The sequence below is a fragment of the Psychroserpens sp. BH13MA-6 genome, assembly GCF_052983595.1.
The window spans coordinates 230,685-346,027 of the sequence record NZ_JBRJGE010000002.1 but is presented as its reverse complement, the minus strand read 5'-3'; the positions used below and the strand labels follow the sequence as shown (position 1 = coordinate 346,027).

Annotated in this window: 102 protein-coding genes (2 of these 102 cut by a window edge); 62 read left to right on the top strand and 40 right to left on the bottom strand. The window is 35.7% G+C overall.

Features of this window, described 5'->3' with window-relative positions; all coding sequences use genetic code 11:
• From ACU8DI_RS06095 to ACU8DI_RS06040, 12 genes are all read left to right on the top strand, one after another.
• A protein-coding gene (locus ACU8DI_RS06095) for a hypothetical protein (protein ID WP_447111869.1) crosses the window boundary here: on the top strand, positions 1–738 show its 3' portion. 291 nt of this gene lie to the left of the window's left edge; the window shows 738 of its 1,029 coding nt (coding positions 292–1,029); its start codon lies beyond the left edge, outside the window; its stop codon occupies positions 736–738.
• Positions 739–902: 164 nt separating this feature from the next.
• On the top strand, positions 903–2,243 hold the full coding sequence (gene murJ, locus ACU8DI_RS06090) for a murein biosynthesis integral membrane protein MurJ (protein WP_447111868.1): 1,341 nt from the start codon (positions 903–905) through the stop codon (positions 2,241–2,243).
• Positions 2,236–3,126 carry a glycosyltransferase family 2 protein gene (locus ACU8DI_RS06085; RefSeq protein ID WP_447111867.1) on the top strand — a complete coding sequence of 297 codons (891 nt, stop codon included), beginning with the start codon at positions 2,236–2,238 and terminating at the stop codon, positions 3,124–3,126. The genes murJ and ACU8DI_RS06085 overlap by 8 nt, the downstream gene beginning before the upstream one ends.
• Positions 3,123–4,265, top strand: a complete 1,143-nt coding sequence (locus ACU8DI_RS06080) for an O-antigen ligase family protein (RefSeq protein ID WP_447111866.1) — start codon at positions 3,123–3,125, stop codon at positions 4,263–4,265. Before ACU8DI_RS06085 ends, ACU8DI_RS06080 begins: the two co-directional genes overlap by 4 nt.
• Positions 4,262–5,341 (top strand): glycosyltransferase, encoded by a 1,080-nt coding sequence (locus tag ACU8DI_RS06075; protein ID WP_447111865.1) that lies wholly within the window; start codon positions 4,262–4,264, stop codon positions 5,339–5,341. The genes ACU8DI_RS06080 and ACU8DI_RS06075 overlap by 4 nt, the downstream gene beginning before the upstream one ends.
• An 11-nt stretch (positions 5,342–5,352) precedes the next feature.
• The gene (gene asnB / locus ACU8DI_RS06070) at positions 5,353–7,203 is read left to right on the top strand and encodes an asparagine synthase (glutamine-hydrolyzing) (RefSeq protein ID WP_447111864.1); all 1,851 of its coding nucleotides are present in this window, start codon (positions 5,353–5,355) and stop codon (positions 7,201–7,203) included.
• 13 nt (positions 7,204–7,216) lie between these two features.
• Complete coding sequence (asnB, locus tag ACU8DI_RS06065) at positions 7,217–9,118, top strand: asparagine synthase (glutamine-hydrolyzing) (protein WP_447111863.1); 1,902 nt, start codon at positions 7,217–7,219, stop codon at positions 9,116–9,118.
• Positions 9,119–9,233: 115 nt separating this feature from the next.
• Entirely contained in the window at positions 9,234–10,319 is a 1,086-nt protein-coding gene (locus ACU8DI_RS06060) for a glycosyltransferase (protein WP_447111862.1), read from the top strand.
• 6 nt (positions 10,320–10,325) lie between these two features.
• Positions 10,326–11,396 (top strand): glycosyltransferase family 4 protein, encoded by a 1,071-nt coding sequence (locus ACU8DI_RS06055; RefSeq protein ID WP_447111861.1) that lies wholly within the window; start codon positions 10,326–10,328, stop codon positions 11,394–11,396.
• Positions 11,397–11,409: 13 nt separating this feature from the next.
• Positions 11,410–12,555, top strand: a complete 1,146-nt coding sequence (locus ACU8DI_RS06050; protein ID WP_447111860.1) for a glycosyltransferase family 4 protein — start codon at positions 11,410–11,412, stop codon at positions 12,553–12,555.
• The gene (locus tag ACU8DI_RS06045; protein WP_447111859.1) at positions 12,555–13,181 is read left to right on the top strand and encodes a sugar transferase; all 627 of its coding nucleotides are present in this window, start codon (positions 12,555–12,557) and stop codon (positions 13,179–13,181) included. The genes ACU8DI_RS06050 and ACU8DI_RS06045 overlap by 1 nt, the downstream gene beginning before the upstream one ends.
• Entirely contained in the window at positions 13,181–14,209 is a 1,029-nt protein-coding gene (locus ACU8DI_RS06040) for an ATP-grasp domain-containing protein (RefSeq protein ID WP_447111858.1), read from the top strand. The genes ACU8DI_RS06045 and ACU8DI_RS06040 overlap by 1 nt, the downstream gene beginning before the upstream one ends.
• On the opposite strand, the gene ACU8DI_RS06035 is transcribed toward ACU8DI_RS06040, so the two are convergent.
• Positions 14,199–15,446, bottom strand: a complete 1,248-nt coding sequence (locus ACU8DI_RS06035) for a GNAT family N-acetyltransferase (RefSeq protein ID WP_447111857.1) — start codon at positions 15,444–15,446, stop codon at positions 14,199–14,201. The two genes, ACU8DI_RS06040 and ACU8DI_RS06035, sit on opposite strands and share 11 nt — an antisense overlap.
• 376 nt (positions 15,447–15,822) lie before the next feature.
• Between ACU8DI_RS06035 and ACU8DI_RS06030 the strand changes: the two genes are divergently transcribed.
• The 4 genes from ACU8DI_RS06030 to ACU8DI_RS06015 are packed head-to-tail and all read left to right on the top strand — an operon-like array spanning position 15,823 to position 22,027.
• Positions 15,823–16,947 carry a DegT/DnrJ/EryC1/StrS family aminotransferase gene (locus ACU8DI_RS06030; protein ID WP_447111856.1) on the top strand — a complete coding sequence of 375 codons (1,125 nt, stop codon included), beginning with the start codon at positions 15,823–15,825 and terminating at the stop codon, positions 16,945–16,947.
• The gene (locus ACU8DI_RS06025) at positions 16,944–18,836 is read left to right on the top strand and encodes a polysaccharide biosynthesis protein (RefSeq protein ID WP_447111855.1); all 1,893 of its coding nucleotides are present in this window, start codon (positions 16,944–16,946) and stop codon (positions 18,834–18,836) included. Before ACU8DI_RS06030 ends, ACU8DI_RS06025 begins: the two co-directional genes overlap by 4 nt.
• A gap of 21 nt (positions 18,837–18,857) precedes the next feature.
• Positions 18,858–19,655: a polysaccharide biosynthesis/export family protein gene (locus ACU8DI_RS06020; RefSeq protein WP_447111854.1), complete on the top strand. Its 798-nt coding sequence runs from the start codon at positions 18,858–18,860 to the stop codon at positions 19,653–19,655.
• Between the two features lie 17 nt (positions 19,656–19,672).
• On the top strand, positions 19,673–22,027 hold the full coding sequence (locus ACU8DI_RS06015; protein WP_447111853.1) for a GumC family protein: 2,355 nt from the start codon (positions 19,673–19,675) through the stop codon (positions 22,025–22,027).
• A 38-nt stretch (positions 22,028–22,065) separates the two neighbouring features.
• Here ACU8DI_RS06015 and ACU8DI_RS06010 read toward each other — a convergent pair whose 3' ends face one another.
• Positions 22,066–23,238 carry a proline dehydrogenase family protein gene (locus ACU8DI_RS06010; RefSeq protein WP_447111852.1) on the bottom strand — a complete coding sequence of 391 codons (1,173 nt, stop codon included), beginning with the start codon at positions 23,236–23,238 and terminating at the stop codon, positions 22,066–22,068.
• Between the two features lie 83 nt (positions 23,239–23,321).
• On the opposite strand from ACU8DI_RS06010, the gene aroB reads away from it, so the two are divergent.
• The 3 genes from aroB (at position 23,322) to ACU8DI_RS05995 (ending at position 27,779) form a co-directional block, all read left to right on the top strand.
• Entirely contained in the window at positions 23,322–24,398 is a 1,077-nt protein-coding gene (gene aroB, locus ACU8DI_RS06005; protein ID WP_447111851.1) for a 3-dehydroquinate synthase, read from the top strand.
• A 490-nt stretch (positions 24,399–24,888) separates the two neighbouring features.
• On the top strand, positions 24,889–27,201 hold the full coding sequence (locus tag ACU8DI_RS06000; RefSeq protein WP_447111850.1) for a DNA topoisomerase 3: 2,313 nt from the start codon (positions 24,889–24,891) through the stop codon (positions 27,199–27,201).
• A gap of 2 nt (positions 27,202–27,203) precedes the next feature.
• The gene (locus ACU8DI_RS05995; RefSeq protein WP_447111849.1) at positions 27,204–27,779 is read left to right on the top strand and encodes a pseudouridine synthase; all 576 of its coding nucleotides are present in this window, start codon (positions 27,204–27,206) and stop codon (positions 27,777–27,779) included.
• 6 nt (positions 27,780–27,785) lie between these two features.
• Here the strand turns inward: ACU8DI_RS05995 and ACU8DI_RS05990 are convergent, their stop codons facing one another.
• The gene (locus tag ACU8DI_RS05990) at positions 27,786–28,244 is read right to left on the bottom strand and encodes a cold-shock protein (protein WP_447111848.1); all 459 of its coding nucleotides are present in this window, start codon (positions 28,242–28,244) and stop codon (positions 27,786–27,788) included.
• A gap of 166 nt (positions 28,245–28,410) precedes the next feature.
• On the opposite strand from ACU8DI_RS05990, the gene ACU8DI_RS05985 reads away from it, so the two are divergent.
• From ACU8DI_RS05985 to ACU8DI_RS05970, 4 genes are read left to right on the top strand one after another with little or no spacing between them, the layout of a single operon-like run.
• Positions 28,411–29,091 carry a TetR/AcrR family transcriptional regulator gene (locus ACU8DI_RS05985; RefSeq protein ID WP_447111847.1) on the top strand — a complete coding sequence of 227 codons (681 nt, stop codon included), beginning with the start codon at positions 28,411–28,413 and terminating at the stop codon, positions 29,089–29,091.
• Positions 29,088–30,746 carry a peptidase domain-containing ABC transporter gene (locus tag ACU8DI_RS05980; protein WP_447111846.1) on the top strand — a complete coding sequence of 553 codons (1,659 nt, stop codon included), beginning with the start codon at positions 29,088–29,090 and terminating at the stop codon, positions 30,744–30,746. Before ACU8DI_RS05985 ends, ACU8DI_RS05980 begins: the two co-directional genes overlap by 4 nt.
• Before the next feature lie 11 nt (positions 30,747–30,757).
• Positions 30,758–32,110 carry an HlyD family secretion protein gene (locus tag ACU8DI_RS05975; protein WP_447111845.1) on the top strand — a complete coding sequence of 451 codons (1,353 nt, stop codon included), beginning with the start codon at positions 30,758–30,760 and terminating at the stop codon, positions 32,108–32,110.
• Positions 32,111–32,115: 5 nt separating this feature from the next.
• Positions 32,116–33,513, top strand: a complete 1,398-nt coding sequence (locus ACU8DI_RS05970; RefSeq protein ID WP_447111844.1) for a TolC family protein — start codon at positions 32,116–32,118, stop codon at positions 33,511–33,513.
• On the opposite strand, the gene ACU8DI_RS05965 is transcribed toward ACU8DI_RS05970, so the two are convergent.
• The 3 genes from ACU8DI_RS05965 to ACU8DI_RS05955 all read right to left on the bottom strand — a co-directional run bounded on the left by ACU8DI_RS05965 (position 33,514) and on the right by ACU8DI_RS05955 (position 36,441).
• The gene (locus tag ACU8DI_RS05965) at positions 33,514–34,239 is read right to left on the bottom strand and encodes a hypothetical protein (protein ID WP_447111843.1); all 726 of its coding nucleotides are present in this window, start codon (positions 34,237–34,239) and stop codon (positions 33,514–33,516) included.
• An 85-nt stretch (positions 34,240–34,324) separates the two neighbouring features.
• A complete protein-coding gene (locus tag ACU8DI_RS05960; RefSeq protein ID WP_447111842.1) occupies positions 34,325–35,827 on the bottom strand; it encodes a DEAD/DEAH box helicase in 1,503 nt (500 codons plus the stop codon).
• 134 nt (positions 35,828–35,961) lie between these two features.
• Complete coding sequence (locus ACU8DI_RS05955) at positions 35,962–36,441, bottom strand: Hsp20/alpha crystallin family protein (protein ID WP_447111841.1); 480 nt, start codon at positions 36,439–36,441, stop codon at positions 35,962–35,964.
• Positions 36,442–37,054: 613 nt separating this feature from the next.
• Here ACU8DI_RS05955 and ACU8DI_RS05950 point away from each other — a divergent pair.
• A complete protein-coding gene (locus ACU8DI_RS05950) occupies positions 37,055–37,621 on the top strand; it encodes an ExbD/TolR family protein (RefSeq protein WP_447111840.1) in 567 nt (188 codons plus the stop codon).
• Here ACU8DI_RS05950 and ACU8DI_RS05945 read toward each other — a convergent pair.
• Genes ACU8DI_RS05945 through ACU8DI_RS05935 form a run of 3 tightly spaced genes read right to left on the bottom strand, consistent with a single transcriptional unit; the run spans position 37,618 to position 40,432 of the window.
• The gene (locus tag ACU8DI_RS05945) at positions 37,618–38,064 is read right to left on the bottom strand and encodes a 3D domain-containing protein (protein WP_447111839.1); all 447 of its coding nucleotides are present in this window, start codon (positions 38,062–38,064) and stop codon (positions 37,618–37,620) included. The genes ACU8DI_RS05950 and ACU8DI_RS05945 overlap by 4 nt on opposite strands.
• A gap of 42 nt (positions 38,065–38,106) precedes the next feature.
• On the bottom strand, positions 38,107–38,424 hold the full coding sequence (locus ACU8DI_RS05940) for a hypothetical protein (RefSeq protein ID WP_447111838.1): 318 nt from the start codon (positions 38,422–38,424) through the stop codon (positions 38,107–38,109).
• A gap of 7 nt (positions 38,425–38,431) precedes the next feature.
• A complete protein-coding gene (locus tag ACU8DI_RS05935; protein ID WP_447111837.1) occupies positions 38,432–40,432 on the bottom strand; it encodes an alpha-ketoacid dehydrogenase subunit alpha/beta in 2,001 nt (666 codons plus the stop codon).
• Positions 40,433–40,585: 153 nt separating this feature from the next.
• On the opposite strand from ACU8DI_RS05935, the gene ACU8DI_RS05930 reads away from it, so the two are divergent.
• Genes ACU8DI_RS05930 through ACU8DI_RS05910 form a run of 5 tightly spaced genes read left to right on the top strand, consistent with a single transcriptional unit; the run spans position 40,586 to position 44,547 of the window.
• A complete protein-coding gene (locus ACU8DI_RS05930; RefSeq protein WP_447111836.1) occupies positions 40,586–41,533 on the top strand; it encodes an isopenicillin N synthase family dioxygenase in 948 nt (315 codons plus the stop codon).
• A gap of 12 nt (positions 41,534–41,545) precedes the next feature.
• The gene (locus tag ACU8DI_RS05925; protein ID WP_447111835.1) at positions 41,546–41,878 is read left to right on the top strand and encodes a translation initiation factor; all 333 of its coding nucleotides are present in this window, start codon (positions 41,546–41,548) and stop codon (positions 41,876–41,878) included.
• Positions 41,875–42,816, top strand: a complete 942-nt coding sequence (locus tag ACU8DI_RS05920; protein ID WP_447111834.1) for a DUF1835 domain-containing protein — start codon at positions 41,875–41,877, stop codon at positions 42,814–42,816. Before ACU8DI_RS05925 ends, ACU8DI_RS05920 begins: the two co-directional genes overlap by 4 nt.
• Positions 42,806–43,681 carry a nucleoside phosphorylase gene (locus ACU8DI_RS05915; protein WP_447111833.1) on the top strand — a complete coding sequence of 292 codons (876 nt, stop codon included), beginning with the start codon at positions 42,806–42,808 and terminating at the stop codon, positions 43,679–43,681. Before ACU8DI_RS05920 ends, ACU8DI_RS05915 begins: the two co-directional genes overlap by 11 nt.
• A gap of 11 nt (positions 43,682–43,692) precedes the next feature.
• Positions 43,693–44,547, top strand: a complete 855-nt coding sequence (locus tag ACU8DI_RS05910) for a substrate-binding domain-containing protein (RefSeq protein WP_447111832.1) — start codon at positions 43,693–43,695, stop codon at positions 44,545–44,547.
• A gap of 380 nt (positions 44,548–44,927) precedes the next feature.
• On the opposite strand, the gene ACU8DI_RS05905 is transcribed toward ACU8DI_RS05910, so the two are convergent.
• A complete protein-coding gene (locus tag ACU8DI_RS05905) occupies positions 44,928–45,593 on the bottom strand; it encodes a uracil-DNA glycosylase (protein WP_447111831.1) in 666 nt (221 codons plus the stop codon).
• 96 nt (positions 45,594–45,689) lie between these two features.
• Between ACU8DI_RS05905 and ACU8DI_RS05900 the strand changes: the two genes are divergently transcribed.
• From ACU8DI_RS05900 to ACU8DI_RS05890, 3 genes are all read left to right on the top strand, one after another.
• Positions 45,690–46,562: a cupin-like domain-containing protein gene (locus ACU8DI_RS05900; RefSeq protein ID WP_447111830.1), complete on the top strand. Its 873-nt coding sequence runs from the start codon at positions 45,690–45,692 to the stop codon at positions 46,560–46,562.
• An 83-nt stretch (positions 46,563–46,645) separates the two neighbouring features.
• On the top strand, positions 46,646–48,808 hold the full coding sequence (locus tag ACU8DI_RS05895; protein ID WP_447111829.1) for an endonuclease MutS2: 2,163 nt from the start codon (positions 46,646–46,648) through the stop codon (positions 48,806–48,808).
• A 3-nt stretch (positions 48,809–48,811) separates the two neighbouring features.
• Positions 48,812–49,228, top strand: coding sequence for a thiol-disulfide oxidoreductase DCC family protein (locus ACU8DI_RS05890; RefSeq protein WP_447111828.1), 417 nt, complete (start codon positions 48,812–48,814; stop codon positions 49,226–49,228).
• A 520-nt stretch (positions 49,229–49,748) separates the two neighbouring features.
• Here ACU8DI_RS05890 and ACU8DI_RS05885 read toward each other — a convergent pair.
• Genes ACU8DI_RS05885 through aroC form a run of 7 tightly spaced genes read right to left on the bottom strand, consistent with a single transcriptional unit; the run spans position 49,749 to position 56,523 of the window.
• Positions 49,749–50,909, bottom strand: a complete 1,161-nt coding sequence (locus ACU8DI_RS05885; protein ID WP_447111827.1) for a flavohemoglobin expression-modulating QEGLA motif protein — start codon at positions 50,907–50,909, stop codon at positions 49,749–49,751.
• Positions 50,909–51,739, bottom strand: a complete 831-nt coding sequence (locus ACU8DI_RS05880; protein WP_447111826.1) for an N-formylglutamate amidohydrolase — start codon at positions 51,737–51,739, stop codon at positions 50,909–50,911. The genes ACU8DI_RS05885 and ACU8DI_RS05880 overlap by 1 nt, the downstream gene beginning before the upstream one ends.
• Positions 51,740–52,081 carry a hypothetical protein gene (locus ACU8DI_RS05875; protein WP_447111825.1) on the bottom strand — a complete coding sequence of 114 codons (342 nt, stop codon included), beginning with the start codon at positions 52,079–52,081 and terminating at the stop codon, positions 51,740–51,742.
• A gap of 2 nt (positions 52,082–52,083) precedes the next feature.
• Positions 52,084–52,899, bottom strand: coding sequence for a sulfurtransferase (locus tag ACU8DI_RS05870; protein ID WP_447111824.1), 816 nt, complete (start codon positions 52,897–52,899; stop codon positions 52,084–52,086).
• Positions 52,892–53,929 carry a glutathione synthase gene (gene gshB, locus ACU8DI_RS05865; protein ID WP_447111823.1) on the bottom strand — a complete coding sequence of 346 codons (1,038 nt, stop codon included), beginning with the start codon at positions 53,927–53,929 and terminating at the stop codon, positions 52,892–52,894. The genes ACU8DI_RS05870 and gshB overlap by 8 nt, the downstream gene beginning before the upstream one ends.
• A 48-nt stretch (positions 53,930–53,977) precedes the next feature.
• Complete coding sequence (locus tag ACU8DI_RS05860; RefSeq protein ID WP_447111822.1) at positions 53,978–55,423, bottom strand: dicarboxylate/amino acid:cation symporter; 1,446 nt, start codon at positions 55,421–55,423, stop codon at positions 53,978–53,980.
• Between the two features lie 38 nt (positions 55,424–55,461).
• Positions 55,462–56,523 (bottom strand): chorismate synthase, encoded by a 1,062-nt coding sequence (gene aroC / locus ACU8DI_RS05855; protein WP_447111821.1) that lies wholly within the window; start codon positions 56,521–56,523, stop codon positions 55,462–55,464.
• A 189-nt stretch (positions 56,524–56,712) separates the two neighbouring features.
• Here aroC and ACU8DI_RS05850 point away from each other — a divergent pair, with 189 nt between their 5' ends.
• Complete coding sequence (locus ACU8DI_RS05850; RefSeq protein ID WP_447111820.1) at positions 56,713–57,573, top strand: UDP-2,3-diacylglucosamine diphosphatase; 861 nt, start codon at positions 56,713–56,715, stop codon at positions 57,571–57,573.
• Here ACU8DI_RS05850 and ACU8DI_RS05845 read toward each other — a convergent pair.
• Complete coding sequence (locus ACU8DI_RS05845; RefSeq protein WP_447111819.1) at positions 57,565–60,492, bottom strand: FAD-binding and (Fe-S)-binding domain-containing protein; 2,928 nt, start codon at positions 60,490–60,492, stop codon at positions 57,565–57,567. The genes ACU8DI_RS05850 and ACU8DI_RS05845 overlap by 9 nt on opposite strands.
• 145 nt (positions 60,493–60,637) lie before the next feature.
• Between ACU8DI_RS05845 and ACU8DI_RS05840 the strand changes: the two genes are divergently transcribed.
• Positions 60,638–61,123 (top strand): hypothetical protein, encoded by a 486-nt coding sequence (locus ACU8DI_RS05840; protein ID WP_447111818.1) that lies wholly within the window; start codon positions 60,638–60,640, stop codon positions 61,121–61,123.
• A 57-nt stretch (positions 61,124–61,180) separates the two neighbouring features.
• On the opposite strand, the gene ACU8DI_RS05835 is transcribed toward ACU8DI_RS05840, so the two are convergent.
• From ACU8DI_RS05835 to ACU8DI_RS05825, 3 genes are all read right to left on the bottom strand, one after another.
• Complete coding sequence (locus tag ACU8DI_RS05835) at positions 61,181–61,696, bottom strand: DinB family protein (RefSeq protein ID WP_447111817.1); 516 nt, start codon at positions 61,694–61,696, stop codon at positions 61,181–61,183.
• Positions 61,697–61,783: 87 nt separating this feature from the next.
• Complete coding sequence (locus ACU8DI_RS05830) at positions 61,784–62,263, bottom strand: Lrp/AsnC family transcriptional regulator (protein ID WP_447111816.1); 480 nt, start codon at positions 62,261–62,263, stop codon at positions 61,784–61,786.
• 74 nt (positions 62,264–62,337) lie between these two features.
• On the bottom strand, positions 62,338–63,468 hold the full coding sequence (locus ACU8DI_RS05825; protein ID WP_447111815.1) for a M14 family zinc carboxypeptidase: 1,131 nt from the start codon (positions 63,466–63,468) through the stop codon (positions 62,338–62,340).
• 303 nt (positions 63,469–63,771) lie between these two features.
• Between ACU8DI_RS05825 and ACU8DI_RS05820 the strand changes: the two genes are divergently transcribed.
• From ACU8DI_RS05820 to ACU8DI_RS05810, 3 genes are all read left to right on the top strand, one after another.
• Positions 63,772–64,149, top strand: a complete 378-nt coding sequence (locus ACU8DI_RS05820; RefSeq protein ID WP_447111814.1) for a helix-turn-helix domain-containing protein — start codon at positions 63,772–63,774, stop codon at positions 64,147–64,149.
• Between the two features lie 93 nt (positions 64,150–64,242).
• Positions 64,243–64,629, top strand: a complete 387-nt coding sequence (locus tag ACU8DI_RS05815) for a hypothetical protein (protein ID WP_447111813.1) — start codon at positions 64,243–64,245, stop codon at positions 64,627–64,629.
• Position 64,630: 1 nt separating this feature from the next.
• Positions 64,631–65,437: a TerC family protein gene (locus tag ACU8DI_RS05810; protein WP_447111812.1), complete on the top strand. Its 807-nt coding sequence runs from the start codon at positions 64,631–64,633 to the stop codon at positions 65,435–65,437.
• On the opposite strand, the gene ACU8DI_RS05805 is transcribed toward ACU8DI_RS05810, so the two are convergent.
• From ACU8DI_RS05805 to ychF, 5 genes are all read right to left on the bottom strand, one after another.
• The gene (locus tag ACU8DI_RS05805) at positions 65,434–68,097 is read right to left on the bottom strand and encodes a DNA gyrase/topoisomerase IV subunit A (protein ID WP_447111811.1); all 2,664 of its coding nucleotides are present in this window, start codon (positions 68,095–68,097) and stop codon (positions 65,434–65,436) included. The two genes, ACU8DI_RS05810 and ACU8DI_RS05805, sit on opposite strands and share 4 nt — an antisense overlap.
• The gene (locus ACU8DI_RS05800; protein ID WP_447111810.1) at positions 68,097–68,579 is read right to left on the bottom strand and encodes a hypothetical protein; all 483 of its coding nucleotides are present in this window, start codon (positions 68,577–68,579) and stop codon (positions 68,097–68,099) included. The genes ACU8DI_RS05805 and ACU8DI_RS05800 overlap by 1 nt, the downstream gene beginning before the upstream one ends.
• Positions 68,580–68,733: 154 nt before the next feature.
• Positions 68,734–70,596 carry a DNA topoisomerase IV subunit B gene (locus tag ACU8DI_RS05795; protein WP_447111809.1) on the bottom strand — a complete coding sequence of 621 codons (1,863 nt, stop codon included), beginning with the start codon at positions 70,594–70,596 and terminating at the stop codon, positions 68,734–68,736.
• A gap of 117 nt (positions 70,597–70,713) precedes the next feature.
• Positions 70,714–71,202 carry an SRPBCC family protein gene (locus ACU8DI_RS05790; protein WP_447111808.1) on the bottom strand — a complete coding sequence of 163 codons (489 nt, stop codon included), beginning with the start codon at positions 71,200–71,202 and terminating at the stop codon, positions 70,714–70,716.
• A 174-nt stretch (positions 71,203–71,376) separates the two neighbouring features.
• Positions 71,377–72,471 (bottom strand): redox-regulated ATPase YchF, encoded by a 1,095-nt coding sequence (gene ychF / locus ACU8DI_RS05785; protein ID WP_447111807.1) that lies wholly within the window; start codon positions 72,469–72,471, stop codon positions 71,377–71,379.
• A 303-nt stretch (positions 72,472–72,774) separates the two neighbouring features.
• Between ychF and ACU8DI_RS05780 the strand changes: the two genes are divergently transcribed.
• Positions 72,775–73,893: a carboxypeptidase-like regulatory domain-containing protein gene (locus ACU8DI_RS05780; RefSeq protein ID WP_447111806.1), complete on the top strand. Its 1,119-nt coding sequence runs from the start codon at positions 72,775–72,777 to the stop codon at positions 73,891–73,893.
• A gap of 64 nt (positions 73,894–73,957) precedes the next feature.
• On the opposite strand, the gene ACU8DI_RS05775 is transcribed toward ACU8DI_RS05780, so the two are convergent.
• Positions 73,958–74,311 (bottom strand): 4Fe-4S dicluster domain-containing protein, encoded by a 354-nt coding sequence (locus tag ACU8DI_RS05775; RefSeq protein WP_447111805.1) that lies wholly within the window; start codon positions 74,309–74,311, stop codon positions 73,958–73,960.
• 76 nt (positions 74,312–74,387) lie between these two features.
• On the opposite strand from ACU8DI_RS05775, the gene ACU8DI_RS05770 reads away from it, so the two are divergent.
• The 8 genes from ACU8DI_RS05770 to ACU8DI_RS05735 all read left to right on the top strand — a co-directional run bounded on the left by ACU8DI_RS05770 (position 74,388) and on the right by ACU8DI_RS05735 (position 82,089).
• Positions 74,388–75,449 carry an acyl-CoA reductase gene (locus ACU8DI_RS05770; protein WP_447111804.1) on the top strand — a complete coding sequence of 354 codons (1,062 nt, stop codon included), beginning with the start codon at positions 74,388–74,390 and terminating at the stop codon, positions 75,447–75,449.
• Between the two features lie 104 nt (positions 75,450–75,553).
• Entirely contained in the window at positions 75,554–76,615 is a 1,062-nt protein-coding gene (gene serC / locus ACU8DI_RS05765) for a 3-phosphoserine/phosphohydroxythreonine transaminase (RefSeq protein ID WP_447111803.1), read from the top strand.
• 10 nt (positions 76,616–76,625) lie between these two features.
• Complete coding sequence (locus tag ACU8DI_RS05760) at positions 76,626–77,576, top strand: D-2-hydroxyacid dehydrogenase (RefSeq protein WP_447111802.1); 951 nt, start codon at positions 76,626–76,628, stop codon at positions 77,574–77,576.
• A gap of 107 nt (positions 77,577–77,683) precedes the next feature.
• A complete protein-coding gene (locus ACU8DI_RS05755) occupies positions 77,684–78,319 on the top strand; it encodes a DUF937 domain-containing protein (protein ID WP_447111801.1) in 636 nt (211 codons plus the stop codon).
• Positions 78,320–78,515: 196 nt separating this feature from the next.
• Positions 78,516–78,950: a DUF6146 family protein gene (locus tag ACU8DI_RS05750; RefSeq protein WP_447111800.1), complete on the top strand. Its 435-nt coding sequence runs from the start codon at positions 78,516–78,518 to the stop codon at positions 78,948–78,950.
• A 30-nt stretch (positions 78,951–78,980) separates the two neighbouring features.
• Positions 78,981–79,475, top strand: coding sequence for a DUF6787 family protein (locus ACU8DI_RS05745; RefSeq protein WP_447112062.1), 495 nt, complete (start codon positions 78,981–78,983; stop codon positions 79,473–79,475).
• Positions 79,475–79,807 (top strand): hypothetical protein, encoded by a 333-nt coding sequence (locus ACU8DI_RS05740; RefSeq protein WP_447111799.1) that lies wholly within the window; start codon positions 79,475–79,477, stop codon positions 79,805–79,807. Before ACU8DI_RS05745 ends, ACU8DI_RS05740 begins: the two co-directional genes overlap by 1 nt.
• Before the next feature lie 35 nt (positions 79,808–79,842).
• Positions 79,843–82,089, top strand: a complete 2,247-nt coding sequence (locus ACU8DI_RS05735) for a TonB-dependent receptor (RefSeq protein ID WP_447111798.1) — start codon at positions 79,843–79,845, stop codon at positions 82,087–82,089.
• 62 nt (positions 82,090–82,151) lie between these two features.
• On the opposite strand, the gene ACU8DI_RS05730 is transcribed toward ACU8DI_RS05735, so the two are convergent.
• Both ACU8DI_RS05730 and folE read right to left on the bottom strand, forming a co-directional pair.
• Positions 82,152–82,448: a hypothetical protein gene (locus ACU8DI_RS05730; protein ID WP_447111797.1), complete on the bottom strand. Its 297-nt coding sequence runs from the start codon at positions 82,446–82,448 to the stop codon at positions 82,152–82,154.
• Positions 82,449–82,498: 50 nt separating this feature from the next.
• Positions 82,499–83,095: a GTP cyclohydrolase I FolE gene (folE, locus tag ACU8DI_RS05725; RefSeq protein WP_447111796.1), complete on the bottom strand. Its 597-nt coding sequence runs from the start codon at positions 83,093–83,095 to the stop codon at positions 82,499–82,501.
• A 212-nt stretch (positions 83,096–83,307) separates the two neighbouring features.
• On the opposite strand from folE, the gene ACU8DI_RS05720 reads away from it, so the two are divergent.
• The 4 genes from ACU8DI_RS05720 (at position 83,308) to ACU8DI_RS05705 (ending at position 88,745) form a co-directional block, all read left to right on the top strand.
• Positions 83,308–85,815, top strand: coding sequence for a DUF5916 domain-containing protein (locus ACU8DI_RS05720; RefSeq protein WP_447111795.1), 2,508 nt, complete (start codon positions 83,308–83,310; stop codon positions 85,813–85,815).
• A gap of 51 nt (positions 85,816–85,866) precedes the next feature.
• A complete protein-coding gene (locus tag ACU8DI_RS05715) occupies positions 85,867–86,529 on the top strand; it encodes an ABC transporter ATP-binding protein (RefSeq protein ID WP_447111794.1) in 663 nt (220 codons plus the stop codon).
• Between the two features lie 193 nt (positions 86,530–86,722).
• On the top strand, positions 86,723–87,487 hold the full coding sequence (locus ACU8DI_RS05710) for a TIGR02757 family protein (protein ID WP_447111793.1): 765 nt from the start codon (positions 86,723–86,725) through the stop codon (positions 87,485–87,487).
• A 55-nt stretch (positions 87,488–87,542) separates the two neighbouring features.
• A complete protein-coding gene (locus ACU8DI_RS05705) occupies positions 87,543–88,745 on the top strand; it encodes a sensor histidine kinase (protein ID WP_447111792.1) in 1,203 nt (400 codons plus the stop codon).
• A gap of 88 nt (positions 88,746–88,833) precedes the next feature.
• Here the strand turns inward: ACU8DI_RS05705 and ACU8DI_RS05700 are convergent, their stop codons facing one another.
• Positions 88,834–90,723 (bottom strand): M61 family metallopeptidase, encoded by a 1,890-nt coding sequence (locus tag ACU8DI_RS05700; RefSeq protein ID WP_447111791.1) that lies wholly within the window; start codon positions 90,721–90,723, stop codon positions 88,834–88,836.
• 98 nt (positions 90,724–90,821) lie between these two features.
• Here ACU8DI_RS05700 and ACU8DI_RS05695 point away from each other — a divergent pair, with 98 nt between their 5' ends.
• The 5 genes from ACU8DI_RS05695 to ACU8DI_RS05675 all read left to right on the top strand — a co-directional run bounded on the left by ACU8DI_RS05695 (position 90,822) and on the right by ACU8DI_RS05675 (position 96,130).
• The gene (locus tag ACU8DI_RS05695) at positions 90,822–91,829 is read left to right on the top strand and encodes a glycosyltransferase (RefSeq protein ID WP_447111790.1); all 1,008 of its coding nucleotides are present in this window, start codon (positions 90,822–90,824) and stop codon (positions 91,827–91,829) included.
• A 131-nt stretch (positions 91,830–91,960) separates the two neighbouring features.
• Positions 91,961–93,886: a BatA domain-containing protein gene (locus ACU8DI_RS05690; protein WP_447111789.1), complete on the top strand. Its 1,926-nt coding sequence runs from the start codon at positions 91,961–91,963 to the stop codon at positions 93,884–93,886.
• Positions 93,883–95,136, top strand: a complete 1,254-nt coding sequence (locus ACU8DI_RS05685) for a dihydroorotase (protein ID WP_447111788.1) — start codon at positions 93,883–93,885, stop codon at positions 95,134–95,136. Before ACU8DI_RS05690 ends, ACU8DI_RS05685 begins: the two co-directional genes overlap by 4 nt.
• An 11-nt stretch (positions 95,137–95,147) precedes the next feature.
• The gene (locus ACU8DI_RS05680; RefSeq protein WP_447111787.1) at positions 95,148–95,480 is read left to right on the top strand and encodes a hypothetical protein; all 333 of its coding nucleotides are present in this window, start codon (positions 95,148–95,150) and stop codon (positions 95,478–95,480) included.
• A gap of 2 nt (positions 95,481–95,482) precedes the next feature.
• Entirely contained in the window at positions 95,483–96,130 is a 648-nt protein-coding gene (locus ACU8DI_RS05675; protein WP_447111786.1) for an alpha/beta hydrolase, read from the top strand.
• A gap of 3 nt (positions 96,131–96,133) precedes the next feature.
• Here the strand turns inward: ACU8DI_RS05675 and ACU8DI_RS05670 are convergent, their stop codons facing one another.
• Together ACU8DI_RS05670 and ACU8DI_RS05665 are read right to left on the bottom strand one after the other, a co-directional pair.
• The gene (locus tag ACU8DI_RS05670) at positions 96,134–96,637 is read right to left on the bottom strand and encodes a hydrolase (protein ID WP_447111785.1); all 504 of its coding nucleotides are present in this window, start codon (positions 96,635–96,637) and stop codon (positions 96,134–96,136) included.
• Positions 96,638–96,656: 19 nt separating this feature from the next.
• Positions 96,657–97,418, bottom strand: coding sequence for an MBL fold metallo-hydrolase (locus ACU8DI_RS05665; protein ID WP_447111784.1), 762 nt, complete (start codon positions 97,416–97,418; stop codon positions 96,657–96,659).
• A gap of 94 nt (positions 97,419–97,512) precedes the next feature.
• Between ACU8DI_RS05665 and ACU8DI_RS05660 the strand changes: the two genes are divergently transcribed.
• Complete coding sequence (locus tag ACU8DI_RS05660) at positions 97,513–98,964, top strand: TonB-dependent receptor (RefSeq protein ID WP_447111783.1); 1,452 nt, start codon at positions 97,513–97,515, stop codon at positions 98,962–98,964.
• Positions 98,965–99,039: 75 nt separating this feature from the next.
• Here the strand turns inward: ACU8DI_RS05660 and bcp are convergent, their stop codons facing one another.
• A complete protein-coding gene (bcp, locus tag ACU8DI_RS05655; RefSeq protein ID WP_447111782.1) occupies positions 99,040–99,498 on the bottom strand; it encodes a thioredoxin-dependent thiol peroxidase in 459 nt (152 codons plus the stop codon).
• Between the two features lie 35 nt (positions 99,499–99,533).
• On the opposite strand from bcp, the gene ACU8DI_RS05650 reads away from it, so the two are divergent.
• Positions 99,534–100,202, top strand: coding sequence for an endonuclease III domain-containing protein (locus ACU8DI_RS05650; protein WP_447111781.1), 669 nt, complete (start codon positions 99,534–99,536; stop codon positions 100,200–100,202).
• Positions 100,203–100,431: 229 nt separating this feature from the next.
• On the opposite strand, the gene ACU8DI_RS05645 is transcribed toward ACU8DI_RS05650, so the two are convergent.
• Positions 100,432–101,016, bottom strand: a complete 585-nt coding sequence (locus ACU8DI_RS05645; protein ID WP_447111780.1) for an RNA polymerase sigma factor — start codon at positions 101,014–101,016, stop codon at positions 100,432–100,434.
• Between the two features lie 231 nt (positions 101,017–101,247).
• Between ACU8DI_RS05645 and uvrA the strand changes: the two genes are divergently transcribed.
• The gene (uvrA, locus tag ACU8DI_RS05640) at positions 101,248–104,031 is read left to right on the top strand and encodes an excinuclease ABC subunit UvrA (RefSeq protein ID WP_447111779.1); all 2,784 of its coding nucleotides are present in this window, start codon (positions 101,248–101,250) and stop codon (positions 104,029–104,031) included.
• A gap of 3 nt (positions 104,032–104,034) precedes the next feature.
• Here uvrA and ACU8DI_RS05635 read toward each other — a convergent pair whose 3' ends face one another.
• Entirely contained in the window at positions 104,035–105,108 is a 1,074-nt protein-coding gene (locus ACU8DI_RS05635) for a DUF3667 domain-containing protein (RefSeq protein WP_447111778.1), read from the bottom strand.
• Positions 105,109–105,320: 212 nt separating this feature from the next.
• On the opposite strand from ACU8DI_RS05635, the gene ACU8DI_RS05630 reads away from it, so the two are divergent.
• Positions 105,321–105,989 (top strand): hypothetical protein, encoded by a 669-nt coding sequence (locus ACU8DI_RS05630; protein ID WP_447111777.1) that lies wholly within the window; start codon positions 105,321–105,323, stop codon positions 105,987–105,989.
• Between the two features lie 87 nt (positions 105,990–106,076).
• Here ACU8DI_RS05630 and ACU8DI_RS05625 read toward each other — a convergent pair whose 3' ends face one another.
• Positions 106,077–106,670 (bottom strand): aspartyl/asparaginyl beta-hydroxylase domain-containing protein, encoded by a 594-nt coding sequence (locus ACU8DI_RS05625; protein ID WP_447111776.1) that lies wholly within the window; start codon positions 106,668–106,670, stop codon positions 106,077–106,079.
• A gap of 176 nt (positions 106,671–106,846) precedes the next feature.
• Here ACU8DI_RS05625 and ACU8DI_RS05620 point away from each other — a divergent pair, with 176 nt between their 5' ends.
• A complete protein-coding gene (locus ACU8DI_RS05620) occupies positions 106,847–108,013 on the top strand; it encodes a hypothetical protein (protein WP_447111775.1) in 1,167 nt (388 codons plus the stop codon).
• Between the two features lie 90 nt (positions 108,014–108,103).
• On the opposite strand, the gene ACU8DI_RS05615 is transcribed toward ACU8DI_RS05620, so the two are convergent.
• The 4 genes from ACU8DI_RS05615 to ACU8DI_RS05600 are packed head-to-tail and all read right to left on the bottom strand — an operon-like array spanning position 108,104 to position 113,630.
• The gene (locus tag ACU8DI_RS05615; RefSeq protein ID WP_447111774.1) at positions 108,104–109,564 is read right to left on the bottom strand and encodes a lipopolysaccharide biosynthesis protein; all 1,461 of its coding nucleotides are present in this window, start codon (positions 109,562–109,564) and stop codon (positions 108,104–108,106) included.
• The gene (locus ACU8DI_RS05610; protein WP_447111773.1) at positions 109,564–110,841 is read right to left on the bottom strand and encodes a glycosyltransferase; all 1,278 of its coding nucleotides are present in this window, start codon (positions 110,839–110,841) and stop codon (positions 109,564–109,566) included. Before ACU8DI_RS05610 ends, ACU8DI_RS05615 begins: the two co-directional genes overlap by 1 nt.
• 11 nt (positions 110,842–110,852) lie before the next feature.
• Positions 110,853–113,321: a YfhO family protein gene (locus ACU8DI_RS05605; protein ID WP_447111772.1), complete on the bottom strand. Its 2,469-nt coding sequence runs from the start codon at positions 113,319–113,321 to the stop codon at positions 110,853–110,855.
• A gap of 30 nt (positions 113,322–113,351) precedes the next feature.
• Positions 113,352–113,630 (bottom strand): DUF4834 family protein, encoded by a 279-nt coding sequence (locus ACU8DI_RS05600; RefSeq protein WP_447111771.1) that lies wholly within the window; start codon positions 113,628–113,630, stop codon positions 113,352–113,354.
• Between the two features lie 102 nt (positions 113,631–113,732).
• On the opposite strand from ACU8DI_RS05600, the gene ACU8DI_RS05595 reads away from it, so the two are divergent.
• Together ACU8DI_RS05595 and ACU8DI_RS05590 are read left to right on the top strand one after the other, a co-directional pair.
• The gene (locus ACU8DI_RS05595) at positions 113,733–114,719 is read left to right on the top strand and encodes a transporter (protein ID WP_447111770.1); all 987 of its coding nucleotides are present in this window, start codon (positions 113,733–113,735) and stop codon (positions 114,717–114,719) included.
• Between the two features lie 9 nt (positions 114,720–114,728).
• Positions 114,729–115,343: the 5' portion of a GTP cyclohydrolase gene (locus ACU8DI_RS05590; protein ID WP_447111769.1), read on the top strand. The gene runs 510 nt beyond the window's last position; the window shows 615 of its 1,125 coding nt (coding positions 1–615); the start codon lies at positions 114,729–114,731; the stop codon falls past the right edge of the window.

The following is a 115,343-nucleotide window of genomic DNA, read 5'->3' as shown; positions in this document are numbered from 1 at the left end:
AAGCTATTGAAAGCTTTTAGTAGTAATAAACACATATACCCATTGGGTCTCAATTACTCTTTTGATTATTCAGGAAATTATCCACTACCTCTAAAAGACCAATTAAAATCGTTTATTCGAAAGCATATTAAAAAGAATGTATTTAAACCCTCTGCTTTCGAATTTGGACCTCAAATCAACGCTACGAACAAGGTGTTATTCCTTTGTCGATTATGGAATCCAAATGATGTAGCATCAGAACAATTGAAATCCCAAAGAGCAAAGATCAACTTGGATAGAATAGCTTTCGTAAGAGCGTGTCAAAAAGAATTTGGTAAAAATTTCACTGGTGGGATACAAATAGACGATTACTCAAATGTTGTAGCCAAAGATGTCCTAGTGCCACATTCCATTACCAATAAGAAAAGTTTTTTACAAGCTATTAAAGATCATAATGTCTGTGTAGCAACAACTGGCTTACATGATTCCATCGGATGGAAATTTGCAGAATATGTCGCTGCTTCGAGAGCGATTGTTTCTGAACCACTGATGTATGAATTACCGGGTTCATTTAAAACAGCATCTAATTTTCTAGATTTTAGTAATACTGAAGAACTTATAGAAAATATTGTACGATTATTTGAGAATAAAGACTTGATGCAGTCTATGATGCATCAGAATCATCAATATTACCAACAGTACGTGGCCTCTGACAAAATGATTCTTAACACATTATTGAAAACACAAAACAATAGTTAATGGTGTAGTCAATTTCAGAACACATGAAAGAAAGCTGACTTAAAAAGGTCATTCATACGTTTTAATCCTCACTTTATCTAAACAATTTGTTTTGGTAAATACAGATTTAAAAAAAAATTTAATTTCGCTAGTGGTAGACATAATCTTTAATAAAATAGTAGCTATTGAATCCCAAATCCAAATTACTAAAATTCATTAAGAAACATCTCAATAATGCAACGGTTACAAATATTGTTACTGTTGGTTTATTGACGTTGTTAGTGAAAGGTCTTGGTTTTGGAAAAGAAATGGTCATTGCCGATAGGTTTGGACTCTCAGAACTCTTAGATACATTTTACATTGCCATACTCGTACCTAGTTTAATCTACAATGTTTTTCTGGGTTCTTTTAAAAGTGTCTTTATTCCTAATTATGTAAGTACCCTGAAGCTTAACAAGCTGATGATTGGGAGATTTCAAAGTACTAGTTTTCTGGTTACGATTGGAGTTGCCATGCTCTTCTTCTTAATTGCCTTTCTTTTTACAGATGTGTATCTAGAAGTGTTTTTTCAAGGGCATACCGAGCACTATTATGCTTTAATTAAGAAGCAATTTTATTTTGTCGCTCCCTGTATTCTATTCTGGGGACTCTCATCCATTATTAATGGATTACTTACGATTGATGGCGAATTCCGATTTTCGTCGCTAAGTTCAATTTTCACACCTATAACCATTATTGTGTGTTTGTTGTTCTTCAAAGAAGCATTAGGTGATATCGTACTCGCCGTCGGAACGCTCCTAGGAAGCATATTTGGATTTTTATTTGTGCTGTTAATTGCGATTCAACGAAATCTCATTCACATAAGCAAGCCTGACTTTGTGTCTTCAGATGTTAAAACACTTTTCGGTCAATTACCAGCCAAACTATCCTCAAGTTTATTAGTTGGTGTCAACCCTTTTGTAGATCAGTACTTTTCAGCTCAACTCGTGATTGGTTCTATCGCGGCTTTAAATTATGGGATAAAAATACCCGCTTTCGCCATTGGTATCGTTGGCATAGCGGTAGGTAACGTTATGTTACCGTATTTCTCTAAAAATGCCATCGAAGATAAGGCACAAGCCTTTGTGAAATTACAGTCGATGTTAAAACAACTGGTTATTTTTAGTTGCGCTCTAACGGTGGTACTATTTATTTTTTCACCACAAATTATCAGTTTATTTTTTGAACGCAATCAATTCACGAGTTCAGATACGGAAATCGTGTCTCAAATTCAGCAAATGTACCTACTTCAAATTCCATCCTATATCACAGGATTGATGATGAACCATTTCTTGACTTCCATTAACAAAAATAACTTCATGGTGATTACCTCAGTAATCAGTCTTGTGTTAAATATTATTCTTAATTACATCTTGATTAAACATTATGGTGTCTATGGTTTAGCCTTGGCAACCTCTTTAGTTTCCATAGTAAATAGTGTTATTTTATATATTTATATTTACTACCTCAAAAAGCAGTATGTTTAACATCCTAACACCAACATATAATAGAGCCCACTTGATTCATCGTGTTTATGAATCCTTATGTCAGCAGACTTATAAGGGTTTCAATTGGATCGTTATAGATGATGCTAGTACCGATGATACGCAATCCTTAATCGAAACATGGAAACAGGAAACTTCTGATTTTGATATTGATTATTACTGTCTTTCAGAAAATCAAGGAAAACCAAAAGCTGTAAATTTTGGTCTTGAGAAATGCCATGACAAAATTACCATTATTGCTGATAGTGATGATACATTTGTCGCTAACTCACTAGAAGATATCAAAGCCATTTGGGAGGAAATTGACCAGGCAAAAAACAATATTGCGGCTGTTTGGACACTTGTGGTGGATGAAGATGATCAGATTAAAGGTGATGTGTTTCCAGAGGACAAGTGGATTGTTAGTTTTAAGGAGCGTGTGTTAGATATGAAAAAAGAATTGGTAGGCGACAAATGGACATCTTGGCGTACCGACATTCTAAAGGCGCATCCACTCTATGCTGATTCAGAATCTCATGTTGAAGAAAGCCAGACCTGGAATCGAATTAATAAAAAATATGATTTTCTATGTGTCAATAAAGTATTTTTAAAGGCGCATGTATCACCTAATAGTCTCATCACTTCAAAAAAATCCAGAAAACAAATTGCACGTGGTGGTTACTACAGTGCCTACTATGCGTTAAAGGATGTAAAGACTAATGACATTTTTAAATACAAATATTATCGAACTCAAGCGTTTAATTATGTGAAGTCTTGGTTGTTTTATTCTGATAAATCGCTTCGGCTAAAACCACTAAAACTGATGGCTTGTATGCTAGTGTTTTTAGCATACATGCCAAAACGTCTAATTAGAAAAGTCCGATGAAAATTATAAAGTACTTGGCACTCATTCTGCTACTTTGGGGCATCCCAAGTTTTTTCTCTTACGATGAAGCCATTGGTAGTCCGTTTAGCCTGTTAATGATTGGCATGCTTATTTTATATTATTTTTTCAGTAAAAAGCGTGGGATTGTCTTGCCGTTCCTCTTCTTAGGAGTACTCTACTTTGTGATTAGTGGCTTGGTCTATCTCGCTGGTGACCCGATGTTTTTCAGAAATGACCTTATCAAATATGTAGTTGTTGTGATATGTGGAGCCGAATTAGCTCGTGATACTTCTAAAAAAGAACTATTTGTTTTGTTGCTGTTAGGAGCTTCTAGTATACTCATTCATGCCATCTTTTTTCAAGGTGGATTTGGTCGCTATAGCGGACTTTTCTTAGATCCTAATGGCGCCGGATTCGTTTGCGTTATTGCCTATTGTTTAAGTTTTAGAATCAAACCTCATAAATTGAAGCTCTTAGGTCAGTTTCTGATAACCTTTGCCGGATTGCTGACATTTTCTAGAACCTTTATCATTTTATGGTTATTAGTCAGTATTATTTCCGTGATTTCTGATCGAAAGAATTCATTAAATTTCGGTTTAGGTGTTGGAGCCCTCATTGTAATATTTACCGTGGGTTCTTTACTTAAGGTAGATGCTGTTCGCTTTAACGCTTTGGAGAATCTTTTCAGCGACAATAATAAATCCAGCATATCTGTTATTCAGGACGATAGTAGAACTAAAACTTGGTCGCGTTATTATGAAGACATTCTTGATCGTCCTATTTTAGGGAATGGTTACAGACAATTGAGTGGTATTGATGAAGATAAACAAGGTGTTCATAATGCGTATCTCATGGTTATTGGTGAAGCAGGAATTATTCCTTTTCTAATATTTCTTGGAATTTATCTTTTCATGCTTTTCAAAAGCACGCCTCTTTACAAAGATGAAGAATATAAACCCATGTTGGCAATGACATTGCTTATTATATTGATGACAACTCATAACTATTTCGATAACTTTTTTCTCATCTTTATTTCTATATGGTTATTCATTCGTATCACAGAGAACATTTCGGATACGGATGTTTTAGAAGAAAATGAGGATAGCGAAGAAGCCGAACTCTTAAATACAACAGCGTGACGATCATTCATATTACAAGTACTTTAGGTGGAGGTGGCGCAGAACAAATGGTTTTTCAGCTCGCGAAACAAAGCATGACCACACATAAAACGATTGTAGTTTCTTTATCGAGCACCTTAGTGACGCTCGAAAACCGATTCAAGCAACAAGGTATTGAGTATCACTTGTTAGGTGTGACGTCTTTTAAGAATACATCCTTAGTAACAGCGCTTAAAAACTTCAAGGCTATTGTTAATCAATATGAAGATGTTGTCATCCATTGTCACTTATATCATGCGGCATTATTTGGAAGCTTATACAAACTAAGCTCCAGAAAAACACCTTTGATATTTACTTTGCACTCTAATGAAGTGGAAGGTCAAGGCAAAAAATTGATGTTGTTCTTGACCAAACCTTTTCGCAACGTGGATATCATTTTTAGTAAAAAAGGTAAAAAGTGGTACAACAAATCCAAAAGCGTTAGTATTCCTAATGGTGTGAATTTTAAGGATTTTGACTTCCATAAAAATGAAGCCATTACAACTAATGGTGTTTTTCAATTCCTATTTCTAGGCAGATTAAGTCAGGAAAAAAGTCCGTTAAGAATGGTTGAAGCAGCTCAACAATTGCTTCAAAGACAAATGGATCATTTTATGATTCACGTGGTTGGTGACGGACCTTTAAAAAATGAACTTGAGACCCAAATAAAAATCCATAAGTTAGAAGCCTATTTTGAGCTTCACGGATTTCAAAACGATGTCAAACCATTTCTAGCAAAAGCCGATTGTCTAGTGCTTCCCTCACTCTGGGAAGGACTTCCCGTGGTAATTATTGAAGCTGCAGCGGCTAAAACACCCATTATAGCAACACCTGTAGGGAGTATTCCAGATTATCTCAATGACAGTAATGCATACTTAAGTGAGTTGGAGTCTTTCGACGAAGCGATGGCTGAGGTTATAAAACATCAAGATATGGCACTTGAAAAATCAGAAAAACTTTATGAAGACATTGCCTCTATATTCGATATTGAACATGTGTTTCAAGAGCATTTAAAAATATATCATTCCTGTTTAAATCAATCCAAATCTAACGTTTAAAGAGCCAGTTTATGTGCGGAATATACGGAACAACATTAGCCTATAGAGAAGATCAAATTCAAGATAAACTGAAACGAACTGCTTTCAGAGGTCCTGACAAGATGGGCTGGCAAACATACAGCAAAAATGAGCATCAAATAACTTTCGGACACAACCGCTTAGCCATTATAGATCTGGATCCACGCTCTGATCAGCCATTTACCTACTATGAACACATTCATATTGTTTTCAATGGTGAAGTATACAACTTCATGGCTATCAAGGAACGATTAATGGCCTTGGGATATACTTTTAAAACATCCAGTGATACCGAAGTGATATGTGCGGCTTATTTGGAATATGGAGACGATTGTGTCAATCATTTTAATGGGATGTTTGCTTTTGTTATTTATGATGAAAAAAAACAGACGCTTTTCGGTGCAAGAGATCGTTTGGGTCAAAAACCTTTTTATTATGCTCATAATGGCAAGCACTTGGAGTTTTCAAGTCAATTATCATCCATCCAACGTCATAATGATCATCTCACCATTTCGAAAGATGCCATAGGTTATTATTTAACTTGGGGACATATTCCCGACCCTTATTCAATATTTAATGAAGTAAAAAAATTGCATGCAGGCCATTGTTTTACTTTTGATATCCAAAATGGCGACATGTCTATCAACTGCTATTGGGATATCGATTATAAAGGCGAACACCAATTTAAAGGCAGCTATAGCAATGCCAAAGAGCAGCTCGACGACTTATTGCAGGATGCGGTATCCAAACGATTGTTCGCGGATGTACCTGTGGGTGTATTTTTGTCTGGAGGTATCGATTCTTCAGTCGTAGCAGCCATGGCAACGAGAAGCTCAAATGCGAAGGTTAAGACATTTTCAGTCAAATTCAATGAAGAAGGTTTTGATGAAAGTCCGTACGCCCAGCAAGTCGCAGATCACCTTCAAGCAGACCATAATGTGATTCATTGTGATTATAACGAAGGCCTCGATTTAATTGATAATTTCTCACATTTTTATGATGAACCATTCGCAGATTCATCAGCTATACCATCCATGTTGTTGGCTAAACACACAAAAGAGCAAGTCACAGTAGCACTTTCTGGTGATGGTGGTGACGAAAATTTTCTGGGCTATGAACGCTACAATTGGGTGACAAAACACAGTAAAATATACAATATACCTTATCCATTACGTTCATTGGCTTCAGGCGTTTTAAATTGGGTTCCAAACTACAAATTGAATATTGTTTCAAAGGCTTTAAAAGCCAAGAATAGGAATTTAGCCTATGTGAATGTCATGACCGGAATTAATACCGATTATGTAAAAGAACCTGAAAATTTCAAAACACTGAGTGATACTAAATATTTAGATCACCCTTACAAAAATCTATACGAGCGTGTTTCTGATTTTGACATCAAAACCTATCTCAATTATGATATCAACACAAAGGTTGATCGTGCAACAATGGCTTATTCATTGGAAGCCCGATCACCATTAATGGATTATAGAATCGTTGAATTCGCAAGATCTTTGCCTACAGACTTTAAAATGAAGGCTGGCAACCAAAAGCGCATCTTAAAAGACGTCTTGTATGATTATGTTCCGAAAGCTATTTTTGAGCGTCCAAAAGCTGGTTTTGCCATTCCTTTTGCTACTTGGTTTAGGGAAGATTTGAAAGCCTATGTGTTAAGTGAATTAGATGATGAAAGCTTAAAAAACATTCCTAATATCAACATAGAGCAAGTCAAATTTATGATACAACAGCATATGGATGGCACGTGGAACCGTTATCCATTGATTTGGAAATTAATCGTGTTAAAACAATGGTTAAACACACAAGGAAAAGGACTAAGTATTAAATAAAAAGTTAGAAGGTATGTGCGGAATTAATGGCATATTAAATAAAGTCTCTTCAGATAAAGATCAATTAAAGACGTCATTGACTCAAATGAATGACCTTATTATTCACAGAGGTCCGGACGAATTTGGAATTTTTACTGAAACTGACACCAATTTGGGTGTTGGCATGGCTATGAGACGCTTATCCATTATTGACTTAAGTTCTGGCCAGCAACCCATATACTCGGAAGACAAGTCTATTGTCATTGTGTTTAATGGTGAGATCTACAATTTTCCGGCTCTAAAAGAGCAATTATTGAACGCTGGAGTGACTTTTCATACGCATAGTGATACGGAAGTGATTCTTAAATTATATGAGCAAAAAGGAGTTGAAGCTTTTAAGGAGTTGGATGGTATGTTTGCATTCAGTATCTACGATGCGAATATCAAAAAACTGTTTATTGCTAGAGACTATTTCGGAGAAAAACCCTTGTATTATACTGAAAATGATCAAGGCTTCTATTGGGCTTCTGAATTAAAATCCATCATGTCGCAATTAAATCACAAGCCCAACATCTCAAAACAAGGACTCAACCTCTTTTTTAAACTTACTTACATTCCAGCACCTTTTACTATTTATGATAACATCCATAAACTGGAAGCCAACAAATTCATTACTTATGATCTTGAAACTTTAAGTTTCAACATCAATTCTATACATGACACTAATATTTCAGCACCTAAGTCTAAGTTGTCTTTTAACGAGGCTAAAAAGAGCGTTAGAGACCGTGTTTTTAAAAGTGTTGAAAGTCGATCGATATCAGATGTTGCCTTAGGAACTTTCCTTTCAGGTGGTGTCGATTCTTCAGTCGTGTCCCTCTGTCTTTCAGAAATGACAGATGCAAAAATTGACACCTTCTCTATTGGTTTTGAAAAAGCAACTTATGACGAAACAGATAAATCTCGTGTGGTCGCCAAATTAATTAATAGTCATCACCATGAATTTATCATCAATGAGTCAGATTTAGCAAACAACATTGACGACATTCTCTTAAATTTCGATGAACCATTTGCAGACTCCTCCTCGCTCCCAACCTATTTGGTATCACATAAAACCAAATCCAATGTCACTGTAGCTCTCACAGGCGATGGTGGTGATGAAGTATTCGGTGGTTACAACAAGTATTACGTAGGGAAACTGAATAATAGGTACACCAAAGTGGTTCCTAAACTCTTGCATAAGCAAATTGATAGTGCTGTCAATACTTTACTAAAACGCAAGGATGATAATAGAGGTATTAAATACAAACTCAATAAACTCATCAACACCATTAGTTACGATGACAGCTATTATTGGGGCATTATTTCTTTAGGCTTTCCAAATGATGATCTCAATCAGTACTTGAATAGTGATTTTCAGCAGCATTCTGTCTTTGATTATTACAAGGAAGTAACGAACATATCACATCCAAAAACACTCAACGACTTTAGAACCATCGATAGACATATCAGCTTGGAAGGCGACATGCTCGTCAAAGTGGATCGAACGAGTATGATGAATTCTTTGGAATGTCGAGCGCCATTCTTAAATAGAGAACTCTTTGAATTCACCATGAGCTTACCTGAAAATTACCTTATTAAAAATTGGAGTAAAAAACACATTTTGAAAGAAGCGTTTCGACCTGATTTTCCTGATGATTTTTTAGAGAAATCCAAACAAGGTTTTGGAGTTCCAGTTGGTGATTGGCTGAGAGCAGGTATAAAAAAGGAACTTTTGAGTTATATCGAACCTTCTTTTTTAAATGCACAAGGTATTTTTAATCCTTCAACAATAACGACATTAGTGGAAAATCATGTTGATGGCAAAAAAGATAACACCTTTAAAGTATGGACGTATTTCTGTTTTCAGAAATGGTATAAACGCATTTACAATAACTAATTGATGCTTCAAATTTTCACCATAATTTACTTACTTTTGAAGCTCGATTTTTTAATAACTCCCTCTAAGCAATAAATCGATATCCAAAACCAATCAAGAAAAGTCTTTCATTAAGATGCCTGACAAAAAAATTAAAATATGCTTTGTTCTACCAGCCTTAAACGCTGGAGGCGCTCAAAGAATTATGTCGTTTTTATCCCAAAAAATGAACGCCGATTTGTTTGATTGTACACTTCTAGTTATAGCGAAACCAGAGCCTACCGATTTTGATGTATCAAATGCGAATGTGCATTACTTCAACAAAGACCGTCTTTTACTGGTTGCAAGACCGTTGTTTCTATATTTCTTAAAGCACAAACCAGATATTGTGATGGGTTCCATTGGACACGTCAACAAATTGCATGCGCTCTACTCCTTTTTCCTTCGGAAAACAGCGTTTATTGGTAGAGAAGCCAGTTTAAATAGTATCATGTCACTATACAACAGAAGTACACATATTACTGGCTTTGTTTGGCTCTTTAGAGGCTATAGAAAACATTTAAAGAAAATTGTTTGTCAGTCGCAACAAATGGCAGAATACATGCATAAAGATCATGGCATTCCTAATGATCGTATTGTCATTATCAACAATCCATTAACCATAAAAGCCAAGGTGAAATCAGCTTCCGAGTTACCTTCAGAAACCAAAAAACTCATAACCATTGGTCGGTTAAGCAAAGAAAAAGGTCATGAGCGGTTATTGCATATACTGGCACAACTTAAAACCGATTGGCATTATACCATCATTGGTGAAGGAAATCAGTATGACGCTATTATGGCGCAAATTAAAGCCTTAGGATTTAAGGACAGAGTCACGTATATTGAACACACCAAAGAGGTGGCAAAGTTTCTAAGTGAAAGTGATGTGTTTATTCAAGGATCTTATGTTGAAGGTTTTCCTAATGCCGTAATGGAGAGTTGTGCCATTGGCACACCCGTTGTAGCTTTTGAAGCACCAGGTGGCACCAAAGATATCATTCAAAATGGTGTCAACGGATTTATTGCAACGAGCGAAGCGGATTATTTACAACGACTGAAAGAAGCGCTCTATGAAAAGCAATGGAATCATCAACAAATAAGTAAATCCATAACGGATAAGTTCGATGAACAAATCATCATCAAGAAATATGAATCCTTATTTTTAGAAATTGCAAATTCCTAAGACATTATGACAATTGTACATGTGAATATTGGTTTAGGTGGTGGTGGTGCCGAACATATGATTCTTGAGATGGCTAAAAAAAGTCAGCAAGACACCATCAAAACCATCATTTTTGCCATAACCGATAACCGTCAAATAGAATTTAAGTTTGCCGAAAATAATTTAGAATATCACTTTCTCGGAATCAATTCACCAAAACAATTTTTCAAAGGCATCAAAACGCTGAAACGCAAATTAGCTGACTATGATGATGTTGTCATGCATTGTCATATGTTTCATGCGTTAATAGTTGGTCTAACTTATAGCCTATTCTATAAAAAGACACCCATTGTTTTTACCTTACACAATATTCTAGTTGAAGAATTTTACAGAAGAATTGTATTATACTTGACAAAACCTTTCCGAAAAGCAGATATCAACTTTAGCAGTCGGGCTTCAAAATGGTATTTAAGAAACACGAAGGTTATCGCGAATGGTGTTGATTTTGATAAATTCAAGCTTGACAAAGAAAGACAGTATCATGTCAACGACACGTTTAAGTTTTTGTATTTGGGTCGCATTGAAGAACAAAAAAACCCCCTAATATTAGCAGAGCTTGCCACAAAGTTATTGGCTCAAGGATATGACCATTTTGAAATTCTTGTTGCCGGTGAAGGTGATATGCGTTTGCAACTGGAACAGCAAATTACAAAACATCATCTGGAGAAACACATAAAACTTCTAGGATTCCAGAAAGATGTCAAGCAACAACTAATGAATGCACATTGTATGATTATGCCATCACTTTGGGAAGGACTGCCTATTTCACTGATAGAAGCGTCAGCAACCAAATTGCCCATCATCACAACACCCGTAGGAAGTATTCCTGACTTTTTCAATACTACGAATGCCTATGTAGCTGATTGTGATATCTTTCATAAGGAAATGATTTCTGTATTAACGGATTATCAACAAGCGTTGGCAAAAGCTGAAAAACTTTATATCGACAATAAAACTATCTTTGATATCAATGCCGTGTACCAACAACATTTGGAATTATATAGAGCTGTTTCAAATGAGAAACAAAGCGATTATTAATGTTTGAAGTGTCATGAAAAAACTCATTCGTATCACTACTGTTCCATCCTCTCTAAGAACCCTCTTGAAAGGACAACACCGTTTTATGAAGTCACATTATGAAGTGATTGGTGTTTCTAGTGAAGGTGACGCTTTAAGAGAAGTTAGAGAAAATGAAGGGATCCAGACGCATGTTGTTGAAATGACCCGAACCATTACACCTTTAAAAGATTTAAAAGCGACATATCAGCTCTATAAATTTTTCAAAAAAGAGCAACCTTTTATTGTTCATACACATACACCAAAAGCAGGAACTGTGGGTATGCTGGCTGCCAAACTTGCCAGAGTACCACATCGCTTGCATACCATTGCTGGCTTGCCGTTGCTAGAAGCAACTGGCTTTAAAAGAAAGCTATTGGATGCTGTTGAAACTTTTACGTATGCATGTGCCACACAAATTTTACCTAATTCCTTCGGACTTGAAAACATCATCATTGAAAACAATTATACCAAAGCCTCAAAACTGAAAGTTATAGGAAAAGGAAGCTCCAATGGCATTGATACTTCACACTACGACAAAAACTTAGTCGCTTTAGACAAGCGACATGATTTAAAAACAGCCTTAGGCATTTCGGAAACTGATGTCGTTTTTATTTTTATAGGTCGCATTGTAAGAGATAAAGGTATTAATGAGCTTGTAGACGCTTTTAATACGCTTTCAGAAAGATACAAACAAACAAAACTTATTTTGGTTGGACCAAGAGAGAATCATTTAGACCCGTTGTTGCCAATTACAGAAAAACGGATCACATCTAACAATCAAATTTTAGCTGTTGGTATGCAAAAAGACATAAGACCTTATGTCGCCATTTCCGATGTGCTAACATTTCCTAGCTATAGAGAAGGTTTTCCTAATGTGGTATTACAAGCCAGCTGTATGGAGTTACCTTGTATCGTCTCTAATATTAATGGCTGTAATGAAATCATAGAAGATCAAAAGAACGGATTAATTATTCCTGTAAAAAGTGTTGAAGCTTTAGTAAACGCTATGACTTTCATGATAGAGCAACCTGAGAAACGTTTAGCTATGATCGCACATACCAGATCTCGAATTGTAGAGCGCTATCAGCAGGAGTATGTTTGGAATGAATTATTGAAAAACTATAAAAGTTTAGAATAATGGGACTCTACAAAAACTATATAAAACGTTTTTTGGATATTTTAGCCGCAAGTATTGGCTTTCTGTTATTGTTTCCAGTTTTTGCCTTGACTTGGCTGGTACTGCTTTTCAAGAATCATGGTAAAGCGTTCTTTTATCAGGAAAGACCAGGCAAAAATGAACGCATCTTTAAAATCATCAAGTTCAAAACGATGAATGACAAGACCGATGCCAATGGCTCGTTATTGCCACCTTCAGAGCGACTCACTAAAGCTGGTATTTTTGTGAGGAAATATTCATTGGATGAAATCCCACAATTATTAAATGTTATTAAAGGCGATATGAGTTTGATTGGACCTCGACCTTTATTAATAAGATATTTACCACGATACAATGACTTCCAAAAACAACGACATCTTATAAAACCGGGAATTACTGGCTGGGCTCAGGTAAACGGTAGAAATGCGATTAGTTGGGAACAAAAATTTGAATATGATGTTTGGTATGTTCATAATGTATCCTTAGGATTAGATTTAAAAATCCTATTTTTAACCCTCTATAAAGTGCTAAAAAAAGATGGCATTTATAGTGTTGAAAATGATATTGTTCCAGATTTTACGGGAACTGAACCAAAGCAAAAACAATAATGGCGATAAATATTCTCTTTACTTGTGCAGGACGACGCAACTATCTCATTAATTATTTTAAGGAAGCCATAGCTGGTCAAGGAAAAATTTTTGCTGCAGACATGAATCTCACAGCACCAGCAATGGTGGATGCCGATGTCGCCATCTTAGTTCCGAGCATTTATAGTGATAATTATATAGATGAACTCAAGAAAATTATTATTGAACATCGTATTTCTGCGGTTATTTCATTGAATGACCTAGAATTACCAATCCTTTCCAAAAATAAAAAAGCATTGGAAGCCACTGGTGCTCAAATCTTGATCTCCAGTGAAAAAGTTATTGAAATTGGCTTTGATAAGATGGCAACCTTTCATTTTATTAATGCTATTGGACTCAAGACACCGAAGACCTTCACCTCCATTCATGCCGTAAAACAAGCTTTAGCTGAAGGACATCTTAGTTTTCCTTTAGTGGTTAAACCACGTTGGGGAAGCGCGTCTATTGGGATTGATTTCCCTGAAACACTTGAGGAGTTAGAACTCGCCTTCAAACTTCAACAGTTAAAATTGAAACGTTCCATTTTAAATACAGCCAGTGCGCAAGATTTTGACAATGCGATTCTTATTCAAGAGAAAATGAATGGGAAAGAATTTGGAATGGATATCGTCAATGATTTTGAAGGTCGGTATTATGGCACTTTTGTAAGAGAAAAAGTAAATATGCGATCGGGTGAAACAGACAAAGCCATGTCGGTTATTGATGAAAAGTTTGAGCGTATTGGCAAGCAAATTGCTGAAAACCTTAAACATATTGGAAGTCTGGATTGTGATATTTTTGTGGCCAATGACGAACTTTATGTATTAGAGCTAAATCCAAGATTTGGAGGCGGTTACCCTTTCTCACATGAAGCAGGAATTAACACAGCAGCCATCTATATTGAATGGTTAAAAGGTGAGACAAATACTGTAGATCAATTCAATAATTACAAATCAGGGTTATTATTTTCAAAATGTGATCGCATGCTAGAAATTAAACCTAAGGCTTAAACGTAATTTGCTGCGATTTTTTACTACCCGAAATAATATAAGTGTGCTGTTCCTTATGTTTAAAAACCTTAATTTTCGAGATAGGTTCAGGATTGGCAAATAAAAACGTGTAAACATACATTGGTGAAAAATAATCAGCAGACGCCTTATAATCAATTGATTCGTAAAGGGTTTTATCAAATTCTTTTATGTAGGTCACATCAAAATCAACCTTGTCATGACTTGTATGCTGATGATCTTGTCCAGACAATAGGTATTTCATTTTTCTGTAGAATTCATTGACATGCTTTTTTCTCAAAAACAACTTTAACTTATAATAAGCAATCACAATATGTGCCCTAAAGCACGCTATTAAAGATTTTGAGTCATAAAGCACGTGATAATTAAAATCATAAATTGTATTCGCCCACTTATGTTTGTAGTCAAAATCACCTTTTGAAAAATCAGAGATTCTATAATTGTTATCGAAACACCATTCTAAAAGCTTGATGATGGATGTTTTTCCAATACTAAACTTATAATAATCAGGGTCAAAGACTGTAATCGTCTCAAAGAGAACCGTTTCAGAATGAAAATTTAATGTAATACCAATTGGAACATCTGACTGACTAATGATGAGCAGAGACGCTTTTTTCTCTTTCAGCATTTCGAACACCAACTCATGGTAATAATTCCATTTTTGCGGACTTAAATGATGGTAATTGGTTTGTTTTTCATCAAAACGGTCAATTAATAAATCATGAAACTGCTGGAAAACCTTATCAAATTTTTCTTTGGAAATCGCCTCATGAATAAACTCGTAAGAAACATCAAAACAAGTTTCTAAGCGTCGTTGATTAGACCGAAACTCTCTCCTATTCTTCGAACTAAACTGGGCATTAATATAATCTTCATGAGAGGCATACTCTGAGATATCCATTAAAAACCCTTGGTATTGAAAAATTTTTTTGAGTTTTAGACCTGTATGTTTTGGCGGATTGAAATCCTTTACATTAAAGTAGGTCGGTACGTCATATATTAAAAACGTCTTCCCTTTGTAATCTTCAGCATCATAATTCAATTCATAACTGATTCCTTTTGTTAAATTTTTACCAGTATTAATGTAAACTCCTGATCTAGCATCTTTGAAAAATGTTACTTGTTGTATAAAGTCAAAAGCAAATAGCGCGTTGTTATGATTAAAATGTTTTGACCAAATGCTTTCAAATGTTGAAGATGTAAAAGGGTTTTGAGTCATAATCTCAATTGAAAAAACAAGTTTTGATTATCAGCAAATGTAAGATTTTGAAACTTTTTTTCAGCTGTTTTTGAGTCAAAACATTCAACTAAAACCTTAAGCAGGCCATAAAATGCATGTCATAGCAGTAATAGTCATTCATCCGAAGTATTTATCGTGGTTTGAAAAACATAGAAATAATGGTAATATGGTCTAGAATTCATTATATATCGTAAAAACCTGCTATTTATCGTTATAATTTGAAGGACTAAGTATTAATAATAATATTTACCCTGAGTAAATTATGATTAATTGTTCATTAAGAATAGTATATTCGAACCCAAATCCCTCACTAGACAATAATATTGAATAGTATAACTTGCTTAACAAATTGATTATGGAATCAAAAATTTGGTTGTCATCTCCACATATGTGTGGAAAAGAACAATCGTTTGTTAATACTGCTTTTGAGACTAATTGGATTGCGCCATTGGGACCACACGTGACTGGTTTTGAAAATGACATTCAATCATATCTCAAAGGAAATTCGCATGTTGCTGCCTTAAGTTCTGGTACAGCAGCTATTCATTTAGCACTTATTTTGTTGGGCGTTACTCAAGGTGATGAAGTTATATGTCAGAGTAAAACATTTTCAGCTTCTGCAAATCCCATTGTTTATCAAGGTGCAACTCCAGTGTTCGTAGACAGTGAAACTGAAACTTGGAACATGTGTCCTGAACAATTGGAAATCGCTATAAAAGAGCGCATACAAAAAGGGAAAAAACCTAAGGCTATTATTGCAGTTCATTTATATGGCATGCCCTATAAAGTTGATGAGATTCAAAAAATTGCTCATACCTACGGAATTCCTGTTCTGGAAGATAGTGCAGAATCTTTAGGAAGTACTTATAATGGAGCGCATTGCGGAACCTTTGGAGATATCGCTATACTGTCGTTTAATGGAAATAAAATCATCACCACTTCAGGAGGAGGTGCTTTAGTTACAAACGATATAAACATAAAGGAAAAAGCGGTGTATCTAGCTACCCAAGCCAGAGAACCACATCCAGCTTATTTGCATGAAAATATTGGTTATAATTATCGATTGTCTAATGTTTTAGCTGGAATTGGCAGAGGGCAAATGACAATTCTCGATGAACGTGTTTCCCAAAGAAGAGCAAATTATGACTATTATAAAAGTAGTTTTAAAGATATCGATGAACTTGTTTTTAAAGAGGAACCTAAAGGTTGTTTTTCTAATCGCTGGCTCACTTGTATCTTAACACCTTCAAAAGCTATTAGAGAAGGCATTAGAGTGAGTTTAGAAGCATTGAACATTGAAACTAGACCACTTTGGAAACCGATGCATCAGCAGCCTGTTTTTAAAGATGCTCCTCATTATCTCAATGGCGTATCTGATGAGTTATTTGAAAAAGGCTTATGTTTGCCTAGCGGTTCCAACTTAACTGAAAATGAATTAAATAGAGTGACATCTGCAATAAAAACGTATTTTAGAGCATGATTAAAGATCTACTGCAAAATATTTCACATAAATATGCCTCCAAATGGTTGGTGATGCTTTTCGATTTAATGATCGTAGCATTGACCTTCGTTGCGGCTTATATCATACGCTTCAATTTCCAAATGGATTTTGATTTTGTAGTGATGTTTAAGCAAATACCATTTGTTTTTTTAGCAGCACTCATAAGTTTTTTATTGGTTGGGTCACACAAAGGCGTGGTGCGATTCACTGGTTTTAAGGATGTCGTCAACATTATCATTGGTGTTAATATTCTAGCCACAACGCTCATTATATCCACATTTTTTAGCAGACGATTCAATTATGAAAGCATATTCAACATATCCGGATCCATCATATACATCCATTTACTATTAAATATTTTATTCTTAGTTGGTTTCAAGCTTTTTATCAAATCGATGTATAACAAGCTGATGCAGGATTTCAAAACGGTGAAACGTATTTTGATATTTGGTGCAGGTAATTCGGGCATGATCACGTATGATGCCATTACCAACGATCCAAAGAGTAATCATCAGATTATAGGTTTTATTGATGATAACGAGCGAAAAATTGGAAAAAAAATAAACACATTAACCGTTTATAGTCTTGACAAAATCACGCCTAGATTTATAGATAAGTACGGTGTTGAAGAAGTGATTATTTCCATACAGAATATAGAATCTGCTCGGTTACTTCAAATTTCCGGACAATTATTCGAATTAGGTCTTAAGGTAAAAATTGTGCCACCTGTTCAAAATTGGATTGACGGTGATTTGAGTGTTGGTCAAATCAAAGAAGTTAATATTGAAGATCTTCTTGGCCGTGATCCTATTTCAATTACCAATCCAGCTTTAATTGATGAATATGAAAATCAAATCATTTTAATTACAGGTGCAGCTGGTTCCATTGGTAGTGAAATTGCCCGAAAAGCAGCCAATTATGATTTTAAGAAACTCATCCTTTTAGATACTGCCGAATCACCGCTGTACGATTTACAACAAGAGTTTGTTCAAAAAGGTATAAAAAACTTTACAGCGATTGTGGCCGATGTTCGTGATTTCAGAAGAATGGAACAGTTGTTCCAATTACACAAACCTAAGATTGTATTTCATGCAGCAGCGTATAAGCATGTACCACTTATGGAAAACAATCCATATGAAGCGGTGAGCGTAAATATTGGTGGAACAAGACACATGGCGAGTTTGTCTGTAAAGCATGGTGTCAATAAATTTGTTCTAATTTCAACAGATAAAGCCGTCAACCCAACAAATGTCATGGGTGCAACAAAAAGAATTGCTGAACTCTATGTAAATTGCTTGCAAGGAAAAGGTAATACCAAATTCATTACGACGCGTTTTGGTAATGTCTTGGGATCTAATGGCTCGGTAATACCATTATTTAAAAGACAAATCGAAAATGGCGGACCGCTCACAGTGACTCATAAAGACATTACGCGTTATTTTATGACCATTTCCGAAGCATGTCAGCTTGTCTTAGAAGCTGCTACAATGGGTAATGGTGGTGAAATTTTCGTTTTTGATATGGGCGAATCTGTAAAAATTTACGATTTGGCGAAAAACATGATCATCCTGTCGGGATTGAGGTATCCAGAAGATATCGACATCAAAATCACCGGATTGCGACCTGGAGAAAAAATTTATGAAGAATTATTAGCAGACGGGGAAAATACCAGACCAACCTATCATGAAAAAATCATGATAGCGAGAACAAAATCTATTGATATCCTTACCATTAGTGATAAAATTTCAAATTTGTGTATGGTGAATTCTAAATCACAAAATCTTGAAATCGTATCCTTAATCAAGGATATTATTCCAGAATATATCTCAAACAATTCTAAGTACGAAGTACTGGATTCTAAAAAATAAACTTAACCCAATCAATTTATTATGCATACACCTATAAATTTCTCTAAACTTTCAATGCTATTATTGACATTGGTGATGTTGTCTTCTTGTGCCTCAAGAAAAGATCTTGTCTATTTCCAAGATGAGCCTATCGCAGATCAGAGTTTAAGTGAATTGGATAACAATTACGAAATCATATACAAACCCAATGACATCTTAACCATTGACGTTTCAGCTGAAGTGGCCGAATCTGTAGCCGCTTTTAACTTGCCATTGGTAGCCTACGATACCTCTGGTGGTGTCACGACTCAAACCAATGTGCTCAGACAAACCTATTTAATAGATCCTAAAGGAAATATTGAATTCCCAGTTTTAGGAACAGTTAAAATGGCTGGTTTAACAAGAGTTGAAGCCACAAATATGCTCAAAGAGCGTATTGGAGAGTATGTCAAAGAATTTATCGTGAATATTCGTTTGGTGAATTTCACAATTACGGTTTTAGGTGAAGTGAACCGACCAGGAGCCTATACGGTTCAAGATGAACGTATTTCTCTAACAGAAGCACTCGGATTGGCAGGTGATTTAACCATCTATGGCAAAAGAGATAATATCTTTTTAATTCGTGAAGTGGATGGCAAGAAAAAATATGCCAAGTTCGATTTAACATCCATTAATGTTGTGAATTCTCCAGTGTATTATTTAAGTCAGAACGACGTTGTTTATGTAGAGCCAAACAAAGCGAGAATCCGAACATCATCTTATAATCCTAACAACGGCATTTTGATTGCAGCGATATCTACACTTTCTACGATTGCAGCCATTTTTATTGTCCGAAATTAAATAGATAAAATTCCATTATGTCTCAAAAATCACTTACAAATAAAGAGAACATTATCAATGTGGTTGAACTTTACTTATCGAAGTGGAAGCTCATTTTGGTTTGTTTACTCATTGCATTGGCAGCTGCTTTTTTGAAGATCCGATACAGCACATTTTTGTATCAAGCAAATGCCACTATCAAACTTAAGGAAGATGAAAACTCGAGAAGCTTATCAGAAATATCGAATCTTCAAAATGGCGTTTTTGCAAGCAATCTTCCTAATGTGACCGATGAAATTGAAGTCATAAAATCAAGGTCGATTATTTCGGATGTGGTGAGAGACCTCAAGTTGAATATCACATATTTTGTCAATGGAAAAGTAAAACAGGAAGAAACCTATTCCACACCACCCGTAAATATTAATTTTTTTATGAGTGACTCTGTGGTGGAAAACATCAACAAGTCATTATTTATAAAGATTATCTCAGCCCAACAATTTGAGCTATCTAATAAAAATACCAATAAGCTGTTAACTTTCGACAGTGACGATTCTACCCTCCACAGTTTTGGAGATAAGGTTGAAGCACCATTCGGTGATTTTGTACTGACTCCTAACATCGGAACTTATGGTTCTGATGAAGGTTCTTATATCGAAATACGTATCAGACCGCTCCACTCTATTGTGGAACATTACCTTTCAGAAATAAAGGTAAGTACAACCAAGAATTCAAACGTTATCAATCTGTCACTTAAAGAGAGTATCAAAGAAAAAGCCCGATTGATTCTCGATAAACTCATAGAAAAGTACAATCAAGACGTTATTAATGACAAAGAATTGATTGTGAAAACAACCTCTGATTTCATCACAAATCGGTTAAACGTGGTTTCTAATGAATTGGAACAGGTCGATTTTACCGCTGAAAAACTTCAAAAGGATAATCGTCTAACAGCATTATCCGCTCAATCCAATATTTTCTTAGAAAGTGAGCGTCAAACAGATGCTAAAATAAACCAAACGAGTAATCAATTGCAATTGGTAGAATTCATGACCGAACGTTTGAATGATGACACCGTAGAAACAGATTTGTTACCTGCAGATATTGGCATTGCAGATAGCGATGTGGCACAAATTACCAAAAGCCATAATGAATTGGTACTTCAACGTGATCGGATACTGAAAAATTCTAGTGAAAAGAATCCGACAGTCGTGAAATTAAATGACCAGATCAATGCTTTAAAAAAGAACCTAGACCAAAGTTTACAAAACATTAAATCTGCTAATGAGATTACTTTAAGAAACTTAAACCGAGAAGATTCTCGTATTCGCGGACAAATTTATTCTGCACCTGGAAAAGAGCGTCAATTTAGAGATATCAAACGTCAGCAAGACATCAAGGAGTCCTTGTACTTGTATTTACTAGAAAAACGAGAAGAGTCAGCCATCACTTTAGGAATGTCTACGGCTAATGCTAAAGTGATTGATTATGCTTACACCAATGATGATCCTGTGTCTCCAAAGAAACGCGTTATCTATCTTGCGGCTCTACTATTAGGACTTTTTGTACCCGTTTCTTATATCTACGCCAAAGATGTCATGGACACCAAAGTACATACCAAAGAAGATGTTTTGAGATTGATCAAAGCACCTTTTATTGGCGATATTCCAAAATCTGATGTGAAAGAGAAATTGGTGAAAAAAGTGGATTATTCTCCAAAAGCTGAGGCGTTTAGAATTATCAGAACCAACGTGAATTTCATGCTGCAACATGCAGATAAGCCCTGTAAAACGATATTTGTGACTTCTACTACTGCGCAAGAGGGTAAGTCTCATACAACTACCAACTTGGCATGCTCTTTTTCATTTTCTGAAAAGAAAGTACTACTGATCGAAACGGATATTCGTGTGCCTAGGGTAAATGATTATTTAAAGATTAAATCCAAAAAGGGACTCACTGAATTCATTTCAGATAAAAGTCTGACGATCGAAGATGTCATTATTCCTGCAAATGATAATCCATTTTTAGATGTAATTCCTTCTGGGACAATTCCTCCTAATCCAGCAGAACTCCTAATGAGCGATCGTGTTAACTTGCTTTTTGAACAAGTGAAGAAAAAGTATGATTATATCATTGTTGATACTGCGGCCGTTGGACTCGTCACAGACACACTTCTAATAAGTGAACATGCCGATATCTTTATTTATGTGGTAAGCGCTAACAATATTGACAAACGTCAATTACATATTGCGCAAACCATGTATGAAGAGAAACGATTACCGAACATGGTCACGTTATTAAATGGTTCTACGAAAAGAAAAGGTTATGGCTATGGTTATGGCTACGGCAATAATCCGCTTCGAAAACGTAAATGGTATCAATTCAAACGCAATTAATACATTAAAAAATCCACGAGTATTTTCGTGGATTTTTTTTATAATTTTCTACGTTGTTTTTCTTGTTTTAGTAAATTGAGTTCGCGGCTTGTTTGTCCGGCAACCGACGTGTTTTCTTCTGCACGTCTAATAAGATAAGGCATCACATCTTTTACTGGGCCGAATGGCACATATTTGGCCACATTATAACCTTCTGCAGCTAAGTTAAAGCTGATGTGGTCACTCATACCATATAATTGACCAAACCAAACGTTGTTATCTTTTTTGTCGATACCCATCTCTTCCATGAGCTCCATAGCGATATAGCAACTATGTTCATTATGCGTTCCAATAAAAACAGAGATACTATCTAAATGTTTGAGCATGTAAGTCATACAAGTATTAAAGTTCTCATCGGTTGCTTGTTTATTTTCACAAATAGGCGATTGATACCCTTTATCCTCTGCTCTATCGCGCTCCTTTTCCATATAAGCACCTCGCACAATTTTCATTCCTATTTTAAAGTGCGCTTCTTTAGCTCTTTGGTGTAGTGATTTCAAATAGTCAAAACGGTCCCAGCGATATGTTTGCAAGGTATTATAAACAATAGGTTTGTCGGTGTTGTATTTCCGCATCATATCCTCACATAGCGCATCCGCAGCATCTTGCATCCAACTTTCCTCAGCATCAATCAAAACTTCAACATCTTTTTCTTTAGCCAACTTACAAACAGCATCAAAACGACCTACGATACGGTCCCACTCTTGTTGCTCTGCAACGGTAAATTCCTTGCCTTCACCTTTTTTCTGATATAAATAAAACCTACCAAATCCTGTTGGTTTAAAAACAACTATAGGCATGGCCTCTTTTTCGTCGGCAAACCTTATAATTTTTAATATTTTATCTCGAGCTTCATCAAAGGTACTTTCTTGTTCTTTTCCCTCAACAGAATAGTCCAATACAGAACTCACACCCTTGGTAAACATTTTATCAATAACAGGCAAGCAATCATCTTCATTGACACCACCACAAAAATGATCGAACACGGTCGATCTAATCAAACCTTCAACTGGTAAGTTGGCCTTTAAGGCAAAATTTGTTGCAGCCGTACCTATCCTAACCAATGGTTGATGAGATATCATCTTAAACAGGAAATAAGCACGCTCTAGTTGAGAATCGTTTTTTATAGCAAAGGCGACTTCAGTATTGTCAAAAAGCGTTTTTGTATTCATTTGTTAAAAATATGTAACAAAAATAATTATTCGCTTGCGATTTTTTTAGTAAAAGTCCCTAATTTTCCACTTTATTTAAATGCATGAATTCCATACAAGCTAAAACGTACACTATACACTTTAACGCACAAGCCTATAAGGCCTTAAACGCCTATATTTTAGATCATAATTTCTCGAAAATCTTCATACTTGTCGACAGTAATACCCATCAATATTGTCTGTCAAAATTTATGTCACAATTAGAAACAACGTTATCAATTGAAATCATTGAAATTGAAGCAGGTGAAGCACATAAAACGATAGATACCTGTGTTGGTGTTTGGAATGCCCTTTCTGAACTTGGTGCAGATCGCAAAAGCTTATTATTGAATCTTGGTGGTGGCGTCGTTACAGATTTAGGTGGCTTCGTTGCTTGTACCTTCAAACGTGGCATTAATTACATCAACATTCCTACCTCTCTTTTAGCGATGGTTGATGCATCTGTAGGTGGCAAAACTGGCGTAGATTTGGGTACGCTTAAAAATCAAGTTGGTGTTATTAGTTCAGGTGATATGGTGATTATCGACACCTCCTATTTAGAAAGCTTACCTCAAAATCAAATGAAATCAGGTCTAGCTGAAATGTTAAAACACGGACTCATTTCAGATAAACACTATTTTGAACAATTGACGGATTTATCAAAGCTTACAACCGACGACCTTGATCGTTTGATTTATGAGTCCGTTCAAATCAAAAAAGATATTGTGACCAAAGATCCCAATGAGATTGCAGAACGCAAATTCTTGAATTTCGGTCACACCTTGGGTCATGCGATTGAATCCTATTTTCTGAGCGAAGAACATAAAGCTGAATTATTACATGGTGAAGCGATTGCTCTTGGAATGATTTTGGAATGTTTCATATCTATGAAATTGTTAAACTTTCCTCAAGACGATTTAGAAGCCATTACAACAGCTATCAATGCCATCTATCAACCAGTGGTTCTAAGTACCGAAGATTACGAGCCCATCATTGAACTCTTAAAATATGACAAAAAGAACGAACACGGTCATATCAATTTTGTCCTTTTAGAGGCTATAGGGCAACCTAAAGTAAACTGCATCGTACCTAATGCGATTATTTTAGAGAGCTTTGAATATTATAAAAATAGCATGTCTTGAAATTTGAAATTGAGAACGACTATAAAGTTACTATCCTAGGAAAGGAATTCAATAGTGTTCAGTATAAACTACTCTTATTTGGCTATATTTTATTTCTAATGATTCCATGGCCAGTGATCAGTCATTCATATTTTTTTATACCTGTTGGCATTTGCGTGCTCCCTTGTATTCTACCAGATGTTATTTTCAACGAACTATTTAAGAGTAGGAAGCTTTATAGTATGTTACTCTACAGCGGTCTATTTTTACTCACTTTTATTTATACCCAATTTGTTATTGACAGTCCCTTTTTCGTAGATGTTTTGCATTATGTTGTTTATTTCCTGTTCGGATATATCTATTCAAGAGACAAAAATAAGAGAACTTAAATGTGTCGTTGTGCTAACAATTCATAACAAAAACAGTTAATAACTCAGCGTAATTCCGTAGTTAAAAAACAAGGTAATTTATTATTTTGCAGGTCTGTTTTAAATTAAAGGAAAACAATTAAATGAAGGTTTGTATTGCTGAAAAACCGAGTGTCGCTAGAGAAATTGCCCAAGTACTTGGTGCCAAGACAAAGCATGACGGGTATTATGAAGGCAACGGTTATGCAGTAACCTATACATTTGGTCATCTATGCACCTTGTTGGAACCCAATGATTATAAACCTTATTGGAAAAGCTGGGACTTAAACAATCTACCCATGCTGCCAGAGAAATTTAAAACAAAAGTGACCAAGAACTCCGGTGTTGAAAAACAATTCAAAATTATTAAATCTTTATTTGACAAAGCAGACGTTGTTATTAATTGTGGTGATGCTGGACAAGAAGGTGAATTAATTCAACGTTGGGTGATGAGCCAAGCCAACTATAAAGGAAAAGTTCAGCGCCTTTGGATTTCATCTTTGACCACTGAGGCCATCAAAGAAGGTTTCGATAATTTGAAAGATTCTAAAGATTATGACAACCTCTATTATGCGGGATTTTCTCGCGCCATTGGCGATTGGTTATTAGGTATGAACGCCACGCGATTGTATACTGTAAAGCATGGAGGTTATAAGCAAGTGCTCTCAGTTGGGCGTGTACAAACACCTACACTTGCCATGGTCGTTAATAGGTTCAAGGATATTGAAAATTTTAAACCACAACCCTATTGGGAGTTACAAACTTTGTATCGTGATACCCTATTTGCTTATGAGGATGGTCGATTTTTGAATATGAAAGATGGTGAGGTTCTGGCAGAAAAAGTAAAGGCACATGATTTTGAAGTGACGTCCATTACTAAAAAGAAAGGTAAAGACTATGCGCCCAAGCTATTTGATTTAACTGGTTTACAAGTATATTGCAATACGAAATTTGGATTTTCGGCAGATGACACTTTGAAAATAGTTCAAAAACTCTATGAACAAAAAGTGGTGACTTACCCAAGAGTTGATACGACGTTTCTTCCAACAGATATTTACCCTAAAGTACCTGGGATTTTACAAAAACTGACAAATTATTCTGCATTGACCCAGCCACTTCTTGGTAAAAAAATAAAAAAATCGTCAAAAGTATTTAATGACAAAAAAGTAACAGATCATCATGCTATTATCCCGACGGGTGTTCAAATAAATCTTCAGTATAACCAGCAACAGGTATATGATATCATCGTAAAGCGATTCATCGCTGTGTTTTATCCAGATTGTGAAGTTTCTAATACGACGGTTATTGGCAAAGCTGATGATGTTAATTTTAAAACAACGGGCAAAGAAATCCTAAAAGACGGTTGGAAAGTTGTTTTTAAATTTGGAAAAGCAACGACATCTTCGAGTTCAGAAAAAGACACATTACCACAGTTTGTAAAAGGTGAAAAAGGACCGCATGAACCTTCTTTTTTAGAAAAGCAAACCAAACCTCCTAATCAATTTACAGAAGCATCACTGCTACGTGCGATGGAAACGGCAGGCAAGCACGTCGACGACGATGAACTTCGTGACTTGATGAAAGAGAATGGTATCGGGCGACCTTCAACTAGGGCTAATATTATAGAAACCTTGTTCAAACGTCAATACATCAAAAGAAATAAGAAGCAAATTCTTCCTACGGTTACTGGTATTGCACTCATTGATACCATCCGAAATGAACTTTTGAAATCTGCAGAACTCACAGGTATGTGGGAAAAACAACTCAAAGACATTGAAAAAGGCACCTATAGCGCAAGCTTGTTCATCAAAAACATGAAAAAAATGGTAGATGAATTGGTGTATGAAGTTCGTACTGAATCTGAACGAGCCAATATATCGCAAGCTGCTGTTGTAAAGCAACGACAAGCTAATTCTAAGGCCAAAGAAAAAGCTGGTATGACCTCTGAAATATGTCCAAAATGTAAACAAGGGCAATTGATGAAAGGAAAATCAGCATATGGATGTAGTCATTTTAGCAAAGGTTGTGATTTTCGATTACCTTTTAAAGTTCACGGAAAAAAAATATCTGAGAAACAGTTTATAAGATTGTTAAAAAAAGGAAGTACGGTCAACCTCAAAGGCTTTGAATTGGACTCTGGTAAAATCGAAGGTCTATTAAGGTTTGATGATCATTTTAAGCTTGTTTTAGAACCCAAAACTAAAAACTTGAAACCTCCTAGTTCTCAATCAACCGACACTATAATATGTCCGAAATGTCATCAAGGGTCCATCATCAAAGGAAAAAGTGCTTATGGTTGTAGTGCCTACAAATCAGGTTGTGATTTTAAGATGTCATTTGAAATGATTAGAGCCAAAGCAAAAGAGAAAACGCTGACCAGAGAATTGGTATATTCCATCCTTAAAAACCATGTCTAGTTATGACACATCGTCATTTTAAATTATTTAAACCGTATGGTTATCTCAGTCAGTTTGTGAGCAACGCTCGACATGAGAAAAACAAAAAATTCTTAGGAGATCTTTATGAATTTCCAAAAGGCACTATGGCGATTGGCAGATTAGATAAAGACTCTGAAGGCTTGTTACTCTTCACCACCGATGGTAAAGTAAGTAATGAAATTACTGGTTCAAAGATAGAAAAGGAGTATTATGTACAAGTGGACGGAGTGATTGATGATGAAGCGCTCTATAAGCTGCAACATGGCGTAGAAATTTCACATAGAGGCGACAACTATGTCACGATGCCTTGTAGAGCCATTCTATTGGATGATCCACCACAGTTTCCAGAGCGACTAAAGAACATACGTGACCGTCGTCATGGAGAAACATCTTGGATTTCCATAACCATCAATGAAGGTAAATTTCGACAAGTCAGAAAAATGACCGCAAAGGTTGGTTACCCAACACTGCGATTAGTGAGAGTTCGAATAGGTACGATGACATTAGATAATTTAACTATGGGATCAGTACAAGAATTGAATAATTTGCTAGAATAATTGCTATTAAATCAATTTTACACGCACCGCGTTCATTCCGCGATGGCCTTTTTCTAACTCGAATTGCACTTGATCGTTCTCTTGGATCTCATCAAGTAATCCTGTCACATGACAAAAATATTTCTCTTGATCTTCGGTATCAATAATAAAACCGAATCCTTTGGAACTATCAAAAAATGATACTTTACCTTTACGAATGGGATCGAATTCTTCCTCTTCAATATCCTCTTTCTTAGGCACACCCAATACGATGTTTTTCGCTTTTACCTTAATTTTGTCAGCTGGATCAGGCGGTGTATCTGTAAGATTTCCAAACTGATCTACGTAAGCAAAAGGGATACTCTCTCCTCCACTTTCCTCTTTCTCCAATTTACGCGCTTCCATTTTCTTGCGTTTTTCTTCGCGCTTTTTTAAACGTTTTTTTTCTTTTTCACTTTTGCTAAAGGTCTGTTGCGACTTTGCCATTCTTATTCTAAAGGTGTTTTAATTATTTGACACACATTGTGTCAATTCCTGTAAAGGTAACAGTAATTATCGGATTTTCTTCAGTATATGCTAATTAGTTAACCTAAAGTTAAAATAATTTAATTTAATAGTAATACTATTATATTTGCATGTAATAATTTATATTATGAAACATTTACTATCAAATTTAAAGATCGATATCAATGATAAGATCTATTTAAAAGATCCAGAATCATCTGAATTAGGAAAGCGAATTATCAGTAATAGCATTGAACTTATTGATGATATTGGATTTGAGAGTTTTACTTTTAAAAAACTTGGTGAACGCATTGGATCTAATGAAAGTTCTGTGTACCGCTATTTTGATAGTAAACACAAACTCCTGCTCTACCTAACTTCGTGGTATTGGGCTTGGCTAGAATATCAGCTGGTATTTGCGACGACTAATATTTCAGATACTACCAATAAACTAGAAAAAGCCATAGACATTCTTACCAGAACAATTGAAACGGACTCCACTTTCAAGCATATTGACGAAGTCACACTCAATCGCGTAGTGATTAATGAGTATTCTAAATCTTATTTAACGAAAGTGGTGGATGAAGAGAATCAAGAGGGTTATTTTTCAATATATAAACGATTGGTGCAACGATTACACGATATGATTACGGAAGTTGATGCCAGCTATCCTTTCCCTCTTAGCTTAGCGAGCACAGTAATAGAGGGTTCTTTGCATCAGCATTTCTTAAAAAATCATTTTAAATCACTCACAGATTGTAATGATCATATGCAACCTTCAGAATACTTCAAACATTTAGTACTTAAAGCCTTAAATAACAACAAATGAGCAAAAATATATTAACTTCTTGGCAACGTTTAATTGGCCTACTAAAATTAGATAGTAAAGATATTAAACAAGTATTTTACTATGCGATATTCGCTGGTTTGGTAAATCTTTCATTACCTCTGGGTATTCAGGCTATTATCAACCTACTTCAAGGTGCTCAAATTAGTAGCTCGTGGGTGGTGCTGGTAACCTTAGTGACCGCAGGTGTCGCTTTTGTAGGATTATTGCAACTCATGCAAATGCGAATTATAGAAAATGTACAGCAAAAAATCTTTACGCGATCTTCTTTTGAATTTGCCTATCGTTTTCCTAAAATGAAAATGAGTGAGCTTCGTAACTATTATCCACCAGAATTAGCCAATCGATTTTTTGACACATTAACCATTCAGAAGGCACTTTCGAAGATATTAGTGGATTTCCCAGCAGCCATTTTACAAATAATTTTAGGACTCATTTTACTATCCTTTTATCACCCATTTTTTATCATTTACGGCGTAATGTTGCTCATTTTAATTTATGTGGTCTTTAAATATTCTGCGCAGCGCGGTTTAGACACAAGTCTTGACGAGTCTAAGCAAAAATATAAAGTAGCACATTGGCTACAAGAAGTTGCGCGCTCCATACTCTCCTTTAAACTCTCAGGAAAAACCAATTTGGCGCTACAAAAAAATGACCAATTGGTGTCAAGCTATTTGGATTCTAGAGAGAGTCATTTTAAAATCTTAGTGCAGCAGTTTATAAAACTAATTGGTTTTAAAGTGCTAGTAACAGCCGGATTATTAGTCATTGGTGGTGCCCTAGTTTTAAATCAGCAAATGAATATCGGACAGTTTGTAGCCGCCGAAATTATCATCTTATTAGTCATTAATTCAGTTGAAAAATTAATACTTGGCCTCGAATCTTTTTATGATGTTTTAACTTCTATAGAAAAACTGGGGCAAGTCGTTGATAAAGAGCTAGAGTCTCAAGAAGGTGATAATATATACACTGAGGAAAGACCGATCACTGTTGAAGTAGTGAATGTGGGTTATAAGGTGGCAGATCGTGAACAACCTATTATTGATAATGTTTCTTTAGAAATTCAACCGCAAGATCGCATTCTTATTTATGGTTCGCAAGGATCTGGCAAATCGAGTCTATTGAAATTGATAGGTGGTTTATATATGCCAACTCGCGGAAATATCTATATTAATAATATGCCATTAAGTGGGATCAAAATTAATAGCTACAGATCTTTAATTGGTCAATCATTACCAGAAGAGTCTCCTTTTGAAGGCACCTTGAGAGACAATCTCACTTTTGGAGATCCTAGTATCACACAAGACGCTCTAAATGAAGTACTAGACATTGTTGGATTAAACGATTTTGTAAAATCCCAATCATTAGGATTGAGAACCATATTATATCCTGAAGGTCAGCGTCTTTCAACAACCATATCTAGAAAATTAGTATTGGCACGAAGCATTCTGAAACAACCAAAACTACTCTTACTAGAAGATCCGTTGGAACAATTCGATAAAGATGAGGCCAACAGAATCATGAATTTTTTAATTAGAAAAGAGAACCCTTGGTCTTTAGTTGTTGTAAGTCACAACATGAACTGGAAAAAGGTTTGCAATAAAACTTTACAATTGGAATCTGGTAAATTTGTCTAAAACGATAACACATGTTAAACATCTCACATAATAAACTCAATAAAAAAGTGGACTTGTCTTCTTACAGTTCCGCTCAAAAAGTATTTCATAAGCGTCATTTTAAACACTTTAATCGTTTTTTAATAGCGTTTGCAATTCTTACCGTAATCATTCTATTTTTACCTTGGACTCAAAACATCTCGAGTCGCGGTAATGTGACGACCCTCACACCAGATCAGAGACCACAAACGATTCAATCTCCTATTCCAGGACGTATTGAAAAGTGGTATGTAAGAGAAGGTGATTTTGTCAAGAAAGGCGATACGATTCTATTTATTTCTGAAGTAAAAAATGAATATTTTGATCCTAACCTTGTTAACAGAACCGGACAGCAAATTAAAGCCAAAGAACGTTCGTTATCATCTTACAACTCGAAAGTTAGTGCGCTTAATAATCAAATTTCAGCATTGACTAATGAACGCGTATTGAAATTGGAACAAGCACAAAACAAATTAATGCAATCGCGACTTAAAGTAAAGAGCGATAGTATTGATTTAGAAGCTGCCAAGACGAATTTACAAATCGCCGAGCGCCAATTTGAACGGACAAGCACGCTACAATCTGAAGGTCTGAAAGCAATGACGGATGTTGAAGAAAAACGTTTAAAACTCCAAGAAACACAAGCGAAACTCATCTCTCAAGAAAACAAATTACTCGCGGCCAAAAATGAAGTGATCAATGCCATGGTTGAAATTAATCGGTTAAAAGCAGAGTATACAGATAAAATTTCAAAAGCTCAAAGTGACAAGTTTACGGCAGAATCAAATCAGTTTGATGCCGAGGCGCAAGTCACAAAGCTCGAAAATGCCTATACAAATTATGAGATGCGAAACGATATGTACTACATCAAAGCGCCTCAAAATGGATTCATCAATAAAGCTATAAAAGGTGGTATTGGCGAAACGTTTAAGGAAGGTGAGCAACTCGTTGGTATTATGCCATCTGATTACGACTTAGCAGTTGAGACTTATGTAGACCCACTAGACCTGCCATTAATTCATATTGGTGAAGATGTAAGAGTTCAATTTGATGGTTGGCCTGCCATTGTTTTTAGTGGTTGGCCCAATGTCTCCTACGGAACCTATGGTGCTAAAGTTGTCGCTATCGAAAATTTCATAAGTCCGAATGGTAAATTCAGAGTGCTTCTGGCTCCAGACGAATCGGATCATGCTTGGCCAGAGGCCATTCGCGTAGGCTCAGGAGCACAAACCATCGCTTTGCTAGAAAACGTACCAATCTGGTTTGAACTTTGGCGACAGCTCAACGGTTTCCCTCCTAACTATTATCAACCAGCTAATAGTAGCAATTCAAAAGACAGTAAATAATGAAGATGATCTCCACTTTAATATGCTTTGTGATAACGATAAGCGTTTGGTCACAAGCTGATAGTACTTCAGTATTGAGTTTTAGCGAGTATTTGGGATACGTTAAAAAATTTCATCCAATTGCAAAACAAGCCGAACTTACATTAGCAGTTGGACAAGCCAACTTAATGAAAGCACGAGGTGCGTTTGACCCGAAGATTGAATTTAATAATTCCAGAAAACGTTTTAAAGACGACACCTATTACGATCTTTTAAATACAACCTTTAAAATCCCAACTTGGTATGGCATTGAGTTAAAAGGTCAGTATGAACAAAATGACGGCGTTTATCTTAATCCGCAAAATAATGTCCCTGAAGATGGTCTCTATAGTGCAGGTATTTCCGCTGCGCTAGGACAAGGCTTATGGATTAATAAACGGATGGCTGATTTGAAAAAAGCGAAATATTTTAGGGAGCAAACGGAAGCTGACCGCGAAATTTTAATTAATCAAATTTTATATGATGCTTCGGTAAGCTATTTTAACTGGTTAAAAGCCTATCGAGAGACTTTAATTTACCAACAGTTCCTCAACAATGCTGAAATCCGACTAAATGGTGTTAAACGAAGTGTGGAAACTGGAGATAAAGCTGCTATTGATTCTATCGAAGCTCGAATCACGATACGCAATAGACGATTAGGTTTAGAACAGTCAAAAGTGGCGCTCATGAAAGCGTCTTTAGAACTTTCCACATTTCTATGGCTGAACGATAATATTCCTGTTGAATTACAGTCTGGTGTCATACCAGATTTGAGTATTGATTTACAAATAGATGCTGTATTAGAAATTGCCGATAAGACTCTGGAAGATTTCATATTAGAAACCCATCCTAAACTGAAATCCTTGAATTTGAAATATCAAGGTTTGGAGGTTGATAAACGCTTAAAAGCCAATCAATTATTACCAACAATTGACGTGCAATACAATTTTCTAACAGAAACGCCAGACTTCTCTAATTCCTATAATTTTAATCAATACAAGGCTGGAATTCAAATCAATATTCCTCTATTTCTAAGAAAAGAGCGAGGTGAACTGCAATTGGCAAAATTTAAACTTCAAGATTTAAACTTCGACATAAATAATACTAAAGTTGCGATTCAAAACAAGGTGATAGCCACGTATCGTGAATTGGAATCATACACGCTTCAAAATATGTTAATAGAAGATATTGTTTCAGATTATGACACTATGTTAAGTGCTGAAGAACGGAAATTTAGTTTCGGAGAAAGTTCGTTATTCTTGGTAAATACGAGAGAACGATTATTGATTGAGTCCCAATTAAAAGCTGTAAAGCTTCAAAATGATTATTTAAAAACCAAGGCGAAATTATTTAACAACTTATCCAGAGATTTAACCAACTTATAATTAGTTGTCTTCTTTGGTAGTCTCTGCTGTTTTTGAAGCTTCTTGGATAGGATTCTCCTCTTTGATGACATTTATGGTAGCTTTAACTCCTGTGAGTAAGTTCCATTTTTTGGAGGACACCAGATTGCCATTATCATCATAAACAATAAACTCAGCCGTATTAGGTCCTGAATCCCCTTGATTCAAAGCTAAAAAAACAATTTGATTAATCCCTGGAGTTAAGGTCACGTCAAATCCTTTGTAGCCTGATGATAAGGTCAAACTAGGCACAATGATATCGTCATTCACAAACACACGTACCATATCGCCATCTGGAAATTCATGATCTCTACAAACTATTTTAACAAACTTACCTTGACTGCGAATATCTCCGAGGAAAACATCAGACATGACTTCAATCTTGAGTCCTTGTTCAACGGCGACTTTATTAAATTTCTTCTCAAATATTTCACCTGGATTTCGAAGGGTACTATGATCAATCATTGAAAACTCCTTCTCTGGTTTTTTAGTAGAAACCTTACTTTCAATAGGAATACCTGCAATGTTTTTTTTGGTTTTGGTAATACTGATTTTAGAATCGGGCTTAATATCTAAAACCACTGGCACCGTGTCCTTTTTTTTAGTTTCAACCGCAGGTATTTTTATGCTATTTTTCTTCGTGTCTGGCTGGGCAAACACTTGAGAAACGCAACATAATAGAAATCCTAAAATAAGATGTTTATACATGACAGTCAATTTGCTGTAGAAGGTTCAAAAACCATACCTAATTTCAAATGTAACGTCTTTCTAACATAAAGATTTTAATTTTACGTTAAAACTTTCCGTTAAAACTTAACCGCAATTTTCGCGTATACTCTTCCAACAACCAGTCTTTGTAGTTTTTTGTACTATTCATAATACAATAACAATACTGTTTAATACGATAGCAAATATCATCGTGCAAGAGCTTTGCAAGTTCTCGTGCTTCAAATACATCCTCGCTGTTTGCGATGACGAGTTCAGAATGCTGTGCAATACTATTCTCAATAGCTTGCATCGATTTTTTACCTTCTCGAATCACCTTTTTGTATTCTTTCTTAATATCAAAATCGTCATCAGGATTCTTTTTAAAACGTTTTCGAAGTGATTCTGGCATTTTATACACAAATTCACGCTCGATATCCTCGTCATTCCTAAGGTTTTCTAAATAGAAATCTGGGTTTTTGAAAATATGTTGCCAATCTACGGGCTGACTCCAAGGTCCAAAACGCACGGCATTGTTACCTAAGTCGATGACGGTAAATTTATTTTTATCACCGTGAATCCTAGAGCCTCTACCAATCATTTGAAAGTATAAGGTCAAAGATCGCGTGGCACGATTTAATATAATAGATTCTACAGAAGGCTCGTCAAATCCAGTGGTTAGTATACTCACAGAAGTCAAAATACCATCAGGTGTGTTTTTGAACCATTTCAATATGTCCTTCCGATCTTGCTTTGATGCAGTATTGTCTAAATGTCTAATATTGTAGCCTGCTCTTTTAAAGGTGTAATAGACTTCTTTTGATGTATTGATACCGTTATTGAAAATTAGGGTCTTTTTTCCTTTGGACAACTCCTCATAAGCAAAAATCAATTTTCCTTGCATCGCAGCATTCGTATACAAGGCTTCTGAAGACTTAACCGTATAATCACCATTAATACCAATTTTAAGGGAATTAAGAGAGACGTCATAATTGTAGATTTCGGCTGATGCTAAAAACCCATTCTTTATCAAGGTTGAAATGTTATCACCTACAATTAATTCTTTATAATTATCCTTCATTGGTAATTTAATGTTACTGCTCAAAGGTGTGGCAGTAACGCCTAAAATAAAACAAGCGTCAAAAAATTTGAATAATTTTCGAAAAGAGTTATAGTGCGCTTCATCAATGATGACTAAACCGATATCTTCTAAATTAAGCTTCCCATCGTTTAATCTATTGTTAAGTGTTTCAACCATCGCCACGAAACATTCGTATTGATCCTGATCGGGTAATTCCTTTACTTTACTATTGATAATTTTGTTATTCACACCGAAACCATGCAACACTTTTGACGTTTGCTTACAAAGCTCAATGCGATGCGTGAGAATAACAACTTTCTTTTGATGCTTTTTGATATATTGCCGCACAATTTCTGAGAAAATGACTGTTTTCCCTCCACCTGTTGGCAGTTGATATAATAAATTATAGTTATCTGGTGCCGCTTCAAACACATCAAATATGCGATTTAAGTCTGCAATTTGATAATCATAAAGGCGTTTTTTAGAGGTAATTTCTAGTGTTTCGGACATACAATTAATAGCTTCTGAAAAAAAAATTCTTACAAAATTAAGATTTTATAAGGTTAACCGTGCATATTGTTAAAAACAATTGAAAAAAAAAGAGGAACTAATTGCTCCTCTTCTCTTTTTAAAATGCAATGTGATTAAGAAATCTCCACGCGTCTTGCTGGTTTTTGCTTCGCTTCATCACGCTTAGGTAAATTTACGAGCAAAATACCATCCTTATAGGACGCACTAACTTTATCTTGTTCTACAGTGTCTGGGAGTGTAAATGTTCTCTTAAAGGCTCCATAACCAAACTCTCTTCTTGTATACTGATCAGAAGTTTCTTCATTATCAATTTCGGTTTCGGAAGCAATGGACAACATTTTATTCTCAACATCAATCGTAAAATCAGATTTCTTCATTCCAGGAATGGCTAACTCCAAGATATAATCTTCCGCTGTTTCCTTGATATTTACAGCGGGTAGCGTAATGCCAGTATTGAAATTAGACATAAATTCTGTTCCTAATCCATTTTCAAAGAAATTGTCAACCCAAGATGATAAACTTGGTAATGTCGCATATTTCTTTGACTTGGAAACATTGTTACCATTTTTAGGTACGGTTACTATTGTACTCATTGTTAATCAAATTTTAGTTAAACTTCATTTTACACTTATATGAACAAATTAAATACCAAACTTAAAATGACACTAAAAACTGACATTTTTTCAATGAATATAGGTCAAATCGACATAATACGCCACTACTTACTCCGTTGACAAACAAGGATTTAATTGTTAAATAATGTTAAAATGTTACTATGTAATGCATAGTACTGTAACATTTTTAATTCACCGTCGTCTATAAAGTATAACATCAATCAATTAAAACATATATTATGAGAACTTTAAACAGCAACCAATTATCAAGTACATCAACAGAAACAAGAATGTATTCATGGAACCAAAAAAGACGTTATAGATCTTAAATCTATAAAATTCATCAATCATCAAATCAATCTATCATGAAAGCTTTAACTAAAATTATCAATACGTCACATACAACAAACGACGATTTAGAAACGTTACGTTAAAAGATGTGACCATCATTCATCAATCAAAATTAGTATTGAATTAGTTTTCAATAGTGATAATCCGAAAAGACCAGCATGCTTTGAAGTATGTTGGTTTTTTGTTAAAAAATTGTGGTATTGTTTTTGAGACTCTTAAAAAAATCTTAAAACGTATTATTATGAAGACCACAAGACGCCACACTCATCAAATTAATGCAGGCTCCATGGCCGACATTGCATTTTTACTGCTCATTTTCTTTTTAGTAACAGCCATGATTCCTAACGACCAAGGCATAAACAGAAAACTACCGCCTCCATGCCCTATTAATTCAGATTGTAATGATGCTGTTAAAAATCGAAGAAATATACTCGAAATCAAAGTAAATTCAAATAATGAACTTTTGGTTGAAAATGAGGTTATCGAATTAAAAGATTTAAAACACATCGCCAAGGCATTTTTGGATAATAACGGAAATGGCACCTGTGGTTATTGCCAAGGGAACATGGAAAAGACTTCTTCTGACCATCCCAAAGATGCTGTGATCTCATTAACCAATGACCAACTAACAACCTATAGTTTTTACATCCAAGTTCAAGACGAATTGACTAAAGCCTATTATGAATTACGCGATGCATATGCTGAGAATGTATTAAACAAGCCTTCAAACTCATTAACCACTAAAGAATTAGTGGAAGTGAAAAATGCTTATCCTTTTATTCTTTCAGAAGCAGAACTCAAGAATTAGTCGTTTTGAACTTCTGATGAATCTTTTAAAATAGGTACTCTATAACTGATGTTAACTTTGCGCCTTCCCCATGCTCGTGCAGCTTTAACATCAGTTCCCATATAAATATCGATTTTATTTTTCCAACGTCTGTTCATTTTGTCCTTGACCAAGTAAGTGCCTTCCAAGCCTTCTACTTTCACTAAGGTATTATGAGTTAAGCCTTCATTTATCAAGTTTCTAGAAACAGCAATATAGCGAAGACCTGGTTTTAAACTATCTCCAAATGCCGTAATATGCGGATTGGAACTCGTTTGATATGCAAGAGAATTATAAGCTGTTGCCGTCACTTCCATCGTTTTCCATTCATAGCCATTCGGCTCCTCTTTTTTACAACACTGAAGTACCAATAATGCCACTACTAATAAGAAACTCTTAAATTGATTCGTTGAAACAATAGTCATACCTATGATTCTGAAATAATAAGCAATGAAGATACTAATTTTTCAATTTAAGGCATTCTTGACATCAATAAGATTAGCTACAATGGTTCCAATCAATAACAACATGAGCACAAGGTTCACAACAAGTGCCAGTAGCTTTTTTAAGGAATAAGGATCTTTCAATCCTCGAAGACTATAAACACATCCGGTAATTGTGGTCACAAAAACTAATACCACAACAAAACTGCTCAAATAGGTGTAAACATCAATCGCTAAGATGTTGTTGGCTACCAATAAATGAAGGCTTATAAAAATGATGATACCCACTAAAGTAATCATCGCAAATTTAAATCCTTGATGGGAATGTAAGGGTCTATTCAAAACTGTACTAATAATTCAACAAAGTCTTTAATTCCGTTTCGAACCTGTTTTTTGCTAAATAGTGCTCTTCCAATTGATTGATAAAAGGAATTGGCGTTTCTAAACTTGCAACCCGTTTAACAGGTGCGTCTAAATACTCAAAACAATGCTCCATAATCAATGCAGAAATATCACTGGCAATGCCACCAAATAAGGAATCCTCTTGTAAAATAATCGCTTTACCTGTTTTTTTAACAGACTTGTAAATGGTTTCAGTATCTAATGGCTGAAGCGTTCTTAAATCAATCACATCTGCCTGAATTGATTCATTATTATCAAGAGTTTCTAGAACCCAATGAACACCAGCACCATAGGAAATAACAGTCACTTGCTCACCTTCTCTTAATACTGCAGCCTCTCCAAACGGAATGTTATAATAAGCTTCAGGAACCTCTTGACGAATACTTCTATACAAGGCTTTGTGCTCAAAAAACAATACTGGATTTGGATCTTCAATGGCTGTTGTCAATAAACCTTTAGCGTCATATGGAAATGCTGGATACACCACTTTTAGACCTGGGGTTTTGGTAAACCACGCTTCATTGGTTTGCGAATGAAATGGTCCAGCTGCAACACCACCACCACAAGGCATACGCAATACCACATCAGCTTCCTGATTCCAGCGATAATGGGATTTGGCAAGATAATTGACAACGGGATTAAATCCGGAGGATACGAAATCGGCAAACTGCATTTCAACCACAGATTTGATGCCTGCAATTGACAATCCCATAGCAGTTTCAACGATGGCAGATTCACAAATTGGCGTGTTTCTAACACGTTCTTTACCGAACCTTTCAACAAAACCTTCTGTAATCTTAAACACACCGCCATATTCGGCTATATCTTGTCCCATGATCACAAGATCATTGTGTTTCTCCATCGCTTGATATAAGCCTTGAGAAATGGCATCGATAAAACGTAATTCTGTGGACTTAGATTGCGGTTTTAGTTCTTTAAACTCAAAGGGTTTATAAACGTCTCCTAATTCGGTAGCCAAATCAGCTGTGATTGGCGCCTCATCAAAAGCTTTTTGAAGGTGTTCATTAATTTCGTGAATGATCGCTGTCTTGATCGCTACTTCCTCTTTTTCGGTCAAAATTCTTTGATCTTTTAAAAACGCTTGAAAATTTTCAATTGGGTCTTTCTTAGCCCATTCATCCATGATATCTTTTGGCACATATTTAGTACCACTAGCTTCCTCATGTCCACGCATTCTAAACGTTTTAAACTCTATTAAAATTGGTCTAGGACGTTTTCTAATACTAGCTGCTAGTTTTTGGATTTTGGTATAAACCTCAATGATATTATTACCATCAAGCACAAAAGACTCCATGCCATAACCTTTTCCACGATCTGCTATATCTTTACATCGGTACTGCTCATTGGTTGGTGTGGACAGTCCGTAACCATTATTCTCAATACAAAATAAAACAGGTAATTGCCAAACAGAGGCCACATTCAAAGCCTCATGAAAATCACCTTCACTCGTCCCTCCTTCTCCAGAAAACACGGCAGTCACCTGATTTTTATTCTTTAACAAACTAGCTAAAGCAATCCCATCAGCCACACCTAATTGTGGTCCTAGATGCGAAATCATCCCAACAATATTGTATTCTTGTGTACCAAAATGAAACGAACGATCTCTCCCTTTTGTAAAGCCATTAGCTTTTCCTTGCCACTGACTAAATAAACGGTAGAGCGGAATCTTACGAGTGGTAAAAACACCCAGATTTCTATGCATAGGTAGTATGTACTCTTCCGCTTCCAAAGCCATAGTAACACCAACAGAAATGGCTTCTTGACCAATACCAGAGAACCATTTGGAGATTTTCCCTTGACGCAGTAGAATGAGCATTTTCTCTTCTATCATGCGCGGCTTAAGCATATTTTTATACAGCTCTAGTAAGGTTTTATTGTCTAAGTTTTTTTTATCGAAAGTGATGGTGCTCTTAAGAGAGGTCAACATGGGTCATTAAATTGCATTAGTAAATCAAATGTAATTAAAAATTGACGTTTTAGAGGTTTAAGTTCAATTTTTTTAAGTGAAAGCTAAATCTGTGATTTTAGCAGTATTTTCGCTATTTTTGTTATTCGGAAAATTTAATAAATCCATTTTATAATGAATAGAATACCAAGTGTTAATCTTCAGGATTTTTTATCGGGAGACCCTAAAAGAAAGCAGAAATTTATTGATGAGATCGGAAAAGCTTATGAGGAAATAGGCTTTGTTGCCTTGAAAGGACATTTTTTGGATGATGAATTAGTGGACAATCTTTACAAAGAAGTAAAAAACTTTTTTAGTTTACCTGTGGAGACCAAACGAAAATATGAAATTGAAGGGATTGGTGGACAGCGTGGCTATGTTTCCTTCGGCAAAGAAAGTGCTAAAGGCAAGAAAGAAGGTGATTTAAAGGAATTTTGGCACTTTGGCCAATATGTGGAGGATGATCCTGAACGTGCCAAGGAATATCCTGCTAATGTAGAGGTTGAGGAAGTCCCTGAATTTAATGCCATTGGAAAAGAAACCTACCAAATGTTAGAGAAAACCGCTAAATACGTACTTCGAGCTTTGGCTTTATACCTTGGTTTAGAAGAAACCTATTTTGATAATTATATACATAATGGCAACTCCATTTTAAGACCGATTCACTATCCACCAATTTTAGAGGAACCAGAAAACGCCGTTCGAGCAGCTGCCCATGGCGATATTAATTTAATTACATTACTCATGGGTGCACAAGGTCGAGGTTTACAAGTGCAAAATCACGAAGGTGAGTGGATTGATGCCATTGCAGATCCTGATGAATTGATGATTAATGTTGGTGACATGTTATCAAGACATACCAACAATAAATTAAAATCTACCATTCACAGAGTCGTAAATCCTCCCAGAGAACTTTGGGGGACATCTAGATATTCCATTCCTTTTTTCATGCATCCTATAAGCGAAATGAAATTAGATGTTTTGGAAAGCTGTATCGATGAAGACCATCCTAAACAATTTGAGGATATTACTGCTGGTGAATTTTTAAATGAGCGTTTAATTGAGTTAGGCCTGAAGAAATAGTCGGATTTAATTATGGATTTACAAGATCAATTGAAACAGTTATTTCCGGATCATGAACCAGAAGACAAACCTGAAGAAAAGTCTTCTAAGGACGATGGTTTGTGGTTACAAGATGAGCCTATCTTGTGTAAATATGAAAAAAGGAAAGGCAAACCAATTACCATAATTGAAGGTTATACTGGAGCAGATTCTGATTTTAAAAAACTCGCCAAAGACCTCAAGCAGCAGTTGAGCGTTGGAGGTAGTTTTAAGAATGATCAAATTATTATTCAAGGTGACTTTAGAGATAAAATTATGGCTATTTTAAAAGCTAAGGGTTTTAACGTTAAACGTGTTGGAGGTTGAGCGAACAGACCTTACATATCACCAACGGCCAAAATTTGACCAACTATTTACAAGAACTTAACGTAGAAGGACTCTTTCTAACTTGGCATGAAATACTTTGTGAAGGACCTACTGAAGCGCATATAGACTCAGAAGTTTTTATCACAAAGCGCAAAGCATTCCTCAGTGAGTTCTATGATATTGAATTGGATGAACATAAGTTCAAGTCGGAGTTAGAGAAACTGAATGCCACTGATACATATTCAGAAATTGTACTTTGGTTTGAATACGACTTGTTTTGTCATATCAATCTGATGGCTGTTATGAGCTTAATTCATCAACGTGACATAAAGCAACCGTTATACCTAGTATGCAGCGGTCGTGTGAAAGGCGAAAAAAATCTAAAAGGACTTTCAGAACTCTCGAGTGCACAACTACTCGCTCACTATGACAACAAAATAGAATTGACAGACTTAGATAGAGACTTAGCTATTTCATTATGGAGAACTTACTGTGGAAAAGACCATAATTTGTTCAAGCCCTACATCACCCAAAAATCGTCTTTTAAATATCTAGGCGCTTGTTTAAAAGCTCATTTGAAGCGTTTTCCTGATGCCAAAAGTGGCTTGAGTGTCTTAGAAACCAACATTTTAAAAATCATCAAAAACAAGGATATTAAATCCCGTCATCATTTATTAGGTTACATATTGAATTACCAAGGTTACTATGGATTCGGAGATCTTCAGTATGAAAGAATGATAGAAAAATTGCGTTTGTTTTACGATGAAACAGACGATCGTGTTGTTCTTAATCGGAAAGGCCATGAAGCATTATTAGGTAGCCATAATTTTTCTTCAGAAATAAAAAATAATTTAACGTTTGGCGGTGTTAAGCGATTAGACTATCAATTTAATTCCGAAGAGAACAAACTTATAAAAACGATTATAAATGCCAATTAAAGCATCGGAACTTATACTCAATCCAGACGGAAGTGTTTATCACCTAAATTTACGTCCAGAACACGTAGCGTCTACTGTCATTACAGTTGGTGATCCCGATCGTGTGGCATCGGTTACCAAGTATTTTGATCATATAGAGTTTAAAACTCATAAGCGAGAGTTTCACACGCAAACTGGAACCTATAAAGGAAAACGCATCACCGTTTTATCAACTGGAATTGGCACTGATAATATTGATATTGTATTTAATGAATTGGATGCTTTGGTAAATATTGATCTCAATACACGTGAGATCAAGTCTGAGCTTTCTACTTTAAACATTATAAGAATAGGGACTTCCGGAAGTATTCAAAAAGAAGTGCCTTTAGAGGCCTTTTTGATTAGCGAATATGCGGCAGGTTTTGATAGTTTGCTTCATTTTTATGACAGCGACAAAATTCAAGATTTAGAAATTTCCGAAGCCCTTAAAAATCACACAGATTGGTTTCACAGAAAATCTGATCCGTATATCGTCAAATGTAGTGACAAACTTTTACGGGTCTTACACAGCGATCATACAGTTAAAGGGTTTACAGCGACCAATGTGGGTTTTTATGGTCCACAAGGACGCGTATTGAGATTGCCAATTCAAGATCCAAATCTTAATGATAAATTGGCTTCCTTTAATTACGAAGGTAAATCAATCACCAATCTTGAAATGGAAACAGCTGGCATCTATGGGCTTTCCAAACTTTTAGGCCATCATGCGCTTTCTATGAATGCGATTATTGCCAATAGAGCTACTGGAGAATTTAGTGAGGACCCTAAGAAAGTTGTTGACGCCCTTATTACATACACTTTGGATAAAATAATTGATATCCCATAAAACATAAAACATTGAAAAAAATAAATATAGGCGGTGTGCCAGAACATTTTAATTTAGCTTGGTATCTAACATTAAAGAATGGAGAATACAAAGACGAAGGAATTAATCTCCGATGGAAAGATTATTTTGGAGGTACAGGTGCTATGAATAAAGCCTTGCGCGATGGAGAGATTGATATGGCTGTCATACTTACGGAAGGCATCATCAAAGATATCATCGACGGGAATCCAAGTAAAATAGTTCAAACATTCGTCAAGTCGCCTTTGATTTGGGGAATTCATGTAGCTCACGACTCCAATTACAAAACTATCGAAGATTTAAAAGGCACAAAAGCAGCCATTAGCCGCTATGGATCCGGTTCACATCTTATGGCGTACATTAATGCTGAAAACAACCATTGGAATTTAGAGCAAGACCTAAATTTTGAAGTGATTAAAAATTTAGATGGTGCTGTGGAAGGCTTGACTAATGGTTCTGCAGATTATTTTATGTGGGAAAAATTTACAACCAAACCATTTGTAGATAATGGTATTTTTAGAAGAATAGACGATTGCCCTACACCTTGGCCTTGCTTTGTAATTGCGGTGCGAGAAGAGTTCTTAGATCAACATCCAGAGGACGTCAAAACCATATTGGATATTATCAATAATACAACAACTGAATTCAAAACTATTCCGAGTATCGATAAGACTATAGCCAATAGATACGATCAAAAACTAGAAGACGTTCAAGAGTGGTTATCACTCACGGAATGGTCTCAAAGTGTTATTGATAAAACAACCATAGACACGATTCAAAATAAACTCCTAAGTTTAGAAATCATTCCTGAAAAAGCTAGCTATCAAAAATTGGTTCAAGCATTATAACTACACAAGGGGTAGGAAATTTTGATTGAAACTTGTTTCATAAATAGATAGGTAACCGTCATTTTTGCAAAAAAATTTAACAAATATTTAGCTTTTTGAGTCTTTAACTTTCTATTTGTCAAAATTTTAGTTACATTTAACCACCCTATAACTAACTATGCTTTCTTAACGAAAACTATATATTATGATTATAACTATTACTCTAGTACTGTCATTCTTAGTAGCATTGAACTTTATACTATTATTTTTTAGTTGCAATAAAACTACGAAGAGAACAACTTCCGTTAAATCTAATGTATCTATTCGTCAAACGTCCGTCATCAGACCTACAAAACAGTTAACCTCTACTAATTTAGCTCCTACAGGAAGCTAATTCACCATTACCATTCAATCTTATTTTTGTTCTTAAGAGCCAACAGCTGATTGGTTTTACTGAAATGTTTATTACCAAACCAGTAACCTCTATTGGCACTAAGTGGCGACGGATGCCCCGAAGTTAACACCTTATGCTTCTGTGTATCAATCAATGACATTTTTTTCTTCGCGAAGCCTCCCCATAATAAAAAAATCACCTCTTCTTTCTTATCGCTTATCACTGATATTACTTTATCGGTAAACTGCTCCCACCCTCTTTTTTGATGACTTCCTGGCTCATGAGCTCTAACTGTTAACGTGGCATTTAACATGAGAACCCCTTGTTTTGCCCAACGCTCCAAATTTCCTGATTTAGGATACGCTATATTCAAATCTGTTTCCAATTCCTTAAAAATGTTCATTAGAGATGGTGGATGCGGTATGTTATCCGCTACAGAAAAACACAATCCGTTAGCCTGACCTGGACCATGATAAGGGTCTTGTCCAATAATCACCACGTTCACATCATCAAAAGGACATAAATCAAATGCTGAAAAAATCTGATCTCCAGGAGGAAAGCATTGTTGTGTTTTATATTCAGTTTTTACAAAATCCACTAAGTCCTTGAAATAGGGCTTTTCAAATTCTGATTGTAATTTGTCATTCCAATTAGCATGTATATTGACGGTCATTTTATCCTAAAAAAATTCGTATGGTCTAAAATATGAAATAAGTCATAAATTTATGTGTTCAATTATAGTATATTCGTAATTGCTAAATCCCGAGTCATGGAAACAACGATTTTAAATAGAGTCCAAAGCATTCTTAATAAGGACCTTAAGGAAATTGATGCAATTGAAAAGATTTCCCACAGCGATTTTTACAATAATCATATTAAGAAGAACACGCCTGTTAAAATAACGCAGATGATGTCGCATTGGAAAGCGACAGAGTTATGGTCGTTGGACTATTTTGAAAAGATTGGCAAAGACAAGGAAACCTACATGTACAAGGGCAACATTAGGCAAAACGACACCAACTGGCAGTTTGGTGCATTTCAAGATTATTTAAATGAGATTCGCAGTGCCAACACCGATACTTACCTCGGAAATATGCCGATAGCAGAAATGTTTCCTGAATTATTAGAGCATGTGGACTTCTCATTGATATCTCAGAATACCATTCGTAATTCCACCTCTTTATGGATAGGACCTCCAGGCACTATAACTGGCTGGCATACCGATAGGTTAGCAAATAATATTCTTGCGCTTATTGAAGGTAGAAAACTTGTTTTTCTGGTGAATCCTGCTGAAAGTAAAAAGATGTATCCTAGTGATAAATACGAGCCAGGATCGCGCTTGAGTGATGTGAACATGGAGAATTTTGACGAAAGCAAACACCAAATGTTTAAGGATGCCAATGTGCAATACACAATCATCAATCCTGGAGAAATGCTATTCATTCCACAAACATGGTGGCATTGTGTTTATGGCTTAGACGTTTCCATAAGTTCCAATAATTTTGGTTTTACGCCAATAGACAATTTCAAAATGAAATCTTCCGAACTCATTAAACGAAAGCTTCATAGTGTTGGTTTATTCAGTCCTAAAAATTGTGTGTGCCATTATTATGATGATAACGGGAAACGTGTGAGACGTTAGTGACTATATTACTTCCAAAGATTTTAATACTCAATCATAATAATTACCTTTGCAATCCTTAATTGCCATAGGCTGAAACACTCATGATTAGTATTCACGAAAAAACATTACAGGATATAGAATTCTACGCTGTGTTACAGCAAGTAGCCGATTTTAGTATTACGGATTTAGGCAGAATTGAAATCCTGAAAATAACGCCTTTTGAATCTCGTGAAGCCGTATTAAAGTCATTGAATTTCACGAATGAATATGTCTCATCTTTTGAAAACGACAACCGAATTCCGAATCACGGTTTTGAACCCATAAGCAAAGAAATCAAACTGCTAAAAATTGAAAATTCTTATTTAGATACCAAGAGTTTCAAAAAAATTGCTTCAATTACCTTAACCGTTAACGACATCCTTAAGTTTCTTAAAAAGTTTAAAGAGTACTACCCTTCGCTATATCAAACGTCACAGCATCTAGAAATTATTACCGAAATAGTGACAGAGATTGATGCTATTATTGACCGGTTTGGGGATATCAAGGATGAAGCGACAGATACGCTGTTTGAAATTCGAAAAGCTATTAATTCGGTAAGAGGGAAAATCAACCAAAGTTTCGCCACAGCTCTCAATACCTATCACAATCTCGATTATCTTGATGATATTAGAGAATCTGTTGTTGAAAATAAACGGGTTTTAGCTGTAAAAGCAATGTACAGACGTAAAGTCAAAGGTACTATTATGGGCAGCAGCAAAACGGGAAGCATCGTGTACATGCAGCCAGAAACGACCTTTCAATATGCTCGCGAACTCAATAATTTGGAGTTTGAGGAAAATGAAGAAGTAGATAAAATCCTTCGTCAGCTTACAGAGTTTGTGAGACCATACACCAGTTTATTAGAAAATTACCAAAGTTTTCTGATTCACTTAGATGTCATTTATGCTAAGGCTAAATATGCGCAATCCATAAATGCCATTTTACCAGAAATCAACAATAAAAAAGTATACGACGCAAAAGATGCGTTTCATCCACTGTTATTAGTGTCAAATAAAGCTGAAGGTAAAAAAACCTTCCCTCAGTCTATTGCTTTACATCCTGAAAATCGAATTATCGTCATTTCAGGACCCAATGCTGGTGGTAAAAGTATCACCTTAAAAACAATCGGACTCTTACAAGTAATGCTTCAAAGTGGTCTTCTAATTCCTGTTCATGAGAAAAGTAATATCTGCTTATTCGATAGAATTATTAGTGACATTGGCGACAATCAATCCATAGAGAATCACTTGAGTACGTACAGCTATCGACTGAAACAGATGAATTATTTTCTTCGGAAATGTAACAAAAACACCTTATTCCTGATTGATGAGTTTGGCACCGGAAGTGATCCAGAATTAGGAGGTGCTCTAGCCGAAACTTTTTTGGAAGAATTTTATCACAGGGAAGCTTATGGAATTATAACAACCCACTACTCCAACCTGAAGGTATTGGCAAATGAGTTACCTTATATGCAAAATGCCAATATGATGTTTGATGAAAAAAGCTTAGAACCTATGTTCAAGCTTATATTGGGACAAGCAGGAAGTTCGTTCACATTTGAAGTGGCTCAAAAAAATGGTATTCCTTTCAGCTTAATCAATCGCGCCAAAAAGAAAATTGAACGCGGAAAAGTCCGTTTTGATGCCACCATAGCGAAGCTTCAGAAAGAGCGAAGTAAATTAGAAAAAACCGAACGCTCTTTAAAGGCTAATGAGAAAAAGACGCAAACAGAGGCTGATAAACTCGAAGAAATTAACGCCAAGGTTCAAAAAAAATTAGAAAATTTTCAGGAGCTTTATGACAGCAACCAGCGTCTCATATATCTCGGACAAAAAGTGAATGATATCTCAGAAAAGTATTTTGAAGATAAACGAAAACGCGAACTCATGGCAGAGTTGTTTAAATTGGTTCAAATAGAAAATTCCAAACGAAAGAAAATTTCAGCAAAACAAAAAAAGGCAGAAAAGGCTAAAGAGACTCAAATTAAAAAGGAAGCTGAAAAGAAAGTAGCGGTGATCCGACAAAAGAAAAAAGCCGCAAAGCAAAAATTGCAGCCCGTTGAAAAGCCTAAACCTACATTAAAAGTAGGTGATCGCGTAAGAATGCACGACGGAAAAGCCATTGGAAGTATAGATACGATTGAAAAAGGAAAAGCGACGGTAAATTATGGTATCTTTACAACACACGTGGCCTTAGATTTATTAGAATTAGTAGAACGTAAATAAAAAATGATAGACCTACCAAAGGATAAACAATTGATATTATTTGATGGTGTTTGCAACCTTTGCAATACATCTGTTCAGTACGTGATCAAACACGATTCTAAAGATAAATTTAAGTTTGCCGCATTACAGAGTGCTATCGGTCAGGACATCATCAATACATATAAAATCGATACAGCCAAAACCGATTCCATTTTGTTGTTTTCGCACGATAGCGGCTTGTCAACGAAATCTACGGCTGCTTTAAAAATCGCAAAGCAGCTTGGCTTCCCAAGGAATCTGATGTCTGTTTTTTTCATTGTACCAACATTTATTAGAAATTGGGTTTATGACTACATCGCTAAAAATCGTTACAAATGGTATGGGAAAAAGGATGCTTGTATGATACCGACTCCAGAATTAAAAGCGAAGTTTTTAGATTAGTTATAAAAAAAGTCCTTACGGGAATAAGGACTTTCATAATTAACAACTAATTAAAACTAATTTAACTCTAAAATAATTATTTAATCAACGAGGGATTATCTAAATGTAGATTATTGATTAATAGCACATTATTTATAGTATAAATCTACTATTTTCAGCTAATTCAAAGCCAAAATATCGGTGTAAACCCCAAAAAAATTGTTTAAAAAAAGAGAAGTGCAAAAATCTTCTATGAGATGCATTATCTTTCATAAAATACGTTCCCTCTTCCAGATGACTCATTCACTCATCAAAAACGTCACTTTACGCATTCGCAGTTTTTAAAGTCATACATCTCAATTACATTGAGGCTAAGTTCATAGAAAACTATGGCATATTAAAAGCCTTAAAAGTAAATGCTTCAGCTTGAGCCCAGTTTCTGTTAATTGGGAATGAATCAAGTTCTTAAATGGTGAAAGGCCTAACGTCGTTTAAGTTTCAGATAAAAACATTGATTAGGAGACGTATTTTTTAAGGCTTTTTATTTTAGACTCTTTAAAATAAAATCCAAATTTTTATTTGAATTATCATTAGTTAAATAAGCGTCTGTGACATATTTTGATGGTATGGCAAGACCTTTAGTTGTTAAAAGTTCAATAGTATCCACATAATCCAAAGTGACCTTACCTGTTAACAACGGACTCAGATCATGACCTTCCTTCGCATATTTATAAACACGATTGATGCCAGATAAGTACTGATGGTCTTTTGTAAAACCACCACCTCTATGAACGCGCAAAGTAATTGCAAAAGCCACATCGCGATTTAATTTATACTGACTATATAGCAAATCAAAAGTATCAGAAAAGCTATAGCCTTTATTAAGGGAATCGACAGCAATCACGCGATACGCCAATTCCTTCAGTCGTTTCATGGTCAAACAACCTGACATGTATTCCGAATACACCGCAAGACCTTCCTGAGTTTCTACGTTGTTTGGAAATCCGTTAGAAAAAATCTTTAAGGGTTGTGATAGCCCATTAAAAGTCGTCACCATATGAACACCAATTTCGTGGTTCGTTAATACTTTTAATTGATTTTTACTGAACTTATGATTCTTTCGTAATACTAAGGTCTGTGTATTATTTAAAACCATTGCTGCAGCAGAAAGATTTGTAGAGAGTTTGATATGATAATTAAAATCGTAACGTTTTGAGTACTCCTCAAAATAAGCTACGGCATCTGAAGCCGAGTAAATTGGCAGCATCTCTTCATCAAAATCACTATCGTCAAAACGCAAAATAAACTTCGCATTATCGATGTCTCTTTCCGTGGGTGTTCCAAAACTCTTTAAACTGTTGAAGTAAAACTTTCGACCTTGATTGATCGTTTCGATACACTCTATTAACCCTGAATATTCATATATAACATCCTGATATAACTGACGAATCGTATCATCTTCAATTCTCTCAAGGCGCTGAGAGAAAAACAAGCGATGAAGTTTATAGCCGTTAAATTTTATTTTTGGATACTTAAAAATAGGTTCATAATTAAATTTAGAAGAAAAGAATTGTTTTTTTTCTCGCTCAATATTTAATGGATTGATGTAATTGAGAAGTTCAATTTTTCTTACCAAGCGGTTAAGATTTGAATCAATATCAAATAAATCTTGGTATTCTTCTGTACTTGTTATTTGTGGCATTATTCGCGATGCTTTTGGTAAAATTCTTGGGCGTGTTCAGGTATTTTTGAAAGTAATTGCTTCTCAACAGAGGCAACCACTTCAGGATAAATAATATAATTGTATTCATCACAATATACCTTAGCAATTTCGGTGGCCAAAACTAGTACATTTTGAAAGTTTTTCGTGATATATTTCAGAAAATATCCATTTCCTTGAAAGGTATCATTGATTTTTGATGTTGGTTCTATATGATGTGGCAATGACATCTCTGATAAGGACTGTCGCCAAGATTCTACAATCGCTCCAAATCTGTCATTATCAATATTTGAGGTTCCCAAATTCCACGTGGGAACTGGTCGATCCCAGCGCCTCCAATTATAACTGTGCATATCATAGACGACGACCACTCCAAATTTAGCCTCCAATTTTGCCATGAGAGCATGGACGACTTTATAAAAATTATGGTGCTTTTCTAAACTTTTGGTTATCATGGCTTCAGATAAAGGCTTGTGCCATAATTGCTTTCCCCAAGCGGTATCAAAAACGGCGTTTTCAGGGTCTCGGTTCAAATCGTACTCGAAACGCGAATCACATCCAGCTAAGACAATGGGATGGGAAGCTACCATATTTTTTGTTTCTGGATCTTCTTCATACCAACGATCGTATGCTGTATGCATACAATTATCCCAAAGTTCTTTTCTAAATTGATGGCCATCATGTACAGTTGCGCAGGCATAATGTACGTAATCGTCAATTTTGATTGTTAAGGAATAATCCTCAGATACCGCATGAAAACAGATTTCTTGCTCAATATTTTTTATAATGGCTTCAATTGATAAACGCTCCATTTAGTTGTCATCTTTTTTTAAAATTTTCTTTAAATAGTGATAAATCGCTAATTCCATCTGGCTCATTTCACCATCGGCAAAAGCCATCAACTTGATATCAGCAAATAATTCGTCTAAATTATTGTTGTACAAATGCTCGTGTTGCACCGCATCTACAATCTTTGAAATACTTTGATAATCGTTATCATTATCAAATTCTTCTTTGATATGTTCATAGGTTGTGGCATCTACACGAGACATGATATATTGCTGCTCTTTTTTGGTTTCCTCTAAATCGGAATGCGCTACATACAATAATACGTATGCTACCAAATCCTCCTTTGTCCATTGGTTTGTACTCATAATTAAGTGTTTAAAGTTCCGTATTCTGTCCATGAGCCATCATAAACAGCCTTCTTATTATAACCTACAATGTCAGCAGCTAATGCCAAAATGCAAGCCGTAATTCCGGAGCCACAAGAAAAAACGATGGTTCTATGATTTAATTTGTAAGTTTCAAAAATTGCTTTTAACGCTTCCTTTGATTTTAAGATATGACCATCAAAAAGGGTGCTATAGGGTAAGTTCTTTGAATTCGGAATGGTGCCTCTTCTCAAGCCTTCCCTAGGTTCTGGAACCCGTTCACAAAATCGATCTTCAGATCGCGCATCTAAAATCACAGATGTTTCATCTTTTGAAATTTCAGCCATGTCTTCATAGAATCGCATATGTTCTGGTTTGTAATTGGCTACGAAATTACCGTCATTCCAGGTTTTTCGTTTTCCTGAGAATGCTACAGTTGTATACCCTTGTTTTTTCCATTCTGGAAGTCCACCATTTAAAACAGCCACATTGTTGTAACCGAAGGTTTTAAACAACCACCAAACTCGCGGACTCCAATAAATACCTTTATCGTCATAGACAATCACTATGGAATCGGTATTGATTCCTAGAGCTCTTACCTCCTTCTGAAATTGTTCTTGTGAAGGTACTGTGTTAGGAAACAAGGCATTGACATCACTCAGTTTTTGTTTGACATCTACATATCTAGAATTAGGAATAGAACCGTCTGCATCTGGCTGCATACTCGCATTTAAAATCACGAGCCTTTCAAGCTCTAAATGTTCATGAAGCCACGAGCAGTCTACAAGGGGCGAAACTAATCGACCATTTTTAAGCATCTTCCACTGTTTTACGTAATCGCACGCGTCTATCAAAGGCCTGCAATTTATCAACAACTTTACTTTCAAGAAAATCAATCACACGTTCCTCTACTCTGACTTTATTCTTATAAACCTTATTAATGTAAGTAATTCCTCCTGGCGACATCACATTCACTTCTACCAATTTTCCACCAATCACATCAATACCAACGAAGTAAAGACCATCCTTCACTAATTTTGGCCCAATTTGTTTACACAAGGCTTTTTCTGCTTTTGTCAAGGTATGTTTTTGAACAGAACCTCCAGCAGACACATTAGATCGATGATCATCAGAGCCTGGCACACGCTTCATAGCGCCTACAGGTTCACCGTTAAGCAACAAGATGCGCACATCGCCTTGATCGGCACCTTCTATATAATCTTGAAGAATCACATAATTGGAAGTCCCATCGCCACTTGTGATATAAAAATCTAAAAGTGAATTGATATTACTCATAGCCGATTTTTCAATCAATATCACACCAGATCCACCAAAACCATTCAATGGTTTCAATATCATTTTATCAGCTTTAGACTCCTTTATCTGATCTACTAAATAGGCTTTATTTTTGGAAACATGCGTGTTTGGAATGATGTTACTATGCGCATCACCAAAAGCAGCCGTATACAATTTATTATTAGCCTCTCGCATTCCTTGTAATGAATTACAAATGAACACATCGTCTTTTACAGAATCCAAGAAATTGAGCATGATTGGATCTAACGGCGGATTTGCACGAAAGAAAATAGCATCAAAACCTGCTAATGGCAGCATTTCCTCACGTAATTTAGCCTTATTGTAAAAAGCTTTCAATCCAGAAGGCACTTTTTCCATTCGGTGAATCACGGTACAAAAGGCATTGGTAACACTGTCACGAATCGTCAGATTTGCTGGTGTACACATAGCAACACCATGGTTGCGTTTGACACATTCCTTTATTAATGCTAAACTGGTATCATTTTCTGGGTCAATTTTATCCCAAGGATACATTATAAAACAGATATTCATATGCGAAGCTTTACTAATTGGTTAGATGAATTTAATTAAAAAAAATAACTATGAGTCCAAATCGAATGTTTCCGTTGGATTTTCATGTTCTTTATAGTCCAACATTTGTTCACCATCAGCAATAATTGAACATACGGTAGCATCACCTGTAACATTTACCACAGTTCTAAACATGTCTAAAATACGATCTACTGGAAATATTATGGCGATCCACGCTGGATTCAATCCTACAGAATCTAGTACAATTATCAACATGACTAATCCTGCACTCGGTACAGCAGCCGATCCAATAGATGCCAATGTCGCTGTGAGTACTACGGTAATCTGTTGACCAATCGTTAAATCTATCATATGCATTTGCGCTAAAAAAATGACAGCAACTGCCTGATAAAGACTGGTGCCATCCATATTTACCGTTGCACCTATGGGTAAAACAAAACTGCTTATTTTTTTATTGACACCTAAATTTTGCTCAACACATTCCATGGTCACAGGAAGCGTCGCTGCACTACTAGACGTTGAAAACGCCAACGTTTGAGCCGGACTCATGGACTTGAAAAACCCTTTGTAAGGAATTTTCTTAACAAACGTTTTAAGAATCATCGGGTAAACGACAAAAATCATAAGTAACAAGCCTGCCAAGACCACTAAAGAATACCAACCGAGGCCTTTAAAAATTTCTACAACTTTTCCAACATCGTCTCCAGCCATTTTACTAACGACACCCGCGAGCAATGCAAAGACAAAGAATGGCGCTGCTTGCATGACGATATCCACCATTTTAAGAAATACTTCATTAATACCGTCCACTAATTTCAACACAGGCTGTGACTTATCTGAAGGAATGAACAGCAAACAAACACCAAAAAATAAGGCAAAAAATATGATTTGAAGCATGAGCCCATTATTTGATAACGAATAGAAAAAATTACTCGGCACAATATCAACTAATGGCTGTAATGGCGTGGTTTCTTTTCGTTTTTTAACCGTTTCCATTTTATCAGCTACAGACGCTTCTTGCAGTTCACTTTTGGTTAATTCTGAAATTTCCTGAGCGCGTTCAAAAAACTCAGGATCTTTGAGGTAGTTAATACCGTCTTTTATTTCATAGCCTTCGGAATCTGCCCAAATTTCATAACTAATGCGGTTGTCTATACGGCTCTGTTCATCAATCAACTTTCCTGGTTTTGCAATATTAACGAGTAACAATCCAAGAGAAATTGCCATAATGGTTGTGATCAAATAAATCCCCAAGGTTTTACCTCCCATTCTCCCTAAGCTTGATGGGTCACCAATATTGGCAACACCACTAATAATTGAAAAAAGCACCAATGGCACGGCAATAAGCTTCAATAGATTAATAAAAATAGTTCCAAACGGATCAATCCAGTTAATGGTAAAACTACTCCAGCCCATAGAGCTTGATAAAAGTGCCCAAATGACACCAAGTATCATACCTATGATTATTTTCCAGTGCAATGCTAATTTTTTCATAGTGTTATACGTCCTTCAGAAGACAAAGGTTTAGTTAATTAGTTATATAGTTTATTCAGTAAGTAAAAGTCTGCTAACACAAGTGCAGCCATAGCCTCCACAATAGGAATAGCCCTAGGTACGACACAAGGATCATGTCGACCCTTTCCTTGCATTTCAACAATATTGCCAGAGCTATCCAGTGCTTCTTGCTTTTGGATGACCGTGGCTACAGGTTTAAAAGCCACCCTAAAATAGATATCCATGCCATTGCTTATACCGCCTTGGATACCACCAGATAGATTCGTTTTTGTAGACCCATCCGAATTGAACAAATCGTTATGTTCGGTACCTTTCATCTTTGCACCACAAAATCCACTACCATACTCAAAGCCCTTAACGGCATTAATAGACAGCATGGCCTTTCCTAATTCTGCATGTAACTTATCAAATACAGGTTCTCCTAAACCCACGGGTACATTTTGCAATACACAAGTAACGGTTCCTCCAATGGTGTTACCTTCTTTTCGAATATCCCTAATTTTGGAAATCATTTTTTCTGCGGTGGCTTCATCCGGACAGCGCACTGAATTACTTTCAACTTTGCTAAAATCTAAATCTTGATAGGGTTTCTCTAAGAAGATATCTCCTACAGAAGATGTATAAGCTTGAATTTGAATGTTTGCTATTAATTGTTTGGCAATGGCTCCAGCGACAACTCTACTCGCTGTTTCTCTAGCAGAACTGCGTCCACCACCTCTATAATCGCGAAAACCATATTTCTTGTCATAAGTATAATCTGCGTGACTAGGCCGATAAACCGTTTTAATATGCGAGTAATCTTTAGACTTCTGATTGGTGTTTTTAATCACAAAACCGATAGGTGTCCCTGTTGTTTGACCTTCAAAAATTCCTGATAAAAACTCGACACTATCTGGTTCTTTTCTTTGGGTTACAATATCGGACTGACCAGGTTTTCTGCGATCTAACTCTTTTTGGATCGCATCAAAATCTAATTGAAGTCCAGCCGGACAACCATCAATAACACCTCCAATAGCAACGCCATGAGATTCTCCAAATGTTGTGAGTTTAAAAATTTTTCCAAAGGAATTTCCTGCCATAAACCGAGATTTAAAACTTAGTTAATTGTAAAAATAGAGAAACAAAATAAGAATCCCATAGTCCGTGTGAAATCAACAAACAAAATCGATAACAATAGCTTAACAATTTACTGATTGTTTGTTAATTACAGAATTATTTTTATTTCAAAACATATTAATTCCTTTGCAAATAATTAATGATATCTAGCATTGAAAACTAAGCGCAAAGTAGAAATAGCCGTCATCTCTGATGTGCATCTTGGAACTTATGGTTGCCATGCCAAACAGTTATTGACCTATTTAAACAGTATTTCTCCAAAGAAGCTCATTCTTAATGGCGATATTATTGATATCTGGCAATTCAAAAAACGTTATTTCCCTAAATCGCATTTAAGAGTCATAAAAAAAGTCATGGATATGGCTGCCGATGGTGTAGAAATTATTTATATCACTGGTAACCATGATGAAATGCTTCGTAAATTTAGCGACATGACTATCGGAAACATCTCCATAGTCGATAAAATCGTATTGGAATTAGATGGAAAAAAGGCTTGGTTTTTCCATGGTGATGTCTTTGATGTTTCAATTCAAAACGCCAAATGGCTTGCTAAGTTAGGCGGCTATGGTTATGACCTACTTATTTTACTGAACCGCTTCATCAATTGGTGTCTTGAGCAATTTGGTCGAGAGAAGTATTCATTGTCTAAAAAAATTAAGAACAGTGTAAAAAGTGCTGTAAAGTATATTAATGATTTTGAAAAGGTCGCTTCAGATCTAGCCATCGAAAAAGGATATGACTATGTCGTGTGTGGACATATTCACCAACCAAAAATGGTCATTAAAGAGAATAAATCAGGTAAAACGACCTATCTTAATTCAGGTGATTGGGTTGAAAATTTTACAGCATTGGAATATCAATTCAAGCGTTGGAAAATCTACAATTACAATAGTGACAAGTTGCGTGCTTTTTATGCTGATGAAGACATCAAGGACATGGAAATTAAAGATTTGATTGCCGCCATTACGGTTGTTGATCAAAAAAAGAAGAAAAAGCAACAATCATCAAAGTAGCGCTTGCCTTAAAATGCTTACAGGGTGCAAAGCATCTCGTTTCGTACCATCTTTTATTTGGTGCCTACAACTAGTACCATTTGCTGAAATAATAACGTCATCATTTGCTTTTCTTACGGCAGGAAACAACGTTTGCTCTCCAATAGCCATACTAATATCATAATGTTCTTGTTCGTAACCAAAACTCCCAGCCATACCACAACAGCCACTCGGAATAATAGTCACCTTATAGTTTTTCGGTAAATTTAAAACTGCAAAGCTCGATGCTTGGTTAGCCAAGGCCTTTTGATGACAGTGCCCATGAAACTTGATCCTTTTAGCATCTGATGTAAATTGATCGGATGTGATGTTTCCCAGCATTATTTCCTGCTCAATAAATTCCTCTATTAAAAACGTATGTTTAGCTATGGTCTTTGCCGCAATTTTGTCGTCTGCCAATCTCAAATATTCATCTCTAAAAGTCAATATTGCAGAAGGTTCTATGCCAATTAATGGTCTAGCATCCGAGACCAAATCTTTAAAAGATGTTACATTTTGATTCGCTAAATGTTTTGCTCGAAGTAATAGGCCTTTGGATAAAAAAGATCGACCAGATTCTGAATGATTTATTAGGGTCACTTTATAATTCAATGCCTCTAATAATTCCAAAGCATCAGTTCCAATAGAAACATCCAAATGATTCGTAAATTCATCATTAAACAAAAATACTTCTTTTATATAATCAATTTTACTTCCTTTTTTTACAGTGCTTTTATATACCTTATTTAAACTTTTACTTGAAATCAAGGGCAAATCTCTTTGCGGAGCGATTTTGAAACCCAACTTTAAGATTGACGACGTCCACTTATTTGAAAGAAAAAAGTTTGCTAAGTCAGACACATGACTTCCGTAGCGATTAAAAAGGTTATTATAAGCAAATAATTTGGTGCGCCATGAGATGCCATTTGCTTTTTGATATTGGTATTGAAACTCAGCTTTTAAACTTGCAACATCTACACTACTTGGGCATTCTGACGCACAGGCTTTACAGCTCAAACATAAATCAAAAACCTCTTTTAATTCTTCATGATCAAACTTATTTCTTTTTTCTGAATGCGTTAAATATTCTCTTAAAGCATTTGCTCTTGCTCTGGTGGAATCTTTCTCATCTCTGGTGGCTCGAAAACTCGGACACATCGTTCCTCCAAACTCTGGAAGCTTACGACAATCACCTGAGCCATTGCACTTTTCTGCTTCCCTTAAAATACCTAAGGAGCTTGAAAAATCCATGATAGTATCTACTTGAGGTTCTTCGCGATCAGGTTCATAGCGCAATGACTTATCCATAGGAAAGGCATCCACTATTTTACCAGGATTTAAAATATTATCTGGATCAAACGCCGTCTTAATATGTTTGAGCAACTGATAGTTTTCACTGCCGATCATGATAGGAATAAACTCTGCTCGAACAATTCCATCACCATGTTCACCACTCATAGAACCTTGGTAAGTCTTTACAAGTCTTGCAACATCGGTTGTGATCTCTCGAAAGCGTTTCACATCTGAAGTCTTTTTAAGATTTAAAATAGGACGTAAATGCAATTCACCAGCACCAGCATGAGCATAATAAACAGGTTTTTGATTATAACCCTCCATAAGTTTTGAAAAGGACTTGATATAACTGGACAAATCTTCCAAAGCAACTGCTGTATCTTCTATACAAGCAGCTGTTTTTTCATCTCCAATCATGTTTCCTAGAAGTCCTAGGCCAGCCTTCCTTAAATCATTGGCCTTCTGAATATCGTTCCCTTCGAGGGTTGGATAAGCGTAACTCAAATCAAGCGCCTTCAAATCTTCAATAAGCGCATCCTTTAACAGTTTTAAATGACTCAAGTCATCAGATCGCAACTCACACATTAAAATAGCCTGAGGATCGCCTTGAATAAATGACCGATTAGATTCCTGTGTTTTGTTATATTTCGTTAAGTCTAATATCGACTTATCCATCATTTCGCAAGCGTATAAATTATGATTCATGACATACGCTACGGCATCTAAACAGCTGTCAATACTGTCAAAATGCGCTGCAATCATGACTGCGTTGGCAGGCGGTATATCATCGAGCTGTAAGGTTACCCTAGTCACAAATGCTAATGTACCTTCGCTTCCAGCGAGCAACTTGCACATATTAAACGGACTGCCATTTTCAGAAAACACAGCTGCTTTTAATAATTCGTCAATTGCATACCCCGTATTTCGACGATGAATTTGGGGCTTGGGAAATTCCGCAGTAATACGTTGCTGATTTTCAGGTCGTGATAATTGGTCATTGATTGTTCTATAGATATGACCTTCCAGAGTGTCTAATTGTAGTTTTTCCTCGAAGGCTTCAGCAGAAAGATCTGAGAAAACAACTTGCGAACCGTCGCTTAAAACAACTTCTAATGCAAGAACCTTATCCCTTGTTACACCATACTGAATTGAGGTCGTGCCTGAAGAATTATTTCCAACCATCCCTCCTATCATACATCTATTTGAAGTAGAAGTGTTAGGCCCAAAGAAAAGTCCGAATGGCTCGAGATAATGATTTAATGCATCCCTTACAACACCTGGTTGTACAGTGACAGTTTTCTGCTTTTCATCAAGCTTTAATATCTTTGTAAAGTGTTTTGAAACATCTACCACAATACCATTACCAACACATTGACCAGCTAAAGATGTTCCTGCAGCTCTAGGAATAATAGACGTATTATTTTCTCTTGCGAACTGCATGAGTAATTGAATATCCTCCAAGTTTTTCGGTAAGGCTACAGCTAAAGGCATCATTCGGTAAACAGAAGCATCAGTTGCATAAATAGATTTTATCAAATCATTATAATACAATGCTCCCGACATCTTTTTCTGAAGTTCCAAAAGTTCAATTGCTAGGGAGTTTTGCATTCTAAATGAGTTAATTTTTTTCGTATTAAGGATATAAAATTGTCTTAAAATTAGAACAACCAATTCAATTTTAACATAATTTTGTCGTTAAATAATAGGTGCTCTACTTGAGTGCCAAGATAACTTAAATTTAAAACACTGAATTATGAAAAGAATACTTTTAGTAGCAATTGCTTTTATTGGTTTTACAACACTTACAAATGCTCAAGACATCGCAGACAACGCCATAGGTGTACGTTTAGGTGATAGTGATGGTTTTGGTGCTGAAATTTCCTATCAACGAGGTTTAGGAGACAACAATAGACTGGAACTTGATCTCGGACTTAGAAGTGGTAAGAACTACGATGGTTTTAAATTAACCGGATTATACCAATGGGTATGGAATATAGATGGCGGCTTTAATTGGTTCGCTGGTGCTGGTGGTGGTGTTGGATCTTACAGTTTTGACAATGTGCCTGATGGTTTTGATGACAGCGAAACATTCCTTTTTGTTGCAGGAGATATTGGTATTGAATACAACTTTGATATTCCACTACAATTAGCTTTAGATGCTAGACCAGAACTTGGTTTTGGTGATTATAGAGATGATTTAGACTTTGACATTGCCTTAGCTATTAGATATAGATTCTAAGGAGACTATGCGTTATGGAAAAAAGCCACTTGTTTGTCAAGTGGCTTTTTTTTTATTTTATAAATAGCGCTCTTCAATAATCTGACAATGATGATTTTCATGTCCTATAAGAATAAATACCACTGCTCTCGCTGTTAAATTGCTATTATTAGCGATACCTTTTTCAGTAAGCATCTCTGTCGTCAAACTATGAAACAGATAGCTACTAGCTAATCTTACAGCTCTATACTCATCAATCAAATCATGCATCGTTCGACTATTTGCATGGGAAGTCGACACATAGTCATCTTGATCATAACCGGGAAGCAGCGTCTTATCACCTCTTGCCATACACAAAGCTCTATAGGTAAACACACGCTCTGTGTCAATTAAATGTTGAACAATCTCCTTAATGGTCCATTTCCCAGGTTCATAACGATACTCTTGTTTTTCCTCAGGAATGGCCTCCAAGAAATTAATAATCAATTTCATGTTAGACCTGAGACCATCATTTAACTTTGCATCACCTGATTTCTCAATATAACCTTGATAGTAAGGATGATATTCATCTTTAGATAAATCGTTTTTTGTCATTTTTCAAAATTTGAGTGAAAGTTACAAAAAACCCTTTGCCAAGCGACAAAGGGTTTTTTAATAAATGTAAAGATAGTTATAGTTAAATTACAATTCGTTAAAAATTGTATGCATTAAGCGCTTTTTGTCATTAATACTCTCTTCAAGACTAATCATAGTCTCTGTTCTGTATATACCCTCAATATCATCAAGTAAGAAGATGATGTCCTTCGCATGTGAGGTATTCTTTGCTCTCACCTTGCAAAAAATATTAAATTTGCCTGTTGTTATATGTGCCACTGTGACATATGGAATTTCCGCAATTCTCTCCAAAACAAATTTCGTTTGTGACGTGTTGTTCAAAAACACACCTACATAAGCAATAAATGAATAGCCTAGTTTCTGATAATCAAGTGTCAACGACGACCCTTGAATGATACCAGCCTCTTCCATTTTTTTAACTCTCACATGAACAGTTCCTGCTGAAATAACCAATTTTTTGGCTATATCGGTAAAAGGAATCCGCGTATTATCAATCAACATGTCTAAAATCTGATGATCGATTTCATCCAATTTAAATTTTCCCATTTTTAGATTTTTCGTAAAATTTATACAAAAATAATGCAATTCCATTAAAGATAATGCATTTAAAACGAACTTTTTTATGGTTTTAGTGAGAATTTTTCATTATTTATCATTACGAAAACGATTTCGCTAGACGCAGTTATGACGTCCCCATTCATAGATAACACCTCATGCCCTCTAGCATCAATCTCTCTGTGTGCAAAGAAATCAATGGAATCTGAAATATTTTTCACTTTAGGCTGAAATTCCACTTGTTCTCCATTTAAAATTTCCTCATACTGAATAGCGATATCAAGTCCGTTAGCATTTCTTATAATGATGTCATAAAACCTTTTTTGATTTTTAGGAATTTTGAAATAAGCATCTTGATATTGTCCTTTTATGTCATTTTCAGCGATATACGTTAGTCCAACTAACAATGATTGGAAGACAAATTCTCGCGTACGTTCCCGATGATAATCTTGCTGATAATGACCAGCCTCAAACAATACTGTGGGGACATTTTTGGATTGAAAGCTATCTCCAACGCAATTAATATTGAAACCATCATCATAGATTCCTACTTGATTTTTTAATTGTGACTGCAGCGCGTTATACATCGTAACAATGATATCCATAGCCACACTTCTTGTATAAGTTACCGTCTTATCCTCATCTTGAGAAGGCGACAAAAACGACATTGTTGCTGAGTTATTTGTATCACCAGCACTAAAAATGGTACGTTGTCCGTGAAGATTAAAACAATAATTTGGTTTGAATTGATCAAAAACAGATTTCAAAACCAGACTTTCAGGTTGTGATACATTCTGAGCATCCCTATTCAAATCGACGTCATTAGCATTTAAACGCGTATAGGCTTTTGCACCATCTGGGTTGAGTATTGGAATAATCAACACAGTACAAGACTCTAAAATTGATTGAACCGATGCATGTTTAACCAATATAACATTTAACAAGTCAAAAATAGCCTTAGTGGTGGTGCTTTCATTCCCATGCATTTGAGACCACATAAGAATCTTTTTTTTACCAGTGCCAAAAACGATGCTGTGAATAGGCAAATCATTTACCGATTTTCCAATCAGTTCTACGGTCATTTCTTTAGATAATGCATCCAATAGAGGGCCAATAGTTTGATGGTGAATATAGCGACCAAAGAGCGTCTTTTCTTTATGTGTTTTAAACAGTGTACTGGCCGTTTTTAAATCCATGAGTTACAATTGAATTCACAAAGGTAAACAAATGTAATTTTACATTTGTAAACAGTATATGTCGAGAGTTTGAGTAAATAAATTTACATCTGTCTACAGAAATGAGGCGTAACCAAATAAGGAATTGCAAAATCTTCAATGAATTTTATAATTTTATTATAGTTAATTTGTTTTCAGTAATTTATATGATTTTACATTAAGTATTAATAGAATATAAAAAATTATTTAACATCATAAATGAGTATCGTTTTAGTAATATGTTTACATTTGTAACGTTACACTAATAACCATTTAATGTTTACAATGATAAACAACCAAGAATTTACGAAGCGCTTGCAAAAAGTGATTGATTTTTACGGAGAATCTGCTTCTTCTTTTGCTGAAAAGATTGGTGTTCAGCGTTCCAGTATTTCACACATATTATCTGGTCGAAATAAACCAAGTTTGGATTTTGTATTGAAGGTTCTTTCCACGTTTCCTGAAGTAGAATTATATTGGTTAATGAATGGCAAGGGTCACTTCCCTTCTGAAAAAAATACTGCCGAATCTGCAGCGCCAAAATCTCATTCCGAAGTGGCACCTCAAATTTCTGAGTCCATCACTTCTAACGAAAAGCTTATTGACAGGATCGTCATCTTTTATAAAGATGGTACCTTCAAAAATTTTGAAGAAGACAACTGAAGACGTAAAAAATAAAAAGTACTCCTTTGCTTTTTCATTTTTCAATCTGTTTTATCACACAGGGTTTTTGTAATTTTGTTTTAAATACTCGTCATGCGCAAAACATTTTTACTTTTGAGTCCATTGGTTTTCTTAAATTGCTTTCAAACAGAACGTCATTGTAGTGATTTCAAGACAGGCACTTTTGAGTTTACCTATATCATAGACGGTGAAGAAAAAACAGGAACTTTCGTGCGTACTAATGATTTAAATATTGATTACTACGATAATAAAATAGATTCTGCATCCATTAGATGGATTAATGACTGTGAGTTTATTCAGAAAAAAATTAATCCTAAGAATAAGAGTGAAGAGCGTGCGATACACATGAAAATATTAAACACAACCGAAGACTCCTATACTTTTGAGTACCAACTCGCCGTAAAAGACCCTTACAAAAAGAAACGGGTAGAAAAAGGAACCGCAAAAAAGATAAAGTAATATGGTAGATTTTTTATTGAGTAGCGATGCCATTATGGCCTTACTTACATTGACTTTTCTAGAAATCATTCTGGGAATTGATAATATTGTGTTCATTTCTATCGCTGCCAATAAACTTCCAGAGAATCAACGTAGTAAAGCTACTAATATCGGACTGATATTAGCCATGGTACAGCGGATTATCTTATTGTTCTTTGTATCCTTTTTAGTAGGTTTATCCAAACCCTTCTATGAGTTAGAAACAAGCTGGTTTGAACTTCATTTAAGTTGGCAAGCCATCATTCTTTTTATGGGTGGTCTCTTCCTTATTTATAAAAGCACTTCTGAAATCAGAGAGAAAGTAACAGATCCTGAACACGACGCTAATGAAGTTAAAGGAAAAAAAATCAAGTCATTGTCAAATGCTATTGTTCAGATAATGATTATTGATTTTATATTTTCAATAGATTCTATTTTAACGGCTGTAGGTATGACCAATGGACTACACCCAAATCACAACTATACTTTAGTTTTAATGATTATTGCTGTGATGATTTCTATAGGCATTATGATAGGATTTGCCAATCCAATAAGACGCTTTATTGAAAACAATCCGAGTATACAAATGTTAGGTTTGGCATTTTTAATATTAATCGGTTTTATGCTTATTACTGAAGCCGCTCACTTATCACATACCGAATTCTTTGGGAATAAAGTGGGTGCCATTCCAAAAGGTTACCTTTATTTCGCTATCGCCTTTTCGCTATTCGTAGAGTTTTTAAACTATCGCATAAATAAAAGATTAAAATCAAAGAACAACGACGTTTAAAACAAGGTTATCTGTCCTTTATCGTCCAAATCTGAATCGTCATTTACCTGACCTTTGGGGGTTTGCGAACCTTTGCCAGAATTGTTGCTTGGATTATCAGAAGACTCCACGGTTTCATCTATGACTTCTATGTCTTCCGCAGGCGTATCTTCAGGAGCCTCGTAAGGCAATGGATCTAATAGATTGACCTGATTAATTTTATCTTTAGTGAGTTGGTTCCCTAACGCATTGATACCTTTTATAGCTATAAACTCCTCTAAATTGACGATTTCATTGTCCTTTCTTTCTTTCCCACGCTCTTTCTTAAATTCGATTTCAGCCATAGGCTTCCAATCTGTAGATACAATTTCCAATTGAGAATCTGGATGTTCGGAAATGAAGGATTCTTCTTTTCCCTCATTTTCAATCAAAAAGCGCTTCACATAGTAAAGTTCTTTTTCACCGTTATAGTAAACCACAGAAATCGGCTTTTTAGGAATCCATTTTTCTAAGACAATCATATCTTCGTCAAAATGTGTGGTCAATTCTGGTAAAATTGTTTTGGCGGTACCAGACTGTGTGATAATTAGCAATCGATCTTCCCCTCTAAATTCACCTATAAGTTCACCTCTTTCATCTACATTTAATCTTTGAACCGTATCATCGAACCAAATTTTACGTGGTTTAAGTGTCGAAACGCCTTTTTCTTTCAATTCTATTTTCTTAACCGCATATTTCGTAACGATATTTCCTTTAGAAGCGCGTCCCTTGATTAAAACATCTGCAAAATCCAAGTCCCATTTCAATTTTTTGATACTTCCTACTTGACGCAAATAGACCGTAATCACCTCAGCTTCTCCATTAGGATTGGCTGAGAAATACCACATTTTAGATCCTTTAGCTCCAGTCGTCAAATCATACTCTTTATCACGTGTAATAGAGGTAACCGCAAAGCGCTTTACGTAAGTAGCACCTTTAGTACCATCGCGATATATCATATTATAAATCGTACGCTTATCTTTCTTTTTAAAGACGGCGACATGAACAATATCCTTACCTACAAAGGTTTTGCTATCAACTTTTGTCACCATCATCTTACCATCTTGCGTGAACACAATAATATCATCAATATCACTGCAGTCACAGACATATTCATCTTTTCGTAATGAGGTTCCAATAAACCCTTCGCTTCTGTTTACATAGAGTTTTGTATTTCGAATCACCACCTTTGTAGCATCCACATCCTCAAAGGCTCTAATTTCGGTTTTACGCTCACGACCTTCTCCATATTCTTTTTTCAGACGCTGAAAATAGGCAATTGCATAATCGATTAGATTTGCTAAATGATGCTTTACTTCTGCTATTTGATCTTCGAGAGCCTCTATTTTTTGCTGTGCTTTATCAATATCAAACTTAGAAATCCTTTTAATACGTATTTCGGTCAGTCGCGTGATGTCCTCTACGGTAATAGCGCGTTTTAAGTGTTTGATATGCGGCTGTAAACCTTTATCAATCGCATTAATAACACCATCCCAAGTCTCTTCTTCTTCAATATCACGATAGATTCTGTTCTCAATAAAAATACGTTCTAACGATGCAAAATGCCATTGTTCTTCAAACTCTCCTAGCTTTATTTCGAGTTCACTTTTTAACAACTCTACAGTATTATCGGTAGAGCGACGTAACATTTCTGTCACACCAACAAATAATGGCTTATTATCCTCGATCACACAGCCTAAAGGCGAAATGGAGGTTTCGCAATTAGTGAATGCATAAAGCGCATCTATTGTTTTATCTGGAGAAATACCACTTGGCAAATGCACGAGGATTTCGACATCCGCAGCAGTATTATCTTCAATTTTTTTTATTTTTATCTTGCCTTTATCATTGGCTTTAAGAATCGAATCAATTAATGATGACGTATTGGTTCCGTAGGGAATTTCAGTAATGACCAAGGTATTTTTATCCAACTGCGATATTTTGGCCCTCACGCGAACTTTCCCACCTCGAAGTCCGTCGTTATAATTAGAGACGTCAATAATTCCAGCCGTAGGAAAATCGGGATAAATGGTAAACCGTTTACCATTCAAATGTTTTACGGAAGCATCGATTAACTCTATAAAGTTGTGAGGTAATATTTTCGTTGACAATCCAACAGCAATACCTTCTCCTCCTTGAGCCAACAACAACGGAAACATGACTGGCAAATTCACAGGTTCTTTTCGCCGACCATCATAACTCGCTTGCCATTCAGTAATTTTTGGGTTATAAACCACATCCAATGCGAATTTGGATAATCGCGCTTCAATATAACGCGAAGCTGCGGCACTATCACCAGTAAGGATATTTCCCCAGTTTCCTTGGGTATCAATTAATAAATCTTTTTGACCTATTTGCACCATCGCATCGGCAATACTTGCATCACCATGTGGATGGTACTGCATCGTATGACCAACGATATTCGCTACTTTATTATACCTACCGTCATCTAAATCCTTCATAGAATGCATGATACGACGTTGCACAGGCTTGAACCCATCTTCTATCGCTGGAACAGCTCGTTCAAGAATAACATAGGAAGCATAATCAAGGAACCAGTCCTTATACATCCCAGTGACCCTCGTGATACTCTCCTGAGGTTCCTCTTGATTATCTATGATATCTGAATTATCTTCACTCATTAATCTATTCTGTTTTTATTGGCTTTAATAATTTTGCTTAAAGACTGCCTAATATATTTTCGCTTTCTTCTATTGACTAAGGTCACATTAAATGTTTCCTTTGACTTTATTTCTCGACTATTTTTGAAATAGAGTGTTAGTGTTTTATAAACAAACATATTTCTAAATCTATAAGCGTATAGCTGCTTTTTATCAAACTCAATTCTATGCTCTCTATAGTTGAATTTATCTGAAAACAATAAGCCCTTATTTAACACAACTACTTTAAGTCCGTCGCTATCATATTCGAAGTATTTAGATACAAAATGCACCAAAAAGAACAATACAGCAAACCCAAAAGCAATAGCAATAAATAAAAGTATTTGATTATCTGTTGCACCCGATAAACCGCGAAAAAAGAACAACATTAAGATTGCAAAAAAGATCAGCACAAAATATACTGATACAATCGTGTTTTTAACCCTTGCGTTATTCGTTCTCATAGTCTAAGATTCATTTGATTGCCAACGTGATTAGAAGAAACGTTACAAGCTTGACTATCTAAATTCAGCACAAAAGATGACATCAAACTTTGGACCCAGCCAATTCCTGTAAAAACACAGCATACAACGATTGTTATCATACTTTGGTAATTCATTAAGCTTGTTGTTCTTCAATGAGGTCCAACTCTACTTTTAAATTATCTATGATAAACTCCTGACGGGTTGGTGTATTTTTACCCATGTAGAAAGAAAGCAATTCCTCAATAGACATATCTTTGTCTAACATTACTGGATCCAAACGCATATCTTCACCAATAAAATGCACGAACTCATCTGGAGAAATCTCCCCCAAACCTTTAAACCTGGTGATTTCTGGTTTTGGTTTTAGTTTTTCAATAGCATTGCGTCGTTCCTCATCAGAATAGCAATAAATCGTTTCTTTCTTATTACGAACTCTAAACAAAGGTGTTTGCAAAATGTATAGATGACCTTCCTTAATCACTTCAGGAAAAAACTGTAGAAAGAACGTAATTAGGAGCAATCGAATATGCATGCCATCAACATCGGCATCTGTCGCTATGACAATATTGTTATAACGTAAATCCTCGAGGGAATCCTCAATATTTAAAGCGGCCTGAAGTAAATTAAACTCTTCGTTTTCATAGACGATTTTCTTACTGAGACCATAACTATTTAGTGGCTTTCCTTTCAGACTAAAAACAGCCTGAGTATTGACGTCACGCGACTTTGTGATACTTCCCGATGCTGAATCTCCCTCTGTAATAAAAAGCGTCGTCTCTAAATTACGTTCATTCTTTGTATCTCCAAAGTGGACGCGGCAATCTCTTAATTTTTTATTGTGTAAACTCGCCTTCTTGGCGCGATCTCTTGCTAATTTTCTAATACCTGACAATTCTTTACGCTCACGCTCTGCCTGAAGTATCTTTTTCTGAATTTTCTCTGCAGTATCTGGATTTTTATGTAAAAAATTATCGAGATACGTCTTTACGAAATCATTAATATACGTACGAACCGTTGGCAAGTCACCTCCCATATCGGTCGATCCCAGTTTCGTCTTCGTCTGACTCTCAAAAACAGGCTCCATCACTTTGATTGAAATGGCAGAAGCCACTGATTTTCTCACATCAGAAGCCTCATAGTTTTTACCATAAAACTCACGCAATGTTTTCACTAAAGCTTCTCTAAATGCCGACAAATGGGTACCACCTTGCGTGGTGTTTTGACCATTCACAAAACTGTGATACTCTTCGCTATATTGTGTTTTGCTATGTGTTAATGCGATTTCAATGTCGTCACCTTTTAGATGAATTATTGGATACAAACGATCGCTTTCGTTGATATTTTCCGACAATAAGTCCTTAAGCCCATTTTCACTGTAATACTTCTCTCCGTTGAAGACAATCGTTAAACCCGGATTTAAGTACACATAGTTTTTGAGCATTTTTTCAACATACTCATTGCGGTATTTATAGTTCTTGAAGATGGTTTCATCAGGAATAAATGACACTTTGGTTCCTTTTCTTCGAGACGTGTCATCTAACAATTCCTCGTTAGTCAAGTTACCTTGTTCAAATTCAGCAGAAGCCGATTTACCATCTCGTGTAGATTCTACTCTAAAATAATCTGAAAGCGCATTCACAGCTTTGGTACCTACACCATTTAGACCCACAGATTTCTTGAAGGCTCTAGAATCGTATTTTCCACCTGTATTCATTTTGGAAACAACATCTACAACCTTTCCTAAAGGAATACCACGACCGTAGTCACGGACGATTACCTTATTCCCTTGTATGGAAATTTCTATAGTTTTACCTGCTCCCATGACGTACTCGTCAATAGAATTATCTAAAACTTCCTTCAGCAAAATGTAGATCCCATCATCAGGAGACGAACCATCACCTAACTTCCCAATATACATTCCAGGTCGCATTCGGATGTGTTCTTTCCAATCGAGCGAGCGTATATTATCTTCGGTATATTTGGTTTCTTGCGACATAAATGAGTGAAAAAATTAGATAGAACGCTAATATAACATAACGTTATAAAAAATGAAATACCGAAGGAACAAAGTAATTAACAATAATCACCGAGTATTGTTGAGAACATTGTAGTTTTAGGTCGTTTTAGACAAATTTTCAGCATGTTGCTTTAAAAATTGGTTTCTTTTCAAAAATAACCTCGTCATGTAGCGTTTCAAAAAGAGATGATTTGCAATTTTTCCTAAAACTCCAAAAGGTGATTGAAAATGGAATGTATCAATCATCAGTGTTTTATGGTTTTTCGTTTCAGAGTTTTCTGCATCTATAGCATCAAACAGATGCTCATGTCGAAATGACTTAAAGGCTCCAGAAACCATTTCATCGACAAAAAAATTTGGGCGATCCAATTCTGTAATTTTTGAAGTAAGTCTTTGTTTTATGCCAAAATGTGTCGCTTCCCAGGTGACCCATTCACCTAATTCAATAAGGCCTGAAGTCTTGCCTTTAATTGCGCTTTCTTTAGAATGGTTCAACGATGCTTGATGCGCATCGATGTCTCTAGCGATATCAAAGCAAGTCTCAATATCAGAATGAATAAGGGTTTTGATTTCAATGACTGGCATCGCAATTATAAATCAAAGCCGTATGACAGTGTTACGTTAGTACCAATATTTCTAAAACTATCAATTTCAGAAGATGTGCTTAAAGAAGTTGATGTAACTATTAGTAATAAAGAAAAAAGTGTTTTGTTCACTGTAGATTTAATTTTTTTGATCGTGTTATTTTAAATGTCTTATTTAAACATTAAACAGGAAATGCATGACATCACCATCCTTCACAACATAGTTTTTCCCTTCCACACGCATCTTACCGGCTTCTTTTACTTTAGCTTCGCTACCGTAATTCACATAATCATCATAAGCGATGACTTCTGCTCTAATAAAACCCTTTTCAAAATCGGTATGTATCACACCTGCTGCCTGTGGTGCCGTCGCACCAATATCAATGGTCCAAGCTCGAACCTCTTTGACACCTGCAGTAAAATAGGTCTGTTGATTTAATAGTTTATAGGCCGAACGTATCAGTTTTGAAGATCCTGGCTCGTCTAAGCCAATATCTTGAAGAAACATCTGACGCTCTTCATAATCATCCAACTCATTAATATCTGCCTCTGTCCCTACAGCTAAAACTAGAACTTCTGCGTGTTCTTCCTTTACTGCTTCACGAACTTGCTCCACATAGTCGTTTCCAGAAACAGCACTACCTTCATCAACGTTACATACATACATCACTGGCTTCGCTGTGATTAACTGAGCAGGCTGCACAAAATCCGCCATTTCTTCATCTGAAAACTCAAGAGCTCTCACTGATTTACCAGCTTCTAACCCAGCTTTCAATTTCAATAACACAGCTTCCTCTTTTTGAGCTTCTTTGTTTCCTGTCTTTGCGGCACGTTTTACCTTGTCAAGCTTTTTTTCAACAGTTTCTAAATCTTTAAGCTGTAATTCCATATCGATGGTTTCCTTATCTCTAATAGGATTAATGTTGCCATCAACGTGGACGATATTATCATTATCGAAACAACGCAAAACATGAAGAATTGCATCCGTTTCTCGAATATTTCCTAAAAATTGATTTCCTAAACCTTCGCCTTTACTTGCACCTTTCACCAGTCCAGCAATATCCACAATCTCTACTGTTGCTGGGAGAACACGCTCCGGATTCACCAACGCCTCTAATTTCTGAAGTCTTGGATCTGGCACATTTACCACACCTATATTAGGCTCAATCGTACAAAACGGAAAATTCGCGCTCTGTGCCTTCGCGTTCGATAAACAGTTAAATAAGGTTGATTTTCCTACATTCGGCAATCCTACAATTCCAGCTTTCATAAATATTGTTTTAGCGAGTGCAAATGTAGTTAATTATTACAATGTTTTTAAATAAAAATATGACATGTTAATGCCTTTAGAACCATATTTTAAAAGACTCTCATTTTTAAATTTATCGTAAGAACGCGTTTGCAATGCAAGCTTGAAAATTGCTAAAAGTAAGCCGTACTAAGGAATTCCAATTTAAATACAAGAATTTCAGTATATTAGGGTAGGAAAAGTTGTGCTGTAATTGTTTTATGTACACAATTTGTATTTGGAATGACCGAATTCCATCTGTCTATTAATCAAAATCATTTTTTTATGAAACCAACCTATCTCTTTCTCGCATTGCTTCTTTTCTTCTCTTGTTCAAATAACGATAATCAAGAAATCACGGATGCTTTGGATATTCAGGGCAAGTTATTAGCGCCAAACAATTTAGACCCAATTGCCAATGCCAAAGTATCAGTATTAGAAAACAATGCTATCATTTTTGAAACGTCCACCAATGCTAGTGGTGATTTTACAATCTCGATTCCTGAAGGCGACTATCAATTACATCTTAACAAGGGCTTATTTTCAACACAGAAATCCATTTCAGTGACAGAAAACACAACCCTTGAAACCTACAGAATTGAAAATTTACCAAGTATAGGTGTCGTAACAGGTAATTTCGACAATATTGAAAGTATCCTTTATAGTATAGGCTTAGTAGATGTTGATACAGGCGCGCCTTTATTTGATATCATTGATGGTATGAGTTATGACAGATTGGCTTCAGAACCAGTACATGGACACCACTCAAGTCATCAACATTCTAATATGGAAAGGAATAACCCTTTGCTTGAACCAAATGTAGATTTCACTTACCAACAACTATTGGCAGACCCAGCCTTGTTAAGCAGTTATGATATTATTTTTATTAATTGTGGTGTCATTACTGGTGATTATGATGGCGGCCAAAATCTTTATGATTTCGTAAATAATGGTGGTTATTTGTATGCTACTGATTGGGCTTCAAAAGCTTTAGAGACGATAACGAATAATGGTTCTGATTTTGTCACATTTTACACGCCTGAAAGAAGTGGCTCTTCTTTAAGTACAACGGCAAACATATTAAATGACGATTTAATTGCATGGTTACAATATTTTGGAATAACCGATACAGATACAGTAGAAATTGATGAGTTTCTCGGGTCTTGGCAAGTTATTGACACTTATGACTCCGCAACCACTTATTCTTGGTTAGATGGACCTGTTGTATATTATAATGACTTGGGCGATCCAGTGGAAGAGACGAAAGATTTAGCATTAACGTTTCCACTAGGGAATGGCGGTGTGCTCTATTCATCTTTTCATACCGAAAACACCGATCCAGACTTTACTATTACAGATCGAATTATGGAATATATGGTTTTCGAAATGAGTGCGGTTGAATAAACCAATTTATAATAACAAAAAAAGCCGAGGAATTCCTCGGCTTTTTTATTTTGATAAAACTTGCTTAATCTTCTGGATGCATAAAACGTTGCTTCCCCAGTAAAACCTCTTCAGATTCCACATGATCATCATCTGGAACACAGCAATCTACAGGGCAAACGGCTGCACATTGTGGTTCTTCATGAAACCCCTTGCACTCCGTACACTTATCAGGTACTATATAGTAAATCTCATCGCTTATAGGCTCCTGTGCTTCTTCCGCATTTACCGCATTTCCATTGGGTAGTACGACATTTCCTTCTAAACTGGTACCGTCTTTATAACGCCAATCATCTGCTCCTTCATAAATTGCTGTGTTAGGACATTCTGGCTCACATGCACCGCAATTAATACATTCATCTGTTATTATAATAGCCATAGTAATTATTCTTTTGGGTTTGCTTAAATTTGCAGTTGCAAAAATAAAGCCAAAACCTCGCATAACCAAACGATATATGGAATTACAACAAAGAATTAATGCATTTGTAAAATTAGGTGATTTTTTAAGTCAATTCACCACAACTGGCATCACAAGAAATGATCAAATTGCACACAACGACCTATTCTTTGATGGTTTCAATCATCAAATTTCGCTAGCTCATGAACACAATGGATGGTTTACTAAAGAAAATGTGCTATTCGCCATAGAAGGATGGTCTAAAAGCCTTAGTTATAAAAACATTAACAAGTGGTTAGTAAAGTATGACTTTAATAAAGAACACTTAAAAACTATCGCCATTATAATGGCTGGAAATATCCCTTTAGTGGGATTTCATGATTTTCTATCTGTGTTGATCTCTGGACAAAAGGTACTCGTCAAACAATCTTCAAACGACAAGCACTTACTCCCTTTTTTGGCTAAATATTTAGAATATATCGAACCTGAATTTAAAGGACGGATTTCCTTTACAGATGAAAAGTTGACGAATTTTGATGCCGTTATTGCTACGGGTAGTGACAATACGGCTCGTTATTTTGAGTATTATTTTAGAGATAAACCTTCCATTGTAAGAAGAAACAGAAATTCTGTAGCTGTGATTACAGGTAACGAAAGCGATGACGAGTTTAAAGGGCTCTCAGAAGATATCTTTAGGTATTACGGATTAGGTTGCAGAAACGTTTCAAAATTGTATGTGCCAAAAGGGTATAATTTTGAACGCTTTTTTAAGGCCATGTATGAATGGAATCCAATAATCCATCATGCTAAATACGCGAATAACTATGATTACAACAAAGCAGTTTACTTGATGAGTGAATTCAACATCTTAGAAAATGGATTTTTAATGATTAAAGAAGATCCCAATTTTTCTTCTCCTATTGCTACAGTTTTTTATGAATATTACGATTCACAGGACGAGTTAAAAAGGACTATCAACAGTCACGACGAACGCATTCAATGTGTGGTTGCTAACGGATTTATAGACACTGAAATTAAGTTCGGACAGACGCAATTTCCAAAATTGTGGAATTATGCCGATAATGTTGATACTATTACGTTTTCGTTGAAAATCTGTTAATAAATTATCAGTTTCATAACCTATTTTTTTATAGAATTTCCCACCTTTGTGATATTAACGTTCACAATTTATTTTCCGTTTCTTCGGAAAAAAACACAACATCGATGAAAAGACATAATTTTAGCGCAGGACCTTGTGTTTTGCCAGGCGAAGTTCTACAAAAAGCTTCAGAAGCAGTAATCAATTTCGATAATGGATTATCCTTATTGGAAATTTCACACCGCAGCAAACCATTTGTAGATATCATGGAAAATGCCAGAGCTTTGGCACTCGAGTTATTGGGTCTTGAAGGAAAAGGTTATAAGGCCTTATTTTTACAAGGTGGTGCCAGCACACAATTTTTGATGGTGGCGTTGAATCTATTGGAAAAACGAGCAGGCTACCTAAACACAGGTACTTGGAGTGATAAAGCGATTAAAGAAGCGCGTATCTACGATGATATATACGAAGTAGCTTCTTCAAAAGAGGCTAATTACAATTATATTCCAAAGGGCTATGACATCCCTACCGATTACGACTACTTCCATTGTACTTCGAACAATACCATTTTTGGTACACAGATAAAGGAATTTCCAAATGCTCCAATTCCTATGGTGTGCGATATGAGTAGTGATATTTTTTCTCGCGTATTGGATTTTTCTAAGTTCGATTTAATTTATGCTGGAGCTCAAAAAAATATGGGACCAGCAGGAACCACTTTAGTGGTTGTTAAAGAGGATATTTTAGGCAAGGTGTCTCGTAAAATTCCATCCATGATGGATTATAAAGTCCATATTAGTAAAAGCAGTATGTTTAACACTCCTCCTGTTTTTGCCGTCTACACGTCCATGTTAACATTAGAATGGTTAAAAAACTTAGGTGGTATTTCAGCGATTGAAAAGGAGAATGACAAAAAAGCACAATTAATCTATTCAGAAATTGACCTTAATCCTTTATTCAAAGGTTTTGCCACTAAAGCAGACCGATCAACCATGAATGCAACCTTCACTTTGGCCAACGAAGACTTAAAAGAAACCTTCGAAACTATGGTGAAAGAAGCGGGTATCAATGGCCTCAATGGACACAGAAGTGTTGGAGGTTATAGAGCTTCTATGTACAACGCATTAAGTCTTGAAAGTGTTGGTGTATTAGTGGATGTGATGAGCGAATTAGAAAGAAAAGCATAAATATATTATCATGAAAGTATTAGCAAACGATGGTGTTTCGCAAAGTGGAATTGATGCATTAGAATCGGCTGGTTTTGAAGTATCTACAACGACTGTAGCCCAAGAACAACTTATCAACTATTTAAATGACAATGAAATAGATGTGTTACTTGTAAGAAGTGCCACAACCGTAAGAAAAGATTTAATTGATGCCTGTGACCACTTGAAAATTATTGGTCGTGGTGGTGTTGGAATGGATAATATTGATGTAGAGTACGCTCGAAGTAAAGGAAAACATGTGATCAACACACCTGCAGCATCTTCACAATCAGTAGCAGAACTCGTATTCGCGCATTTATTTGGTGGTGTTCGTTTTTTACATGACTCAAATAGAAACATGCCATTGGACGGAGACACGCGATTTAAGGCGCTCAAAAAGAACTACGCTAAAGGTGTTGAGCTTAGAGGCAAAACACTTGGAATTATAGGCTTCGGAAGAATTGGTCGTGAAGTCGCGAAAATTGCCCTTGGTGTTGGTATGAAAGTTATCGCTAGCGATAAATTTGTAGGTAAGGCAACTGTTAAAGTCGAATTCTATAATGGTCAATTTATCAATGTAGAAATAGAGACAGAACCTATGAAAGATGTATTGCAGCATGCCGATTTCATTACACTACATGTCCCTGCTCAAAAGGAGTACGTTATTGGTGATAAACAATTTGGATTAATGAAAGACGGCGTGGGTATTGTCAATGCGGCACGTGGTGGCGTTATAGATGAAGTCGCTTTAGTAAAAGCGCTCGAAAGTGGAAAAGTAGCTTTTGCTGGTCTCGACACCTTTGAAAGTGAACCGACTCCTGCTGTTCAAGTCTTAATGAATGGTAGAATTTCATTAACACCTCATATTGGTGCTGCCACAAATGAAGCTCAAGACCGAATTGGAACGGAGTTAGCGGAACAAATTATCAGTATTTTAAAATAAGTTACGCACAAGATGTGACTAAAAGATTTTAAATGAGTCCTAACTATTGGTTAGGACTTTTTTTGTAAATTGAAGGTTCTATTTATTAACTTAATATATATACAATCATGTCAGGAATATTAGATTTATTAAACAGTGACTTGGGTAAGACCATAATCAGTGGTGTATCTGGATCAACAGGAACAGATGAAAGCAGAACGAGTAGTGTGTTAACCATGGCGATGCCAGTACTCATGAAAGCCATGGAGCGCAACGCTTCAACGCCTCAAGGCGCAGAAGGCCTGATGGGTGCTTTAATGAATAAGCACGACGGCAGTATCTTAGATAATCTAGGAGGCTTATTTAGTGGTGGTGTGGATCAAGAAGTTAAGGATGATGGTGATAAAATCTTAGGACATGTTCTTGGTAGTAAAAAACAAGGTGTTGAGAAAATAATAGGTGAAAAATCTGGTTTGAGTGCCGACTCTGTAGGAAGTATTCTTAAAGTAGCAACACCTATATTAATGGGTGTTTTAGGAAAGCAAGCAAGACAAAATAACGTTAGTTCTCCAAACGATCTAGGTGGTTTACTTGGTGGTTTGCTCGGCGGAAGTGGTGCTAAGGAAGAACAAAGTTTTTTAGAGAAAATATTAGATGCTGATGGCGATGGAAGTGTTGTGGATGATGTTGCAGGTATGGTGTTAGGCAGCGCTAAGAAAAAAGGCGGACTTGGCGGATTACTCGGTGGTCTGTTTGGAAAATAGAAAATTTAACTATAAAAAAAGCCAAGCTGAGAAGTTTGGCTTTTTTTTTATGGCTTGTTTACTCAGTCAATTCAGGTGTTAACTAAATGCTTGTTTTATCTTTTTCAACACCGCTTTAATTTTGGTACATCATTTCATTCATGTCATTAACAAATTTGACTAAGGAATGATTTTTGTAACTTTAAATAAAAAAGCAATGAGACAACACACTATTTATTTATTATTCGCGACACTTCTTTTAACAGCTTGTGGTAGCGCGTATTCAACATCAGGAGAAACAAACTTAGACAATGTTCCGGAAGAGGATATTGTTAAAATTTCAAGTGAAGATGTCGAATATGAAATTATCATCATTGAGCCAGGATTTAATACATGGCTTGCCACTTCCGCGAGACCCGAAGGCTACTATTCACAATCTTTTATGGAATCGAGAAACTGGATATTTGTACAAGAATGGAATTCAAGGGTTTTACAACCCAACAGGCATAATCCCAATCTCTATGAAATGCGCATTGATTATAGACCAAACATTGATTATGGCTATGATTTGAACTATAAGCTGTATAATTATTTTATTTATTTTCAGCTAACACATGACCAGAAACTATCTACCATAATTCCTAGAATTTAAAGTACCTTTGCATAGCAAAAAAAAGTTATGCTGAAGACGTTCAAAACAAATTGGGAAATTCAACACAATTGGCAGCTCATTTTTCCATTATTGGGAATCATTGGGCTGTTTTTTAGCAGTTATAGATTGTCACTAAAAATGACCAGCTCACTTTCTTTGCTAGTAACGGCTGGCATCACCTTACTTCTCTTTTTTGTCTTGTTAAAATTGGTGTTATGGATCTTTAAAAAGCTTGAAGGTAAATGGGTTGTTGATCATAGATGGGAAATGATTCGAATATTTATTGTTTTTGCCATTACGGGTACCTCTTCCATGTATGTAGGAAGACCAATTATTAAACTTCTAGGAATTACTAAAGAAAACTTAAACCCTTTTATTTATTGGGTATTATTTATTATCATTGGACTCCTTTTCTACCAGGTGCTTCTAGTGGCTTTCGGTTGGCTATTTGGTCAATTTAAGTTTTTCTGGGAGTTCGAGAAAAAAATGTTAAAACGATTTGGTTTAGGAAGGTTTTTAGATTAATGATTATAAACAAACAACATATTTCTTTAAAAGTTGCTTTCGTCATTTTAGCCTTGACGTTATTGCTACCTTCCGTTGTTAAATTCTCACACGTTTTTAGCCATCATGATCATGTGGTTTGTTTAGAAAAAAACCAAACACATTTTCACAATCTCGATCTCGATTGTGAATTTTATAAATTCAAACTCCAACAGCAAACCACGTTCCCTCCAGTCAATTACGAATTGTCATTGGCGGAGAATAATCATAAGGATTTGAATCCTTATTACGCTTTTTTAAGTGACTATCAAAGTTTGCACTTTTCTCTTCGAGGACCTCCATATAATAGTTAATTCGTCAAGATTTATTTTAACTATTAATATGAAACATGAAACAAACATATCTATTTGTAACACTGTGTCTAACAGTGATGCAATCATTTTACGCACAAAACAAATTAAAGGGCCAAGTAACAGACGCAACAACCAATAACCCATTGGTCTTCGTAAACGTTTATTTGCCACAACTAGAAAACGGAACAATCACTAATGATAATGGTGAATTCCTTATTAATAATATCCCAAACGGCACACACAAAGTCATCGTCTCGTTTGTTGGGTATGAAACCTATTCAACCACATTGAATTTTCCTATGGAATCGTCCTTTGAAATAGCATTAGTTCCTTCTGCTATTGAAATTGAAGAAGTTATTATCTCAACACCTTTTCACAAATTACAAAGTGAAAATGTGATGAAGGTAGAAAGACAAAGTATCCAAGAATTGAAATCGAAAGGCGCCGTGAACCTCTCAGAAGGCATAACAAATATTGCTGGTGTCTCTAGTGTAAGCACAGGTATCAGTATCGGCAAACCTGTTATTAGAGGTTTGAGCTCGAATCGCGTGCTTGTATACACGCAAGGAGTGCGACTGGAAAACCAACAATTTGGAGATGAGCATGGCTTGGGAATTAGTGATGCTGGAATCGAGAGTGTTGAAGTAATCAAAGGTCCTGCGTCTCTGCTCTACGGAAGTGACGCATTGGGAGGTGTTCTTTATTTGAATCCAGAAAGATATGTCGATGAGAATAGTTCTGAAGGCTCGTTTAGTGGTCGCTACTTTACGAATACACAAGGTTATAATTCTAGCATCGCTTATAAAGCGTCCAAATCAAACTTTAAATACCTATTTAGAGGAAGTCTTTCAGAACATTCAGACTATAAAACTCGAGATTATCGCGTCACGAACACACGCTTTAGGGAACAAGATTTTAAAGCAGGATTAGGTTATCAAAAAAATAAATTTAAAACAGATTTTAGATACAATATCAATCGTTCAAAACTTGGGCTTACTGAGGGTATTGGTGTTCAAAATACCCTAAAAACACCTCTTGAACCCTATCAAGAGATTACCAATCATATTTTCAGCTCCAAATCAAAACTATTCTTCAATAATTCAAGTTTAGATATTACCGTTGGTTACACCTTTAACGATCGAAAAGAATTTGAAGACCATCATCATGGTGACGAAGAGGAAGAGGAAGACCACGAGCATGAAATACATGAGGAGGATGAAGATCATCTTGAAGACGAGATGGCTGCTTTATATATGAAATTGAAAACGCTCAATTACAATATCACTTATAATTTACCAAAAATTGGACGATTTGAAACTATCGCTGGAATTCAAGGGATGCATCAAACGAATACCAATTATGGCGAGGAAATACTTATTCCGAATGCCGTTACTAGCGATATTGGAATTTTAGCAACCTCCCATATTCATTTTGACAAAGTCGACATACAGTTAGGAGCGCGCTATGATAATAGAGCCATTACCATTAATGATCTAACGCGTCGTGAATTTAATAGCTTTAATGGTGCGTTTGGTATCAAAACCAACCTTTTTGAAAAGGTTACAGCACGTCTAAATTTAGCTTCTGGTTTTAGAGCACCTAATTTGGCAGAACTGGCATCTGACGGCACTCATGAAGGTACCAATCGTTATGAAATTGGAAACTTAGATCTTAATAGTGAACAAAATTTTCAAATTGATTTTGCACTTGAATTTAAGAATGAACATGTTGAAGTCTTTAGTAATATTTTTTACAATGCAATTCATGATTATATTTTCTTAAGTCCAAATGGCGAATTTATAGAAGCAGATCCAGTATTTTTATATAAGCAAGATAATGCAAGCTTATATGGAGGTGAATTTGGATTGCACTTTCATCCACATCCATTAGACTGGTTACATGTTGAAAGTAGTTTTGAAACGGTCATTGGACAGTTAGAGAACGATAGTTATTTACCATTAATACCAGCAAATACTTTAAACAATTCGCTTCGCGTAGAGTTTGAGAAACCTTGGTTTAAAAAAGGTTATGCTTTTGTAACATATAGCACAACTTTTGACCAAACAAACGTAGGTGATTTTGAGTCACCAACGGCGGGTTATAATTTATTAAGTGCTGGTTTAGGAGGCACGATTTCTCTATTTAAGAGAGATTTAGATCTTTCTATAGCAGCTAATAATATTACGGATGAGCGATATATTAACCACTTATCTCGTCTAAAGCCAGATGGTATTTTAAATATTGGAAGAAATATTAGTTTTGGTTTGAATTACACCTTATAAATTCAGAAGAGCACAGTTTAAAAACTGTGCTCTTTTTTTAAATGTGAACGAATTTGTATTGTTTATTTAATATCAATAATCGTCTCACGTGATGATTTTTTTGATGAAAAAACATAAGTATAAAGCCACATCAATGTAAATGTTGGCACCACATCTAAGAAAGGCAAAGCCTCCTCTACAAAAGAAATGGCAGCAGCTATTTTACCTTTTTTTCCTTGGTATAACTTTGTCATTAACCAAGCAGACGCTGGCGCCCAAACAAAATCAAATGGCGGAAAGATAAAGGATATATAACCCATAGCATCAAAGAGTAAACCCAACGCTAGTTTTTTAGTTTTTGAAGTATTTTCTAAAGTCATAAAGTATATAATTTACTAATTGATAAGCAAATAGCGTTCCAAAGGTTTATTTATGACAGCTTTTCACTAATGAGCTTTAAAAACTCAGTGCGTGTTTCCATATTTTGAAAAGCACCTCTAAATCCTGAGGTGGTAGTGGTTGAGTTTTGTTTTTGAACACCACGCATCATCATACACATGTGCGACGCTTCTATAACCACAGCCACTCCTTCTGGTTTAAGGGTGTCATTAATACAATCTAAAATTTGCTCCGTAAGTCGCTCCTGAACTTGTAAGCGTCTTGCGAAGACATCCACAATTCTGGGAATTTTACTTAGACCAACAATATAACCATTAGGTATATAGGCAATATGCGCTTTTCCGAAAAATGGCAAAATATGATGCTCACATAATGAATACAATTCAATATCCTTAACAATGACCATTTCATTATATGACTCTTTAAACATCGCACTTTTTAAAATCTCGGCAGCATCTTGATGATATCCTTGTGTCAAGAATTGCATGGCTTTAGACGCACGTTCTGGTGTTTTAAGAAGACCATCTCTCGTGGTGTCCTCACCTAAATCTTCGATGATTTGTTCATAGCGTTTCTTTACATCATCTGTGACTTGCATATTGTATTCTTCAAATTTGTGGTAAGGCATAGGACTTCGGTGTTTGTTTTCAATAAAAATAGCTAAAAAAAACCACAAACTATCCTAGACTAGGCTAACAAAAGATTAACAGTAAGCCAGGTTTTTTAACGTTTACTTATGAAAATCGCAAAGCATACATAGGTAGATTTGTAGCCCTAACTGTAACAAACTTATTTTTTTAGTGTCTCTTTTATAGAATCACTAATCATCAATCAACAATAATGACAATTCGCTTATTCGTTATATTGGTCTTTTGCTGTTGTTTTCATTCAATCGCTCAGGAGGCTAAAAAACAACTACAAATAGAAAGAACCACCAATCCGCCTAAAATTGACGGTGTTTTTGATGATGCAGTTTGGCAAACGGCTCAAGAGGCTAAAGGCTTTACGCAATTTAGACCTAGCGCTGGAATAAAAGATTCTACTCAAAACAGAACTGTCGTAAAAATGGCTTACGACGATAAAGCCATCTATATCGCTGCTTATCTATATGATGACCCTAACCTAATCATGCGTCAATTTACAAGCCGAGATAATTTTGGTCAATCAGATTTTTTTGGGCTCATACTCAATCCAAATAATGATGCTCAAAATGATACAGAATTTTTTGTTTTCAGCTCTGGAACTCAAGCCGATGCTGTCGCTTCTCCAAGTAATGGCGAAGATTTTGGATGGAATGCCGTCTGGGATAGCGCTGTTCAAATTACAGATGATGGCTGGACTGTAGAAATGGAAATTCCTTATCGTTGTTTGCGTTTTTCAAATCAAGAAATCCAAACTTGGGGGATTCAATTTCACAGACAATTCAGACGTTACCGATCGCAGTATACCTGGAACCCTATCGATATCACGAAAGGAAATATTGGACTCTATCACGGTGAATTAGTTGGGATTGAAAACATCACACCTCCTACTCGTTTGAGTTTTTACCCCTTCTCAACTGGAATTATCAATAGTTTTGATGGTGAAACAGAAACAGATTTAAAATTCGGTTTAGACGTTAAATATGGTATTACTGAGAATTTCACATTGGATATGACCTTAGTACCAGATTTTAGTCAGGCAGGTTTTGATAACTTGTCTTTGAATCTAGGGCCTTTTGAACAAACCTTTTCTGAGCAACGACAGTTCTTTACAGAAGGTGTTGACCTCTTCAACAAAGGGGATTTATTCTTTTCAAGACGTGTAGGAAGTAGTCCAACAGGAGACATCAATCTTCAGGAAAATGAAGTGGTAAGGGACATCCCAAATACGGTAAAGGTTCTCAATGCTGCTAAAATTTCAGGAAGAACAAAAAAAGGCTTAGGTGTTGGATTTTTCAATGCCATTACAGATCAAACTTATGGCACAGCTAGAGACACCATAACAGGCGCTTTACGCAGTGAGTTGGTGGAACCTCTTACGAATTATAATGTACTGGTTTTAGACCAACAATTCAACCAAAATTCTTCTATTAGTGTCGTAAATACAAATGTGACAAGAAATGGACATTTTAGAGATGGGAATGTCACTGCTTTGATAGCAGATATTACCAATAAACGTAATACTTACAACCTTATTGGACAAGCAAAAATGAGTAATATCAATCTTGCCTCAGGAACCACAACAGGTTTTAGCTCCTTGTTTGTAGCTAGAAAAATTCATGGTAATTACAGGTATAGTTTTGATCATAGTTTTGCTGATACCAAATACGACATCAACGATATCGGTTTAATTTTTAGAAATAACTATAATAATTTCGGTGTTGATTTTGGTTATCGCACGTTTGAACCTACTGAGACATTAAATAATTACAACTGGAACACCTATGTGAATTATTCGAGACTGGCCAATCCTGGTGTTTATACAGGTATGAGTTTCGGAGGTAATTATAACGCAGCAACAAAGGAGACCTTGCATAATTTTGGTGCAAATATCAATTTTCAAGCAGGCAAACAATTTGATTATTTCGAACCCAGATCTGAGAATCGTTATTTTATCTATGAAAACAGATTAAATTCTAACGTTTATCTCTCCTCTAACTATAATAATGTCTTTGCGATAGATGCTAATATTGGCGGTGCTGTGTTCTTGGAAAAACATAGAGATACCAATGAATATTGGTTTGGTCTGAGTCCGAGAGTACGTTTTAGCGACAAATTCTTAGTTGTTTATTCTTTCGATTATAATGAAATTTTCAGGGATCGTGGTTATGCCAACAATTCTAATAACACAAATGAAATCGTTTTTGGTCAGCGTGATCAGAAGACATTGGTTAACCGAATTACCGGAACATATAGTTTTAATCCATTTCACTCGCTCGGATTGACCTTTAGAAATTATTGGTCGACGGTGAACTATGAAGATCAAGCCTACTTTCTACAAGAGAACGGTCGACTCCTGAATACAGGCACCAGCTTTTCGCAATTAGGACTTGGGAATTCTAATGTCAATTTTAGTACATGGAATTTGGATTTAAATTACACTTGGCAGTTTGCTCCTGGAAGTTTCCTAACAGCACTGTATAGAAACCAATTATTCAACAATGATCGAGAAGCAACTGTATCGTATAGCGAGAGTTTGAATTCACTTTTTGAGCAACCCATACTTCATTCATTTTCTTTAAGAATACAATATTTTATAGATTATAATAATGTGAAGGAAATTTTCAAAAAGAAGCCAAAATCAAATGATAAATTAAGTACTTTAGGAAAGTTCCAAAATTACGATCCTCATACACGTCTATTTTAAATGATAAGAAATTCATATTAAAATAGTATTTTCGAAGTTCAGAAAAACGTCATGATTTCAGCAAAGAACATTCACAAATACTACGGTGACCTTCACGTCTTAAAAGGTGTAGACCTTACAATTGCAAAAGGAGAAATCGTTTCCATTGTTGGCGCCTCAGGTGCAGGTAAAACAACATTATTGCACATTTTAGGTACCTTGGATAAGATAGACAAAAACACCTCAAGTGAATTAATCATCAATGAGGTATCTATTGCCGAACTCAATGATAAAGCTTTAGCAAAATTCAGAAACACGTCGATTGGGTTTATTTTCCAATTTCACCAACTACTACCCGAATTTACCGCTTTAGAAAATGTGTGCATTCCTGCCTTTATTGCTGGGAAATCCCAAGAGGATGCGACAGCACGTGCCAAAGAACTTTTAGACTTTTTAGGACTATCACATCGCTATGACCATAAACCTAATGCCCTTTCGGGTGGTGAACAGCAACGTGTAGCGGTAGCCAGAGCTTTGGTGAATAATCCTGAATTGATTTTTGCTGATGAGCCTTCTGGAAATTTAGATAGTGAATCTGCTGAAAACCTGCATCAGTTATTTTTTAAATTGCGTGACGAATTTGGTCAAACCTTTGTTATTGTCACCCACAATGAGGAATTGGCAAACATGGCTGATAGAAAACTTACCATGGTTGATGGGAAAATTCTAGGTTAATCTAAAACCTTAAACCTACTTTTAGAATTTAGAGCAACTTGACTAAGCACAAAATGATTGTGATTTAAATCTTTCATTGAGCGTAAAATTTAGCATCAAAAATGAATCGAAGCTGAGAACTTCTAAGTTTTATCTTGGATTGATTGCATTCATCTACAAAGAACATTAAGTTTGTTTCCTAAACACCATGATCTTGAACCAAAAGGAACTGAAAGATTTTTTAGACGCTAAAGTTGCACAGTACAATCATCCGCGATTTATAGAGACCGATCCCATTCAAATACCACATCAGTTTTCGAAAAAAGAGGATATTGAAATCTCGGGATTTTTAACAGCTACTATTGCTTGGGGAAATCGCAAAAGCATTATTAATAATGCTAACAAGATGATGGAACTCTTAGAGCATGCTCCCCATGATTTTATAATAAATCATGAATCTCAAGATTTGGAGAAATTACAAGCTTTCGTGCATCGTACTTTTAACGGTCAAGATTTTGTTCAATTCATTAAGAGTCTCAATTATATGTATCAAACATATGGCGGACTAGAATCAGTGTTTTCTTCATCTACTGAAGACGGTGATCTTCAAATGGCGATACATCAATTCAAAAAATACTTTTTTGAAATAGAACATCTAAAACGCACGCAAAAACATGTGAGTGATCCTTTAAAAAACTCCGCAGCTAAGCGTATCAACATGTTCCTGAGATGGATGGTAAGACAGGATAATAGTGGTGTCGATTTTGGCATATGGCGCAGTATTTCACCGTCCCAGCTATCTTGTCCGTTAGACGTACATTCAGGCAATGTAGCTCGAAAATTAGGTTTATTGAAGCGTCGGCAAAATGATGCAAAAGCCTTACAAGAATTGAATGCCTCCTTAAGAATGCTAGATCGAAGTGATCCTGTTAAATATGACTTTGCCTTATTTGGTTTAGGTGTTTTTGAGGGATTTTAAAAAACCACTTCTCTTTGATTTACGTATATCAATTAACAGCAAAGAACTATCTAATATGAAAAGCCCCATTCAACCTAAAAATGAGTTGCAGCGTTTGCACGCTGTAAAATCATACAACATACTAGACACACTACCTGAGAGCGATTATGACAATATTACAAAACTTGTCGCCTCCATTTGTGATGTTCCTATTTCCTTGATTACCGTGTTGGACAAAGACCGGAATTATTTTAAATCCCACTATGGCATTCCTTTCAATGAATCGCCACGAGATATTTCGTTTTGTGGTCATGCCATATTGGAAGATGATATATTTATTATCACAGATTCTAGGCAAGATGATCGATTTAAGGAAAACCCACTAATCGATGATTTAAGCGCCATATTTTATGCTGGTGTGCCATTAGTAAATCCGGAAGGTTATTCTTTGGGAACTATTTGTGTATTTGATCATAAGCCCAGAACGTTAGAGGATTCCCAAATTGAAGCTTTGAAAATCTTAGGAAAGCAGGTCGTCAATCTTTTTGAACTCCGAAAAAAGAATGCCATTTTAGAGACGGCTAAAGAAGAATTAGAAAAGCGTAACCATCAGTTAAAGTCATTCGCAAGTCATGTGTCTCATGATTTAAAATCACCCTTAGCAAATATCATTTCTCTTACCGATTTGTTGCGCTCTGAAAATGTTGGACAATTAAATTCTGACGCTTCAGAATATTTAGATTATATCGAAGAATCTACGACTATCTTAAAAGATTATATCGATGGCATTTTAATGTTTTACAAGGCCGACGAACTCTTGAAATCTAAAAAAGAAACGGTTAAACTCGATGAACTTTCAGAAGATATCAAACAACTATTAATTTCTAAAACGGACACGTTTGTTTATCCGTCTATTGAAATAAAAAGTGTGAATCGGGCGGCACTATCGCAAATTCTAATCAATTTAGTTGATAACGCACTGAAATACAATAACAAATCCCAGCGTCATGTGGAAATCACTTACAGAGATGATTTATTTCATCATGTGTTTAGTGTAGCCGACAATGGTATGGGTATTCCTAAAAACAAGCAAGAGGAAATTTTTGAAATTTTTAAAACCATAAAAAACGATCATGGCAAAACGAGTACAGGAATTGGCTTAAGCACCGTAAAAAACCTCGTAGAAAAGCAAGGTGGGAAAATTTCTGTAACTTCTGAAAACAACCATGGTAGTACATTTCATTTCACCTTAGCGAAACAAGAAGAAATATTCATTTAGCTAGGGACTTCGCATAATAGAAATAAAAAAAAGCTGACTCACAATTTCTAATGAGTCAGCTTTATGTATTCTATGCTTGTTAGAAGGACTAGCCTTTTAGCCAAGCCTTTCTCGTTGCGATCTGCTTTTCGGTCGCATTTTCATTTTCCATGAGCTTTTTAGCCGTTGTAAATGATGGTGTCAATTTTGCCTCAATAACAACTTCCTTACCGTCGCGATCTAAAACCACCTTAATATCATCACCCTCTTTCCAAGCATACATACCACCTAACATGGCTTGCGCGTTTTGCAAGGTAAGTGTTTGTCCGTTAACCGATTTAATGACATCATTTGGCATCACCCCTTGTTCTACCCAAAAGCTGTTATCCTTAACGCCTTCTGAAAAGAAGATTAATCCTTTTTCACGATCTGCATCAAAAATAAAACCAGAACCATTTTGAATATAATTAGTAGGAACAGTTGTCTCACCGAAGGTAAGTCCCACCTTTTCAAAAAATTCGGAATAATCAATTGGTGTACCTCCTACCACATGTGTATTTAAAAATTCACCAACGGAAGGATACGTCATTTGCGTAATTTCAGCAATCAAATTATCATCAACAAACGGTTTTTCTTTTCCATATTTCGCTGAAAGTTCCTTCATAAGCGATAACATGCTTCGTTGTCCGTTGCTTTCCTCTCTCATCAAAATATCAACACACATACCAATGAGTGCACCTTTCATATACACATTGTAGTAATTTGTAGCATAAGGCTCATCCAATACATTTTCACTCATGGTTGTAAAACTCATAGCGTCATCCAAGTTTTTAGATACTTGAATCTTTTGTGTCATGGTTTTATAGAACGTATCTGCATCTACTAAACCTTCATAAATCTGAAAGTGTTGTGCAAAATACTCGGTAACACCTTCATACATCCATAAATGCTTTGAAAACGTTGGATCGTTATAGTCAAAATAATGAACGTCTTCAGAATGCACTGATAAAGGAGTCACAATATGGAAAAACTCATGTGCTACAACATCTGTCATAGAAGCCGCTAGCTGTTCCTTAGTAGATGCTTCTTGCAATACAACTACCGTTGATGTGTGATGTTCTAACGCTCCAAATCCTTTTGGTGCTCCTTCACTACCATCAGACAGGTATAAGTAGATATCATAACGAGGTGTGCTGTTAATATCACCTAAATACGCTTTTTGAGCTTCCATCATTTTATAAACTGTCTCCTTCATACTGGCCGCAGTATGCACTTTGTTTGGAGAATAAACACTCAAAACGATTTTGATATCACCTACCATAAATTCCTCAACATCTAACTTACCGTACATCATCGGATTATCGGTAATATCGAAATAACGCGGAGCAAAATAGGAAGTGGTTATTTGTGTACCATCAGCACTAGAAGCTGTATTGGTATTTTGTAATGCCGACGTACGCTCGAAACTAGCTGGAGCCGTAACGTCTAAGGTGTATTGCGCAGTTTTTAAAGTATCAAAATACCCGATAAAACCATGTAAATTTAACACGTAATTATCAGGCTCAATGTTGGTTCCAGCAGGTGAAAACGGTACTTCCTCTCCTATTCCACCTACAGATTCCTCATCAAAAGTGTCATTTACCAAATAGGTAATCTTATCTAAATTTGTGGCATTGGCAATCGTCCATGTATTGGTATCAACCTTCGTGGTAGCCATTTCATTTCCATCATAATCAAAAGCCTTGAAATCATCAATATAAGTTCCAAAATTGCTAACAGAATAAGTGCCTTGAACCACTTTAGGTAGTCTATAGGTTACCGTTTCTTGTGTAAAACGACCTGGATTAATAGTCACAGGTGCTTTATCATTTGTTACTTTGGAAAGGTTAATAGCCGTAGCAATAGGATTATCGGTTGCTAAATCATTTACTGCAGGTTTTGAAGAACCACATGCTACGAGTAAAGCACTCACGGCTAGTGTTGTTAAGAAATGTTTCATTAGAATATTAAAATTTAAATTTTTGTATCAGACGCACAAAACTACAATCTGTTAACAGTATTTTAGCTAAGGTTTTGTTAAAATGATATTTTTGCACCATGACTAAAGACCTTATAAGTATTGTCATACCATTTAAGGATACTGCAGTTTACATTGCGGAATGCCTGGACTCTATTGTTAATCAGTCTTATGAGCATTGGGAATTACTCATTGTCGATGACCATTCTTCAGATAATAGTTTTGATATCGTTACTAGTTATGCTTTAAAAGATCAACGTATCAAATTATTTAAAAACCAAGGATACGGGATCATTAATGCGCTTCAATTGGCATTTTCAAAAAGTAAAGGAGACTATATCACTAGAATGGACAGCGATGATCTGATGCATCCAGACAGACTCCATGAAATGTATAGAGACCTCCAATTTCATGGCAAACAGCATATAGCATTAGGATTGGTGAAATATTTTAACGCTGAAGGCATCGGTGATGGCTATGCCAAATATGAAGCTTGGCTCAATGCATTAACTCTAACAGGAAAAAACTACTCTGAAATTTATAAAGAATGTGTTATTCCATCTCCTTGTTGGATGATGCATCGAAGTGATTTTGTTCTCTGTAAAGGCTTTCAGCCAAACCGGTATCCTGAAGATTATGATCTGGCCTTTAGGTTTTACAAGTACGGCATGACCTGCATACCAGCCAACAAGGTGTTGCACTATTGGAGAGATCACTCCACGCGCGCTTCAAGAACGCATGAGCACTACGCGGAAAATTATTTTTTAGAACTCAAAGTCGATTATTTCCTAGAACTGAACGATGATCCACAACGACCATTAGTTGTTTGGGGTGCAGGAAAAAAAGGTAAAAAAGTAGTACAATTGCTAAAAGAAAAAAACAGAAAGGTCTTTTGGGTATGCGACAATGTTAAAAAAATTGGAAAACACATCTATGATGAGTTACTTCATGATTATAACTATCTGGCATCTTTAGAAGCGCCACAGTGCATAGTAACTGTGGCCAATCCACAATCACAACAGGAGATTAAAAGCTATCTCGAATCCCAAGACATGAATGCTATGGTCGATTATTTTTTCTTTTGCTAAATGCTTGGTTGGATCACTTGATCCCTATGTAATATTTTCATCGAAACGTTAAATTTCTCAAAAGCAAAAGGGTCAAATCGTTTATCATTTTCTATATTTGATTCCTAACAAGAACAATCCAAAATATAGGAATGCAGTTTAAACACCCAGAACTTCTTTATGCGCTTTTTCTGCTCATTATTCCAATACTTGTTCATCTATTCCAACTGAGAAAATTTAAAAGTGTCGCGTTTACAAATGTTCAATTTTTAAAGGAATTAACACTTCAAACACGGAAGAGCTCACAACTTAAAAAATGGTTGACATTACTCACTCGCTTACTACTTCTGTCTTGTATCATAGTAGCTTTTGCCCAACCTTATATATCAAATAGTAAAAGTTTCAACACGAAAAGTGAAACCGTTATTTATTTGGACAATTCTTTTAGCATGCAATCCCCAAGTAATAATGGAAGTTTGCTTAATACGGCCATTCAGGATCTTATAGAGAATATTGATGAGAATGAACAAATATCCCTATTTACGAATAATGCTAATTTTAAAAACACGAGCATTAAAGCCATAAAAAATGACTTGATTCAATTAACACATTCCCCAAGTCAGTTGACGTATGATGCGGCAATTTTAAAAGGAAAGCAGCTATTTTCAGACGATGATGATACCATCAAAAACTTAGTGTTAATTTCAGATTTTCAACAAAAACAAGAAGGCCTTTCTTTGAAGAACGATAGCCTTATCAATTTACAGCTTGTGAAATTAGAACCTTCGAGTCGCTCCAATGTTGCAGTAGATAGTATTTATATCTCTAAATCTACAATAGAAAACCTGGAATTAACGGTTCAATTAAAAAATCAAGGGAGTGAAATTGCCACCTTACCAGTATCATTGTACAATAATGACAAGTTAATGGCAAAAACAGCAGTAAGCATTACTGACGAGGCTGTCACTAATTTCACCATTCCGGCTAATACTGTATTTAATGGTAAAATTATCATTGAAGACAGCAATCTTCAGTATGATAACAGCTTATACTTTAACATTGATCAACGTGAAAAAATTAAGGTATTAGCAATCAATGAAACAGACGATGAATTCCTTAGTAAAATATATACAAATGACGAATTTGAGTATCGGTCATTTAGTTTTAACGCTCTCAATTATAATGTCATTGATCAACAAAATTTGATTGTGCTCAATGAACTCACCGAACTCCCTAATTCACTCATTACTACCTTAAAATCATTCTCTAATAACGGAGGATTCATATTAATTATACCTTCAAGTGAGGTATCTTTAAACTCTTACAATCAATTATATAATACTTTAAATTTAGAATCATTTAGTGAGCCTGTAAAAACAGAGAAGAAAATTACAAACATCAACTTTTCTCACCCCTTGTTAGCCAATGTTTTTGACAACCGTGTTGATAATTTTCAGTATCCAAAAGTTAATTCGTATTATAGCAATGCGACGCGTTCCGCTAATTCCATTTTAAACTTTGAAGATGGCACCTCTTTTTTGGCACAATCAGGAAATACCTTTAGGTTTTCCGCAGCCTTAAATCCTGAAAATTCGAATTTTAAAAACTCACCACTTATTGTTCCTATACTCTATAATATTGGAAAGAAAAGTTTAAAAACCGGTGATTTATATTATACCATCGGAAAAGAGAACAAAATTGATATTCCTACAATCCTTCAACAAGATGATATCTTAAATTTAGTGAAAGGTGAAGATGCCGTTATTCCTCTGCAACAAACTTTCGATAATAAAGTAGAGCTAACCACAGACACTTATCCAGAAATAGCAGGTATAATTTCAGTAAAAAATAAAGATCAATTTTTAAAAAACTTGAGTTTTAATTATGATAGATCAGAGAGTTTGCTCAATTATTATGACACAGAGCAACTTGGCAATTATGACACTAGTAATTCTGTAGCCTCTGCGATTAGTGATATTAAAAGTGCCACAAATGTTAATGAACTATGGAAATGGTTTGTTATTTTTGCAGTGATTTTCTTAATTATCGAAATGCTCATCTTAAAATTCCTAAAATGAACGTACTTGTAAAATCTGCCACTATAGTTGACCCTAAAAGCGATTTTCACAACCAAACCGTTGATATTTTAATTGAAAAAGGAGTTATTTCAAAAATTTCTAAACGGCTATCAAATCCTAAAAATTTCAAGGAAATTAGAAAAGACAACCTTCATGTATCCCAAGGTTGGTTTGACAGCAGTGTTAGTTTTGGCGAACCTGGTTATGAAGAGCGTGAGACCATTGCGAATGGTCTTGAAACTGCTGCTAAATCAGGGTTTACTGAAGTTGCTGTTAATGCAAATACGTTTCCAGTAATCGATTCACATGCTGATATTTCTTTCTTAAAATCACAAGCCAATAAGCATATTGTCAACTTAAACCCTATTGGTGCCTTAACAAAAAATAGTGATGGTCTTGAACTTGCAGAACTCTACGATATGAAGTCAGCTGGTGCTGTGGCATTCTACGATTATCAGAGTCCGATAACCAATCCTAACCTCATGAAACTGGCCTTACAATATGCTAGCAACTTCGGAGGTCTCGTATGTTCATTTCCACAAGAATCACGGATAAGCGGACTTGGTGTCATGAATGAACATATTGCAAGTACGTCATTAGGTTTAAAAGGAAATCCGGCCTTAGCCGAAGAACTGCAGATTGCAAGAGACTTGTTTATTTTAGAATACACAGAAGGTAAACTTCACATTCCAACCATTTCAACTGCCAAATCGGTGGCGTTAATTAGAGAGGCTAAAAGAAAAAAACTGGATGTGACTTGTAGTGTCGCCATTCACAATGTGATGTTCTCTGACGATTCCTTAAAAACCTTCGATACCAACTACAAAGTCTTGCCACCACTCAGGACGCAACAGGACATCGATGCTCTCATAGAAGGATTAAAAGATGGCACTATAGACATGGTTACAAGTGATCATAATCCAATGGATATAGAGCACAAAAAAATTGAGTTTGATCATGCGTCTTACGGAACTATTGGATTAGAAAGTGCGTTTGGCGCACTGAATTCGATATTTACAGTAAAAAAGACCATAGAATTATTAACAAGAGGCAAAGAGCGTTTTGGCATTGAACCATCGACAATCCGTGAAGGTCAAAAAGCTAATTTGACATTATTCAATCCAAATGGTAACCACATCTTTACCGAGGAAGATATATTATCAACATCTAAAAACGCCATTTTTAAAGGGTATGAACTGAAAGGTTACGTTTACGGTGTTATTGCCAATAACCAATCTGAGATAAAATAAATTCAGCTATTATGACAAACAATGCTGCAGAACAAGGAAAAACGTTAGCAATCGTAAGTTACATCACAATTATAGGAACTTTAATTGCCTTCTTTATGAATCGCGAAGATCGCAATCCATTTGTCTCGTTTCATGTAAGACAAGCCTTAGGACTGGGATTAACTTGGTACATTCTAGGCTATTTTATAGGCGGATTTGACAGTTGGATGATTACCTTATCTTTTTGGATATTTTTTATGGTGTTATTCCTCTATGGCATTTTTGGAGCAGCTACAGGAAAAATGAATGAAGTTCCGCTGATAGGTGCCTTTTTCCAAAAAATATTTTCAGCAATCGGACAATAACTATGGGATTATCTTTACAACACATTACAAGACCATCATCACTTACCAGTAATGCGCCACTATTGATTATGTGCCATGGTTATGGCAGTGATGAAAATGACTTATTTTCATTTGCTAACGAGTTACCAGAGGAACTATTTGTCATATCTCTTAAGGCTCCACATCCTATGCAGCCTTTTGGAAATGCCTGGTATGCCATTAATTTTGATGCGCAACAAAACAAATGGAATGATGTAGATCAGGCTAAAGAATCTAGAGATCTTATTGCTAATTTTATTGAAGAAGCTTGTAACCAATTCCCAGTTGATAAAGAGAATGTCACACTTTTAGGCTTTAGCCAAGGTACCATATTGAGCTATGCAGTTGCCTTAACATATCCAGAAAAAGTAAAGAATATTATTGCTTTGAGCGGTTACATTAGTGAGGACATGATAGAGATACATGAAAACACCGAAGATTACAATCATTTAGACTTTTACTGTTCTCATGGCAGCGCAGATCAAGTTATTCCGGTTGATTGGGCAAGAAAAGCACCCAAATTTTTAGATCAATTAAACATTAAGCATAGCTATTCGGAATTCCCTGTTGGTCACGGTGTGGCACCGCAAAATTTTTATGAATTTCGAAGTTGGCTCAACAAGCGTATTTAAAAATTAAGGCTGGTAAAGAATGGATTCAATCACTTTAAATTTTAATTGAGTCTCATTTTCAATATCATACTCCAATAACATTTCACCCCAATAAGTCCCATCTGTAAAACTGGCAATAATCCATTTGTGGTTCAGCATTCTAATTTGGTCAATAAGCATCTTATTATCTGTCATTGAAGCGAAAGGTACCAACGGATGGTCTTCAGTGTCATAAATATTTAGATTCATCAATTCATCCTTTATCATTGGGACAAATTCTGAAATATTATATCCACGTCGTTCCCAATACGTCATGGCGTCATCATTAGTTTCAAATTTAAAGCTATATAAACTGGCTGCTTTATCATCTTCAAGCATCTGAATCGAATCTTTCAATTGCGTCGTTTTTTCCATGTAATTTGTCAATTGACTATCATAATTCTCAATAATATTTTTTGAATTGACATACTGAAAAATGACAAGTAGCAATGTGAAAATAAATAAGTACATAAAAACTCTCTGCTTCATAATTAGGTTTGTTTTTAAATCAAATTTCTATTTCTAGATTATCGTAGGCTAAATAAACGTTTTTCGGTAATTTTTGTTGCACCTCATCATGAAAACCTAAATAGTGACTAATGTGCGTAAGATAGGCCTTCTTAGGTTTTACTTTATCAATAAGCGATAAAGCTTCATCTAAATTAAAATGTGATATGTGCTCTGTCTCTCTCAACGCATTAACGACCAATACTTTCACTCCAGTGAGTTTTTCAACTTCTTCATCTGCAATGGTTTTCATATCAGTGAGATAAGCAAAATCGCCAAACCTAAAACCAAAAACCTGCAATTTATGGTGGTAACCGTTGATAGGAACAACCTCCAAATTGCCTAAAGTAAAGGGCGTATTGGTGATTTCATTTTGTATAACACTTGGGACACCAGGATACTTATCCTTTGTTGTAAATATATAATTGAACCTTGTATTCAGTTCCTTTAAAACTCGTTTATGCGCATAAAATGGAATATCTCCTTGTCTAAAATAAAACGGTCGAATATCATCTAATCCAGCGGTATGATCGGCATGCTCGTGCGTAAATACAATCCCATCAATCTTCTCACATTGTGCTCGCAGCATTTGCTGTCTAAAATCTGGACCACAATCTATGACATAGGTATAAGAATCCCATTGTACTAAAACTGAAACTCTTAAGCGCTTATCTTTAGGGTTGTCACTCAAACACACAGGATGATCACTTCCTATTACTGGGATGCCTTGAGATGTTCCTGTACCTAAAAAAGTTACTTTCAACCTATTTTCAATTTCCTACAAAAATAAAACTTATTTTTTTAGTTTGACCTGCTATTTTAATACCTTTGTAATGTTGACAAACCCAAAATTAAAGATGGAAATAACCTTAAAAGGAGACAGAGAGTTTGATGAGATTCCTTCACTGAAAACCAAATGTTTAAGAATTAATCTAAATGAAAATATTTACGGAACGTTTGCTGAAATTGGTGCAGGTCAAGAAACTGTAAGACAGTTTTTTAGAGCAGGAGGTGCTTCTGGAACAATTGCAAAAGCGATGTCCGCTTATGATAAAGCTTTTAGTGATGCCATATACGGTATAGAAGATGACAAACGTTATGTCACAGAAGCTCGACTGAGAAAAATGTTAGACCATGAAATTAATTTGGTCGAAGAACGCTTGGTAAGAGAGTCTCACCCTAACAAAATGTTCTTTACCTATGCCAATACCGTAGCGACCATTGATTTTGCAAAAAAGTATAAAGGTCATGGTTGGGTTGGCATAAAATACCAAGTAGATCCTAAACAAGATTACAATGAAATCGTTTTGCATATTCGCTTTAAAGAGAATGATGCGCGATTACAACAAGAGACTTTAGGAATTTTAGGTACCAATCTTATTTATGGTGCTTTTTATAAATACAATGAACCTAAAAAGTTGTTGCGTTATTTATACGATCATCTTCACAAAGACCAAGTAGAAATTGATACCATTAATTTTGCTGGTCCCGTATTTAAGGATATTGATAATCGTTTGATGAGTCTACAGCTGGTTAAAAATGGCATGACAGATGCAGTCATGTTTGCGCCTGATGGCAACAACGTGTTACCAGCAAGGGTACTCTATAAAAGAAACATTTTAGCACTTAGAGGTAGTTTTAGACCTGTAACTAAAGTGAACATGGATATGTACAAAAAATCGTATGACATGTTTATCAAGGAGAACAAGGTCGATGTAGATAAAACTCAAGTGATTTTTGAAATTACGCTCTCTAATCTGCGTGCGGAAGGAGAAATTGATGAACAAGATTTCATGGATAGAGCGCGATTGCTTTGTTCCTTGGGACAAACGGTTCTCATTTCTAATTTCCAAGAATATTATAAACTCGTTGAATACTTCTCTCAATACACCAAAAGCCGTATGGGATTAGCTATGGGTGTTAATAATCTCGTTGATATTTTCGATGAGAAATACTACCGTCATTTAAGTGGTGGTATCCTCGAAGCCTTTGGAAAGTTATTCTTCAAAGATTTACGAGTCTATCTATATCCTATGCAAAATGACGATGGTACACTAACAGATAGTGAAAACCTGAAAGTACACCCAAGAATGAAAGAACTTTACAAGTTCTTCAAATACAACGGTAAAGTGGTTGATATTACAGATTATGACGATTCTATTTTAAAGGTGTTCTCTAGAACCGTGTTAAAAATGATTGCCAACGGTGAAGACGGCTGGGAGGCTATGTTGCCCGAAGGTGTCTCCAACCTTATTAAAGAAAAGAGCCTCTTTGGATGTGAAACAGAAGGCATTCATTTAGGAGAATAAGAACTAATATATTCATACTAAAAAGCCATGGACACTATGCCATGGCTTTTTTTATATCTCGTTATATTCAATGATCTATGAATCAGCTAAAATTTGAGACGTATGATCTTTGGTCTTCACTTTTGTAATGACGTCCTCTATGATACCATTTTCATCAATGACAAAAGTTGTTCTATGAATACCATCATATTCTCTCCCCATAAATTTCTTGGGTCCCCAAACACCAAAGGCTTCAATAACAGATTTATCCTCATCGGCTAAAAGTGGATATTGAAATCCATATTTGTTTTTAAAATTAGACTGACGCTTGGCACTATCTGCACTCACCCCCAAAATCTCATAACCCTTCGACTTAAAACGCTCATAGTTATCATTTAAATTACAGGCCTCTGCAGTACAACCTGGTGTACTCGCTTTCGGATAAAAGAAAACAACAAGTTTCTTTCCTTCATAATCGGATAATGAAATAGTATTTCCTTGCTCGTCTTTAGCTGAAAAATCTGGAGCTTTATCTCCGGCTTTTAATTGTGTCATAATTGTTAACTTTGGTTTTTGTAAAAATACGATTTATGACCAAGCAAGAAAAGGTAGATTTTGTTATTAATACGTTAAAAGAGCTCTATCCTACCATTCCAATTCCTTTAGAACATAAAGATCCTTATACCTTGCTAATTGCTGTACTGATGTCGGCACAAAGCACAGATGTTCGGGTCAATCAAATTACACCACTTCTTTTTGCTAAGGCCGATAATCCTTATGACATGGTAAAATTAACGGTAGATGACATTCGCGACATCATAAGGCCTGTTGGATTATCTCCTATGAAGAGTAAGGGAATTCACGGCTTATCAAAAATTCTTATCGAAAAGCACGACGGTAAAGTACCTCAAACCTATGAAGAATTAGAAGCCTTGCCAGCCGTAGGTCATAAAACAGCTGCTGTTGTCTTATCACAAGCTTTTGGAATACCAGCCTTTCCTGTCGACACTCATATCCATCGATTAATGTATCGTTGGAATTTATCAAACGGAAAAAATGTGGTACAAACAGAGAAAGATGCTAAACGTTTATTTCCTAAAGAACTTTGGAATGATCTGCATTTACAAATTATTTGGTACGGACGTGAATATTCACCTGCACGCGGATGGGATCTCGATAAAGATATTATCACAAAAACGATTGGTCGCTCTTCGGTTCTAAAAGAATATTATAAAAATAAAACGAAAAAAAAGTCCTGAAGACTAACGATTCAGGACTTTCTCAAATTTAGTTTTGAAGTGCTTCAAACTTCAAATTATTGCAATGTATAACACTTAAAGCCTTTGAGTAATTCAAAAGAAAATCCACTGTCTCTTCTTTTGGGTTTAGGTTGTTTTGCTTTTGGGGACATTCAGAGTAAAGTTTTGCCATTTTACGATTTTTAGTTTGTTATAATCTTTAAAACGTAACAAAACTTAACTTATTGTATTAATTTGTTAAAATAATATTATTCTTATCAATTACCTTCCTTAAGTTGATTAATGCATAACGCATCCTTCCTAAGGCCGTATTGATACTTACTCCTGTTCTTTCAGATATTTCCTTAAAGCTCATATCCTTGTACATTCGCATAATCAACACCTCTCGTTGATCATCAGGAAGCTCTTCAATGAGCCTTCTAAGATCGCAATCCACTTGGTTTTTAATGATTTGTTTTTCAGCATTTAACGCAGGGTCACCAAGGACAGAAAAGATATTAAAATCTCCGGAATTATCGAATTTCGGCATTCTATTATTCTTTCTGAAATGATCTATAACCAGGTTATGTGAAATACGCATAACCCAAGGTAAAAACTTACCTTCTTCGTTATACTTTCCTAATTTCAAGTTTTTTATGACTTTGATAAAAGCATCCTGAAAGATATCTTCAGTGATATCCCTATCATATACTTTGGAATAAATAAAACTGTAAATTTTCTGCTTGTGCCTGTGAATGAGAACCGACAGAGCGCTTTCGTCTCCATCCATGTAGTTCCTTACTAAAACAGCGTCTGTGATAAGTTCGTGTCTCATAATTATTACTTTAATGGCAAAGAAATTAATCTTAGCTTGGGGTTAAAATTCTAAAGTAATATTATGTTATAGGCAACTAGGTTTTAAGTATTTATGTCTTCAAATATAACAACAATCATTCCGAAATTCCAAGAAATCAGACTAAACTTTAACATTTTAATCGACAATACTTCATTTTCTAAGGTTCTGTAAAAGCCGTATCTTTGCACATTCTAATTTGCTATGAGGCCCATGAAACAGAACATTCTAGACTTAAATCCGAAGGAAAACATCATTATAAAAGGTGCAAAATTGCACAATCTCAAAAATATTGATGTTGTGATTCCTCGTAATAAATTAGTGGTTATTACGGGTTTATCAGGTTCTGGAAAGTCTAGTTTGGCATTTGATACGTTGTACGCGGAAGGTCAAAGACGCTATGTTGAAAGCTTATCTAGTTATGCCAGACAGTTTTTGGGCAGACTAAACAAACCTAAAGTAGATGTCATTAAAGGCATAGCGCCTGCCATAGCGATAGAACAAAAAGTGAATAGTACGAATCCAAGATCTACAGTTGGGACCACGACTGAAATCTATGATTACCTCAAGCTACTTTTTGCACGTATTGGAAAGACCTATTCACCCATTTCTGGAAATTTGGTAAAAAAACATCGAACGAAAGATATTCTTGATTTAGTAAAGTCATTTGATGAACGTGAAAAACTGTTACTCCTCTCTCCTATTATTCTTGAGGAAGGCAGAAGCATGGAAGACAAATTAAACGTTTTAAAGCAACAAGGATATGCTCGTGTTCAACATGAAGAGAGCGTTTTCAGAATCGAGGAAGCCGTTGAAAAGAAACTGACGAAAAATGTCTTTTTAGTCGTTGACCGGATCATTGTTAAGCATGAAGACGATTTCTATAATCGTTTGGCCGATGCTATAGAAACTGCATTTTTTGAGGGGAAAGGCACCTGTATCATTGAATCACTTTCAGATCAAAAACGTTTCGAATTCAATAATCGTTTTGAATTAGATGGCATGTCATTTTTGGAACCTAATCCGCATTTATTCAGCTTCAACAATCCTTATGGAGCGTGTCCGAAATGTGAAGGGTATGGTGATGTTATTGGCATCGATGAAGACCTGGTAATTCCAAATACGGGTCTTTCGGTATATGACAACGCTATTTTTCCTTGGCGAGGGGAAAGCATGAGTTGGTATCGCGATCAATTGGTCAATAATTCCCATAAATTTGATTTTCCTATCCACAAGCCATTTTATGAACTTACCGATAGCCAAAAACAATTAATTTGGGAAGGTAATGAGTACTTTGAAGGTCTCAACGACTTTTTTGCTGAATTAGAATCCAAAGCTTATAAAATTCAAAATCGCGTCATGTTGTCACGATATCGCGGGAAAACAAAATGTACCGTTTGTAAAGGAAAACGCTTAAGAGTTGAGGCCAACTATGTAAAAATTAATAAGGTCACGATTACCGATTTGGTTGAAATGCCATTGGATCAACTCGCTAATTTCTTTAAGCAGTTAGAACTTGACGATTACGATACTCAAATTGCTGAGCGCTTGTTGAAAGAAATCAACAACAGACTTTCCTTTCTAAGTAATGTTGGCCTAGATTATTTGACACTCAATAGGAAATCAAATACGCTTTCAGGTGGTGAAAGCCAAAGAATCAATCTCGCCACTTCTTTAGGTAGTAGTTTGGTTGGTTCGATGTATATCTTGGATGAACCAAGCATTGGACTTCATCCTAAAGACACAGAAAAACTGATCAAGGTATTGATGGCATTGCGAGATTTAGGCAACACTGTGATTGTAGTTGAACATGATGAAGATATTATGAAAGCAGCCGATAGTATCATTGACATTGGTCCGGAAGCTGGTACATTTGGTGGTGAAGTGGTTGCCACTGGTAGCTATAAAGACCTATTAAAATCTGAATCTTTAACAGCAAAGTACCTCAGTGAAACGATGAAAATTGAGGTGCCTAAAACAAGAAGAACCTCTAAATACCAAATTGAAATTGAAGGTGCTAGAGAGCATAATCTTCAAAATATAGATGTCACCTTTCCGTTAGAAATGTTGACGGTAGTTACAGGTGTTTCAGGAAGTGGAAAAAGTACCTTAGTTAAGAAAATTGTATTTCCTGCCATTCAAAAACACCTCACTGGATTTGGCGATAAACCCGGTCAGTTTACGAATTTAAGCGGCAACTTCAAAAACATCAAACATATTGAGTTTGTTGACCAAAACCCAATTGGCCGCTCCTCCCGTTCCAATCCAGTCACTTATATTAAAGCTTATGACGATATCAGAGCCTTGTTTGCGAGTCAAAAATTGAGCAAAATTAGAAACTTTCAAGCGAAACATTTCAGTTTTAATGTGGATGGCGGACGTTGTGAAACCTGTAAAGGAGATGGAGAGGTGACTATAGAAATGCAGTTTATGGCCGATGTGCATCTTACCTGTGAAACTTGTCAAGGTAAACGTTTCAAAAAAGATGTTTTGGAAGTGACCTTTGAAGAAAAAAACATAGATGATATTTTATCAATGACGATTGATGATGCTATTCGTTTTTTTAAAGAACATGACGTCACAAAAATTCAGAAAAAGCTACAACCGCTGCAAGATGTTGGACTTGGCTATGTCACTTTAGGACAAAGTTCATCTACGCTTTCAGGCGGTGAAGCCCAACGAATTAAATTAGCGTCTTTCCTAGGTAAAGGTTCAAAAAGTGATAATGCCTTATTTATTTTTGATGAACCAACGACAGGCCTTCATTTTCATGATATCAAGAAATTATTACAATCATTTCAGGCTTTGATTGCAAAAGGGCATTCCATTATTGTCATAGAACACAATCTGGAGCTTATTAAGTGTGCAGATTACATCATTGATTTAGGTCCTGAAGGTGGTCATCGTGGCGGTCAGTTAGTTGCGGCTGGCACACCAGAAGCTCTAGTAAAAAATGAGAAATCCATTACCGGACAATACTTAAAAGAGAAGCTCTAAATATCAGGTGGTTAAAAACGAAAAAGTCAGAACAATTCCTCCTGCGACGGGTATCACAAACATTAGGAAAATAAAGGTAATTATACCGCTTTTTATCCAAGTCCATAGCCAATGTTGACCATAAAACCGGTGTAATGCAATAAAGAAATAGACATATGTGGATAATACAATCAAAAAATCGATCCAATTGGGTATATCAATTACAAATCTATTAACCGCGAATAGAATACTAAAAACCATAAACAAATACGAAAAGAAGTAAAAGCTAAACACTAAGTGGTGTGCATATTTCCCTTTTCGCAAATAGAATAATTTAAGAATCAAGGCAAATAAAGGTAGAAGAAAAAACATGGATATGGGAATACTATCAAAAAAAGCTTGCAAGATAGTTCCAACTCCCTGACCTTTTACCAAGCCTAGCATCCGTGCAAAAAAACGACGTTCAATAAAACCTGCGTCATCAGACATGCCCATTTCTTTATAAATTACTTGCTCCTCTGCACCTGCCGCTATTAAGGAATCAATGCGTTCCTTGTCAAAATTCCAAGAGGTCTTAATATTCTTAGGATTCTTATTGGCCATTTTAATCACAGAGTCTGCTAATTTCAAATCTTGATCCTTTATGCCATACTTACTAGGATCATCCTTTAAGGGCTGCATAATTTTCTCTATTTCCAATGAATCTAAGGAGGGATTGACCGAATCAGCGATCTGAATCATTTCATTTTTAACCAGTTCCTTGTTAAACTTATTCGCTTTTTGCACCAATTCACGGGTACTAAATGACATGACGAAAAAGAAAATCACTGAAATGAATAAATACATTTGAGCAGGATGTAAATACATCAAACGTTTACCTTGCAAAAATTTTTTAGCTAAATATCCAGGTTTCACCATTAATGGAATAAAACTCTTTAAAAATCTAGCATCAAATGAGAAATAATTACTAATCGTATTGTAGAATAGAACTCCAATGGTCAGTTCCTCATTGGTTTTTTGACCGCAATGTGGGCAAAATTCAAAGGCTTTTTCCAAAGTTGTCTCACAGTTCTGACATTGGATGGGTTGCTCTTCCATATAACAGATTGGTTGGTGTTATAAAAGTAACAAAAAAAATGACTTCTTTATATTAAACATCATTTCGAAATGCCACAAGCTTAACTCAAAATCATTGTAACTTACTAATATTTAGGTGTTTATATTTTTGGCACGCAAATTGAAACTTACATAGCAAATAGCGTAAGCCGAAAAGCTACAAATGAGTAGGCAAAATCAAAACCTTTAATACTATGAAAAAATTAGTACTATTATTTACAGGGATGTTAATGGGATTAACAACTGTATCAGCAGCAGAAACAACTGCAACACAAGGAATCGATTTTAATAATTCACGCTATCGTTTTGCAGAACCAATTGTGTTCATTGAGCGTGGTGTAGAATTTTTAATTTTTCCTGATGGAACTTTTGACTTCAATACGGAAGTTATGAATAACGTTTCAGAAGTCTACTACAGAACGTCGAGAACTAGAAGAAGATCTATGAATACCACATTTGGTGCACCAGGAACCGTGAGTAGAATCCATTATTCAACGCCTAGACCAAGAGGTGTTATCATTACACATGACCATGAAGGAAAGGTGCGAAGAATTGGAAATGTCTTTATCAATTATGATAGACAGGGACGTATAAAACGTGCTGGAACTGTATATATGAGTTATCAACGTAACGGATCACTGAGACAAGTGGGCGGATTGCGAGTTAACTACAACCATTGGGGAGAAATTGTCCATATAGATGGTATTGTTAACCACAGTAATGCCACATTGAACTGTGGTTTAGGATCAGGTGTAGGTACTCATTCATACGACAACTATGATCTTGGTGAAACATACGACGATGACTATTACTACTACCGTAAAAACGGAAAAGTTAAAAAGCAAAAAAAGCGTAAAAACTAAAGTTTAATTTTTATTTGTTGAAAGCCCATGAATTTGGGCCATTAAAATCCCGAAGCGTCTCCCCAAACCTTCGGGATTTTTTATGTATTAGCAAGAGATGATCAAATCTTTTAAGTTGTCATTGGGTTGCATATCAATAGTGAGATTAACCCGTTCTTGATCTCCATCGTTGACCACATGATGGGTGTCTGTTAATTTTAAATACCAACATTCTCCGGGTTTCATGTCTACTGGAATCTGATTTAAATAAAAAGTCACATCGTCATTACTTAAGATAGGAATCGTAAGACGTATGACTGATTTTTCAATCTCTAACCCCAATGTTGGATCTTTATGAGCCTTCACCTGAGCGTTTGGTGCTAATCGCAACAATCTCACCAGCGTTACTTTAGTAATTTCATCAAATTGCTCAACAATACTTTTTAGATAAGGAGATGCATTGAGTGCTTCAGAATTCATCCAATCTGTCCAAGAACCATCGGCATAATCATCCGCTGGAGGTGGTTCAGGTAAGGAATTATCAACCGTATGTGCTGGTGCACGTAACATAATCACATTGTAATATTCAAAGTTTTTAGGTTGTAATGCTACATATTCTGCATACATTTTATCGGATTCAAAATGAAACGGTAGTTTCGCACGATCTTTAAAATGAAGTTGTGGTTTTTTAATCCCATTCATGACTATTATTTATCTATGATTTGAATTGTGACAAGTTAAAAGCCTTTAAGAAATCATACAATAGGTAAATCTACCTGTTTTTATAATTATCTATATTTCAGTATATTAAGTCGTAGTTTGCAACTTTGGCACGTTAATTGTTTCATATATATTGTAATTTAAAAACCCAAACAATTATGAAACGAATAGTATCACTTTTTACAATGTTGCTCCTCATAGGGACGACAGTAAACGCAACAACCACCAACACAGTAGCATCCAATACAACACACAACTATGTTAGAGGTTATGATAATTCTTTCATATTTGTTGAGGATGGTATTGAATTTTCAGTATTTAGAGATGGGCAATTTGATTTTTACATCCCTAACTACGGTCCCAATGTGAGTGTTGGTATCAACACACCGAATGTTTCCATTAGTTTTAATTCTGGATACGACTACAATCCATATGTTCAGTATGATGATTTTGGTGCGATCATTCAAATAGAGAACACACCTGTATTTTATGATTTCTACGGACGTGTGACTCAAATTGGAAATGTCAATATCCGATATAACAGTTTTGGACGAATCTCTCGATTGGGCGGACTTTACGTACACTATAACAGTTATAGAACATTTACACATTGTACTGGTTTTATCAATGTTTACAATAGATCATATGTATACAGACCATGGCACGCCTATTATGTCGTTCCACCTGTAAACTACTGTGTTGTTTATGCAAGACCATATAGACAATATTATACACCAATTAGACATACTTATTACAGACCTTACAGAGATAATTTCAGACAGCCAGTTCGTGTGAATAGCAGACGAGGAACAGTTGCTACGACTGGGCGTCGATCAACAAGTATCAGTAATAGATATAAGCAGAGTGCCACACCTAGAAGAGGAAATGCCACGGTAAATAGCACGCCAAGACGCGACAACAGAGCGGTGAATAGTACGCCAAGACGTTCCAATGGTAACTCTGTGAGTACAAGAACACCAAAGAACAGAGCTGTAAGTTCTACACCAAGAACTACAAGAGATGTTGCGGTCAAAAACAGAAATGTATCGTCTAAACCTAGAACATCAACACCACGTCGATCTAATAATGTGACGAAATCACCTAGATCCGTGTCTCATAATAAAGGAACTTCTAAAAATGTTGTTAAAAGACAGAGTGTTAGAAAACCAAACAGGTCAAATACTCGTATATCAAGTAACAAGCGAAACGCAAATACATCGAGAACGATGAAAAGTTCGAGAGCAAGAAGTTCATCGCAAATGAAAACATCAAGTTCTAGAACCTCTTCAAAAGGAAGAAGTTCAAAGACTAGAAAAAGATCTTAATGACATAAATTTTTTGGTTGGTTAGTAGAATTTCCCATAAGCAGTATGCCTCAAAGCACCTTATGGGATTTTCTCATTTTAGACCCTAAACTACTTCCGCTTTAGGTACTTATTAAATACTTCTGAAATATCCGCTGAAAGGTTAAGCCGATAAACTACAAATCCGTAAACCAATGCGACGCTGGTAGATTTTAAAAGAATATTTATATAGGGGTTAAAAGGGTATTCCCAAAAATAGAAAAGCATTACCAGCGACACCAACAATACGAAAACCTTTAAAGTTTCTTTTGTAAAAGGATACATTTGAAATTTATGTTTTACAAAATATATTTTTATTGAATTGTAAATCAGAATCGCCAAAAACGTGGCAATTGCAGACCCATTAATTCCATATATAGGAATAAAAACCATATTCAACACAATCGCTAAAACAGCGAGTATAACTCCAAAAATCAACACAACTCGGTAATAATCACTATTGAATAAAATCGCATTATTGTTACCAAGTAAGTTATCGAATAATTTGGCAATGCTAATTAAAAACACAACAATTAAACCACCACTAAATTCTGATGGAATGATCCTATAAAGTTCATTAATGTTTAAAACGATAAGCAGAAAGATAAAGCCACTTATGACAAATAAGGTCAACGAACTTCTCTTATACAAATCGGTGAGAGCCTTTTTATTTTTCTCATTTAAAAATTGAGCTGTCAAAGGCAAGAGTATTTGATGCATAGCGCGCTGAGGAACTGCGATTACTGTTGCAATAAAAACAGCCACACTATAATGTGCAACTACTGAAATGGGTTCGATATAACTATTGAGCATGACCTTATCCAAATCCAAAATCAGTGTTGCCACTGATCCAGCTAAAATAATGAGCAAGGAATATTTTAAGATGGCTCCTATCCTATCAATTTTATTAAACTTGAAAACAGGTAATCGTTTCGCAAAGGCATAGAGCATCATGATTAAACCTCTCAAAACATAAACGCCAACAATCCCAATAAAAAACTGATCAATAGTGATGGCATTAAAATACACTAAAAATAAAAGAACCATGGCACCTACACGATGAAAAACTTCTTTCATAAAATTCCCGAAAACGGTTTGCATCTGCACTTTTACCCAAGCATAGAACACTTCAAAATAGGCCATTGAAAGAGCAGTGATGAAAATATACCACAAATAACCACGAACAATCTCATTTTTCCTTGATAATAAGTCGGCGATTGTATCGTATGCCAAATGACCAACAATGGCCGCTGGAATTGCGAACAATAATGGTAAAAATAGCATAAGGGTCAAGAAACTATTCAGTGAGTTCTTAGATTTAAAGGTCGTGTAAAATTTCACTAAGGTATTATGAACGCCAAACGCCATAAAGGGCATCATGATATTGGCAGCAGATAATACATATGCTACTAGTCCGTAATACTCATCTGAAATAAAATTTGTGTAAAGAAACAAGGCATTGATGGCACCAATACCGAATCCCAAATAGGTAGCAATCGTATTACGAAAGGACTGATTAATAACTATTCCCATTATAAAATATCGCTCAATGCTTTGGTTAAAGACCTTCTTGAATAGCGCTCTAAACCTATCGCATTAACGGTTAAATTATTTGATTTATAAGCCTTAAAATACGATAAAATTTGAGACTTAATTTCAGTTTTTTCGTTGTAATTAAAATATCGACCCGTATTGGTCTCTTGAATTATTTGTGCCACATCAGACCCTTCTGGTCCTACCGCTAAAATAGGCGTGGCCGAGGCCATATATTCGAACAACTTTCCAGGTATAATCACTTTGGTGTCTTCAGAATCAATTTCTAGCAATAGCAATAGTTGAGAGGACATCTGTGCTTCTATTGCTTTATTATGCGCAAGGTATCCCATGTCTCTAATATAAGGATCCAAGCCATAAGATTTTAAAGTATTCCTGACGTCCTCACTCACCACTCCAATGAATTTTAACTCAAAGTCTTTTTTAAAATCCTTGTCTTCAGCGATAAGTTCACTTAAGGCATTCCAAAGCGCCTTCGGATTTCTTTCAGACAGCAAGGAACCAATATGTGCTATTGTAAATTTTTGGTCTTTTTCTGGACGTGAAACCTTATGAATATCATAACCATTAGTGATGACAAAAATAGGTCTTGTTGTTTTTGTTGCGAACTCATCTTTGGTGTCACCGCTGGTTACAATAATTTTATCTGCAGTCTGAAGCACTTTCGATTCTAATTCTCGATGTTTATTTTGAGAAGCTTTTGTCAATTTTAATTGCTTGTGATAACCTATGGTCGTCCATGGATCTCTAAAATCGGCAAGCCAGGTCACATCTAGTGCTTCTTTAAGACCCAATCCAATTAGATGAAGGCTATGTGGTGGGCCAGTCGTAATAATCGTATTAATTTGATTATCGCTGATATAAGTTTTTAGGTATTCAATAGAAGGTTTCACCCAGTTCTTACGAGCATCAGGAATAAAAAAATTCCCTCTTACATACAATAGTAATCGCTGGATCAATGATTGCTTTTTCTGCTTTGGGATGACACCAGAACTTATTGTTTTTGACTGCTTTCTAGATAATAAACTCGCCAATTTATAAGGCTCATTAATTGGCTGTTTTAGAATCGTAAGATCCTCTGAAACTTCCGCCTGCAAACTGGAATCTTCTAATGGGTAACTTGGGTTTTCTGGACAATACACAATTGGTTGTATACCAAATTCTGGTAAATATTTGACAAATTTCAACCATCTTTGAACACCAGGACCTCCTGCAGGAGGCCAGTAATACGTTATGATGAGTACGCGCTTTTTCATGACGTGACGTCTCAACTATAGTGAGCTTTACGTGCTTTAAAAACAAACCACAAACCTCCAATAATTAATAAAAATAATAGCACGGAACTCACTAATGATATCATACTACCCGTCTGGACGACTTTTGGTTCAAATTTAAATTCGATATTGTGAGACCCAGAAGGCACCATCAACCCACGAAGCACATAATCGACTCGATAAATTGGGACAGCTTTCCCATCAATAGTAGCTTTCCATCCTTTTTCGTAGAATATTTCTGAGAATACTGCAAAGCCATCACTCGGGTTACTCGAAGCATATTTAACATAATTTGGTTGATATGTTTCTAAGGTTATTTGTGCTGTTGAATCTACTTTAAAACGCTGCGACGATAATTCCGATGCGGTCGTGACCGCTTTAATTTTCGTCTCTAGGCTATCTAAAGCCATGATCTCGGCATTTGCTGATGACTTTTTCTCTAGTTCTTCTATAAACCAAGCATTACCATTAGCATCTTCATTCAAGTATGGGAACACTTGATTCTCCTCTTCAGCGATGATATATTTGGTATTTAACATATTGAGAACATTCATATTGTTTTTAGTAATATGAAAATTATTGAGCTCGTCAAATCGCTTTAATTTAGCTGCGTGATAACCATTTAAGGAATTATGGAAATACGCCGCTCTAGCGGGATTTCTTGAGCCTTCTTGTGTAATATCCCATACCCTAAAATGTCCTTGATCCTGAAGTATTTCTTGATCGGCAGCGGTCTTTTGAAATGGTTTTTCAACTTGGATGGCAGATACAAAATTATCGGTATTAACATAACGACGATCTACGCCAACCAAATCAAATAGAATTAACGCTGCAAATACAACCACCACGACCACTTCAGACACTCTCTTTTTCAAAAACATAAAAATGGTTCCAGCTGAAAGCAAGACTAATATGAGCGTTCGTAGGGTGTCGTGCGTAAAAAAAGCTTTTCTATCTTCTTTGATAGCATCAATATAACCTTGTCCGTATTCACCATAAACCTGCCTGTAGTATCCATCATTGGCACCTACAAAATCAAAAAATGCTGATTTAAACAATAAAAAGAACAAAGCCAAACCTCCAGCAATTCCCAAAGCTAATTTCAATGCTTTTAGTTTTCGATCTTCCTTTTCAAATTCATTGAACAACTTTACTAATCCGAAAATAGCTAACACAGGAATACATAACTCTAACACCACTTGAATGGAACTTACAGCTCGAAATTTATCGTACAGCGGTACATAATTAATGAAGAAATTCGTAATTGGATTACTATCCGGATTAGGATCGGTCACAAAGAACCAATTTTTACCTAAGGATAAAACCCAGGACATGATAGTTCCACCAAGCAACCACCATTTTAAGCGGCCCTTGACTAAAAATAAAGCAAATACAAATAAGAAAATAATAACGGCTCCAACATAAGCAGGTGCCTCAACAATGGGTTGATCACCCCAATATGCTGGTACATTCTGAGCTTCTTGGAGTGCTTGGGTAGGTGTGGCTCCAAGATTTCTAAAAAATTGATAGGTCTCAGAGTCTTTACCTGCATCCTCGTAATTACCACCTCCGTAAAATCTTGGAATATAAAGATTAAAACTTTCAGTAATTCCATAACTGTATTCTGTGATGTAATCCTTACTTAAACTAGATGTGTTATCCTTTTCAGTCCCATCAGGATTGATAGTTAATTCACTGGTTCCTCGGGTACTTTCTTTAACATACTCTTGTGTCGCCATCAAATTGGTAGCGTTCAAACCTATGGCTAAAATCAGAGCCACAAACATCACGCCTATGGATTTAAAAAAATGTGGTAAACAGTTTTTTTTGTAAGCATCTATGAGGTAAGCAATTCCCAAAACAATCACTAGTAGTAATAGATAATAGGTCATTTGAAAGTGATTGGCACCTATCTCTAATGCTAAGGCCACAGCAGTGAGTAAAAAACCAATAATATATAATTTCCTAAACGTCATGACAATACCACTCAACACTAAAGGCATATAGGCAATCGCATGTGCTTTACTGTTATGGCCGACTCCCAGAATAATGATTAAATAGGTGGAAAAACCAAATGCCAAAGCTCCTAAGGCTGCTAATTTGAAATCCACTTTAAGAGACAGCAGTAATATGTAAAATCCTAGAAAATATATAAATAGATAATCTGCTGGTCTGGGTAAAAAACGTAAGACACTATCTAGTTTTTTTATATAATTATGAGGATATCTCGCTCCTAATTGATAGGTAGGCATACCGCCAAAGGCACTATTGGTCCAATACGTCTCTTCACCCGTTTCAGCCTTAAAATCCTTTTGCTGTTTAGACATCCCAATATATTGTTTGATGTCATTTTGAAAAATTTGCTTTCCTTGTAAAACAGGACTAAAATACGTAAGTGAAATCACCACAAAACCTACTAAGACTAATAAGTGTGGCCATAAGTTTTTAAATGAAAATTGCATAGACAGATTGACTTTCAATAGACTCGAAAATTAGTCAATTTCTTCGTAATCTATGTACTCTCCTACTTTTTTATTTGAAGATGAATCTGTATTCGGCATTTTATCTATGACCGTTTCACCTTCTTTGTATTTTGGTTTTGGGTCTTGTTGTTGCCTAAATTGCCCCTCAAATTTCTCTTGCATTTTCTTAGACATGTATCGCATGAGATAAGGCGCAAATAATCGCGATAGGATTTTTATACCGTAGTACACCAAAAGTATAATAAGAATGGTTCTTACAAAACCATATAATGATGCTTCCTGTAACATTCAATTAAATTTATTCAAAAATACAATTATCTCTATTTAAAAACAGTTATTAATACTTAAAAAAAATATAAAATCTCTATATTTGACTTAAATCAACTAGCTATGAATTTAACTAAAAAAGTGCTCCTCAGCGCACTGTTGCTAATCACTAACTTAGCATTTTCTCAATATACTGAAGTGATTAATTCCAACAGACCAGGTGTATCGAGAAGCGCGTTTTCTGTGGGAACTAACGTTGCCCAACTTGAGGTTGGTCCTTACATTATCAAAGAAGAAAGAACACCTGTATTGGCCTATGAAGTATCAGGGTTTGGTGTTGATTTCGCTGCACGCTACGGTTTGCTCTTTGAAGAGCTAGAAATCAATTTAGAAGGTACTTACCAAAATGACACGCAAACATTTTTTACGAGTGCTGGTCTTAACTCAGAAGATAAACGCTCCAACTTTAAAAATTTTACCATAGGCGCTAAATATTTGGTTTACGATCCTTACAAAAATTCGGAGGAAAAAGACAAACCTAATCTATACAGTTATCACGCCAATCGTTCTTTTAAATGGAGTTCGCTTATTCCTGCAGTGGCCATTTATGCTGGTGCAAATTTTGATAGCAAAAACAATCCCTACACAGCACCTGGTATTGAAGGTTTTAGTCCCAAAATCATGGTGGCCACACAAAATAACTTTTCTGGTGGATGGGTTCTGGTTCTCAATTTAATTAAGGATCGCATAGGTACCGATTATTCCGATTTTCAATATATCATTACGTTGACACATTCTTTCGATCCACAATGGGTCATTTTTGGAGAGACTCAAGGTATTCAGAGTGATTTTTATGCGGACAATCTATTTAGATTTGGTGGTGCCTATTTATGGACTAAGGATTTTCAGCTAGATACAGCAGTGACATTTAATAGTAAAGACACGCCATCAGTGTTCAGTGTTAACTTCGGAATGTCTTACCGCTTCGATTTTCATGTAGACAAAGAAATCGATAACGGTAACACCAGAAAAGATGCTGACAATCGAAAACCCAAGAAAAAGAATAGAAAGAAAAAAACAGATGATTTTGATGATGACGGAAGTCTCTAGGTTCAAACTATGATTACAGTTAAAGAAATTTACAGTAAAAAGGAATTAAAGCAATTCGTAAAATTCCCTTTTAAACTCTACAAAGATTCAAAATATTGGGTACCTCCTATCATTAAACAAGAATTGGAAACCTTTGACAAGGACAAAAACCCAATTTTTAAAGATGCTGAAGCCCGCTTCTTTTTGGCCTATGATGATAACCATACTATAGTAGGTCGTGTGGCAGCAATTATCAATTGGTTGGAAGTGAATGGTCAAAATCAGAAAAAAATGCGTTTTGGCTGGTTTGATTTTATCGATAATCAAGAAGTCTCTAAGGCGTTATTAGACAAAGTAGAAGCTATAGGAAAAGCGCATCAATTAACCTACGCGGAAGGACCTGTTGGGTTTTCTAACCTTGATAAAGTAGGCGTTCTCACAGAGGGATATGACCACATCGGACCGATGATCACATGGTACAACCATCCCTATTATGCGAATCATTATGTGGCGCATGGTTATAAAATTGAAAAGGCGTATTCTGAGAGTCGCTTTCCATTTTCAAACGTCAATCCTGAGACCTTCAAAAAAGCACAAGAACTGATCAAACGTCGTTATGGCTTAAAGGCTTTGAAGTTTACAAAA

Coding starts and splice junctions, on each gene's coding strand:
- ACU8DI_RS05945 (WP_447111839.1), bottom strand. CDS start 38,064: ATGACTATTGTTTCAACGAATCAATTTAAGAGTTTCTTATTAGTAGTG.
- ACU8DI_RS05595 (WP_447111770.1), top strand. CDS start 113,733: ATGAATTTAACTAAAAAAGTGCTCCTCAGCGCACTGTTGCTAATCACT.
- ACU8DI_RS05695 (WP_447111790.1), top strand. CDS start 90,822: ATGACTAAAGACCTTATAAGTATTGTCATACCATTTAAGGATACTGCA.
- ACU8DI_RS05605 (WP_447111772.1), bottom strand. CDS start 113,321: ATGCAATTTTCATTTAAAAACTTATGGCCACACTTATTAGTCTTAGTA.
- ACU8DI_RS06010 (WP_447111852.1), bottom strand. CDS start 23,238: ATGAATACAAAAACGCTTTTTGACAATACTGAAGTCGCCTTTGCTATA.
- ACU8DI_RS05995 (WP_447111849.1), top strand. CDS start 27,204: ATGACACATCGTCATTTTAAATTATTTAAACCGTATGGTTATCTCAGT.
- ACU8DI_RS05980 (WP_447111846.1), top strand. CDS start 29,088: ATGAGCAAAAATATATTAACTTCTTGGCAACGTTTAATTGGCCTACTA.
- ACU8DI_RS05675 (WP_447111786.1), top strand. CDS start 95,483: ATGGGATTATCTTTACAACACATTACAAGACCATCATCACTTACCAGT.
- asnB (WP_447111863.1), top strand. CDS start 7,217: ATGTGCGGAATTAATGGCATATTAAATAAAGTCTCTTCAGATAAAGAT.
- ACU8DI_RS05730 (WP_447111797.1), bottom strand. CDS start 82,448: ATGACTTTAGAAAATACTTCAAAAACTAAAAAACTAGCGTTGGGTTTA.
- ACU8DI_RS05680 (WP_447111787.1), top strand. CDS start 95,148: ATGACAAACAATGCTGCAGAACAAGGAAAAACGTTAGCAATCGTAAGT.
- ACU8DI_RS05990 (WP_447111848.1), bottom strand. CDS start 28,244: ATGGCAAAGTCGCAACAGACCTTTAGCAAAAGTGAAAAAGAAAAAAAA.
- ACU8DI_RS05875 (WP_447111825.1), bottom strand. CDS start 52,081: ATGAGTACAAACCAATGGACAAAGGAGGATTTGGTAGCATACGTATTA.
- asnB (WP_447111864.1), top strand. CDS start 5,353: ATGTGCGGAATATACGGAACAACATTAGCCTATAGAGAAGATCAAATT.
- ACU8DI_RS05890 (WP_447111828.1), top strand. CDS start 48,812: ATGATAGACCTACCAAAGGATAAACAATTGATATTATTTGATGGTGTT.
- ACU8DI_RS05950 (WP_447111840.1), top strand. CDS start 37,055: ATGAAGACCACAAGACGCCACACTCATCAAATTAATGCAGGCTCCATG.
- ACU8DI_RS05755 (WP_447111801.1), top strand. CDS start 77,684: ATGTCAGGAATATTAGATTTATTAAACAGTGACTTGGGTAAGACCATA.
- ychF (WP_447111807.1), bottom strand. CDS start 72,471: ATGAAAGCTGGAATTGTAGGATTGCCGAATGTAGGAAAATCAACCTTA.
- ACU8DI_RS05635 (WP_447111778.1), bottom strand. CDS start 105,108: ATGGAAGAGCAACCCATCCAATGTCAGAACTGTGAGACAACTTTGGAA.
- ACU8DI_RS05600 (WP_447111771.1), bottom strand. CDS start 113,630: ATGTTACAGGAAGCATCATTATATGGTTTTGTAAGAACCATTCTTATT.
- ACU8DI_RS06015 (WP_447111853.1), top strand. CDS start 19,673: ATGTCTCAAAAATCACTTACAAATAAAGAGAACATTATCAATGTGGTT.
- aroC (WP_447111821.1), bottom strand. CDS start 56,523: ATGGCAGGAAATTCCTTTGGAAAAATTTTTAAACTCACAACATTTGGA.
- ACU8DI_RS05830 (WP_447111816.1), bottom strand. CDS start 62,263: ATGGGAAAATTTAAATTGGATGAAATCGATCATCAGATTTTAGACATG.
- ACU8DI_RS05625 (WP_447111776.1), bottom strand. CDS start 106,670: ATGAATGGGATTAAAAAACCACAACTTCATTTTAAAGATCGTGCGAAA.
- ACU8DI_RS05975 (WP_447111845.1), top strand. CDS start 30,758: ATGTTAAACATCTCACATAATAAACTCAATAAAAAAGTGGACTTGTCT.
- ACU8DI_RS05900 (WP_447111830.1), top strand. CDS start 45,690: ATGGAAACAACGATTTTAAATAGAGTCCAAAGCATTCTTAATAAGGAC.
- gshB (WP_447111823.1), bottom strand. CDS start 53,929: ATGAATATCTGTTTTATAATGTATCCTTGGGATAAAATTGACCCAGAA.
- ACU8DI_RS05820 (WP_447111814.1), top strand. CDS start 63,772: ATGATAAACAACCAAGAATTTACGAAGCGCTTGCAAAAAGTGATTGAT.
- ACU8DI_RS05970 (WP_447111844.1), top strand. CDS start 32,116: ATGATCTCCACTTTAATATGCTTTGTGATAACGATAAGCGTTTGGTCA.
- ACU8DI_RS05925 (WP_447111835.1), top strand. CDS start 41,546: ATGGATTTACAAGATCAATTGAAACAGTTATTTCCGGATCATGAACCA.
- ACU8DI_RS05965 (WP_447111843.1), bottom strand. CDS start 34,239: ATGTATAAACATCTTATTTTAGGATTTCTATTATGTTGCGTTTCTCAA.
- ACU8DI_RS05630 (WP_447111777.1), top strand. CDS start 105,321: ATGAAAAAATTAGTACTATTATTTACAGGGATGTTAATGGGATTAACA.
- ACU8DI_RS05860 (WP_447111822.1), bottom strand. CDS start 55,423: ATGAAAAAATTAGCATTGCACTGGAAAATAATCATAGGTATGATACTT.
- ACU8DI_RS05885 (WP_447111827.1), bottom strand. CDS start 50,909: ATGCCACAAATAACAAGTACAGAAGAATACCAAGATTTATTTGATATT.
- ACU8DI_RS05670 (WP_447111785.1), bottom strand. CDS start 96,637: ATGAAGCAGAGAGTTTTTATGTACTTATTTATTTTCACATTGCTACTT.
- ACU8DI_RS05915 (WP_447111833.1), top strand. CDS start 42,806: ATGCCAATTAAAGCATCGGAACTTATACTCAATCCAGACGGAAGTGTT.
- ACU8DI_RS05775 (WP_447111805.1), bottom strand. CDS start 74,311: ATGGCTATTATAATAACAGATGAATGTATTAATTGCGGTGCATGTGAG.
- ACU8DI_RS05770 (WP_447111804.1), top strand. CDS start 74,388: ATGGAATTACAACAAAGAATTAATGCATTTGTAAAATTAGGTGATTTT.
- ACU8DI_RS05715 (WP_447111794.1), top strand. CDS start 85,867: ATGATTTCAGCAAAGAACATTCACAAATACTACGGTGACCTTCACGTC.
- ACU8DI_RS05610 (WP_447111773.1), bottom strand. CDS start 110,841: ATGAAAAAGCGCGTACTCATCATAACGTATTACTGGCCTCCTGCAGGA.
- ACU8DI_RS06085 (WP_447111867.1), top strand. CDS start 2,236: ATGTTTAACATCCTAACACCAACATATAATAGAGCCCACTTGATTCAT.
- ACU8DI_RS05620 (WP_447111775.1), top strand. CDS start 106,847: ATGAAACGAATAGTATCACTTTTTACAATGTTGCTCCTCATAGGGACG.
- ACU8DI_RS06080 (WP_447111866.1), top strand. CDS start 3,123: ATGAAAATTATAAAGTACTTGGCACTCATTCTGCTACTTTGGGGCATC.
- uvrA (WP_447111779.1), top strand. CDS start 101,248: ATGAAACAGAACATTCTAGACTTAAATCCGAAGGAAAACATCATTATA.
- ACU8DI_RS05615 (WP_447111774.1), bottom strand. CDS start 109,564: ATGGGAATAGTTATTAATCAGTCCTTTCGTAATACGATTGCTACCTAT.
- ACU8DI_RS06040 (WP_447111858.1), top strand. CDS start 13,181: ATGGCGATAAATATTCTCTTTACTTGTGCAGGACGACGCAACTATCTC.
- ACU8DI_RS05960 (WP_447111842.1), bottom strand. CDS start 35,827: ATGTCCGAAACACTAGAAATTACCTCTAAAAAACGCCTTTATGATTAT.
- ACU8DI_RS06050 (WP_447111860.1), top strand. CDS start 11,410: ATGAAAAAACTCATTCGTATCACTACTGTTCCATCCTCTCTAAGAACC.
- ACU8DI_RS05760 (WP_447111802.1), top strand. CDS start 76,626: ATGAAAGTATTAGCAAACGATGGTGTTTCGCAAAGTGGAATTGATGCA.
- ACU8DI_RS05735 (WP_447111798.1), top strand. CDS start 79,843: ATGAAACAAACATATCTATTTGTAACACTGTGTCTAACAGTGATGCAA.
- ACU8DI_RS06025 (WP_447111855.1), top strand. CDS start 16,944: ATGATTAAAGATCTACTGCAAAATATTTCACATAAATATGCCTCCAAA.
- ACU8DI_RS05840 (WP_447111818.1), top strand. CDS start 60,638: ATGAAAAGAATACTTTTAGTAGCAATTGCTTTTATTGGTTTTACAACA.
- ACU8DI_RS05690 (WP_447111789.1), top strand. CDS start 91,961: ATGCAGTTTAAACACCCAGAACTTCTTTATGCGCTTTTTCTGCTCATT.
- aroB (WP_447111851.1), top strand. CDS start 23,322: ATGAATTCCATACAAGCTAAAACGTACACTATACACTTTAACGCACAA.
- ACU8DI_RS05740 (WP_447111799.1), top strand. CDS start 79,475: ATGATTATAAACAAACAACATATTTCTTTAAAAGTTGCTTTCGTCATT.
- ACU8DI_RS05835 (WP_447111817.1), bottom strand. CDS start 61,696: ATGACAAAAAACGATTTATCTAAAGATGAATATCATCCTTACTATCAA.
- ACU8DI_RS05880 (WP_447111826.1), bottom strand. CDS start 51,739: ATGGAGCGTTTATCAATTGAAGCCATTATAAAAAATATTGAGCAAGAA.
- ACU8DI_RS05905 (WP_447111831.1), bottom strand. CDS start 45,593: ATGACCGTCAATATACATGCTAATTGGAATGACAAATTACAATCAGAA.
- ACU8DI_RS05805 (WP_447111811.1), bottom strand. CDS start 68,097: ATGAGTGAAGATAATTCAGATATCATAGATAATCAAGAGGAACCTCAG.
- ACU8DI_RS05795 (WP_447111809.1), bottom strand. CDS start 70,596: ATGTCGCAAGAAACCAAATATACCGAAGATAATATACGCTCGCTCGAT.
- ACU8DI_RS05700 (WP_447111791.1), bottom strand. CDS start 90,723: ATGAAACATTTCTTAACAACACTAGCCGTGAGTGCTTTACTCGTAGCA.
- ACU8DI_RS05825 (WP_447111815.1), bottom strand. CDS start 63,468: ATGGATTTAAAAACGGCCAGTACACTGTTTAAAACACATAAAGAAAAG.
- ACU8DI_RS05935 (WP_447111837.1), bottom strand. CDS start 40,432: ATGTTGACCTCTCTTAAGAGCACCATCACTTTCGATAAAAAAAACTTA.
- ACU8DI_RS06060 (WP_447111862.1), top strand. CDS start 9,234: ATGCCTGACAAAAAAATTAAAATATGCTTTGTTCTACCAGCCTTAAAC.
- ACU8DI_RS05685 (WP_447111788.1), top strand. CDS start 93,883: ATGAACGTACTTGTAAAATCTGCCACTATAGTTGACCCTAAAAGCGAT.
- ACU8DI_RS05750 (WP_447111800.1), top strand. CDS start 78,516: ATGAGACAACACACTATTTATTTATTATTCGCGACACTTCTTTTAACA.
- ACU8DI_RS05705 (WP_447111792.1), top strand. CDS start 87,543: ATGAAAAGCCCCATTCAACCTAAAAATGAGTTGCAGCGTTTGCACGCT.
- ACU8DI_RS05895 (WP_447111829.1), top strand. CDS start 46,646: ATGATTAGTATTCACGAAAAAACATTACAGGATATAGAATTCTACGCT.
- ACU8DI_RS06030 (WP_447111856.1), top strand. CDS start 15,823: ATGGAATCAAAAATTTGGTTGTCATCTCCACATATGTGTGGAAAAGAA.
- ACU8DI_RS05810 (WP_447111812.1), top strand. CDS start 64,631: ATGGTAGATTTTTTATTGAGTAGCGATGCCATTATGGCCTTACTTACA.
- ACU8DI_RS05660 (WP_447111783.1), top strand. CDS start 97,513: ATGGAAATAACCTTAAAAGGAGACAGAGAGTTTGATGAGATTCCTTCA.
- ACU8DI_RS05780 (WP_447111806.1), top strand. CDS start 72,775: ATGAAACCAACCTATCTCTTTCTCGCATTGCTTCTTTTCTTCTCTTGT.
- ACU8DI_RS06055 (WP_447111861.1), top strand. CDS start 10,326: ATGACAATTGTACATGTGAATATTGGTTTAGGTGGTGGTGGTGCCGAA.
- serC (WP_447111803.1), top strand. CDS start 75,554: ATGAAAAGACATAATTTTAGCGCAGGACCTTGTGTTTTGCCAGGCGAA.
- ACU8DI_RS05930 (WP_447111836.1), top strand. CDS start 40,586: ATGAATAGAATACCAAGTGTTAATCTTCAGGATTTTTTATCGGGAGAC.
- bcp (WP_447111782.1), bottom strand. CDS start 99,498: ATGACACAATTAAAAGCCGGAGATAAAGCTCCAGATTTTTCAGCTAAA.
- ACU8DI_RS05815 (WP_447111813.1), top strand. CDS start 64,243: ATGCGCAAAACATTTTTACTTTTGAGTCCATTGGTTTTCTTAAATTGC.
- ACU8DI_RS05645 (WP_447111780.1), bottom strand. CDS start 101,016: ATGAGACACGAACTTATCACAGACGCTGTTTTAGTAAGGAACTACATG.
- ACU8DI_RS05800 (WP_447111810.1), bottom strand. CDS start 68,579: ATGAGAACGAATAACGCAAGGGTTAAAAACACGATTGTATCAGTATAT.
- ACU8DI_RS06045 (WP_447111859.1), top strand. CDS start 12,555: ATGGGACTCTACAAAAACTATATAAAACGTTTTTTGGATATTTTAGCC.
- folE (WP_447111796.1), bottom strand. CDS start 83,095: ATGCCTTACCACAAATTTGAAGAATACAATATGCAAGTCACAGATGAT.
- ACU8DI_RS06000 (WP_447111850.1), top strand. CDS start 24,889: ATGAAGGTTTGTATTGCTGAAAAACCGAGTGTCGCTAGAGAAATTGCC.
- ACU8DI_RS05650 (WP_447111781.1), top strand. CDS start 99,534: ATGACCAAGCAAGAAAAGGTAGATTTTGTTATTAATACGTTAAAAGAG.
- ACU8DI_RS05985 (WP_447111847.1), top strand. CDS start 28,411: ATGAAACATTTACTATCAAATTTAAAGATCGATATCAATGATAAGATC.
- ACU8DI_RS05870 (WP_447111824.1), bottom strand. CDS start 52,899: ATGCTTAAAAATGGTCGATTAGTTTCGCCCCTTGTAGACTGCTCGTGG.
- ACU8DI_RS05845 (WP_447111819.1), bottom strand. CDS start 60,492: ATGCAAAACTCCCTAGCAATTGAACTTTTGGAACTTCAGAAAAAGATG.
- ACU8DI_RS06020 (WP_447111854.1), top strand. CDS start 18,858: ATGCATACACCTATAAATTTCTCTAAACTTTCAATGCTATTATTGACA.
- ACU8DI_RS05790 (WP_447111808.1), bottom strand. CDS start 71,202: ATGCCAGTCATTGAAATCAAAACCCTTATTCATTCTGATATTGAGACT.
- ACU8DI_RS06035 (WP_447111857.1), bottom strand. CDS start 15,446: ATGACTCAAAACCCTTTTACATCTTCAACATTTGAAAGCATTTGGTCA.
- ACU8DI_RS05720 (WP_447111795.1), top strand. CDS start 83,308: ATGACAATTCGCTTATTCGTTATATTGGTCTTTTGCTGTTGTTTTCAT.
- ACU8DI_RS05955 (WP_447111841.1), bottom strand. CDS start 36,441: ATGAGTACAATAGTAACCGTACCTAAAAATGGTAACAATGTTTCCAAG.